This window comes from Streptomyces sp. SDT5-1 (genome assembly GCF_052245995.1).
GTDB lineage: Bacteria > Actinomycetota > Actinomycetes > Streptomycetales > Streptomycetaceae > Streptomyces.
Genome location: NZ_CM125963.1, coordinates 3873160 through 3988502 on the forward strand (window position 1 = coordinate 3873160; position 115343 = coordinate 3988502).

Sequence of the window (115343 nt, forward strand, 5' to 3'; positions counted from 1 at the left end):
GCGAATTCTTACGAGACCCTGTCGTCTTCGGACGACAGGGTCTTCGGCGTTCCCGGGATGACTACTGTGCTGATCCATGGCGACCCACCCGAGCACCGCGCACGCGACCGCCGGGGCCGAGATCGGCGTGATCGGCGGCTCCGGCTTCTACTCCTTCCTCGACGACGTCACGGAGGTCGTCGTCGACACCCCGTACGGCCCGCCGAGCGACTCGCTCTTCCTCGGTGAGGTGGCGGGCCGCCGGGTCGCCTTCCTGCCCCGGCACGGGCGCGGCCACCACCTGCCGCCACACCGCATCAACTACCGCGCCAACCTCTGGGCACTGCGCTCGGTCGGCGTGCGCCAGGTCCTCGGCCCGTGCGCGGTGGGCGGGCTGCGACCCGAGTACGGGCCCGGGACGCTGCTCGTGCCGGACCAGTTCGTGGACCGTACGAAGGCGCGGGCGCAGACCTACTTCGACGGGGAGCCGCTGCCCGACGGTTCGGTGCCGAACGTCGTGCACGTCTCGCCCGCCGACCCCTACTGCCCCGCCGGGCGCCGGGTCGCGGTGAAGGCGGCGCGCGGCAAGGGCTGGGAGCCGGTCGACGGCGGGACGCTCGTGGTGGTCGAGGGGCCCCGGTTCTCCACCCGGGCCGAGTCCCGCTGGCACGCGTCCATGGGCTGGTCGGTGGTCGGGATGACCGGCCACCCGGAGGCGATGCTCGCCCGTGAACTGGAGCTCTGCTACACGTCTTTGACCCTGGTCACGGACCTGGACGCGGGGGCGGAGAGCGGCGAGGGCGTCTCGCACGAGGAGGTGCTCGAGGTGTTCGCGGCCAATGTGGACCGGCTGCGGACCGTGCTGTTCGACGCGGTGGCGGGGCTGCCGGCGACGGCGGAGCGGGACTGTCCGTGCGTGGGGGCGTTGGGCGGGATGGATCCGGGGTTTCGGATGCCGTGAGGCGTGAACCTGTGGCGCGGGTGGAGGAGTTCGCGGGTGAGGGAGTTGTCCACAACCGGTCGGTAGTGCACGGGCTCCGGCGGGATGCGGCGAGGGAGCGGATCGTGTTCGGCGAGACGGGCGCGGTGCCCGTCCGGCCCGAGCGATCCGCAGGTGGTGGTGACCGTGTCCGCAGCCGTGTCCGTCCCGTACGAGCTGAACATTCCTCCGACGTCCGAGGTGCCGCCCTTCCCTCCCGTGCGGGTGCGCGGCGGGCGGTGGCGGCCGGGGCGCGGCGGCGGACGCAGGGGCCGGTCGGCCGTGGTGGCGGGGCTCGCCCTGTCCGCGGCGGCGCTGGTGGCCGCGGTGCCGTCGTCGGGCGCGGGAGGCGGGCCCGAGCCGCCGCGGGCCGGGGCTGCGGCGGAGGGGCGGGCCCGGGTGTCCGGCGTGACGGTGTCGGCGCCGGTGCGGATCGCGGACGCGGGGGCGGTGCGGCTGCTGCGGCCGGGAGACCGGGTCGACGTGGTGGCGGCGCGGGCGGACGGCGGGCCCGGGGTGCGGGTGCTGGCGTCCGGCGCGCGGGTGGCGTCCGTGCCGAAGCCGGGGCCAACTCTCGGTCAAGAAGGCGCCGTCGGCGAAACCTCGGCCGCGGGTGGGGCGTTGGTGGTCCTGACGGTGGGTCGCGCGACGGCGGCGCGGCTCGCGGGGGCGGGCGCCGCCTCTAGGTTGGCGGTGACTCTGTGGTGACGTATATCTCGTCAAGTCCCCCGATCGAGCTACCGAATTGGACAGGTCTGACCCGAACTGTCGTAGGTTGCGGAAGCGTTTGTTCCACAACCAGGACATGTGAAGAGAGGCCTTCTGGTGAGCGAGAAAAACGGACCGGGCGTCTGGGAAGGCTTCAAGGCCTTCCTCATGCGCGGGAATGTGGTCGACCTGGCGGTCGCCGTGGTCATCGGCGCCGCGTTCACCAACATCGTGAACTCGGTGGTGGAAGGGGTCATCAACCCGATCGTCGGCGCGTTCGGCACGCAGGACCTGAACAAGTACGCGTACTGCCTGAAGGGCACGTGCAAGCCGGGCAGCGACGACAGCATCCAGATCATGTGGGGCACGGTTCTCAGTGCCGCCATCAGCTTCCTGATCACGGCCGCCGTCGTGTACTTCCTGATGGTGCTGCCGATGGCCAAGTACCTGGCCCGGCAGGCCGCGAAGAAGGCCGAGAAGGAGGGCACCCAGGAGGTGCTGGAGGTCTCCGAGCTGGAGGTGCTCAAGGAGATCCGCGACGCGCTCGTGGCGCAGCGCGGTTCGGGGCACACCGAGCCCTAGCGGGGCTCGTGGCCGCTCTTCAGATGTGGTGGGGCGGCTTCTCGTCGAGGAAGCGGGCGAGGTCGGCGGCGCTGTTGTCGCCGACCGTCGGCCGCTCGCCCCAGCCGCGGTCCGTGTCGTCGGCCGACTGCGCCGTCAGCGGATCGTCGAAGATCAGCGCGGCCTTGGGGTCGCGCTTCTTCGGATCACGCTTCTTCGGGTCGCGCTCGGCGGGCTCGGGGGCGGTGCTCATGGATCCAGGGTACGTCGCGGGGGCGGACCCGGGCTCAGACCGCCGTGAGGCCGTGCGCCTCGAAGATCGACCTGGCGAAGGCCACCTGCTCGGCGCTGGGCGAGGGGGTGTCGTGCAGCGTGAAGGTCTTGCCGAGCGCCTGCCACTTCGCCTCGCCGAGCTTGTGGAAGGGCAGCACGTCGACCCGCGAGACGTTGCCGAGGGAGCCCGCGAAGGCGGCGACACCCTCGATGTTCGCCGGGTCGTCGGTCAGCCCCGGCACCAGCACGAAGCGCACCCACACGTTCTTGCCGAGGTCGGCGAGGCGGTGCGCGAAGTCGAGGGTGGGCCGCAGCGGCCGCCCGGTGACGCGCTGGTACGTGTCCCGGTCCCAGGACTTGATGTCGAGCAGCACCAGGTCCACGTCGCGCAGCAGGGCGTCGGTGGCCCGCACCCCGAGGAAGCCCGAGGTGTCGAGGGCGGTGTGCAGGCCCAGCTCGTGCTTGAAGCGGTGCAGCAGCTCGCCGGCGAAGACCGGCTGGAGCAGCGGTTCGCCGCCGCTGATGGTGGCGCCGCCGCCCGCCGCCTCGATGAACCGGGTGTACTTGGCGGCCTCCGCGACGATCGTGTCGGCCGCCGTGCGCTTCCCGTCGCGCATCCTCCAGGTGTCGGGGTTCTGGCAGTACAGGCAGGTCAGCGGGCAGCCGGAGAGGAACGTCACGAAGCGGCTGCCAGGACCGTCGACGCCGGTCGACAGGTCCCAGGAGTGCACCGAGCCCTCGATGGGGCGGTGGGTCGCGGCGGCGGCCGGGGTGGCGGCGTCGTTCGCGGCGAGGTTCGCGGTCGGGTTCCGGGTGAGCAGCGCGGTCACGGCGGTCCTCCTCGTGTCCTTGGGGGTGTCTCGGTCAGGAGGCGCGGCTCAGAGGGAGCCGTGGAAGGTCCGGTTGATGACGTCGAGCTGCTGCTCGCGCGTCAGGCGGACGAAGTTCACCGCGTAGCCGGAGACCCTGATGGTGAGCTGCGGATAGTTCTCCGGGTGCGCCATGGCGTCCTCCAGGGTGGCCTTGTCGAGGACGTTGACGTTCATGTGGAATCCGTCGCTGGCGGTGAAACCGTCGAGCACGCCGGAGAGGTTGGCGATCCGCTCGGTGGGGGTGCGGCCCAAGGCGTCGGGGGTGATCGTGTTGGTCAGCGAGATGCCGTCCTCGGCGTCGTCGTAGGGCAGCTTCGCGACGGACAGGGCGGAGGCGATGTAGCCGTGCTCGTCGCGCCCGTTCATGGGGTTGGCGCCGGGCGCGAAGGGGGTGCTGGCGCGACGGCCGTCCGGGGTGTTGCCGGTCTTCTTCCCGTAGACGACGTTCGAGGTGATCGTCAGGACGGACTGGGTGTGGACCGCGTTCCGGTACGTCGGGTGCTTGCGGACCTTCTCCATGAAGCCGTGCACGATGCGCTTGGCGATCTCGTCGGCGCGGTCGTCGTTGTTGCCGTAGGCCGGGTAGTCACCCTCGATCTCGTAGTCGACGGCGAGCCCCGTCTCGTCGCGGATCACCTTGACCGTGGCGTGCTTGATCGCCGACAGGGAGTCCGCTGCGACCGAGAGGCCCGCGATGCCGCACGCCATGGTGCGCAGGATCTCCTGGTCGTGCAGGGCCATCTCGATCCGCTCGTAGGCGTACTTGTCGTGCATGTAGTGGATGACGTTCAGCGCGTGCACGTACGTCTTCGCCAGCCAGTCGAGCATCGCGTCGTAGCGCTCGACGACCGTCGCGTAGTCGAGGTGGTCCCCCTCGATGGGCTCGAATCCTTCGACGACCCGCTTGCCGGTCTTCTCGTCACGGCCGCCGTTGATCGCGTAGAGGAGCGCCTTGGCGACGTTCACGCGGGCGCCGAAGAACTGCATCTGCTTGCCGACGGCCATCGCGGAGACGCAGCAGGCGATGGCGGTGTCGTCGCCGTACTTGGGGCGCATCAGCTCGTCGGACTCGAACTGGATGGCCGAGGAGTCGATGGCGACCTGGGCCGCGAAGTCCTTGAAGCCGCGCGGCAGTTCACGCGACCAGAAGACCGTCAGGTTGGGCTCGGGGGCCGGGCCGAGGTTGTAGAGGGTCTGCAGCGCGCGGAACGTGGTGCGCGAGACGAGCGGCCGCCCGTCCTCGCCGATGCCGGCCATCGACCAGGTGACCCAGGTCGGGTCGCCGGAGTACAGCTCGTTGTACTCGGGGGTGCGCAGGAAGCGGACGATGCGGAGCTTGATGACGAAGTCATCGATGTACTCCTGGGCCTCGGACTCGGTGATCCGCCCGGCCCCGATGTCGCGCTGGAGGTAGATGTCGAGGAAGTTGTCGATGCGGCCGATCGACATCGCCGCGCCGTTCTGCTCCTTCACGGCGGCGAGGTAGCCGAAGTACAGCCACTGCACGGCCTCGCGGCCGGTGCGGGCGGGGCCGGAGATGTCGTAGCCGTACGACATCGCCATGTTCTTGAGCTCGTGCAGCGCCTTGATCTGCTCGGAGATCTCCTCGCGGTCCCGGATGACGTGCTCGGTGGGCCACTCGGCGCTCAGCCGGTCCTTGTCGGCCTGCTTGGCGGCGATGAGCCGGTCGACGCCGTAGAGGGCGACGCGGCGGTAGTCGCCGATGATGCGGCCGCGGCCGTAGGCGTCGGGCAGGCCCGTGATGATGCCGGAGGAGCGGCAGGCGCGGATCTCCGGCGTGTAGGCGTCGAAGACACCGTCGTTGTGGGTCTTGCGCAGGTGCGTGTAGATCTCGCGGACCTCGGGGTCGGCCTCGTAGCCGTACGCGGTGAGGGCGCCCTCGACCATGCGCCAGCCGCCGTTGGGCATGATGGCGCGCTTGAGCGGGGCGTCGGTCTGGAGGCCCACGATGAGGTCGGTGTGGTCGGCGGCGGTGCCGTCGACGTAGCCGGGGCGGAACGCGTCGATGCGGGAAGGGGTGCGCACGTCGACGTCGTGGACGCCGCGCTCGATCTCCTCGGGGAACATCGCGAGGAGCTTGTTCCACACGGCGGTGGTGCGTTCGGTCGGTCCCGCGAGGAAGGAGCCGTCGCCCTCGTAGGGCGTGTAGTTCCGCTGGACGAAGTCACGGACGTCGACGGCGTCGCGCCACAGCCCTCCCTTGAAGCCCTCCCAGGCCTCTTCGCCGTGCGTCGTCTTCTCCGCGGAAGTGGCAGTCATCTGCGGCACCTTCCCCATCTCTTCGACCGGTGGGTTGCTACGACTTCATTGCACTCCCGCCGCGGTCGGCCCGGGGGCCGCGATGGTCCCGAGTTCAGGACCGTAGGTCCCGGGTCGAGGGCGGGACGACGACCGACAACCCTGATGACCTGGGGTTTTCGGAGGGACTTTAGTCCCGTGCACCCTTGTGAACCCATTCACAAGATTCCTGGGCCGTCGCCACGGATGCGTGGACTGCGTGCCGAATTCCCCACGGCACGGCCCGATCTGCTGGGGTGGTCCCATGACGTCCACGCAAGACAAGCGCTCCCCGATCCGCCGCATGGTCGAGAGGGGGCGCGACGAGGAACACCGGGCCGCCTCACCCCTGGAACTCTTCTTCGACCTCTGCTTCGTCGTCGCCGTGGCACAGGGCGGCGTGGAGCTGGTGCACGCGGTCGCGGAGGGGCATGCGGGCGCAGGCGTGATCGACTACGCGCGCGTCTTCTTCGCCATCTGGTGGGCCTGGATGAACTTCACGTGGTTCGCCTCCGCCTACGACAACGACGACGCGCTCTACCGCGTGATCACGCTCGTCCAGATCGCGGGCGTGCTGGTGCTCGCCGCCGGTGTCTCGCAGGCGTTCGCGCACGACAACTACATGGTGGTCTGGCTCGGCTACCTGATCATGCGGATCGCCATGGCCACGCACTGGTTCCGGGCCGCGGCCTCCACCACCGGGACCGAGCGCCGGGTCGCGCTGCGGTACGCGGGCGGGGTGCTCGCCTGCCAGGTCGGCTGGCTCGCCCTGCTGTTCACGCCCAAGTCGGCGCAGGGCTGGGTGTTCCTGGCCATGGCGATCCTGGAGATGTGCGTGCCGGTGTACGCCGAGCGGGAGCGCCAGACGTCCTGGCACCCGCACCACATCGCCGAGCGCTACGGCCTCTTCACGATCATCGTGCTCGGCGAGACGATCGCCGCGGCGACGGTCGCCGTGAAGTCGGGCATCGAGGAGAACGACGCGCTCGGCGAACTGCTGCCGATCGCCGCGGGCGGCCTCCTCGTCGTCTTCTCCGCCTGGTGGATCTACTTCGCGGTGCCGATCCACGACAGGCTGCGCAGCAACCGGCAGGCGTTCGTGTGGGGCTACGGCCACTTCTTCATCCTCGCGTCGGCGGCCTCGATCGGCGCGGGCATCGAGGTCGCAGTCGAGCAGGCGGTGGGCGAGGCGCACATCTCGACGGCCGCCGCCTCCGCCGCCGTCACGATCCCGGCCGCGGTGTTCCTGCTGCTCGTGTGGGCGCTGCACGCGCGGTACTTCAAGGAGGGCGCCGCACAGCAGTTGGCGCTGCCGATCAGCGCGGTACTGGTGCTCGCCTGCACGTTCGCGGGGCACTGGGCGGTGCTCGCGGCGGGAATCGTCACGGCGCTCACGGTGGCGGTGGGCGTGACGCTGTCCTCGCGCGGCGGCGAACGGGAAGTACAGGCGGCCTGAAGGGCGGCAGGGGCCACCTGCGCGGCCCGGCGTGGCGGCGCGGGGCACGCCGGGTGGCCGACCGGGCCAGTCGGCCACGCGCCCCCGCGCACCCCGGCCGCACGTCAACTGCCGTGGTAGGCATGGCACATGACGACTCGCAACGATGCCCTCACCGACGTCCCCGGCCTGCGCGTCGGACACGCCACCCGGATCGGGGGCGGCCACCTGACCGGGACGACGGTCGTGCTGGCCCCCGAGGGCGGCGCCGTGACCGCCGTGGACGTACGGGGTGGCGGGCCCGGGACCCGGGAGACCGACGCGCTCGATCCGCGCAACCTCGTGCAGCGCATCGAGGCGATCGTGCTCACGGGCGGCAGCGCCTTCGGGCTCGACTCCGCGTCCGGCGTGATGGCGTGGCTGGAGGACCAGGGACGCGGGGTGCCGGCCGGGACCCGGCCCGGGGAGGTCGTGCCGGTGGTGCCCGCGGCGTGCGTGTTCGACCTCGGCCGGGGCGGCGACTGGCGGGCACGGCCGGACGCCGCGACGGGCCGGGAGGCCGTGGAGGCCGCCGCGGCGACCGGGCCCGGCTCCCCCGTCCAGGAGGGCAACATCGGCGCGGGCACCGGCGCACTCGTCGGGAAGCTGCGCGGCGGCATCGGCACCGCGTCCACGGTCCTCGACTCCGGCATCACGGTCGCCGCCCTGGTCGTCGCGAACGCCGCGGGCTCCGCCGTCGACCCGGCCACCGGAGCGCTGTACGGGGAGTTCTTCGCGGAGCAGGGGCCCGTGACATACCCGACGCCGCGGACGCACGAGGCGGCGGCCGAGCGCCTCGCGAAGGTGACCGAGGCGAACGGGGCGCAGCCGCTCAACACCACGCTCGCCGTCGTCGCCACCGACGCCGACCTCACCCGCGCCCAGGCGCAGAAGGTCGCGGGCACGGCGCACGACGGGATCGCCCGCGCCGTCCGGCCCGTACACCTGCTGAACGACGGGGACACGGTGTTCGCGATGGCCACCGGGGAGCGTCCGCTCGACGCCGCGAACCCTCTCGCGCTCAACGAGGTGCTCGCGGCCGGGGCCGACCTCGTGACACGCGCCATCGTGCGGGCCGTGCGCGCGGCGGAGACCGTGTCAGCGGGCGGCCGCACCCACCTCTCGTACGAGGACCTGTACGGAGCCCGCCCCGGCGCCGCGCAACAGGGACCCGCGTAACCGGGCCCCCGCAACGAAGACCCACGCAGCAGAGACTCGCGTAACAGAGATCCACCCGTATGCGACCGCCGCGTCACAGGACTGTCCCTGTGGCTGCCTTCACAGCAAACGGAAGGAACCCTTCCGCGCGTCCCGGACTCTTCCCTCACATCGGTGGACAAGTACCGGAACCGCAGCAACCACGAAAAGGGGAGCAGACCGTGAGCAGGCAGAACATAGCCGTCGTGTGCGCGGCACTGGCCGTCGGCGCACTGACCCTCACGGCCTGCGGAGGCGACGCCACCGCCAGCAACGACAAGAGCGGCGGCGCCCCGAAGATCACCATCTCCGCCAAGGACGGCTCGACCGGCGCGTCCATCAACGCGACGGGCGTCAAGGTCAGCGACGGCAAGCTGACCAGCGTGAAGATGACCGAATCGGCCAGCGGCAAGACCGTCCCCGGCACGATCACGGCGAACGGCGCGGCGTGGAAGCCGAAGGAACAGCTCGAGCGCGGCACCAAGTACCGGATCTCCGCCTCCGCCAAGGACGACGGCGGCCACAAGGCCGCGGCCAACTCGATCTTCACGACCGTCTCCAGCGCCAACAGCTTCATCGGCACCTACACGCCGGACAACGGCACGACGGTCGGCGTCGGCATGCCCGTCTCCTTCACCTTCGACAAGGCGATCACCAACAAGAAGGACGTGCAGTCGCACATCACGGTGACGTCCAGCAGCGGCCAGAAGGTCGTCGGCCACTGGTTCGGCACCCAGCGCCTCGACTTCCGCCCCCAGGACTACTGGAAGGCCGGCTCCAAGGTCACCATGAAGATCGACCTCGACGGGGTCGAGGGCGCCAACGGCGTGCACGGCGTGCAGGACAAGACCGTCACCTTCACCGTCGGCCGCTCCCAGGTCTCCACCGTCGACGCGAACACGCAGAAGATGACCGTCGTCCGCGACGGCAGGACCATCAAGACCGTGCCCGTCTCCACCGGCAGCGCCCAACACCCCACGTACAACGGGCAGATGGTGATCTCCGAGAAGTTCGTACAGACCCGCATGAACGGCGACACCGTCGGCTTCGGCGGCGAGTACGACATCGCCGACGTGCCGCACGCCATGCGCCTCTCCCAGTCCGGCACGTTCATCCACGGCAACTACTGGAGCTCCCCCGGCACCTTCGGCTCCCAGGCCACCAGCCACGGCTGCGTCGGCATGCAGGACGTCAAGGGCGCCGGCGGCGACACCACCGCCAAGTGGTTCTACGACAACTCGCTCATCGGCGACGTCGTCGTCATGAAGAACTCACACGACCGGACCATCGCCCCCGACAACGGGCTCAACGGCTGGAACATGCCCTGGAGCCAGTGGACGGCCGGCAGCGCCACCTGAGCCGCGCCTCCACCACCACGGGCCGCGCGGGAACCTCTCGCGCGGCCCACGCGTTTACCAGGCACGTTGCTCAAATCCCGCCCCCCGTTTGTCATTTCACGGACACGATGTCCGAGCGAGGGGCTACGGTATGCACCCACGAGGTGACACGAAGCGATACCGGGAGGTGCCTTGAGCGTTCCGCCTGACCTCGATCCCGACCCGTCGCCGGACGCACAGCTCGGACGGCTCCTCGGCCGCGCGCTCAACTCCTTCGACCTGCCCGACGAGACACTCGAGCGACTCGACGGCGCGCTCGCCTACGCCGGATCCCTGCACTCCGCCCACCACAGCGCGGGCCGCCACCGCGAGACCTACCGGCACAACTGGCTGCTGGTCGACGGCGGTTCCCTCACCCTCTGGGAGCTCGTCCACAACACCGGACGGGACGGCACACCCCAGCACGAGGTCTACGTGTCCGAGGACGAGCTGCACCTCGCGACCGCACGACTCCCGCTCCCCCAGGACGCCGAGCCCGAGTTCGACCTGCACGTGCCCATGGCCCCCGTCCGGCTCGCTCCGCCCCCGCCGCTGCACCGCACCTTCGGCGCCGACGACCCCGACAGCTCCGTCGATCACGCGCGCCGCCTGCTGCGCCGCGCCGAGAACCCCGACGTCACGACGCGCCCGGGACCCGGCACCGCGCGACTGCTGCGCGAGGCCCGCGCCCACCAGATCACCCAGGCCTTCGGCCTCCGCCTCAGCCACGGCTTCGCGCTGTACGAGCACGCGTTCCTGCTGCGCGACGGCTGCGAGCTGAGCCTCTGGGAGATCGAGCACACGGCGACGCCGGACGGCCGCCACATGTGCGAGGTCTACGCGACGCGGCAGGAGGCCCTGACCGCGATGAAGCAGCGCGCGGCCTCCCGCACTACCGGCGGCTGAACTCCCGCACCAGACCGGCGAAGGCGTCCTGCTCGTCGGCCGTCAGCGGCACCGACTCGAGCGCCGGCGCCCTGGACTGCGCGGGCAGCACCCCCATCGGCCCCTGCGCCCGCGGCGCGGGCGCCCCGAAGGCGACGGTGCGCACCAGACGGGCCAGACCGATCACCCACGCCACAGCCGCGAGAGCGACCAGCGCCAGGCCCAGCTGCTGAAGGATCGACACGTGCTCAGGCATGCGCCCCAGTGAACACCACAGTCCGGGCCTTTGGTCCCGGACCGTGACGTATCTCGCAAGGTTCCTCACGCCGCTCCAAACGGCGCAAGCCTCACACCTGAGCGGGCTGCGCGGCCTCCGACGTGGGCGCGGTCACCGTCGGCGACGGAGCCTTCACGGACTCCGGCCGCGCGTCGGCGGACTGCTTGCGCACCGACTTCAGCAGCACGGTGAGCGCCGCCGTGACGCACGTACCCACCGCGATCGCGACAAGGTACAGCCAGGCGTTGCCGATCAGCGGGACCACGAAGATGCCGCCGTGCGGGGCCCGCAGTGTGGCGTCGAAGAGCATCGACAGGGCGCCGGTCACACCGCCGCCGACGATCGACGGGACGATCACGCGGAACGGGTCGGCCGCGGCGAACGGGATGGCGCCCTCGGTGATGAAGGAGGCGCCGAGCACCCACGCCGCCTTGCCGTTCTCCTGCTCGGTCTTGGTGAACAGCTTCGGTCGGACGGCCGTCGCCAGCGCCATGGCCAGCGGCGGAACCATGCCGGCCGCCATCACGGCCGCCATGACCTTGAGGGAGCCGTCGTTGGGGTTGGCGAGGCCGCCGACGGCGAAGGCGTAGGCGACCTTGTTGAGGGGGCCGCCGAGGTCGCTGGCCATCATCACGCCGAGCACGACGCCCAGGATGATCGCGTTCGAGCCCGACAGCGAGCCCAGCCAGTCGGTCAGGCGGGTCTGCACCCAGGCGATCGGCTGGCCCACCACGGCGAACATCAGGAAGCCGACGAGAGCCGACGAGACGAGCGGGATCACCACCACCGGCATGATGCCGCGCAGCACATCAGGGACCTTGACCCGCTGGATCGCCATGACCAGCGCACCGGCGATCAGACCGCCGACGAGACCGCCGAGGAATCCCGCGTTGATCGTGACCGCGATCGAACCCGCGACGAAACCGGGCACCAGACCCGGCCGGTCCGCCATGCCGTACGCGATGAATCCGGCGAGCACCGGCACCAGGAAGGCGAAGGCCGCCTGCCCGGTCCAGTACATGAGGGCCGCCCAGCTGTGCATCGAGCCCCAGTTGAAGGCGTCGACGACGGACTGGACGTCGGTGTTGGCGATCTTGTAGCCGCCGAGCGCGAAGGAGATCGCGATCAGCAACCCACCCGCCGCCACGAACGGCACCATGTAACTGACGCCCGACATCAGCCACTTGCGGAGTTTTGTGGCGTAACCGTCCGACGGTTCGCCGGAGTTGTCCACAGGTGTGGATGACGTGGGGGCGGTGGTTTCGCCGCGGGCGGCTTTTTCGCGGAGTTCGGCGATGAGTTCGGCGGGGCGGTTGATGCCGGCCTTCACGCCGACGTCGACCGTGGGCTTTCCGGCGAAGCGGTCCTTCTCGCGGACGGGGACGTCGTGGGCGAAGATCACGCCGTCGGCCGCCGCGATGACCGCCGGGTCGAGTCGAGTGAAGCCGGAGGAGCCCTGGGTCTCGACGACGAGTTCCACGCCGTCGGTGTCGCGGCCGGTGTTCTCCAGGGACTCGGCCGCCATGTAGGTGTGGGCGATGCCGGTGGGGCAGGAGGTGACGGCGACGATGCGGAAGGGGGCGTCGTCGGCGGCGACGGCGGCGCTGTCTTCGGGGGTGTCCTCGGGCTCGGGTTCCGGGGGCGGGGTGTCGCCGCGTATCAGGGACGCCGCCGCTCCGGCGTCGGTGGCCGCGCGGAGGGCGGCCTTGAAGTCGTCGTCCATCAGCTGGCGGGCCAGGGAGGACAGGATCGTGAGGTGGGCGTCGTCCGCGCCCGCCGGGGCCGCGATCAGGAAGATCAGGTCGGCGGGGCCGTCGGGGGCGCCGAAGTCGATGCCGGTGGCGCTGCGGCCGAAGGCGAGGGTCGGCTCGGTGACGTGGGCGCTGCGGCAGTGCGGGATGCCGATGCCGCCGTCGAGGCCGGTCGGCATCTGGGCCTCGCGGGCCGCGACGTCGGCGAGGAAGCCGTCGAGGTCGGTGACCCGGCCGAGGGCGACCATGCGTTCGGCCAGCGAGCGGGCCGCCGCTTCCTTCGTTCCGGCGGACAGGTCGAGGTCGACCAGGTCCGCGGTGATCATCTCCGTCATCGCGGGCTCCTCTGCCTACGCATGGGTGGGGTGACTGTTCCGGTTCGGGCTGCCGTCATCGCACGGGCTCCTTCAGGGGGCGGTCCATCGGGACCTCCGACGTCAGGTCCACCGCGTCCGGGCGGAGGTCCTGGGGTGTCGGCATGGCGCTGCCGGGCAGTTGGACGGCTGCGGCGCCGTGGGCGACCGCGGAGGCGAGGGCCTTCGGGCCCGCGCCGCCGGCGATGAGGAAGCCGGCGAGGGAGGAGTCGCCCGCCCCGACGTTGCTGCGGACCGCGTCGACGGGGGCGGAGGCGAACCAGGCGCCGCTCGCGTCGACGAGGATCTGCCCGTCCGCGCCGAGCGAGGCGAGCACGGCGGCCGCGCCCCACTCCCGTAGTTCCTCCGCGGCCTTGACGGCGTCGCCGACGGTGGCGAGCGGGCGGCCGACGGCCTCGGCGAGTTCCTCGGCGTTGGGCTTGACGACGTCGGGGCGTTCGCGGAGGGCGGCGAGGAGCGCGGGTCCCGACGTGTCGAGGGCTATGCGGGCGCCCGCGGCGTGCGCGCGGGTCACCAACTCGGCGTACCAGGAGGGCGCGAGGCCGCGCGGGAGGCTGCCGCAGCAGGCGATCCAGGCGGCGCCCGCGGACCGCTCCCCCACGGTGCTCAGGAGCAGTTCGGCTTCGGCGGGGGTCAGTTCGGGGCCGGGCGCGTTGATCTTCGTGAGGGTGCCGTCCTGCTCGGCGAGCGCGATGTTCGAGCGGGTGTGGCCCTCGACGGGGACGGGGGCGACCGGGATGCCCTGGCCGTCGAGGAGTTCGGCGACGAGGGCGCCGGGTGCGCCGCCGAGCGGGAGGACGGCGAGCGTGGGCGCGCCGGCGGCGGCGACGGCCCGTGACACGTTGACGCCCTTGCCGCCCGGGTCCATGCGCTCGCCGCTCGCGCGGACGACCTCGCCGCGGTCGAGGCCGGGGACCTCGTAGGTGCGGTCGAGGGAGGGGTTGGGGGTGACGGTGAGGATCATGCGCGTGCCGTTGCCTTCGTGCTGGGGGTGGTGCGGGTGGTGGGTGCCGGTCATACGCGGAGCACCTCCGGGCCCGCCGCCTCGATCGCCGCCGCGTCCTCGGGGGCGAGTCCGGTGTCGGTGATCAGGAGGTCGACGTCGGTGAGGTCGGCGAACCGGGCGAAGTGTTCCTGGCCCCATTTCGCGGAGTCGGCGAGGAGCACGACGCGGCGGGCGGCGGCGACGGTGGCGCGCTTCACGGAGGCCTCGGCGAGGTCGGGCGTGGTGAGTCCGGCCTCGGCGGAGAACCCGTTGGCCGCGAGGAAGAGGACGTCCGCGCGGATCTCCCCGTACGCGCGCAGGGACCAGGCGTCGACGGCGGCGCGGGTGCGGTGGCGGATGCGGCCGCCGACGAGGTGGAGCTGGATGCCGGGGTGGTCGGCGAGGCGGGCGGCGGTGGGCAGCGAGTGCGTGACGACGGTCAGGTCGGACTCGACGGGGAGGGCGGTGGCGAGGCGGGCGACGGTGGAGCCGGCGTCGAGGATGACGCTGCCCTCGGCGGGGAGTTCGGCGAGGGCGGCCGCGGCGATGCGGTCCTTCTCGTCGGCGGCGGTGCCCTCGCGCTCGGCGAGGTCGGGCTCGAAGTCGAGGCGGCCCGCCGGGATGGCGCCGCCGTGCACGCGGCGGACGAGGCCCGCGCGGTCGAGGGCCTTGAGGTCGCGCCGGATGGTCTCGGCGGTGACCTGGAACTCCTCGGCCAGCGACAGCACGTCGACCCGGCCGCCGTCGCGGGCGAGGCGGAGGATCTCCTGCTGGCGCTCGGGTGCGTACATGTCCGGTTACCTGTGTCCTCTCCGGCGAGCTCGGCGGGCCCTGCGGGCGTGCCCGAATGTGTTGCTCTTCGCTGAGACTACGGCCGGATTTCGGGAAAGTAAACAGGTTCGGGCATCGGGCAGACATGAACGGGCATCCGTGCAGGCGTCTGCATACGACACCTGCGCGTCGACGAGTGCGTACGACGAAGGGCCCGGACCCCTCGGCGGGGTCCGGGCCCTTCGTGGGGCGGGGCCGTTACTGGCCCATCACGTACTTCACCGTCGGACCCGTGGTCCAGCCGCCGTCCACGGCCAGCTCGGCGCCGGTCATGTACGAGGAGTCGTCCGACAGCAGGAACACGACGGCCTTCGCGATCTCGTCCGCCTCGCCGACGCGGCCCATCGGGGTGTTCGGGTAGTTGCCCTCGCCCTGCTGGATGCCGACCTGCGCGGTCATCGGGGTGTACGTCATGCCGGGGTGCACGGAGTTGACGCGGATCCGCGCGGTGCCCTGCTCGACCGCGGCGATCTTCGTGAGGCCGCGGACGCCCCACTTCGAGGCGCCGTACGAGGAGGTGAGCGCGAGGCCCATCAGGCCCGCCGCGGAGGAGATGTTGACGATGGAGCCGCCGCCGGCCTCCTTCATCGCGGGGAGGGCGGTCTTCATGCCGGCGAAGACGCCGACGAGGTTGACGTCGAGGACCTGGCGGAAGCGCTCCACGCTCTCCGTCTCGAAGGGCATGCCGGTGGAGATGCCGGCGTTGTTGACCAGGCCGTGGAGGGCGCCGAACTCGCTGGTGGCGTGGGCGATCGCGGCCTGCCACTCGGACTCCGACGTCACGTCGAGGTGGAGGTAGCGGGCGGTGTCGCCGAGTTCGGCGGCGAGGGCCTTGCCCTCCTCGTCGAGGACGTCGCCGATGACGATGTTGGCGCCTGCGGTGGTGGCGAGGCGGGCGATCTCGGCGCCGATGCCGCGGGCTCCGCCGGTGATCAGGACCGTCTTGCCGGTGAGGTTGTTCATTTCGGCTCCCTTTGGGTTGGGTTCCCCGTGGTTGACGTCTCGGGGCTCCGCCCCGGTGGGTTGCGGCCCCCGTGCCCGACGACACGGGGCTCCGCCCCGGACCCCGCTGCTCAATCGCCGCAGGGGCTCGAATGCGTCCGCCCGACACCGTCCGTCAGGACCGGCGCCAAGCGCGACAGATGGTCGAGGGCCAGGGCCGAAGGGCCCTCCGGGCCCGTCGGTGGGGCGTCCGAGAGGGACCAGGTCTCCACCGCGACGCGGATCGCCGTCGTCGCGATGCCGGCGAGGAGGCGGAGGGAGGCGGGCGGGGCAGACGTGCGGTCGGCGAGGACCGTGAGGAGGGTCGACTCCGAGACGCGGCACGTGTCGGCCCAGACGGCGCGCAGCGCGGGGCTCTCCTCGGTGAGGCGGAGGAGGGCGCGGACCCAGTGGAGGGACGCCGCGTTCGCCGCGTCGTCGCCGGCGAGGGCGCTCGCGGCGGCGTGCCGCAGCGCGTCGGACACGGACAGCTCGGCGGGGGCGTCGCGGACGGCCTCCGCCCACTGCCGGGCCCCGGAGTCCAGGAGCGGCGCGACCGCCTCTTCCTTGGTCGCGAAGTAGCGGTAGAAGGTGCGCGGCGCGACGCCTGCCGCGCGGGCGATGTCCTCCGCGCGCGTGGCCCGCAGGCCGTCCCGCGTGAACAGCTCGGCCGCCGCACGGGCGATGTCCAGGCGCGTGGCGGCCTTGCGCCGCTCCGTGAGCGTCGGGTTCGTCACCGCAGTACCTGCCATAAGGACATGGTATGTCTCTATGGCACAATCTGCCACCGCCGAGTAATGACCATGCCAAGGGGCTCGGCCACCAACCCACGTGAGCGAGGCGAGAGCAGTGCGGCGGCGGCACTTTCTGAAGACGACGGGCCTGGCGGGCGCGGGGGCGGGCGCGAGCGCACTGGCCCTGACCGGCTGTGGTTCGGGCGACGGGAGCGCCGACGGCGACAAGGTCTCGCTCAGCCTGCTCGTCTCCAGCTACGACAAGAGCGTCGGCGCCTCCATCGGCGACCAGTGGGACGACGTCGTCCGCGCCTTCGAGAAGAGGCACCCGGACATCCACGTCGAGGTCGAGCGCGTGCCGTTCCTCAAGATCGACACGGTGCTCGCCCGCCGGGTCAAGGACGGCCGCGCGCCCGACATCGCGCAGGGCCACCTCTTCGCCCCGTACGCGGAGGACGGCCTGCTGTACCCGGCGGAGCGGCTCTTCGACGTGCCGACGCAGGCCGGCTTCATCCGCTCGTTCGCCGACGCGGGCCGGGTGAACTCCATCCAGTACGGCATCCCGATCCTCGCCAGCACCCCGCGCCTCTTCTACAACACGAGCCTCTTCGAGCGGGCCGGGATCGCGGGCCCGCCCCGCTCTTGGGCCGAACTCCAGTCGGCCGCGCGGGCGTTGAAGCGGATCGGCGTGCCCACCCCGTACGCCCTCCAGTTCGGCCCCGAGGCCGCGGAGGACGAGCTGCTCGCGTGGCTGCTCTCGGGCGGCGGCGGATACGCGGACACCGGCGGCTACGACTTCGCGTCCGCCGAGAACAAGGCGACGCTGACCTGGCTGCGCGACGAGCTGGTCCGGCCTGGGCTCGCGGGCGCCGACCCCGGGAAGCTCACCAGGACGCAGGCGTACGCGCAGTTCCTCGGCGGCAGGGCGGGCATGATCATCGCCCACCCGGTGCTGCTCGGCGCGGCCGACAAGGCCCGACTGCCGTACGCGCACGCCGCGTTCCCGCTCCGGAAGGGGAACGAGGCGGCGCCTCCGGTGGGGCTCAACGACTGGATGATGGCGTTCCAGAGCGGCGGCCACGTCAAGGAGGCGGGGAAGTTCCTGACGTTCCTCTTCAGTACCGGTTCCGCGAAGACGTACGGCGGGGCGCAGGCGACGCTGCCGGTGACCGTGAAGGCCTCCGACCAGCTGCGGGCGGACCGTTCGCAGCGCAAGCTGTGGAAGTTCGTCGACCAGATGCCGGACGCGGAGTTCCACCCCGTGGGCCTGCGCTCGTGGCCGAAGGTCCGCGCGGCGGTGCGGCAGCGGATCGGCGCCGCGGTGGCGCCGGGCGGCAATCCGGCGCAGGTCCTCGAGGCTCTCGACAACGTGAGCCCCGAGGACATGTGACCGGTCAAACCAGTTCCGGCTCCCGCCGCTCGTCCTTCTCCTGCCCGGCCTCCGCGGCGGCCGGGCTCCCGGCCTCCTCCGCACCGCCGGACGCCTTCGGCAGCGCGAACATCAGGGCGAAGATCCCGACGAGGATCCCGGCCACCCACACCAGGGCGCTCCGGAAGCCGTCCACGAACGCCGCGTTGCCGACGCCCTGCGCGAACCTGTCCTCGACGACGTTGAAGAAGACGACGGAGACGAGGCTGAGGCCGAGCGCGTTGCCCATCTGCATCACCGTGTTGATGAGTCCGGACGCCGAACCGGAGTGCTCGCGCGGCACCTCGGAGAGCACCGCGTCGGTCAGCGGGGCGACGATCAGGCCCATGCCGACGCCCATCACGACCAGCGGCAGCGCCATCTGCCAGGCGGCGATGCCGAGCCCGTAGTGCCCGGCCTCCGCCACGTAGATCAGCACGCCGACCGCCATCGTGAGCGCGCCCGCCTGGAGCACCTTGCGCCCGAAGCGCGGCACCAGCTTCTGCACCGAGATCCCGGCGGCGACCGACACCGCGATCGAGAACGGGACACCGGTCAGGCCCGCCCGCAGCGCGCTCCAGCCGAGGCCGAGCTGCATGTAGAGCGTCCAGGTCAGGAAGAAGATGCCGGTGACGATGCCGAAGACGGTCTGCACGGCGATGCCTGCCGCGAAGCTCTTCACCTTGAACAGCGACAGCTCGATCAGCGGCGACCCGTCGCGCCGCGCCTTGGCCTTCTCGTAGGCGACGAGTACGCCGACGATCACGACGGACGCCGCCATCATCACGTACCCCCACAGCGGCCAGCCGTTCTCGCGGCCCTGGGTGAGCGGGTGGACGAGCGCCAGCATCGCGAGGGTGACCAGGGCGACGCCGACCAGGTCGAGCTTCAGGGCCTTCGGGGCCCTGGACTCGCCGATGACGCGCGCGCCGAGGATCAGCGCGGCGATGCCGACGGGCAGGTTGATGAGGAAGATCGGACGCCATTCGAGGCCCGCGATGTTCCACTCGGTCAGCAGCGCGCCGAGCAGCGGCCCGGTCACCGCGCCCATGCCGACGATCGCGCCGAACAGGCCGAAGACCTTGCCGCGTTCGTGCGCGGGGAACGTCGCGTGCACGATCGAGAGGACCTGCGGCACCATCATCGCGGCCATGCCGCCCTGGAGGATCCGCGAGGCGACCAGCATCTCGGGGTTCGCGGCGAATCCGCACAGCGCGGAGGCGAGCGTGAAGCCGGCGACGCCGAGCAGGAAGAGCCGCTTGCGGCCGAAGATGTCGCCGAGCCGGCCGCCCGTGATCAGCAGGGCGGCGAAGGCGAGCGCGTAACCGGCGGTGATCCACTGGATCTGCCCGGTGGAGGCGCCCTCGTCGTGCTGGATGGTCGGCAGGGCGACATTGACGATCGTGACGTCGACGAGGTCCATGAACGCCGCCGTCATCACGATGGCGAGGGCGAACCAGCGCCTGCGGTCCGCCTCGGGCGGGGCTTCGGGAGAAGTGGTGCTGCTCGAAGAACTCATGCCTGGAGGCTAGGAGCGATATAGGTCATAAGAGTTCCTAGTTCCCGGGCATGCTGGGCCCATGACGAAGACGACAGGCACCTCCACCGTGACGGCGGCGCGGCGATGACCGGGGCGACGGGCGCGCAGACGCCCGTACGGCTGCTCCAGCTGCTCTCTCTTCTCCAGACGCCCCGCGAATGGCCCGGCAGCGAGCTCTGCGAACGGCTCGGGGTGAGCCGCCGCACCGTGCGACGCGACGTCGACCGGCTGCGGGAGCTGGGCTATCCGGTCCAGGCGACGCAAGGCGCGCTCGGCGGCTACCGGCTGGTGGCGGGCAAGGCGCTGCCGCCGCTGGTCCTCGACGACGAGGAGGCGGTGGCGATCGCGGTGGGCCTGCGGGCGGGCGCGGGCCACGCAGTGGAGGGGATCGAGGAGGCCTCGGTGCGGGCCCTGGCCAAGCTCGAACAGGTGCTGCCGTCGCGGCTGCGGCACCGCGTGGCCACGCTCCAGGCGGCCACCATCCCGCTGACCTCGGGCGACGGCGCCACGATCGCGCCCGAGACGCTCACGGTGATCGCCTCGACGGCGGCGGGCAGCGAGCGGCTGCGCTTCACGTACCGGGCGCGCGACACGGCGGAGTCGCGGCGCCTCGTGGAACCGCACCGCCTGGTGTCGACGGGCCGCCGCTGGTATCTCGTCGCCTACGACATCGACCGCGACGACTGGCGCACATTCCGCGTCGACCGCATCTCGGACCCCTTCGCCACGGGCGCCCGCTTCGCCCCGCGCGAGGTCCCGGAGGGCGACGCGGCGGAGTACGTCCGCCGGGCCACGTCTTCGTGGGCGGGCGGCACCCCTTACGAACTCGACGTGGAGTTCGACGCCCCGGCGGAGACCATCGCGGCGCGGGTGCCTTCGGCGATCGGCTCACCCGAGCCCTTGCCGGAAAACCGCTGCCGCCTACGAACGACCACGTCCGACCCGGTGCAGTGGATGGCAGTGCGGTTGGCGATGACGGGCATCGACTTCAAGGTACGAGGCCCGGAGGAACTGACAACAGCGGTACGCGAGTTGGGAGCGCGACTGACCAAATCAAGCCTCGCCGGCGATTGAGGCGCGGGGCCCGGGGCAGAGCCCCGAGGCCTCAACCCCGGTCGACCGCAACATCAGGCGGCGGCATCAAATCCCGTGTCGCGCGCCAACTTCTTCAGCTCCAGAAGCGCGTGCTTCTCGATCTGCCGGATCCGCTCACGCGTAAGACCGTGCTCCTTGCCGACCTCCGTGAGCGTCCGCTCGCGCCCGTCCTCGATCCCGTACCGCATCTTGATGATCGACGCGGTGCGCTGGTCGAGCCGGCCGATGAGGTCGTCGAGCTCCTCGCTGCGCAGCAGCGTGAGCACGGACTGCTCGGGCGACACGGCCGACGTGTCCTCGAGCAGGTCGCCGAACTGGGTCTCGCCCTCGTCGTCCACCGACATGTTCAGCGAGACCGGGTCGCGGGCCCAGTCCAGGACGTCGACGACGCGCTCCGGCTTCGCGCCGAGCTCCTCGGCGATCTCCGCGGGCTCCGGGTCGCGGCCGTGCTCGCGGTTGAACTCGCGCTGCACGCGGCGGATCCGGCCCAGCTCCTCGACGAGGTGGACGGGGAGGCGGATGGTGCGGGACTGGTCGGCTATGGAGCGGGTGATGGCCTGACGGATCCACCACGTCGCGTACGTGGAGAACTTGAAGCCCTTGCGGTAGTCGAACTTCTCGACCGCGCGCACCAGGCCCGCGTTCCCCTCCTGGATCAGGTCGAGCAGGGGCAGACCCGACCGCGGGTAGCGGCGGGCGACCGCCACGACCAGGCGCAGGTTCGACTTGATGAAGATGTCCTTCGCCTTCTCCGACTCGGCGACCAGAGCTTCCAGCTCCTCGCGGGACGCCTTGTCGGCGGCCTTGCTGTCGGAGACCGTGCCGTCGAGGATCTGCTGGGCGTAGACACCCGCCTCGATGGTCTGGGACAGCTCGACTTCCTTGGCGGCGTCGAGCAGCGGTGTGCGCGCGATCTCGTCGAGGTACATGCCGACCAGGTCGCGGTCGGCGATCTCCCCGCCTACGGCGCGAACACTGCGTGCCGCGTCGGTCTCGCCGGAGGCGGCGGACTTACGACGGGCTACGGCACGGGTTGCCATGCGTGCTCCCTTGCGGTGGTAGGTCGGCTGTACGCCCCTTGAAGGGGCCTTACGGGTGCCCTGCATCCGATGGAATCAACGACTGGAATCCGGACAGAATTCCCAAGCCGCCCATCTTTTTTCTGATCATGCAGTACCCTGTCGCGCCACACCGCGCGAAGGAGGGGGACCAGATGGCGTCCGGGTCCACAGAGGTGCAGGTCAGGCCGGGAGTGGAGGGTGACCTCAGAGCCCTCACGGACCTCTACAACCACTATGTGCGTGAGACGCCCATCACGTTCGACACGGCCGTCTTCACTCCCGAAGAGCGACGTCCTTGGCTGCTCTCCCACCTTGAAGACGAACGGCACCCGCTCCTGGTTGCGACGCAGGCGCCCTCGGGTCGGATCATCGGCTACGCGACGGCGAGCCCGTTCCGCCCGAAGGCCGCGTACGCGACCTCGGTGGAGGTCACGGTGTACCTGGCACCGGACGCGGGCGGGCGCGGCGTGGGCACGCTCCTCTACAAGGCGCTCTTCGAGGCCCTCGCCGGCCAGGACGTGCACCGCGCGTACGCGGGCATCGCGCAGCCGAACGAGGCCTCGGCCCGCCTCCACGCCCGCTTCGGCTTCCGGCACGTGGGCACGTACCGCGAGGTGGGCCGCAAGTTCGACCGGTACTGGGACGTGGCCTGGTACGAGAAGGAGCTGTGAGGCCGACGCGCGGCCGGCTCAGCCGAACTGCACCGAACGCTTCGCGAGCCCCATCCAGAAGCCGTCGATCACGCTCCGCTGCTCCCCCAGCTCGCCGAAGGCGTCCGCCGCGCCCATCGTGACGAACAGCGGGGCGAAGTGCTCGGTGCGCGGATGCGCGAGCGCGCCCGCGGGGGACTTGTGCGTGAAGTCGAGCAGCCCGTCCACGTCACCGGCGTCGAGCGCCCGGTGCCCCCAGTCGTCGAACTCGGACGACCAGGCCGGGATGCCGCCCTGGCGCAGCGCGGCGAGGTTGTGGGTGAAGAACCCGGAGCCGACGATCAGCACGCCCTCGTCGCGCAGCGGGGCGAGCCTGCGGCCGATGTCCATGAGCCGGGCCGGGTCGAGTGTGGGCATGGAGACCTGGAGGACGGGGATGTCAGCGTCCGGGTACATCTCGACGAGCGGCACGTACGCGCCGTGGTCGAGCCCGCGGTCCGGCACGTCCTGCACCGGGATGCCGGGCGCGCGCAGCAACTTGCGCACGGAGTCGGCCAGTTCGGGGGCGCCCGGCGCGGCGTAGGTCACCTCGTAGTAGTACTCGGGGAAGCCCCAGAAGTCGTAGACGAGCGGCACGGTCTCGGTGGCGCCGAGGGCCAGCGGCGCATTCTCCCAGTGCGCGGAGATCATCAGGATCGCGCGGGGGCGCGGCAGGTCGGCGGACCAGGCGGCGAGCTGGCCCGGCCACAGGGCGTCGTCGGCGAGCGGCGGGGCGCCGTGGGAGAGGTAGAGCGCGGGCATGCGGTTCACGACGTCCTCCTTGAAGTTTCAAGTTCTGGGGTACCCCAAAAGTAAGCCTTCTTTGTTTAATATTCAAGGAGGAGGTCTACGATGGGACATATGGAGCAGACGGAGCGGACGGACCAGCACGGCGGCGGCGCGGAGACCACCTGGCTCAGCGAGGACGAGCAGCGCACCTGGCGCGCGTACCTCCATGCCACCACGCTCCTCGAGGACCACCTCGACCGGCAACTCCAGCGCGACGCCAAGATGCCGCACATGTACTTCGGGCTCCTGGTCAGGCTGAGCGAGGCGCCCCGGCGCCGGCTGCGGATGACCGAGCTGGCGCGCGAAACGAAGATCACCCGCTCCCGACTCTCGCACGCGATCGCCCGTCTGGAGAAGAGCGGGTGGGTGCGGCGCGAGGACTGCCCTTCCGACAAGCGCGGCCAGTTCGCGATCCTCACGGACGAGGGCCTCGGCGTCCTGGAGCGGACCGCGCCGGGACACGTGGAGACCGTCCGCCAGGCCCTGTTCGACCGGCTCAGCCCCGAACAGCAGAAGTCCCTCGGCGAGATCATGATGATCGTCGCCGAGGGACTTCAGCCGAAGGAGGCCGGGGCGGACCTCCCCTGGCTCAGGTGATGACCCGGGCGGTCAGTGCGCGACCACCGGCACCAGGACCTCGTCCTGCGCGCCCTCCGTGTCGCCGGATGCCGCCGCCGAACCCGTGCCCGGGGCGCGGGTGTTGACGAGCGTGAAGGCGATCAGGGACGCGACGACCAGGATGCCGACGGCCCACCAGATGGCGTGCGTGTAGCCGTCCACCATGGCCTGCGCCTGGAGCAGCCGCTGGTTGGTGGCGCCCGCCGCGTGGTCCGCGATGTACGCGGTGGTGGCCGAGGCCGCGATCGTGTTCAGCAGGGCCGTGCCGATGGCGCCGCCGACCTGCTGCGAGGTGTTGACCATCGCGGAGGCGACACCCGCGTCGCGGGCCTCCACGCCGATCGTGGCGAGCGACATGGCGGGCATGAACGCCGTACCCATGCCGAGGCCGAGCAGCAGCTGGGCCGGGAGGATCAGCGCCGGGTACGACGAGTCCACCGACAGCTGGGTCAGCAGCAGCATGCCGAGCGCGGCGAGCAGGAAGCCCGGGCCCATCAGCAGCCGCGGCCGTACGCGGGTCATCAGGCGGGCACCGATCTGCGTGGAGCCCGTGATCATGCCCGCGATCATCGGCAGGAACGCGAAGCCCGTCTTGACCGGCGAGAAGCCCTTCACGACCTGGAGGTAGTAGGTCAGGAAGAGGAACAGGCCGAACATCGCGATGACGGCGAGGCCGAGCGAGGCGTAGACACCGCCGCGGTTGCGGTCGGCGACGACGCGCAGCGGCAGCAGCGGGTGCTTCACGCGGGCCTCGACGGCGACGAAGGCGAGCAGCAGCACGGCCGCGGCGACGAACATGCCGATGGTGGTCGCGTCGGACCAGCCGTTGGTCTCGGCGCGCGTGAAGCCGTAGACGAGCGAGACCAGGCCGAGCGTCGAGAGCAGCACGCCGGGGATGTCGAGCGGCGAGCGGTTGCGGCCGCCGGCCGGCTCACGGATCACGAAGTACGCGCCCGCGGCGGCGATGATCGCGAACGGGATGTTCACGAAGAACGTCCAGCGCCAGTTCAGGTACTCGGTGAGGAAGCCGCCGAGGATCAGGCCCACGGCGCCGCCGCCACCGGCGATCGCACCGTAGATGCCGAACGCCTTGGCGCGCTCCTTGGCGTCGGTGAACATGACGGCGAGCAGGGACAGGGCGGCCGGCGCGAGCAGTGCGCCGAACAGACCCTGAAGGGCGCGGGCGCCGAACATCATGGCCTCGTTGGCCGCGGCGCCGCCGAGCGCGGAGGCGAGGGCGAAGCCGATCAGGCCGGTCACGAAGGTGCGCTTGCGGCCCCACAGGTCCGCGATGCGTCCGCCGAAGAGCAGCAGGCCGCCGAAGGCGAGCGCGTAGGCCGTGATGACCCACTGCTTGTTGCCGTCGGATATGCCGAGGTCCTGCTGTGCGGCGGGCAGGGCGATGTTCACGATGGTGGCGTCGAGGACCACCATCAGCTGGGCGAGCGCGATGAAGGCGAGGGCCTTCCAGCGCCGCGAATCGGGTGCCGTTTCCGGCAAGGGGGTACCCACAGCGGGACTCCAAGTCGTGAATAAGCGTGAGAAATCGGTTGGTGACGAAGCTGGGTGATGCGGTGCCGCGTCGATGCGGTTCTGCGGTACTGCGGGAGGACAGCGCGGCCGGACGTCAGTCCTGGCGGAGGTCCTCCAAGGTCGCTGCCTCGCCCGGGAGTTCCGAGCGGGCGGGTGCCATCAGGCCGTCGAGGAACAGCTGAAGATGGCGGTGGACGTAGCGGTCGAAGTCGAGACACCCGGTGCCGGGCAGCGGCCGGGTGAGCTGGGAGAGGGCGACCATCAGGTCCCCGACGCCGACGTCGGAGCGCAGTTCACCGGCCGTACGGGCCCGTTCGATGAGCTGCTCGACGGAGTCGGTGAGCCGGTCGCGGGCGGCGACCAGGTCCGGATGGTCCTTGTCGAAGGTGGCGTTGAGCATCGGGCACAGGGCGCCGATCCGCTCGTCGGCCGCGGCGTGCACGAACGTCCGCAGCGCGTCGAACGCGGTGGCCTCGTCGGCGTCCTCGGCGGCGAGCCCCCGCTCCGCGTGCTCGGTGATCTGGTCGGTGACCGTGATGACCACGTGGTGCATCAGCTCGCCGCGGTCCTTGAAGTTCCGGTACAGCGTCGCGTTGCCGACGCCCGCGCGGCGGGCGACCTCGTCGAGCGGGAGGACCGGACCGTGCTCCACGAGCAGCTCGCGCGCGGCGGCGACGATCCGCTCCCGGTTGCGCACGGCGTCGGCCCGCGGGCGCGGGACGCGGCGCTGCGGCTTCTCGGTCGCGGTGGTCACGGCGGTCTCCTTCGGAGGTCTGCGGTATTCGGTGGTCTGCGGTGCCGAATCGGGGTGAAGCGGGGAGTCGCTCCCCGGTTCGTGCGGACACGGTTCTAAACGGGGAGTCGCTCCCCGGTTATTTCCCGGCCCTCATGTGACCTGCCTCACACGCTTCCGACCTCGGAAACCCACGATCGGCGCACCCAGCGAGCGGCCCGGCACACCCCGACACAGGGTGAGCGAAAGGGACCCGAGCGTGAGGCGGTGCGGATGCGAGTGCGTCGGATACGCGAGGGCCGTCGGCGCGGGGCACTGCTCGCCGTGAGCACCGCCGTGGCGCTCACCGTGACGATGACCGCGAGCACCGGCCGGCTCCTCGACGACTCGACGACCGCGGCCGGGCCCGTCGCCGTCTCCCGCGCGACGTCCCTCGCCCCCTGCATGATCCGCGGCTCGTTCGGCGTCCAGATGTCGGAGGGGCTGCCCACCGCCCCCGGCTACGCCCACTCCACCGGCACCGTACGAGCCCTCAACCTCATGGTCGACTTCCCCGACGCGCCCGGCGAGGGCTCGGCCATGGACCGGTTCGACGAGTTCTTCCCGCAGACCCGGAACTGGTTCCGCACCGGCTCCTACGGAAAGCTCGACTACGTCCCCGCCGCCCCCGTCGACCACTGGCTGCGGATGCCGAAGCCCTTCACCTCGTACGGGATAGACCGCGGCGCCCCCTACGACCCCGGGTACCGGGAGCTCGCCGACGACATCGTGGCCGCGGCCGACCCGGACGTGGACTTCTCCGACTACGACCTGGTGAACATCCTGGTCACCCCGAACGCGGGCCCCTCGGCGCTCGACACCGTGCTGTCCGTGACGTTCGCGGGGAACCACGAGGCGCCGGTCGCCGACGGGGTGCCGCTCGCCAACGCGTCGTTCGTGTACTCGCGGCAGGACGACGGATCCGGCTCGTACGCCAAGACGGGATACCGGGTGCTGCCGCACGAGAACGGGCACATCTTCGGCCTTCCCGACCTCTACACCCAGGAGGGCGGGGCGGCCGTCGGGCACTGGGACATCATGAGCGAGGACTGGGGGGTCGGGAACGACCTGCTGGGCTGGCACAAGTGGAAGCTCGGCTGGCTCGAAGACGACCAGGTCGGCTGCGCCGCGCAGGCCGGCACGACCGAGTACCGCCTGTCGCCGCTGGCCCGCGACGACGGCCGCTCCAAACTCGTCTTCGTCCCGCTCAGCCGGCGGACGGGCTACGCGATCGAGGTCCGCACCCAGGAGGGCAACGACGAATCCGTCTGCCGCTCCGGCGTCCTGATCTACAAGGTCGACGCGGACGTGGACACGGGCCAGGGCCCCGTCAAGGTCGAGGACGCCACCCCCGACAGCGGCGGCTGCACCCGACAGCCCAACGTCCACGCGGAACTCTCCGACGCCACGTACCAGCCCGGCGAAACCTTCCACTCCAAGTCCTCCGGCATCCGCGTCCGGGTGGGCGGCATCACGTCGACGGGTGAGTATCAGGTGTATGTGACGAGGGGGTAGGGGGGTGGGGGGAGCCTGCCCTCACGTGGACGCGAACCCCTCCCTCAGTACCCGCTTCAACACCTTCCCCGTCGCATTGCGCGGCAACTCCGTCTCCCGCAGCACCACATGCGCCGGAACCTTGAACGCCGCCAGGGACTTGGACGCGAACGCGCGGATGTCGTCCGGCGTGGTCGCGGAGCCGGCCCGGACGCGGACGACCGCCGCCACCTCCTCCCCGAGCACCGGATGCGGAACCCCGACGACCGCCGCCTCCAGTACGTCCGGATGGTCGTGCAGCGTCGCCTCGACCTCGACGCAGTGCACGTTCTCCCCGCCCCGTATCACCAGATCCTTGATCCGGTCGACGACACTGACCCGCCCGTCCGCGAGCACCGCCAGGTCCCCCGTGCGGAACCACCCGTCCTCCGTGAACGCCGCCTTCGTGGCCTCGGGCGCGTTCCAGTACCCCCGGATCAACGGCTGCCCGCGCAGGCACAGTTCGCCCACCTCCCCGTCGGGCAGCGCCTCCCCCAGCGGATCGACGACCCGCACCTCCACGGCGGGCGCGGGCCGCCCCACGCTCCCGGGCCAACTCCGGTAGTCCGCCCCCGCGTTGGACAGCACCCCGCCGAGCGTCTCGGTGAGCCCGTACCCGTTCCGCGGCTCGATCCGCTCCCCGTACCGCTCGGTGAGCCGCGCGACGATCCCCGGAGGGGCCGCCGCGCCGCCCGTGCTGAACCCCGTGAGGGAGGGCAGTTCGTCGCCCAGTTCCCGTGCCCGTTCGAGGAGTTGGAGGGCCGTAGCCGGTACCCCGCCGAAGCTGGTGACCCCGTGTTCGCGGATCATTGCGAGCGCCACGTCCGGATCCCATTTGCGCAGCACCACGATGGTCCCGCCGACCCCCATCGCGGCGTAGAACCCGGTGAACGCCGCGACGTGGAAGAACGGGAACGTCAGCAGCCCGATCGGCGCGGGCCCCTCCCCCGGCACGACACCCCGTACGAGCGCCGACCGCGCGGCGGCGTACCGCGGCCCGGTGATCGCCCCCATGTGGGCGTGGTGCGTGGCCACGGCACCCTTGGGCCGCCCCGTCGTCCCGGAGGTGTAGAGGATGGTGGCGTCGGCCTCGGGCGCCACGTCCACGTCGGGCGGACCGAGTTGCGGGTCGGGCGTCGGCAGGTCCTCGTACCGTTCGACCCGCTCGTCGCCCGCCGTCTCCCGGCCCTCCTCGTGGCAGACCACGGTCCAGGGTCGCGGGCTCGCCGCGTCGAGCCACGGCCGCACCCGCTCGTAGCGCTCCCCGTCGACGACGAGCACCCCCGGCCCGCAGTCGTCGAGCGCGTACGCGAACTCGTCTGCGGTCCACCACGCGTTGAGCGGCACCGCCACGAGCCCGGCGAGCTGCGCCGCCCAGAAGGCGACCTGCCACTCGGGGTGGTTACGCATCGCGATCACCGCGCGGTCGCCGGGCCGCAGCCCGTGGACGTCGGTGAAGCGCCGGGCCAGCGCGCAGGCCGCGGCGAAGAACTCCCCGTACGTCATCCGCCCGTGCTCGGAGACGACGAAGGGGGTGTCGCCGAACGCCCACGTCGTCTCGCAGAACTCGCGCAACGTACGGGGCCCGTCGGCATAGGAAAGGCGCCCGTCCTCGCCGCGTACGACGGCGAAGGGGGCGCCCGGAGCGGTCAGCAGCGCTTCCACGGAATCCACGGCATCAGCGTCCATGCCGGGACGGTACGTCCGCCGTCCCGGCCCGCGTCAAGGTACGTGCACCAGCCAACGGCCCCGCACCCGCGACCGCGCCTCCTCCTTCAGCTCTCCGACCGCGCCTCCTTCTTCAGCTCTCCGACCGCGCCTTCGCGTGCTCGGCCACCCGCTTGCGCGTCGCGTACCAGCCGATGACGAGCCCGACCACGATCAGCGGCGAGCAGTACACGGAGATCGCCGAGTCGCCGCCGCCGACGACCATGAGCACCACGACCGCGACCAGGAACACGATCGTCAGCCAGCTCGTGAACGGCGCGCCCGGCAGCCGGAACGAGGGGCGCTCCAGCTCGCCGCGCAGCGCCTTCCTGCGCAGCACCATCTGGCAGATCATGATCATGACCCAGGTGCCGATCATGGTGATCGCGGAGAAGTTGATGACGATCGCGAACGCCCGCTCGGGCACGATGTAGTTGAGGATGATGCCCGCGATGTAGCAGGTCGCGGTCAGCAGCACGCCGCCGTACGGCACGCCCTTCCTGCTCATCTTCGTCGTGAACGCCGGCGCCGAACCGGCCAGGCCCATGGAGCGCAGCACGCGACCGGTCGAGTAGAGCCCCGAGTTGCAGCTGGACAGCGCCGCCGTGAGGATCACGAAGTTCATGATGCCGCTGATGCCGGGCACGCCCAGCTTCCCGAGCAGCGTCACGAACGGCGACTCACCGGCCTTGTACGCGCTCCAGGGCAGCAGCAGGACGAGCAGCAGCACCGACCCGACGTAGAACAGCACGATGCGCCAGGACACCGAGTTGATGGCGCGCGGGATGACCTTGCGCGGGTTCTCGGTCTCGCCGGACGCGATGCCGACCATCTCGATCGCGGCGTACGCGAAGACGACGCCCTGGATGAGGACGATGGCGGGCAGCAGGCCGTTCGGCAGCATGCCGCCGTGGTCGGTGATCAGCTGCGGTCCCGTGCTGTGGCCGTCGACGGGGTGGCGGCTCGCGAGCAGCCAGCAGCCGATGCCGAGGAAGCCGAGGATCGCGGCGACCTTGATGATCGAGAACCAGAACTCGAACTCGCCGAACCAGCGCACCGAGATCAGGTTGGCGCCGAGCACCACGAGCAGCGCCACGAGCGCGAGCGTCCACTGGGGTATGTCGCGGAACATCGCCCAGTAGTGCAGATACATCGCCACCGCGGTGATCTCCGCGATGCCGCTGCACACCCAGTGCAGGAAGTAGACCCAGCCCGCCGTGTACGCGGCCTTCTCGCCGAGGAACTCGCGCGAGTACGAGACGAACGAGCCCGAGGAGGGCCGGTGCATCACCAGCTCGCCCATGGCGCGCGTGATGAAGAAGGCGAACAGGCCGGTGATCGCGAAGATGACCACGAGCGACGGGCCCGCGGTGTGCAGCCGCTCCCCCGCACCGAGGAAGAGGCCGGTGCCGATGGCGCCGCCGATCGCGATCATCTGGACCTGACGATTGCGCAGTCCGGCCGCGTAACCCCCCTCACGGATGGCTCCGGCCTCGGCCTCGCCGCCCGTGGTCACACTGCGTTCGGCTTGTGCTGTGCGCTCCATGGTTCTCCGACGTTCGTGCAAAACGGCATGCCGAACCCACGCACGCGTACGCGGGCACCGAAGCGCGGAAGCGCAGATGCGAACGCGGGCAGGCGTGTTCGGCGTACCTGTTGGACAGGACTGGTCCGCCGGATTCGGCGAACTACGAGATCGGAACGGATCCCGGTGGAGTGTGCCGCGGGTGGACCACGCGACGACACGCCACCTTAAACCGTTCGCGGGGGCAACTAATCCACGAGCCCGAGCAGCGAACCCGGGTGCCCGGCACCGGACTCGGCGAGCACCTCGTCGAGCGACTGCGCGCTCCGGATCGGGGCGAAGGTCACCTTGCCCGCTTCCGTCCCGTTCTCGGCACGGACATATCCGTACACAGCGGGCCGAGGCAGGCTGTTGTAGTGGAAGTGCGTCGAGAAGTAGTACGCGCCCGTGTCGTACAGCGCGACGAGATCGCCGGGCGCCAGCTCCGGCAGCTCACGGCCGCGCGCCACGAGATCCCCCGCGAAGCAGCACGGCCCGGCCACGTCCTGGACCAGCGGCGCGCTCGTCCGCGGCCTGCCCTCGGCGTCGTACGCCCCGACCCGCAGCGGCCAGGACTCGGGCACGAAGACGGTACGGGTCGCCACCTGCGCGCCCGCGTGCGTCACGGCGATCCGCCGCCCGCCGGACGTCTTGGTGTACTCGACGTGCGCGGCGATGAACCCCTGCTTGGCGAGGAGCGAGCGCCCGAACTCGGTGACGAGCGTGTACCGCCCGTCGAAGAGCCCGGGGACGGTCTCCCGCAGAATCCGCGCGTACGCGTCGAATCCGGGCGTGATCTCGTCCGACGCGAAGTTGACCGGCAGACCGCCGCCGATGTCGAGGGTGTCGATCTGCTGCCGCCCGACCTGCGCGTTGATCTTCTCGGCCAGCTCGTACGCGACCCGTACGCCCTCGGCCATCAGCTCAAGCGCGACGCCCTGCGAACCGGTGTGGGTGTGCAGCCGCGTCATCCACGGCCGCGCCCGGTACGCGCCGACCACCCACTCCTCCGCGCCCTCGTCGCGCAGCGCGACGCCGAACTTGGAGGTGGCGGTCGCGGTGCTCATGGCCCCGATCGAACCGCTGCCGACCTGCGGGTTCACCCGCAGCCCCACGGGCGAGGCGCTGGGGTTCGCCGCCACCAGCGCGTCGATCCGCGCCAGCTCCTGCGGATTGTCGGCGTTCACGGCGACGCCGGCGGCGAGCGCGTCCCGCAACTCCCCGACCGTCTTGGCGGGCGAGTCGAACACGATCCGCTCGGCCGGCACGCCCGCCGCCCGCGCCAGGGCCAGCTCACCGGGGCTCGCGACCTCGGCGCCGATGCCCTCCTCGTTCAGGAGCGCGAGCACGGGGACGAGCGAGGCGGCCTTCACGGCGAAGGTGTGCTGCACCTCCGCGCCCGTTCCGGCGAACGCTTCCTTGAGCGCCCGCGCCGCCTCCTTCACCCCGGCCACGTCGAGCAGCCCGAGGACGGGCGCGTCGGGACCGACGAGCCCCTGCTCGACGGCGGCCCGCAGAGCGGCGTCGCGGCGGTCGGCGGAGGCGGGGGGCTGCGGCATCAGGGGGTGTCCTGCCTTCTGTACGTGGTGGTGCTGTACGCGGTGCTGTACGTGGTGCTGTGGGGGCTTGGTCACTGGTCACTGTGCAGCGCGGCGGGGGGACGTGTCTGCGTGCGGCGGCACGAAGTATGCGGCGGGGGTGTTGTGGCCCGCCACAACGTGCGGCGCGCGCCGCTTCCGCCATGGTGCGTCACCACGACGGTGGGTGGCTGGTCGTGGTGCGGGGGCACCATGCGTGGTCCGGTCTCATGGCGATTCACCCACCGCCGCGACTCACGGCAACGGAATCAACCCGGCCTGCCGCAGCCCCAGCTCCACGACGAGCCGCACATCCGGGTCCCCCAGATCGATCCCGCCCACCTCACCGGCCCTGCGCAGCCGGTACCGCAACGTATTCGCGTGGATGCCCAGGTACCGGGCGGTGGCCCCGGCGTCCCCGAAGAACGCCAGGTGCGCGGCCACGGTGCGCGGCAGATCCGTCCCGTGCCGCTCGTCGTGCGCGAGCAGCGCCGCCACGGCGTCCCCGACCTGCGCCCCGACGGCATCCACGACCCGCTGCGCGTCCAACGCGAACCGCACGTCATCGGCGCCCGCCACCTCCGGCTCCCCGCGCCCGCACAACACCCGCAGCACCTCTACGGCCCCGGCCCGCGACTCCGCCGCGTCCTTCAGCCCACCGACGACGGGCCCCACGCCCACCAGGGCCCGCGCCCCGGCCCCGCGCACCACGGCGACGAGATCCCGCCCGAGCCGCTGGGCACCGTCCGCGCGCGCTTCCCCAACGAGCACGTCGAACCGCTCACCGATGTCAGCCGCGCCGGCAAATCCAGCCCCGCCGGCGCTTGAGGCGAATTCAGCCCCGCCGGCGTTTGAGGCGCGGGGCCCGGGGCGGAGCCCCGCGACCGGAGGACGTCCGACCGAAACCCCACCCGGTCCCGGCCGGTAGGCGAACGCCGGGACGCCATGCGCAGCAACCCGCAACCCCGCCGCCCGCAACGCCCGCTCCCGCACCTCCGGCCCCGCACCCCCCACGACCACGGCGGACAGCACCACGCACGGCTCCCCCGGATCGACCCCGAGCGCGGCCCCCACGGCGCCCACATCCGGCACCCGCTCCTCGAACAACGCCCGCACCGCGTGCCGCCGCCGCCCCTCGACCGACCGCGACCGCAACCGGTGATGCAACAGATGCGGCACCGCGATCGCCGCGGCCTGCCGCAACGCGTCCCGCGCCCCCTCCGGCAACGGCTCCCCGTCCGCCGCCGCCCACAGCGACCCGAGAACCTCCTCCCCGGCCCGTACGGCGACAGCCAACCGCTCGGGAAACCGCCCGTCCGCGGGCCGCAGCACCACGTCCCCCGCCCACAGCGCGTCGAGGAACCCGCTCTCCGCCAGCTCGGCCACCCGCCACCTCGGCACCCGCCGCCCGAGAATCGTCAGGCGCCGCAACGGGTCGGCGGTGTCGGCGGTCGGCGAGTACGCCAGCACGTTCGACTCGGGGTCCTCGATGGTGATCGCTCCCCCGACGAGCGCGGCCAGCGCCGTCGCCAGGGCCGGCAGATCCCCGAGCGCCACATCGACACCCGGCTCGGGCCCCCGCGCCCCGCCCGCCGCGAGCGCCGCCCGCAACAACCCGATGAGCTCCCCCCAGTCCACCCACGGCGCCCGCGCGAGCAGCGCCGTCGACACGCCCCCGGCCACCTCGTCCAGCAACGGCGACACACCCTCCGCGCCCCGCCGCACCACGAGCGCCGCGGCCCCGGCCCGGTCGGCGGCCCGCAACACCTCCGCCGCCGCGGGATCGGACGTATCGACCCCCACCGCGATGAGCACCCGCCCCCGTTCCTGAAGGCTCTCCCCCGCGTCGAAGACCCCGACCCCGCCCACGGCGACATCCGTCCCGCAGGGCGCCCGTACGACCTGTACGACGTCCTGCCCCACGACCCCGACGACCTGCGCCAACGTGGGTCCGCCGCCCGCCGCGGGCCTCTCCGACTGCTCCATGCCCCCAGTCTCACCGATCGCACAACCGGCGCCACTGTGACGAACAAGTCACCGCAAACAGCCCACTTGTGAGCAACGGCACCCACCGGACGGCCCGAAGAGCCCGCGCACGCCCATACGTTGGAGAAATGTCCCCTCTAGCCGTGGTCAGCGAGGCGTACGGGCCGCGCTTCGCCGAATTCGCCTTCGAGCCCGCCTTCCTGGCCGCGGTCGACCAGCACGTCGCGGAGGTCCGTGATCGCCTGGCGGCCGGTTCGCCGTCGCTGCACCCGCCGGCGCCCGACGCCGAGGCCCTCGGCGACTACGCGCTGGGCTTCCTCGACGCGCTCACCGAGACCGGCTGGCTCGAGCCCGTGGGACACGACTACGCGGTGTGCCGCCTCACCGCCATCAGCTGGCTGGTGAAGCGGCACGACCTGCTCGACCTGGTGTAGCTGACTGCTACTGGTTGTCGAACCTCTCCCGCTCCTGAACGGGCTGATTGCTGAGCGCGTCCTCGCGCCCGGCCTGGTAGGCACCGGCACGGGTGCTGCCGACGCTGCCCTTCGCCTTGGCGGTCTCCTCCTCGGCCATGTTCAGCCAGCGCTCCCAGCGCTGCTTCATCGGCCCGATGAGCCCGCCGCCGACACCGACGATGAGGATGCCCGCGGCCGCGGCGAGCGCGGCGATCAGCACGGGCTGCGTGACGGTGGTGGCGATACCGGCCTGCCCGAGCGCCGCAATGGCACCCAGCACGACAATGCAGGCCCACACGATGGTGCCGACGGTCTTCCCGTACGAGACCGACGACAGCGCATTGGTGACGATGTCACGCACCACGTTGGCGACGGCCATGGCGACCACGATCAGGACGACCGCGACGATGCCGCGCGGCAGCCAGGCGACGATGCCGTTGATCATGTCGGAGACCGGGTTCGGCCCGAAGACGCCGAAGCCGAGCTGGAGCACGATCAGCATCAGGGCGACGTAGACGACCTTGCAGATGATCGCCGTGGTGTCGTACTTCGACCCTTCGAGCATCTTCGCCGAACCGGCCCGCTCGGCGAGCTTCTCCGACCCGATCTTGCGCAGGCCCCGGTCGAGCAGCTTGGTGATCATCTTGGCGATGAACCAGCCGATGACCATGACGACGATGAAGCCCAGCAGCTTCGGCACGAACTGGGCGACCTTCGACCACGCGTCGTTGAGCCCTTGAGTGAAGTTGACGGCGAGCGGAACGGTGCCGCCCGGAGAACTGAGATTCTGGATCATGAGTGGACCTCCACCCAGTGGGGCCGGACGCCGCAAGGCCGCGCCCGACGAGACGTGTCCCCCCTCGTTTTCCTGTGTCCCTCCGGCTTAACAGCCCCGCCGCCTCCCGGCCGCCCCACGTCCCCCATTGGCGTGACCCACCCCGCACCCCGATCCGCTACGCTGTTCTCGCGCCTTCGTAGCTCAGGGGATAGAGCACCGCTCTCCTAAAGCGGGTGTCGCAGGTTCGAATCCTGCCGGGGGCACCAGCCAAAAGGCCCCGGACCGATCTCGGTCCGGGGCCTTTGACATCTACAGCCGACATCAACGCGGACGGTCACTGACCACCGCGACGGGCCCTGAGCAGCCGATCCATGTGACTCATCACCTCACGTTGGGTGTCCTGGGTGACGTGCGCGTACACGCCATGGTGATGCTGATCTGGCGGGTCCCGAGGATCCCCATCCCGCTGCGGGTCGGACGTCGTACAGCGGGTGACGCCGATGCCGGCCGATTCGGACTGCGAGGGCCGAAGGCTGCGCAGGGAGGGCCCCTCCAAGGGGGATGGGTAGAAGTCGAGAGCCTCTTCCATAGTCCAGCGGCGCAGCTTCCGCGACGAACCAAGACGTCGCCGCCTCGATCTTCCGCTACAAACCCGCAGGCGGCGAGGAACGCACATCGGACGAGTCCACAGCCTTGGAGTGGCTTGACGCCCGACGAGGTCAGCGAGTACCTGTCCGAGGTCTACTCGCTCCGGCTCCTGGGTGCCCTCGACGGGTCGGGCCCGCACGTCCAAGCCATGACGGCAAGCGGCTGACGCCAGCGCGATAGAACTTTCCCTACTTCATCAAGACCGGCTGCGCTCCGCTCCGCCGGGCGCGCTCCCGGCTCCGCTGCCCTTCGCGCTCACGCCTTCGGCCCGCGCTACGGGCGCTACGCCGACGCGCGCCGATGTGGTTGGGGCGGGGCTGTGAAGCGGGCTACCGCACTTCTCAGCTCGTCTTCAAAGACGATGCCTCCGGCGGGGGATCGGCCGGCACCGGGAGCCGGGGGAAACGCTGCCGGGTGCGGATCCGTGGGTGGTTGCGAGTGCTCCCATCCCGTCCACCGTCGACCCAGGCAAAGCCGAGCAGACGCGCCCCACGGGGCAAAGTCGTTCGGGCAGTGGCCTACGGGACGGAAGCCAAGGTTCGGTGTGCTCAATGTCGCCGTTCGGTGCACTTGGCCGAGTGGAGCCAGCCATACTTTCCCGGACAACTAACCGGAGGCTTCCATGAATTGGTCAGCAGAACGCGCGTTCGAGTTCGAATCCCTGGTTCGCCAGATAATCGAGAACCTAGAACTTGGCCACATGGAGGAAACCCCTCTTCCGCGGGCCACAGGCCCTGATATCGAATTCTCAAGTTCCAATGTTCTGCACATTGTCGAATGCAAGATACCTGGCCCTCAGACAGACCGCCGAGTAAGAGAAATAATTCAGCAGCTTCATTTTTTTGATGAATCTTATATCGAGCAAGGCTGGACGACGAACTTGATCCTCGCCATACCGGATGTCGTGTCCACTTCCACGGCGTCGGCTTTGCACGAGGCGGGCATCACCGTCTGGGACGGGCCATGGGTTTCCCGTCAGGCGGACTTGGCGGGCTTGAGCAGCAAGGCCGCACAAGTCTTGGGTGAAGAATCCGAAGAGCCGCACAGCCCGGGTGACGAACGGGCGGCGGAGCAGCTGCTGAAAGATCAGGATGAGATCGAATCCTTGCTAGCGAGACTCGCCGAAATTCCTCCCGGCCCAAAATGGGCGGATTACCAAAATCTATGCCGGGAAATTTCTGCAGCCCTGTTCTCTCCACCCCTTTCGGCACCCCTGTGGGAACGAGGAAACTTCAGCAAAACCAATAGGCGCGATCTGATCCTACCGAATTACGCACTAGAAGGCCTGTGGGGGGATCTGCGAACCCGCTACCAGGCGGACTATGTGGTGATCGACGCGAAAAACTATTCCGGATCAATAAAAAAGGAGGAAGTTCTGCAGATAGCAAATTATCTGCAGAAAAACGGACTCGGCCTATTTGCCATGATTTTCACGCGCGTCGAGCCGAGCGAACAGCTAAACTATGTCTTACGTGAGCAGTGGATTCTGCATGACAAGATGATCGTCATTCTCACAGATTCGGATGTGCGGCAAATGCTCACGAATAAAAGAATGGGCGTGGATCCGGCAGAGGTAATCCGACAAAAAATCGAGGACTTCAGGGTCAGTCTTTAGCTGAGCCCGTCCGACACAGCATGCTCCGCGATCGGGGGCGAAGGGCGCCCAGGCGCTGCCAGCTCCGCTCCTCGGCGCATCATAAGCGCACCCGGGAGGTCGGACACACCTGCCATCAGCCAGTAGCCTGCGGCAGTCAGCCGTGGTGCACTTGGAGGCTTCGTGGAAGCTACTGCTCTCACCAGTCCCGACCGATTGTGGTCGGCGCAGCAGATCTTGATGCGCCCGAGCCCCAAACCAGCCGTAGCGGGGGTCTACGGGTGGCACTTCAAGCAGACACCCCACCATGACCTGGACGCTGGCCGTCTGCTCTACGTCGGCATAGCCCCGCGATACATGGCGAACAAGACCAGCTCGCAGAACCTGCGGAAGCGAGTGCGATACCACTACCGGGGCAATGCGGCCGGATCGACGCTGCGGCTCACACTCGGCTGCCTGCTCGGGCTTGAACTTCGCCGTGTGGGCAGCGGCAAGCGCATGACCTTCGGCAAGGCCGGGGAAACCACCCTCAGTCTGTGGATGGCAGAGAACGCGCGAGTGTGCTGGATCGAGCATGGCGAGCCGTGGGTACTGGAGTCGAAGCTCATCTCTGAACTTGACCTTCCGCTGAACCTGGACCAGAACCGCCACAACGCGTTCCACGGCCGCCTCAAGGACCTGAGGGCCGAAGCCCGCCAGCGGGCACGGGAGTTACCCATCAGCGCGTAGGTCGGCAGGTTGACATCTCCAGCTGACATCAACGGCGGCGAACGATGGCGCACCGAAGAGGCCTCAGCCGGAGCGGCGAGCCACCACCGAGCTCCATTTGAGCACGCCGCTCCGCGGGGAGATCGAACTCCTAAAGCGATATCGCAGTTTCGACTCCTGCCAGCGCTCAAGGCTGGCTCAGAGGAATGATCCTCTCGAACTGGTCCTTTGCTTGATCGCTGCCCGGTGGAATGCAAACACGCACAAGGGCAGCCGGGGCTGGACCGGTCCGGTTTCGTGCCAGACGCCATCGTGCTCTCGGCGTCGCTAGTGTGCAGGCATGACCGAGGTGGGGAAGGGCGGGAGACGGCCCAGGCAGCTGGCTCAGCTGGTCGATGTGTATGGGCTGTTGGACGAAGTGCGGCTGCGTCCGGGCATGTGGGTTCGTCGCGGTTCGTTGCTGGAGCTGGAATGCATGCTGTTTGGCTATGGGGTCGCCTTGGAGATTCACGGAGCCGAGGAAGACTTCGTCTTCCGGCAGCTGGGGCCCTTCTCCTCCTGGCTGTGGCCGCGGCTCGGCATGGCGCATGGGAGTCCGCTGGGCTGGGCGGCCGAGATCGAGCGGGCGGCAAAGGATGCCGACAGGCCGGCGCTCGAGCTGTTCTTCGACCTGCTGGATGAGTTCCGGGCCGATTCGTCACCCGGTGGTCGGTGACCGTTTGCCTCGCCGCACGCGGGTTCGCTGATCAGCGCTCGCCTGCCTGCCCCCGGTTCAGGAGATCCACGTCTGCCGGAACTCCTCGGCCGGGATGGGTTCCAGGCCGTCCTCTTCGGGGTGGAGAGACTGGTCCGTCAGGAAGCCGTGGTCGTCCTCCAGGTGGTCCCAGCTGTACCGGAAGAGATGGCCGTTCGGGGTGAGTTCGGCTTGCTTGACGGCGATCAGCTCGCCGTCGTCGGGCACGGCCTCGAAGTACCACAGGCCGCCGTCTTCGTCCGCGAAGCGGAAATGGTGCCTCACGGTGGCCGTCTCATCGAGAGATCGAAAATACGCCACGATCCCCGCTCTGATTCGCTCCTGGGAGGCCGGCTCGCCTTCGCTCGTCACGAGGCCACGCCGCCAATGCGCTGCCCGTGCAGCAAGAGAAGCGCGGCGACCGCGTTGGCCGAGCGGATGTCACCTCGGGCGACGAGGTCCGGGATCTTCTTCAGTGGCACCCATTCGCGGCGTGACGATTCGAAGTCGTCCAGGGGGATTTCACGTACCTGCTCGGCGGAGTCGGACCAGTACACGCGGTGGTGCGACGTCGAGATGCCCGGCATCGGGTCGACCGCCAGGAGCAGCCGCATGGGGCCGGGGCGCCACCCCGTCTCCTCCTCGAACTCGCGCGCTGCCGCTGCCGCCGGATCCTCACCCTCCCCGGTTCCGCCGGACGGCAGCTCGTATCCCCACGCGTCGGTGATGAAGCGGTGACGCCACAGGAGCAGCACCTCGTTGGCCTCATTGACCACCGTTGCGACGGCGACGGGGCGGAGGCGGATCACGGTGTGGTCGAGGTGCCGGCCGTCGGGGAGTTCGACGTCGGCCATGTTCACCTGCACCCACCGATTCTCGTACACGGTCCGCTCGCCGAGGTTCCGCCACACTGACACGCTGCCGCCTCTCGTCGGGTACGCCTCCCATCCGACCACAGGGTCTACAGCGGGATGCGGAGGGTGTCGTCCAGGCGGCCGACGACATCGCCGACCGTGTGGCTGCGCGTCGCCGCGAGGCTTCGCCTGACGCCGGCGAGCCGGTCGTACAACCGGTGCGATTCCATGCCTTGCACGGTGTCGAGCATCCGGCTCGCCGTTCCGGCCGCCCGGTCCACCTCACCGGTCCGTAGCTGGCAGTCGGCAAGGGTGGCCAGTCGATGGACCCGGCCGCGGGCGTGAGCCTGAATGTTGACCGCCGACTCCGCGTACCTGTGCGCCGGTCCCGTGTCGCCGAGGCGCATGAGGGTGTCGGCGAGGGCCGTCTCCAACAGACCCGGCTGCACATACCCGGTCTCGGCGGGCTCCTCCTCGGGCCGAATGAGCCCGGCAGCCGTCTCCGCCTGCTTCATCGCCCGATGCGCGCCCACGTGATCTCCCATACGGGCGAACGCCTTCGCCTGCATCGCGTGCAGATCGCAGGCGAGCGCCGGAGAGATCGCGTGCCCGGCCGTCCTGAGCCCGGCTTCGGCGAAGGCCACTGCCTGCCGGTACTCGCCGAGATAGAGCGCGTGATTCACGAGGAGCGCGACCACGTACCCGCCGAACGCGCGGTCTCCCGACGCCTTCGCGAGGCGCAACGCCTGGTGGTAGTAACGCTGGGCGAGCCCCTGCGCGTTCGAGTCGTAGGCACAGATCCCGGCGACGGCGACCAGCCCGCCCACCGCTCGATGCAGTTCACGTCCGGTGCTGTCGGTGTACGTGCCCCGCATGAGGGGTGCGGTGTCGTGGACCAGGAATCGCAGTACGCGGCCACGCGTCGCCACGCCGCCAGCCTTGCGGTACATCTGCTCGTAATGGTTACGGGCGGTCCGCAGTTGCTCGACGTCGGGAGGCCCGACGCGAATGGTGCCGCGGCTGGACACATCGATGTCGTCCGGCGGGTTCTCCCACTCCCACACCGGGCCGACCGCGGGGAGCCCGGTTATCACCGGCGCCTGTTGCAGGTCCTCCCGTTGTTGGTGGTCACCGCGCCAGAGAGCGGTGGCCCTGCCGATGAACCCGCCGAGCGGTGTGCCGGCGGGCAGCGCGGACGCCTTCCCCATGCCGATGTCGTCCAGCGTCAGACGTCGGCCGATGTGCGCGCCGAGGACGTCGGCGATCAGGTCGGGCACACGTCCCCGTGGGTGTTGGCCCCGCAGCCATCGGATGACGGAGCTGTGGTCGTACTTCATACGCAGTCCCTTGGCCGCCCCGGCCTGATTGACGCGCGCGGCCAGGCCCTTGCGGGACATGCCCGACTCGTCGAGCAGCGCGTCGAGCAGGGTGTTGGGTTCCATGGTGTGTGTCCCCCGGATCACTCAGTGGGGCAAGCGTAGGGAGATCCGGTTCGCACAGTGTGTGAAGTCTCCAATGCGGCACGGCAGTTGCGCACACTCCCGCGGCTCCCGGCCAGGGCGAACGATACGAGCATGGAACGCCTCACCTCGTCGTCAGTTCCGCCGACCGAGTCGGACGCCGGCAGACGGATCCTCGACTGGCTCGCCCGCGCGTGTGCCGACCCTGCCACCGCCCACACCGAGTGGCACGCTCGTGCGGTCGCGCTTCTGCCCACGGGTCGGCGCTTCGCGGCCGCACGCATCCCCGCTCAGGTTGTGCATGCTGCCGTGAGCGCCGACGCCGATCTCCCTCGCACCTCCGCCGCCCTGGCCTCGCTCTTGGACGGTCCCGTCATCCATGACCACGGCGGCAGGTTGTTCTACGCACTCGTGCCGTGCACGGCATCCCGTGGCTGGACCGAAAACTCGGGCGCGGTGCTGCTCGGCCGGGACAGCTATCTCGGGGTCCCGCACATCGGCAGGCGCCGTCCCCCTGGCACCTACTGGGCCGTGGCGCCTCGTGGAGCCGGTGACCTGTGCGCGGTTGGCGCGGTCTCCGAACTCGTGACAACCGGCAGGATGCGGCTGTCTGCCGCATGACCGTGCCACCACCGCCCGTACGTGATCTGTCCGTCGAGCAGTACGCGGGCCGCGCCTGCTGCTGGTGCGGCGCCCGGCTCCTGCACGGTGCCGTCAGCGCGGGAATCGCGCGCGGTCGCGTCGGGGCGCACGTCCTCGACGCAGAGGTCTACGCGTGCCCGCTGTGCGCGCCCGAGCGTGCAGCCCCAAGTCGCTTACCCGATACCGGCGACCCCGAACGAGAGCCTCGGCCCGGCCGGGCCGACCGTCCAACGACATGGAGGCCAGTGTGACCACCCCGCGAAACCCGGGCCCCGACCCGGGCCCGACGCCGCAACCGCCCCACACCGGGCCTGTCCCCGTGATGGCTCGCCTGCTCGTCTCCGACCCGACGTTCATGAGCTGCCGCAGTACCGTCCTGGACGCCAACCCAGGCATGCTCGCCGACATGGCCGGTCGCATCGTCGAGGAAGCGATCAAGTTCGTCGCCGCGTGCGCGAAGAACCCGGGATCCGGGCTCGCGCCGTCCCGCATCGTCGACGAGGGGTGGCACGCGCTGCTCCTGCACAGCGCTCCGTACGCGGACATGTGCGCACGACTCGGCGGCTTCGTGCACCACTACCCCGGCTACGACCCCACGCACCACGACCCGCCCCGGAGTGCACGATCCGGCCCATGCCCTACCCGCAACCACCCCTACTCTGACGACGGAGGTGCCACATGAACGAATGGATCGACCCCCGGTACGCGGCTCTCGTCGCCGCATGGAAGCGCTCGCAGCAGCCGGAGTCACGGGACCCGGCCCCGAAACCCGTTCGCGGCTTCGTGACCCCCGGGAAGCGCTGAAGGAACCGTCGGCGGGCAAGCGCGCCGCACCACACGCGAACCGGCCGAGCACATAGCCTCAGAAGTTGCTCAAGGCTTTCCGCTGCACGTACCGCGAAGCCACATGGTCTGTCACCGTCGTCCCACGGCGCCACGGGGCTGCACATCCGTAGACCCCGGAGCCGGTCGACAGGGGGGGGCACATGTTCGCAGTGTCGGGGCTGGGCGAGGTCTTTTCCGTGCTCGTGGCGGTTACCACCGTCGTCGGGCTTGGCGTGCTCGCATATCGGCGGTTCGGGGCGCGGAAGCGGTAACGGGGGCCAGGCGTGGCGGGGGATGACAGCCAGGCCGTCATCCCCCGCCACAGTCCGTCGGTCAACACCCCACCGTCGCCCCGGAACCCCCCGCCCCGTTTATTCGCTGTTTAGCGCGGACTCGCACAGTGGGGTGCTCAAGAGGCCGAGGAGACGAGCGGCCGGGACTGCGACGGAAACGGGTGACCTCATGAGCAAGACGCTGCACATCAAGACGCTCAAGTGTGTCGAGCAGGAGGACTGGACGATCGACGACAGGATCGTGATCTACGTGAACGGCCGGCCCACCAACGGGGCCGCGTTCGACGACGGTCAGACGCGCTTCATGGACACCAAGGTGGACTTCAAGCAGGAGGCCGTCGTCAAGCTCGTGGAGATCGACGACGCCGATGCCGACGACGTCCTGGGTGTGCACACGATCCGCAGCGGTTCCGGCGTCCTGGAGTTCACGCGCGACGATGCGCACTATGAGATGTCCTACGAGGTCGTAGGGGGCTGAATCGGTAGCGCCGGGGCCGCCGCCGGCGGCCCCGGCGCCCGCTCACGACCTCTGTCGCAGCGCCCCCACCCCCCGCAACACCCGATCCGCCCTCTCCCGCAGCTCCGGATGTGCCAGGACCGTGTTGCGGAGGCCGCGGACGGGGCGGCGCCAGAGGCGGTGGGCGGTGGCGGCGGGGTGGGGGCGGGTCGCGAAGCCCTCGGCGACGCGGAGTTCGCGGGTCTTGAGCCAGTCCTTGTACTCCTTCTCGCCGCGGCCCCAGTCCATCAGGCGGATGCCCTGGCGCCCCGCCGCCTCGACCATGCGCAGGTGCATGAGGAGGCCGGGCGAGTAGTAGGAGAACTCGGGGTCGTACGCGGTGAACCACGCCGCGAAGACCGTCCGGGACGTGGGGCCGAAGTGGGCCGCGACCGGGCGGTCGCCCGCGTAGACGACCGAGAGGACGCCGGTGAAGTGGTCCTCGCGGACCTGGTAGAGGTGGTCGACCAGCTGCACGATCCACGGGCGTGCGAAACGGTCCATGCGGCCGGTGCGGCGGTACTGGGCCGACTTCCAGCGCATCAGCCGGCGCAGCACCGCCGGGTCCCGCTCGTCGTAGACGAAGCGCATCTCCCCGACGTTGCGGGTCAGGCGGCGTTCCTTCTTGAGCGTCGTCTTGGCCTGGCCGGGGTACGTCGCCCGCAGCCACTCCGCGTACGACTCGTGGCCGCCGTCCTTGAGGTCGAGGACCGGGGAGGCGAAGGTCCCGGTGACGTAGCGGCTGAAGGGCTTCTGCTCCTCCACGAGGTGGTCGAACTCGAAGACCGACAGGCCGCAGGCGCGCAGGAGTTGGCGGGTGTCCCAGGTGACGCCCGGCCGATGGACGAGCGCCTGGCAGTCGGAGAGGCCCATGCCGATGGCGCGGCCGATTCCCGCGGGGCCCTTCTCGTACGGGAGGAAGCCGACGGGTTCACCGCCCTCGCGGAGGACCGCGACGTGCGCACGGCCCTTGAAACGGGCGACGCCCGCCGCGAACTCCGGTGACAGGAACGGATTCTGGTAGTCCGGCGCGTGCTCCATCGTCTCGTGCCAGGCCGACCGCAGGGACGCGCTGAGCTCGTCGGCTCTGTACGTCGTGATGTTCACCGTCGGTTCGACCGCCCCTCGCCGCGGGCGCGCGGACCACCGGTACCCGGATACGTGCGTCGATACGTGAGCATGGCGCTCATGGGCCCCCCTCTTCCCCCATGGGGCTCAAAGGTCGCGAAACAGTACGCACGCTGTCAAGAGTGCTTCGGGACCTACGAGTTGATCCTCACGTGGACGTGCATGTCGTGCCAGCCGTCGGTGTGCAGCGCCGAGCTGCGCCGGGTGCCCTCCAGCGGGTAGCCGGACTTGACCGCCACCCGGCAGGAGGCCTCGTTGCGGGTGGAGTGCAGCAGGTCGAGGCGGTGGAAGCCGGTGTCGGCGGCCCAGTCGGTGAGCGCGGCGACGGCCCGCGGGGCGACGCCGGCGCCGCGGGCCTCCGGCAGCACCCAGTAGGCGATCTCCCCGCAGCCGTCGAGGCCGTTGATGTCCTTCAGCGCGATCCGGCCGAGCGGCGCGCCGTCGGCGGTCCGCGTCACGAGCCACTGGCCGGACGTCTCGCGCCGCCAGTTCTCCCGCGCCGCCGCCACCCAGGCCCGCGCCTCCTCGTCGGTGCGCATGGTGCGCGCGTGCCAGTAGCGGATGTCGGGGTCGCTGAACGCGGTGCGGACCGTCGTCGCGTCCGCCAACTCGAGGGGGCGGAGGGCGAGTTCTCCGTCCGTCGAGCGGAGGGTGGGCTGGGGTGCGGACGACAGGGTGCCCGGCGGGATCACGGGTTCTATCTCGAACGGCATGATCCGCATCATGGCCGGGCCCCGCCGCCCGCGCACCCGGATTCCGGGCCCCGGCACCGAGTGGAGGGTCAGTCCCGGGTGCGGACCGGCGCCGTCTCCGGCAGCCGCCACACGCACAGCGCGCTGGCGAGACCGGCGAGCGCCATGTATCCGGCGAGGTACCAGGGCCGGTCCCCGCCCGCGTCGACCAGGAGCGTCGCCACGAAGGGCGAGGTGCCCGCGAAGATCACGCCGTTGATCTCCCGGACGAAGACGAGCCCGCTGTAGCGGACCTCGGTCGGCAGCGACTCGGCGTAGAACGTGCCGGTGACCGCGAAGATCGAGTTCAGCATCAGGGCGAAGGCGATGGTGATCGCGAGGTAGATCAGCCACGGCTCGCGCGTGTCCACCAGCCAGAAGAACGGGTACGCGAAGAGCGTGATCGCGACCGCGCCGCCGATCATCACCGGCTTGCGCCCGACCCGGTCGGAGAGCGCGCCCGCCAGCGGGATGGTGAGGATCGAGACGGCGGACGCGATGGTGATGCCGAGGACCGACGTGCCGGAGGACAGGCCGAGCTGGTTGGTGAGGTAGCTGGGCAGATAGCCCTGGATCGCGTACGAGGCGATGGCGGTGGCGCAGCCGGAGCCGATGAGCAGGGCGATCGCCTTGGGGCGGGCCTTGATCGCGGCAAGCACGGGGAGCTTCTCGCGCTTCCCGCTGTCGCGGGCCTCCTCGAACTGCTCGGTCTCGGGCGCCGCGTTGCGGATGAGCAGCGCGATGACGACGACGAGCGCGCTGGCCAGGAACGGGATGCGCCAGCCCCAGCTGAGGAAGTCGTCCTCGGGCAGCGTCGAGACAGCGGCGACCGCGCCGGAGGCGATGACGACGCCGATGAACTCGCCCGCGCCGGGCAGCGAGCCGTAGAACCCGCGCTTGTCCTCCTGCGCGGCCTCCGTCGACATGACGTACGCGCCGCCCAGCTCGGCGCCGACGCCGAAGCCCTGCATCATCCGGCACAGCACGAGCAGGACCGGGGCCCAGATGCCGATCGAGTGGTACGTGGGCAGGAAGCCGATGGCGAGCGTGCCGACGCCCATGAGGACCACGGTGAGGATCAGGACGGGCCGGCGTCCGATGCGGTCGCCGAGGTGGGCCAGGACGAGACCGCCGATGGGGCGCACGGCGAAGCCGAGGCCGAAGGTCGCGAACGAGGCGAGGGTCGCGGCGAACGGCGAGACGTCCGGGAAGAAGACCTTGTTGAAGACCAGCGCGGCCGAGGCGCCGAAGAGGAAGAAGTCGTACCACTCCAGGATCGAGCCGACGACGCTCGCGGCGGCGGTGCGGCGCTGCCGGGTGCGGGCGCTCATCGCCGCCCCTGGTGCGGACTCCTTGCGGGTGGATGCGCTCGTCGTCGGGCTCATCTCACTCCCTTTCACACTGATTCAGGACGGTTCACGACCCCCGTGTTGCAACATATGCACGCCTGTTGCGCAAGGGCTGCTAATGTTCTTCACGGCCCCAGCGGGATGTCAATGGAGGGACGGCGAATGTCCGGTAAGGCGATCTGCATCGGCGAGACGATGGCGCAGGTCACCCCGGCCGACGGCCTGGGTATCGAGCACAGCCGCGAACTGCGGCTCGCGGTCGCCGGCGCCGAGTCGACCGTGGCCCAGTACCTCGCCGACCTCGGGCACGAGTCGGCCTGGGTGAGCCGGGTCGGGGACGATCCGTTCGGCCGCCGGATCATCGCCGCGGTCGCCTCGCGCGGCGTGGACGTCGCCGGTGTGCTCGCCGATCCGGCCGCGCCCACCGGCGTGTACTTCAAGGACCCGGGGCCCGACGGCACGCGTGTGCACTACTACCGGGCGGGCTCGGCCGCGTCCCGGATGACCGCGGCCGACGCGGACCGCGTGGACCTGACCGGCGTACGGCTGCTGCACCTCACCGGGATCACCCCGGCCCTCTCGGACGGCTGCGCCGAGCTCGTGGACGCCCTGCTGCGGCGGGCGGCGGAGAGCGGGACGCTCGTGTCGTTCGACGTCAACCACCGGCCCGCGCTGTGGAGTTCACGCGACAAGGCGGCGGAAACGCTGCTCGCGCTCGCCCGCCGCGCCGACGTCGTGCTCGTCGGGCGCGACGAGGCCGAGGCGCTGTGGGGCACCGCCACCGCCGAGGACGTACGCGACCACCTCGCGCCGCACGGAACGCTCGTCGTCAAGGACGGGGACGTCGGCGCCACCGAATTCACCGCCGCCGGGAGCGAGTTCGTGGCGGCGCCCGCCGTCGACGTCGTCGAGGCCGTCGGCGCGGGGGACGCCTTCGCGGCCGGGTATCTGGGCGGCCTGCTCGACGGGTCCGCGCCCGCCGAGCGGCTCGCGCTCGGGCACCGGCTCGCCGGGCGGACCCTGCGCAGCATCGAGGACTACGTGCCCGCCACCGGCCCCGACACGGCCGATGCGACCGGCGAAGGACACTGATCCCATGTCTCAGACCGTCCGTCGCGCCATCGACATCCTCGAGTTCATCGCCCGCCGCCCGCGCTCCCAGACCGAGGTCGGCGAGCACCTGGGCGTGCACCGCTCCACCGCCCTGCGCATCCTGGAGTCCCTCAACGAGGGCGGCCTCGCGCGCCGCCTCCCCGACGGCCGGTACGCGGTCGGTCACCGACTCGCGGGCCTCGCCCACCTCGCCCTGGAGCAGTTCGGGCTCAAGGACGTCGCGGGCGAGCACCTGCGGCTGCTCGGCGAGCGCTGCGGGCACACCGTGCACCTCGCCGCCCTGGAGGGCGAGCGGATCGTCTACGTCGACAAGGTGGACCCCGTCGACGGCGTGCGCCTCTACTCGCAGATCGGCCGCCCGGTCACCCTGCACACCGCGGGCGTCGCCAAGGCGATCCTCGCGTACGTGCCCCGGGAGCGGGCCGACGAACTGCTCGCGGAGTGCGACTTCGCGCCGCACACCACCACGACGATCACCGACCCCGACGCCTACCGCAAGGCCCTCGCCGAGACCAGGACCCGCGGCTGGGCCGTCGACGACGGCGAGTACGAGGACTTCGTGAACTGCGTCGCCGTCCCCGTGCGGGACAGCAGCGGCGAGGTCGTCGCCGCCGTGTCCGTCACCGCGCTCAAGGCCAGGGCCGACCTGGGCGCGCTCGAGTCCGACGTGCTGCCCGACCTCATGACCACCGCCGACACGATCTCCAAGGAGCTGGGATGGCGTCCGTAACGTTTGATGAGCTGTTCGCCGGGGTGCCCGTCATGGCGATCCTGCGCGGCATGCCCGCCGACAGGTCCGTCGAACTCGCCGTACGGGCCTGGGACCTGGGCATCGAGTGCGTCGAGGTTCCCGTGCAGACCGAGGAGGCGGCGCGGGTGCTCGGCGCGGTCGTCGCGGCGGGCGCCGAGCGCGGCAAGCCGGTCGGCGCCGGCACGGTCACCACGGCCGAGCGGCTCGGGTGGGCGGTGGACGCGGGCGCCGCGTTCACGGTGGCGCCCGGGTTGGACGTGGAGGTGGCGCGGGCGAGCGTCGCGGCGGGGCTTCCGCATCTGCCGGGTGTCGCCACGGCCACGGACGTGCAGGCCGCGCGGGCGATCGGGCTGACCTGGCTGAAGGCGTTCCCGGCGAGCGTGCTCGGGGTGGACTGGTTCCGGGCGATGCGGGGGCCGTTCCCGGAGGTGCCGTTCGTCGCGACGGGCGGCATGGACGCGGGGAACGCTGCCGCTTATCTGGCGGGTGGGGCGTCGGTGGTCGCCGTTGGTTCGGCGTTGGAGGATGAGGCCCAATTGCCTTTGCTGGCCGAACTGTTGCGGTCACCCGTGTGAGCGTCACGGGGCTCTGCCCCGGGCCCCGCGCCTCAATCGCCGGCGGGGCTTGATGTACCGAACCGTGCTCAGCCATATCGAAGGACATGCCATGAAGATCACCTCGCTCACCACCTACCTCGTCGCTCCCCGCTGGCTCTTCCTCAAGGTGGAGACCGATGAAGGGATCACGGGCTGGGGGGAGCCCGTCGTCGAGGGGCGGGCGCACACCGTGGCCGCCGCCGTCGACGAGTTGAGCGACTACCTCGTCGGGAAGGACCCGCTGCGCATCGAGGACCACTGGCAGGTCATGACGAAGGGCGGGTTCTACCGGGGCGGGCCCGTTCTGTCGTCCGCCGTGTCCGGCATCGACCAGGCCCTGTGGGACATCAAGGGCAAGTTCCACGGCGTCCCGGTGCACGACCTGCTGGGCGGCGCCGTCCGCGACCGGATGCGGATGTACTCGTGGATCGGTGGCGACGACCCGAGCGAGGCCGCCGAGCACGCCGCGCAGCGGCTCGAGCAGGGCTACCGGGCCGTGAAGATGAACGTCGGCGGGCGCATGCGGCTCCTGGAGACGTCCCGCGAGATCGACGCGGTCGTCGAGCGCGTGGCCTCCGTGCGGGACGTCCTCGGCCCGGACGGCGGTGTCGCGGTCGATTTCCACGGGCGTACGTCCCCCGCGCTCGCCAAGCAGTTGGCGCGGGCCCTGGAACCGCTGCGGCCGATGTTCATCGAGGAGCCGCTGCTGCCGGAGCTCACGGCGCAGTACGGCGAGTTCACGGCGTCGACGTCCCTGCCGGTCGCCACGGGTGAACGGCTGTACTCCCGCTGGGACTTCGACCCGGTGCTGCGGTCCGGGATCGCGCTCGCACAGCCCGATCTTTCGCACGCGGGCGGCATCTCCGAGACGCGGCGGATCGCGGCGCAGGCCGAGGTGCACGGGGTGGGGCTCGCGCCGCACTGCCCGCTCGGGCCGATCGCGCTCGCGGCGTGCCTCCAGGTCGACTTCGCGTCGCCGAACGCGTTCATCCAGGAGACCAGCCTCGGCATCCACTACAACGTGGGCTCCGACCTCGGCGACTACCTCGTCGACACGTCCGTCTTCGACTTCGACTCCACGGACGGGCACATGGCGCGGCTCACCGCGCCGGGGCTCGGCATCGAGGTGGACGAGCAGGCCGTGATCAAGGCGGCGGAGTCCGGCCACCGCTGGCACAACCCGGTGTGGCGCCACGCGGACGGCTCTTTCGCCGAATGGTGATCACGCCCACGGGGCTGGGTATTTCAAGCCCCTGCGGCGATTGAGCAGCGGGGTCCGGGGCGGAGCCCCGCGGCCTCGACCACGGGCTACCGGAGCTCCTCCGGGCACGGCGTGCCACGCGGCAACTGGTACGGCGCCGCGAGGCGGTACGTGCCCGGCTTCGGGGCCAGCAGTTCCGTCCACGCGTCGCCCGCTTCGTCCTTCTCCGTCTCGATCAGGCAGCCGTGCGCGTTCGCGTACCGCTTGGGAAGCGTGTCGTCGGACTTCCTGGCCCGCTTCGACGCCTCCGTCTCCTTGGGCGCACCGAGGCTCTTGCCCTTCGCGTCGACGACCGAGAGCCACGGCGAGTACGGGATGCGGATGAGGACGCGGCCGGGGCGGGTCACCTCGATGGTCAGCTCGCCCTGTTCCGCCGCGTCGACGACCGCGTGCGGCTCGGCGAGCGGGGTCGGGTCGGTGACGGCGAACAGCTGCCAGTTGGCGTCGCCCCACACCTGCTTGAGGTACGGAAGGCCGCGCTGGACGAGCTGGCGTTCGCGCTCGGCGCCCTTGCCGTCCGGGGCGTCCTTGGGCAGCACCACGTAGTGCACGGCCCAGCGGCGCAGCCACTCGCGGTAGTTCGCCGAGTTGAGGGTGTCGTCGTAGAAGAGCGGGTTGCGCTCCATGTCGGCCTGCCGGTTCCAGCCGCGCGCCAGGTTCACGTACGGGGCGAGCGCCGAGGCCTCGCGGTGCGAGCGAGCGGGGACCACCTCGACGCGCCCGTGCTCGGCGCGGACCTCCTGCAACTCGTTCACGAGCGGCGCGAGTTCGCGCGCCCAGGACGCGGCGGGCGTCGTGCGGACGACGTCGTCGACGGACTTGAAGCCGATCCACGCGTTGAAGGCGACGAACGCGACCACGGTGACGTACCACTGACGGGAGCGCGGCACCGTGAACGGCAGCGCCGCGAGCAGCGCGACGCCCGCGAACAGCATCGGGAGCCGCGTGATGTTGGAGCCGATCTGCGAGCTGATCAGCCACACCAGGAGCACGGAGAGCGTGTAGACGGCCGCCGTGATCCGGACCGTCAGCCAGCTCCTGGGCACGAGGACGTACGTGAGGACGCCGTACGCCATCGGCAGCAGCGCCGACCAGAACGACATCGGCTGCGTGCCGGAGAACGGGAACAGCCACGCCGACAGCGCCACGACGGCGGTCGGCGCGAGCCCGAGCGCGTACGCACCCGGGCGCCGCTTCTGGAGGAAGAGGGCCACCGCGACGAGACCGACGAAGAGGCCCGCCACCGGCGAGCAGGCGGTCGCGATGCCCGCGAGCGGCGCGGCGACGGCGGCCTTCGCCCACCGCTTGTGCCGCCAGCGGTACGGCCAGCAGAACACGGCGGCCGTCGCCGCGAGGCCGAACATCATGCCGAGGCCGAACGTCACGCGCCCCGACGCCGCGTTGCACAGCAGCGCGAAGACACCGGCGAGCGCGGGCCACAGCGGCTTGGCGACCACTCGCGTACGGATCAGGATCATGGTGAGCAGCGCCGCCGACAGCGTGCCCGCGCCCATCATCGTGGTGCGCACGCCGAACACCGACATCAGATACGGCGAGACCACGCTGTACGACACCGGGTGCATGCCGCCGTACCAGGCGAGGTTGTACGCGGAGTCGGGGTGCCGGCCGACGAACTCGGCCCAGGCGTCCTGCGCCGCGAGGTCCCCACCACTGTTCGCGAACGTGAAGAACCAGATGAGGTGGAGGAGCGCGGCCGCGGTGGTGGCGAGGGTGACGGGGTGCCGGACGAAGCTCTTCAGGCGGACGCCGGCGGACCGGTCATGAGCCCGTATTCGCGTGCGGCCCGCGCCCGAACCCGAGTCCGTGTCGTCGGCGCTCGTCGGCTCCGCTGTGGCCACTGCTGACACTCCCGTACGCCCATGTGCCGTTGTGAAAGTCCCGGTCTCGCGACGCTAGCACGGCGTCCGCGCACGGGCGCCGTGGGAGGCGGGCGGGTGCCTGCCTCCCACGGGGTGCCCGGAGGGCGTCAGCCGACGCGGGTCAGCTTCGCGCCGAACCCGGGCTCGGTGAGGCTCTTCTGGAGGGCCACGGGGACCTCCACGGCGCCGCCCTCGCCGTCGCCGACCTCGAGCACGCCGACCTGGTCGCCGGGCTTGCCGGTGTGCGGCACCGTCTTGCCGTCCTGGTCCGCGAGCTGGAGGTGGACGGTCTTGCCCGCCCAGCCGACGGCCTTGACGTCCTTGGTGACCGTGATCGGGGTGTGGCCGCCGAGCTGGTCGTCGACGTAGCCGACGACGTCGCCCTTCTTCAGGACCGTCGACGAGGTGACGGCGTCCTGGGCGGCGATCATCGCGGTCTTGCTGACCGCGTTGACCGTGTCGATGATCGGCGCCTTGTGCTGGCCGAGGACCGCGCCGACGACCGTGACGGTCTCGCCGCCGGTGTCCTTGGTGGCGGCGAACAGCAGGTTGCCGCCGGCCTTCGTCGTCGTGCCGGTCTTGATGCCGATGGCACCGTCGTACGGCACGAGGCGGTTGTAGTTGGTCCACTTCTTGCCGGACGGGTCGGTCCAGGTGGGCAGCTTGGTGATGTCGGTGAGCGCCGGGATCTGCACCAGCTCGTTGCCCAGCTTCACCTGGTCCTCGGCGGTGGAGACGGTGCTCTCCTTGAGGCCGGAGGGGTCGGTGTAGGTGGTGTTCTTCATGCCGAGCTTCTTCGCGGTGGCGTTCATCTTCTTGACGAACGCCTCCTCGGAGCCGGCGTCCCAGCGGGCCAGCAGCCGCGCGATGTTGTTCGCGGACGGGATCATGATCGCCGAGAGGGCGTCCTTCTCGGAGATCTTGTCGCCCTCCTTGACGGTGTTGAGCGTCGACTCGTTCTGCCCGTCGGCGTCGTAGCCGCCCTCCTTCTCGGCGGTGGCGTCGATGTCGATGGACGGGCCGTCCGCGCCCTGCTTCAGCGGGTGGTCCTTGAGGATGATGTACGCCGTCATGGACTTGGCGACGGACCCGATCGGCACAGGCGTCTGCTTGCCGAAGTGGTCCATGGTCCCGATCCCCTGGACGTCCATCCAGCCCTGGCCCTCGCCGGGCCACGGCAGGGAGGCCTTGTCGCCGTCGAACGTGTACGTGGCGTCGGCGGTGAGGGCGAGCGTCGGGGTGGGCAGCGGGCGGACGGCCTGCACGACCGCGAACACGATGACCAGCAGGATGACGATCGGCGTCCACACCTTGACCCGGCGCACCACGGTGCGGACGCGGGTCTCCGGGGGCGGCGGGGTGTTGGTCAGCTCCGCGAGCAGGTCGAGCGGGGGCTTCGGCGGGAGCGGCTGCTGCGTGGTCCGCTCCGCGGGCTCCACGGTGGGCTGCGGCTCGGCCTCCGGGGGCAGTTCCTTGCCCTCGTCGAGCGACTTGAGCGGCACGAACTTGCTGCTCTTCGCCGTGCCGGCGGCCTTGAGCGTGGTGGTCGGCTGATCCACGGGCGGCGCGACAGCCTTGAACACAGCGGTGGGCTGATCGCCCCCACCCTGGACGTCGGCGTCGGCCTTGGGCTCGGCGTCGGGCTTGCTGCCGGCGTCGGACTTGGCGCCGCTCTTGGGCGCGGCGTCGGGCGACTTGGCGCTGTCGGCGGACTTGGCGTCGGCCTTGGGCGCAGCGTCCGTAGCGGACTTGGCGTCGGCCTTGGGCGCAGCGTCCGTAGCGGACTTGGCGTCGGCCTTGGGCGCAGCGTCCGTAGCGGACTTGGCGTCGCTCTCGGGCTCGGCGTCGGACTTGCTGCCCGCTTCGGTCTTGGGCTCGGCGTCGGCCGACGTGCCGCCGTCGGCGGACTTGGCGTCGGACTTGGGCTCGGCGTCCGAAGCAGACTTCGCGCCGTCCTTGGCCGTGGCCTCCGCGCCCGTAGCGGACTTGGCGTCGCTTTCGGGCTCGGCGTCGGCCGACTTGCCGTCGTCGGCGGACTTGGCGTCGGACTTGGGCTCGGCGTCCGAAGCAGACTTCGCGCCGTCCTTGGCCGTGGCCTCCGCGCCCGTAGCGGACTTGGCGTCGCTTTCGGGCTCGGCGTCGGCCGACTTGCCGTCGTCGGCGGACTTGGCGTCGGACTTGGGCTCGGCGTCCGAAGCGGACTTCGCGCCGTCCTTGGCCGTGGCCTCGGGCTTGTCGCCGTCGGACGCGGCACCAGCCGCACCGGCGACACCAGCGGCAGCCTTCGCCCCGTCGCCGACAGGCTCGGCGTCGTCGGCCGGCTCGACGTCCGTCTCGGACTCACCGGACTCGGCGTCGCCCTCGGGCGTCTCGTCACCGGCAGGCTTGGCGCCGCCCTTGGGCGCGGCGTCCTCAGCGGGCTCGGCGTCCGCCTCGGGCTTCTCGGCGTCGGCGGCAGGCTTCGCATCGGCGTCGCCCTCGGGCTCACCGTCGTCCACAGGCTCGGCCTCGGCCTTGGGCGCCGCACCGCGCTTGGGCAGGGCGGACGCCTCGGCGTCGGCCTTGGGCGGGACCTCGCGCTTGGGCAGCCCCGAAGCGGCGGGCTTGCCGTCGGAGGCGGACGGTTCCGGGTCGTCCGGGTTTGCGGGTGCAGACGGGTTGGGGGGCTCGTCCCCCGACACCCACGCCGCGACCGCCGCGCGGAGCCGCTCGTCGCCCGTGTCGTCCGTGGACGCCGCGTCGCGGACCGAGAAGACGGCCGTCTCCTGGTCCACGCCGGACGGCTCCCGCGACACCGCGAGACGCGGATCCGCCTTCTGCTCACCCGAACCCGACTTGTCGGGGGTCCCCGCCACCGATGCCTCCTCGACCGATCAACCACTCAACCACTTGCCACCGGACAGCCTGTCCGAACCATGTACCAGTGTCCTGTGTGCGGGCTTAACCCACGTGGTAGACGAGAACGACATACCTGTAGGTTCCCGCCCAAAGCCCCCACGCACTCTCGACAGACCAATGTGAGAGGGGTCACCCTGTCATTCATCCACGCGGGGAGGCATGGATGGGCAGGAGCCGCAGAACACTTCCGGAGGAGCTTCTGCTGCTCGCTCTGGACCCGGCCACGGGTACCACAGCGCAGCCGCAGTCGCTCGACCTAGGTCTGGCCGGAGCACAGCTAGTAGAGCTGGCGCTGGCCGGACGGATAGCCCCAGACGGGGATCGTATCGCCGTGGTGGCACCACGGCCGACCGGAGATCCGACACTGGACTGCGCGTTGGAGTTGCTGCGAAGGCGTGGCGCTCCCGTACGGGCCGTCCACTGGATTGGCGGGCCACGTCTAGGGCTGCGCCAGACCTACCTCTCGCACCTGGAGCGGTGCGGCATGGTGCATGCCGTCGCCGGCCAGATGTGCGGGGTGCTGCCGACGACTCGCTATCAGGCGACGGACACGGCGATCAGCCGGGAGATCAGGGCCCGGCTGGACAGTGCGATCCGCACCGGGGTCCCACCGGACCCACGGACCGCGGCGCTCGCCGCGCTGGCCCACGCGGTCGGTCTCGGCAAGCACCTGTATCCGGGCAACGAGGGCAGGTCCTCGCGCTCCCGGCTGCGGGACCTCATCAGGCACGACCCGATGGGCGGCCTCGTGGCGCACGCCGTGATGGACGTCCAGAACGGCGTGGCGGCACAGCCGCGCCGCTCACCGGCCCCCTCGCAGGGCCGGGGTCCCTCGGAGCCCGCTCGCGGCGTTCCGATGCAGCCACGCCGCGGTTCCATGGCTCGCGCCGTGGCCCACTAGGCGAACCGCACGACAGGTACGACCCGTAGCACCACAGTGCCGCACCGTAGTCCCCACGATCCGGTTCGGGAGCCGCTGTACCGCGCGGGGTGACGCGCCGGGTGTCAGGACGACGCCCCGGCCGCCACCCCGCGCGGTCGCGTTTACATCCGTCGTTGTACATCTGCCGCTGTACATCCGCCGTTTCCCAGCGCTGGGGCGCCCTGGGGTGGCAATCTGCTGAGCAGTAGATACGCAACGTATGCAGAACAAAGAAATGCACGTAGCCGGAGGTGCACGTCCGTGGCGTCCAACGTCAATCCCACCGTCAGGCGACGCCGGTTGGGCCAGGAGCTGCGCCGGCTCCGCGAACTCAAGGGCATGACCGCAGAAGAGGTCGCCGAGCGCCTGCTGGTGTCGCAGTCGAAGATCAGCCGCCTGGAGAACGGGCGGCGCAGCATCAGCCAGCGCGACGTTCGCGATCTCTGCGGGGTGTACGAGGTCGAGGACCACCGGGTCATCGACTCGCTGATGCAAATGGCCAAGGATTCGCGCCAGCAAGGCTGGTGGCACTCCTTCGGCGACATTCCGTACAGCGTCTACATCGGTCTGGAGACCGACGCGGCGTCGCTGCGCGTGTACGAGTCGCAGTGCATCCCCGGCCTGCTCCAGACCCGCGGCTACGCGGAGGCGCTGATCCAGGGCGCGATGCCGGAGGCCTCGCTCACGGACGTCGAGAAGCGCGTGCAGGTGCGCATCAGGCGCCAGGAGCGGATCAACGACGAGGCGAACTCGCTGCGCCTGTGGGTGGTCCTGGACGAGGCGGCGCTGCGCCGCACGGTCGGCGGCTCCGCGGTGATGCGGGAGCAGCTGGAGCACCTCGCGGAGGTGTCGGGGCTGCCGCACGTGACCGTGCAGGTGCTGCCCTTCGACATGGGCGCGCACCCGGGCATCACGGGGCAGTACGCGATCCTCGAGTTCCCGGACGCGGCGGACTCCAGCGTGGTCTACATCGAGGGCGTGACCAGCGACCTCTACCTGGAGAAGACGCAGGACGTGCAGAAGTACAGCGTCATGTACGAGCATCTGCGGGCGCAGGCGCTGAACGTCGAGCAGTCCCGGCAGTTCATCCTGGAAGCCGCCAAGCGGCACACCCGCTGACGACCGCGGAAACGATCAACTCGCGTAACGGACCGCAGAGTTCAGGCCCCCGTTCCGGGCCCCGCCCGTGGGAAAGCGCCGCACGGTACACCTTTCCCACGGGCTCGCGGAAGACCCCCCTGGAATATGCCATCCGGTTGAGTGAATGGCCCCACCGCTCCGCCGAGTCGGCGAGTAGCGTCGATCACGCCAACAACAGACAAGGTGTTGGCGCAAAGCCACGGCAAGTCCGCGGCCCAGCAAGGGAAAACTGGCCAGACCGGAGCAGATCATGGCAATCACCAAGGGCGCTCAGCCCACCTGGATCAAGTCCTCGTACTCCGCCGGGAACGGCGCGTGCGTCGAGATCAAGTCACCCGAGTCCCACGCCGTAGCCGTCCGCGACTCCAAGGACCCGCAGGGTCCGAACCTGGCGTTCGCGCCGGCTTCGTGGAGCGCCTTCGTCACGGAGATGAGCCGGGTCGACAGCTGACCCAGCGCACTTCGTGAGACTGAGACAACCGAACAAGCACGACAGCACCACAGCACCACTGATAGAGCCCTCTCGACTGGTCCGCCGTCCTGGCCGAGGGGGCTCGGCTGTGTCCCGGAACGGAGAACCGGGACCGAGGGGTCAGCGGAGCTGGTCCACGTACTCGTCGGTGCCCGGGATCGTCGGGATGAAGGGCGCCATCAGTTCCACCCTGCCGAGGCCCGAGGCCGCCACCTCGTCGCCGAGGCCCGCGAAGTGCTCCTGCCACGCCTCGCGCGGGTCCGCCTGGAGGAACCAGAGCAGGGTGAGCCGGGTGTCGACGCCCTCGACCTGCTTCACGTACGTCATCCGGTCCCCCGGCAGCGGTGTCGGGCGGAAGACGGTGACCATGGCCGCGGGTGAGCCCGCGAGGCGTGCAGGCAGGTGGTCGTCGCGCAGCCAGGCGAGCAGTTCCGCGCGCTGCTCAGGACCCTCGGCGTCGATCACCTCGACGACCAGGCCCCGGTACGGGTGGTCGAGCGCGTGGAAGTCGCGGGGCCCTTCGTCGCCGTCCCGGTACACGGTCGCCTCGTGGTCCTGGAACGACGTGAAGACGTGGGTGCGGTCCTGGTGGACGCGGTCGTCCCGGTTGAGCCGTTTGTTGATGCCGACGGTCCACTTCATGTGGTCGTCGTAGCGCCCCTCGGTGATCCAGTACGTGGAGATGTAGCAGCCCGCCGTGACGGGCTCGGCGACCGCCGACTTCTCGGGGTAGCGAAGCAGCTGGAGGTCGCGGGTGGCGACCCAGCGGCGGCCCGCGTACATCCACGGCATGGCCATCGCGCCGGCGTAGTAGTGGTCGTCCTCGTACCAGCGGTTGTACGCGTGCTCGTGGCCCGGGTGGGGTTCGACCATGGTGATCAGGGCGTGCCCGGGGCGCACCCCGTAGGGGCCGACGGCCGCCAGTTCCGCGTAGGTCTCGCTGTGCGTGTCCTCCATGCCGCTCACACCTTCCATCTCCCGTTCGACGCCCATACTCTGACGCCCCGTCAGACAGAACGCCAGAGCCGGGAGGCGAACCGATGGTGAATGCGGAACTGCTTGCGGGGAAGACCGTGATCGTCTCCGGCGTGGGCGCGGGGCTCGGCCGCCGGGTCGTCGAGGCGGTGCTGCGCGACGGCGGGAACGCCGTCCTGGGCGCGCGCACCGAGTCCCATCTCGCGGCTTGCGCCAAGGAGTTGGACCCGGAGGGCACGCGCACCGCGTTCCGTTCGACCGACATCGGCGACGAGGCGCAGTGCGAGGCGCTGGCCGATCTGGCGGGCGAGCGGTTCGGCGGGGTGGACGCCGTCGTCCACGTGGCGGCCTGGGACAGCTACTTCGGCGGCCTGGAGGACGCCGACTTCGAGACCTGGAGCAAGGTCGTCGACGTGAACCTGCTCGGCACGCTCCGGATGACCCGCGCCTGCCTGCCCGCCCTCAAGGAGCGCGGCGGCTCCGTCGTCTTCATCGGCACGCAGTCGGCGGTGGCGGCGCCCACCCAGGTGCGCCAGGCGGCGTACGCGGCGTCCAAGGGCGCCCTGACGAGCGCCATGTACTCGCTGGCGCGGGAGCTGGGCCCGCACCGGATCCGGGTGAACACCGTGCTGCCCGGCTGGATGTGGGGCCCGCCCGTGCAGGCCTACGTGCAGATCACCGCGCAGACCGAGGGCGTGCCGGAGGACGAGGTGCTCGGCCGGCTCACCGAGCGGATGGCGCTGCCCGATCTGGCCACGGACGGGGACGTGGCCGACGCGGCGGTCTTCCTCGCGTCCGACCGGGCGCGCGCGATCACCGGACAGCAACTGCTGGTCAATGCCGGGGAGCTGATGCGGTAGGCGGGCGGGGCGGGCCCCGCGCACACCCCTTCACCCGTTCTGAATTCTGTCCGGAGTTCATATCCGTGACTGCAGAACTCTTGACCGGCCCCATGCGCGGAGGTTCAATCCCCCACGTCCCCAACACCCTTGCCGGGGGCAACCGTTGTTCGGCGGAACCCCTGGAGGGGGCACATGAACAGTCTCGACTGGGTCGTGCTCATCGCCTATTTCGGCGTGATGGTCGCGATCGGCGTCTGGTCCCACAAGCGCGTCGACAACGTTTCCGACTTCTTCACGGCGGGCGGCCGGATGCCCTGGTGGCTGTCCGGCATCTCGCACCACATGTCCGGCTACAGCGCCGTCATGTTCACCGGTTACGCCGGTATCGCGTACACGTACGGCGTGACGTCCTTCGTCACCTGGTCCTTCCCGATCGCGCTCGGCATCGCCATCGGCGCCCGGCTCTTCGCTCCCCGCATCAACCGGCTGCGCTCCCGTCTGCACGTGGCGTCGCCGCTCGAGTACCTGAAGAACCGCTACAACCTGGGCACCCAGCAGGCCCTCGCCTGGTCCGGGATGCTGCTCAAGATCGTCGACGTGGGCGCCAAGTGGGCGGCCATCGCGACGCTGTTGTCCGTGTTCACAGGTGTGTCCCTGAACCAGGGCATCCTGATCACCGGCGCCATCACCGCCGTCTACTGCACGATCGGCGGTCTGTGGGCCGACGCGCTCACCGAACTCGGCCAGTTCGTCATCCAGTTGCTGGCCGGGGTCTCGATGTTCATCGCGGTCGTGCTCGAACTGAGCGACAAGCACATCGGCTTCTTCGAGGCCTGGAGCAGGCCCGAGCTGGAGGGCCACGGCAAGCCGCTGGTCGGCCCGTACGGCACGGTGTTCCTGCTCGCGTTCCTCTTCATCAAGCTCTTCGAGTACAACGGCGGCATGCTCAACCAGGCCCAGCGGTACATGGCGACGAGCAGCGGGCACGAGGCCAAGCGGTCCGCGTACCTGTCCGCCGCGCTGTGGCTGATCTGGCCGGTCGTGCTGTTCTTCCCGATGTGGATGTCGCCGCTGCTGGTCGACGCGCAGAAGCCGGACGGCTCGGACAGTTACGGCCTGATGACCGAACAGCTGCTGCCGCACGGCCTGTTGGGCCTCGTCATCGTCGGCTTCTTCTCGCACACGATGGCCATGTGCTCCTCGGACGCCAACGCGATCGCGGCCGTCTTCACCCGGGACGTGGCGCCCGCGCTGTCCTCGAAGGCACGGCAGTGGGGCCCGCGCACCGGCCTCGTCGCGGCCCGCCTGACGACGGTGATCTTCCTGGCGCTGTCCATGGCGGTGGCGACGCAGGTGAACTCGCCGACGTTCAAGGACATCATCACGGTCGTCATCAAGTGGGTGGCCGGCCTGATGGGCCCGATCGCGATCCCGATGATGCTGGGGCTGCTGCGCCAGTTCCGCAGGTCGGGTCCGACCGCCGCGCTCACCAGCTGGGGCATGGGCCTGCTCGCGTTCTGGCTGGTCAACTACCCGATCAGCTGGAACATCGAGGGCGGCGTGCCGCTCCAGTACCAGGTGTCGATCCCGCTCGCCGTCTCGCTCGTGCTCTACATCCTCGTCGGGTACATCAAGCCGGAGGACACCCCGGAGCGCGACGCGATCATCGAGCGCATCAACTCCGACGGCGACGGGGCGGCCGCCGCGGCCGTGCCGACGCCCGCCGGGGCCGGGGACGACGTGCTCGGCTCCCGCGTGAAGGACTGAGCGCAGCACGCGGGCCGCGCGGGTGTCGTACGACGCCTACACGGCCCGCGGGTAGCGCGCCAGCCACGCCGACGACGCGGTCGCCGGGCTGTGCAGCGCCGGGCCCTGCGTCATCTCCATCGCGAAGTCGTCCGCGAGCTCCAGGATCGTGGGCCGCCCCTCCAGCTCCGCCACCCACGCGGGCGGCAGCGCCGTCTCCCCGTGCAGCGCGCCGAGCAGCCCGCCGCACAACGAGCCGACCTGCGCGGACGGACCGCCGTGGTGGACGGCGAGGTTCAGCCCGTGCCGGATGTCGTCGCCGACCAGCGCGCAGTACACGGCGGCGGCGAGCACACCGGGCCCTTCGCCGTCGCCGACCAGCTCGCCGACCCGCGCCGCGGTCGGCATCCCCTGCCGTACGGCGCCGAGCGCGTGCTTGAGCGCGTCCACGACCGGCGGATGCCCGGGGCGCGCGACGAGCAGGGCGAGCGCCCGCTGCACGGCGGCGTCGAGGGAGTCGCCGCGCGCGAGGGCGTGCACGAGGACCGCGTAGGCGCCGGCCGTCAGGTAGGCCTCGGGGGCGCCGTGCGTGTGGACGGCGCACTCGACGGCGAGCTGGAGCACCAGCTGCGGCTCCCAGCCGACGAGCAGGCCGAACGGCGCGGACCGGGTGGCGGCCTCGGCGCCGGTGGCGTCCGGGTTCTTGGGGCGGTCGAGGGTGCCCATGACGTCGTTGCCGAGCCCCAGCAGGCAGGCCTGGGAGGCGCCGCGCCGGGAGTACAGCCACTCCTCGCGGGCCAGCCAGCCGTCCTCCTTGCGGCGCAGGTCGGGGCCCCAGTCGCGCTGGGTCGCCACCCAGCGCAGATAGGCGCGGTGCACGTCGGTCGGCGGATGCCAGGCGCCGGTGTCGCGCCGCACCTGGGCGCGGATGAGACCGTCCACGGTGAACAGCGACAGCTGCGTGGCGGCGCTGATGGCCCCCGTCCGCCCGTACACGGGCACGAGCTGTTTCAGCCCCTCGTCACCGTGCTCGGCGTGGATCCCGTCGAGCGTGAGGCCGTCGAGCGGGGCGCCGAGGGTGTCGCCGAGTGCGGCACCGAGCAGGGTCCCGCGCACTCTGCTGCGGAAATCCTGCTGTTCGGCGCGGCCCCAGACGGCCGCGGCGTTGGGCGCTGCGCCCATGGGGGACTCCTCCTGTCACGACCCTCGACCCTTCGGCTTGCAGCACTGTAATCGACCGTCGTCGACCAGGAATGTTCACGAAGTGATGGGATCGTGGACGACCCCGCCCATGACGAACACGGGCGGGGTCCGTCCCCTGCGATTCGCCCCTTACGGCTCAAGCACCGGCAGCAGTTCCGGCAGGTGGCCGTCGGAGGCCTGGGCCGAGCGCACCCGCTCCTCGGATACCGGCCCGTACAGCGTCGTGCGCGGCTTGGAGGGGCGGCCCGCCGCGTCGGCGACCGCGATCAGGTCCTTGACCGACTTGTACGAGCCGTAGGACGAGCCGGCCATCCGGGAGATGGTCTCCTCCATGAGCGTGCCGCCCAGGTCGTTCGCCCCCGAGCGCAGCATCTCGGCCGCGCCCTCCGTGCCGAGCTTCACCCAGCTCGTCTGGATGTTGGGGATGTGCGGGTGCAGGAGGATCCGGGCCATGGCCGTGACCGCCCGGTTGTCACGGGTGGTCGGGCCCGGACGGGCGATGCCCGCGAGGTAGACCGGCGCGTTCGTGTGGATGAACGGGAGCGTCACGAACTCGGTAAAGCCGCCCGTCTCCTGCTGGATGCCCGCCAGGGTCCGCAGGTGGCCGAGCCAGTGGCGGGGCTGGTCCACGTGCCCGTACATCATCGTCGAGGACGAGCGGATGCCCAGCTCGTGGGCCGTCTTGACGACCTCGATCCACGTGGCGGTGGGCAGCTTGCCCTTGGTGAGGATCCAGCGGACCTCGTCGTCGAGGATCTCCGCCGCCGTGCCGGGGATCGAGTCGAGGCCCGCCTCCTTGGCGGCCGTCAGCCACTCGCGGATGGACATGCCGGTGCGGGACGCGCCGTTCACGACCTCCATCGGCGAGAACGCGTGCACGTGCATGCCGGGCACCCGCTCCTTCACCGCCTTCGCGATGTCGAAGTAGGCCGTGCCGGGCAGGTCCGGATGGATGCCGCCCTGCATGCAGACCTCGACCGCGCCGACGTCCCACGCCTGCTGCGCCCGGTCCGCGACCTGCTCCAGGGAGAGCGTGTACGCGTCGGCGTCCGTGCGGCGCTGGGCGAACGCGCAGAAGCGGCAGCCGGTGTAGCAGACGTTCGTGAAGTTGATGTTCCTGGTGACGATGTACGTGACGTCGTCACCGACGACCGACTTCCGGATGTCGTCCGCGATGCCGCACAGCGCGTCGAGCGCCGGACCGTCGGCGTGCAGCAGAGCGAGCGCCTCGTCGTCGGTGAGCTTCGTCGGATCGTCGGCCGCCTGCTTCAGGGCGGCGCGCACGTCACCGTCGATGCGGGACGGCTCCATGCCGGGGGCCGCCTGCTCGCGCAGCGCCTCCCAGTCGCCGTACACGACGTCGAAGTCGTCGCGGCGGTCGGACGTGCGGCCCTCGGTGTCGATGGTGCGGTGCAGGTCGGTGCGGCCGGACGCCGCCACGTACCCCTCGTCGGGCTCCTGCCAGGGTCGGCCGACGACGGGCGCGTCGGCGACCGCGAGACCGTCCGCGTCGGACAGCGCCCGCACGTGCGGGAGGAGCCGCGGGTCGAGCCACGGCTCGCCGCGCGTCACGAACTCCGGGTACACGCACAGCCGTTCCCGCAGCTCGAAGCCGACCTCGGCGGACCGGGCCGCCAGCTCGTCCAGTCGGGGCCACGGCTTCTCGGGGTTCACGTGGTCGATGGTCACCGGGGACACACCGCCCCAGTCGTCGATGCCGGCCGCGATGAGGCGGGCGTACTCGCCGTCGACGAGGTTCGGCGGGGCCTGGATGTTGCCCGCGGGGCCCATGATGTGGCGGGCGACCGCGACCGTCGCCACGAGGTCGTCGAGCTCGGCGTCGGGCATGCCGCGCATCGCCGTGTCCGGCTTGGCCCGGAAGTTCTGGATGATCAGTTCCTGGATGCCGTGGTACGAGCGGGCGACGCGGCGCAGCGCGAACAGCGAGTCGGCGCGCTCCTCGTACGTCTCACCGATCCCGATGAGCAGACCGGACGTGAACGGCACGGACGAGCGGCCCGCGTCCTCCAGCACCCGGAGCCGCACGGCCGGTTCCTTGTCGGGCGAGCCGTAGTGCGGCATGCCCGGCTCGGACCACAGCCGCTCGGCGGTCGTCTCCAGCATCATGCCCATGGACGGGGCGACCGGCTTGAGCCGCTGGAAGTCGGTCCAGGACAGCACCCCCGGGTTGAGGTGCGGCAGCAGCCCGGTCTCCTCCAGGATCCGGATCGATATGGCGCGGACGTAGGCGATGGTGTCGTCGTAGCCGTGCGCGTCGAGCCACTCGCGGGCCTCGGGCCAGCGGTCCTCCGGCTTGTCGCCGAGCGTGATGAGGGCTTCCTTGCAGCCCATCTCGGCGCCCTTGCGGGCGACGTCGAGCACCTCGTCGGGCGACATGAACATTCCGTGGCCCTCGCGGCGCAGCTTGCCGGGGACCGTCACGAACGTGCAGTAGTGGCACTTGTCGCGGCACAGTCGGGTGAGCGGGATGAACACGCTCTTGCTGTACGTGATGACGCCCGGCCTGCCGGCCGCCTCCAGGCCCGCGTCGCGCACCCGGGCGGCGGACGCGGTGAGGTCGGCCAGGTCGTCGCCGCGCGCCTGCAACAGCACGGCGGCCTCCGTCACGTCCAGCGCGACCCCGTCTCTGGCCCGTTTCAGGGCGCGGCGCATCGCGTTGGCGGTGGGACGGTCGGCCTCGGGGGGCTGCGGTACGGCGTCCTGATCACTCATGAACCGAGCATACGAGCGCCATCCGGACACTTCGAGGGCGCCCGTCGGTGCCCTTCCCTTGCAACGGAGTTCACGGCTCAATACAAGGGTTGCGCCCACCACGCCAGCCACCCCTGGGAGCCGCCACATGTGCACCGACGCCCAACACGGAATCGGCAGACGGGCCTTGCTCGTGACCGGCGCCGCGAGCGCGCTTACGCTCACCGGCATGAGCTTCGCCAGCGCCGCCGACGGCTCGACCTCCACGAAGACGCTCAAGGGCACCCTGCCGCCCGGCTCCCCGGACTACGTGTACCTGCCGGTGGACGTGCCGGCGGGGGTGCGCGAGTTCCGGGTCTCGTACACGTACGAGAAGGCCACCGGGCTCCCGGCCGGGACCCAGAACAACGCGCTCGACATCGGTGTCTTCGACGAGCGCGGCACGGCGCTCGGCGGCGAGGGCTTCCGCGGCTGGTCGGGCGGCGCCCGCACCGAGTTCTTCGTCCGCTCCGACGACGCGACCCCCGGCTACATCCCCGGCCCGGTCCGCCCCGGCCGCTGGAACATCGCGCTCGGCCCGTACACGGTCGCCCCTGAGGGCCTGCCGTACGAGGTGACGGTGACGCTCACGCACGGCACGGCGGATCCGACGCCGCGGCCCACGTATCCGCCGGAGCGGGCGCGCGGCCGGGGACGTGCCTGGTACCGGGGCGACTGCCATCTGCACTCCTGGTACTCGGACGGCCGCCGCACCCCCGCCGAGATCGGCGCGCTCGCCCGCGCCGCCGGGCTCGACTTCATCAACACGTCCGACCACAACACGCACTCGGCGCACGCCCATTGGTCCGACGTGGCGGGCGACGACCTGCTGGTGATGATCGGCGAGGAGATCACGACCAGGAACGGCCACGTCGTCGCGCTCGGGACCGACCCGGGGACCTTCATCGACTGGCGCTACCGGGCCCGCGACAACCGCTGGGCGCAGTACGCGCGGCAGATCCGGCGCGCGGGCGGCCTCGTCGTCCCCGCCCACCCGCACGCGACGTGCATCGGCTGCGGCTGGAAGTTCGGCTTCGGCGAGGCGGACGCGGTCGAGGTGTGGAACGGCCCGTACACCCCGGACGACGAGGTGTCCCTGGCCGACTGGGACAACACGCTGGTCGCGCACGCCCGTTCCGGCGGCCGCACGGGCTGGATCCCGGCGATGGGCAACAGCGACGCGCACCGCGACCCGGACCGCGTGGGCGGGCCGCAGACCGTGGTCCTGGCGGACGATCTGAGCCGGTCGGCGATCCAGGCGGGCATCAAGGCGGGCCGGTCGTACGTCGCGGAGTCCAAGGACGTCGAGGTCGCGTTCACGGCGAGCGGCGGCAAGGGCCGGGTCGCGGGCATCGGCGAGCGCCTCGCGGTCGACGCCGACGCCCCGGTCACGGTCGAGCTGAGGGCGAAGGCGCCGGCGGGCTGCACCCTGCACATCGTCACGGACCAGGGCACCCTGTTCACCTCGGCGGCGGGCGCGACGACCGCGACCTGGCGGACGACCGCGTCCTACGCCGCGTACGTACGGGCCGAGGTCCGGCACGCCCCGGCGACGCAGGGTCTGCCGGGAGCGCTCGCGGCCTTCACGAACCCGATCTTCCTGGGCGCGTGACGGCGGGCGGTGCGGCCTACTCCTCGACGACCAGGACCGGCGTTCGCCGGTTCAGCACCTCGCCGCGGAAGAACGCCGGGCTGCGCCGCCCCATCACCAGCATGATCACGAGGCCGACGAGCAGCAGCCCGACGCCGATCACGAAGACCGAGCCGACCCCGAACACCGAGGAACCGCTGCCGTACGCCGGGTTCCACATGTCGACGAGCGTCTTCACGAAGACCGCCGAGAGCAGGACGCCGCCGAGCAGCGGGAAGAGGCCCTTGAAGGCGAAGTCACGGACCGAGTCGCGCAGTTCCGCCTTGAAGTACCAGGCGCAGGCGAAGGCCGTCAGCGCGTAGTAGAAGCAGATCATGAGGCCGAGCGCGTAGATCGTGTCGACGAGGACGTGCTCGGAGACCAGCGTCATGACCGTGTAGAAGACGCCCGTCGCGACACCCGCCGTGACGGTGGCGCGGCCCGGCGTGCGGAACTTCGGGTGCACCTTCGCGTACGAGGCGGGCAGCGCCTCGTACGTCGACATGGCGAGGACCGTGCGGGCGACCGGGATGAACGTCGTCTGGAGGCTGGCCGCCGCGGACGCGAGGACGGCGACGAAGAGCAGGATGCCGAGGGTCGGGCCCATGACCGGGCCGGCGAGCGCGGCGAAGACGTTGTCGGAGGTCGCCGGGTTGGCGAGGCCGAGGCCCTTGTCTCCGGAGCCGACGACCATCTGCGCGGCGACGCCCGTGGCGAGGTAGGAGCCGACCAGGACGACCATCGCGATGAGCGCGGCGCGGCCCGGCGTCTTGTCGCTGCCGATCGTCTCCTCGTTGGCGGTCAGGCAGGTGTCCCAGCCCCAGTACATGAAGATCGACAGGGACAGTCCCGCCGTGAACGCGCCGAAGGACTGCACCGAGAACGGGTTCAGCCACGACCAGGAGAAGTCCACCGAGGTCGCGGCGAAGTCGGCGGAGCCCGCCTTGGCGACCGCCATCGCGACGAAGACGGCGAGCACCACGAGCTGGAGCCCGACCAGCGTGTACTGCACGCCCTTCGTCGCGGTCATGCCGCGGTAGCTGATGGCCGTCGCGGCGGCGATCAGGGCGAGGCAGGTGACGATGTGGACGGCCTTGTTGTCGTCGAGCGCCGCCACCGACGTGCTGTTGGTGATCTCGCCCGCGAGCAGCCAGAAGTACGAGGTGGCGACCCCGGCGAGGTTCGACAGGACGATGATCGTCGCGATCACCAGGCCCCAGCCGCACATCCAGCCGACGCGCGGCCCGAAGGCCTTCACGGTCCAGGTGAAGGACGTGCCGCAGTCCGGCATGACCTTGTTGAGCTCCCGGTACGCGAAGGCGACGAGGAGCATCGGCAGGAAGCCCGCGAGGAACACGGCCGGCATCTGGAGGCCGACCTCACCGGCCGTGGAGCCGAGCGTGGAGGTCAGGCAGTAGACGGGGGCGACCGTGGAGACGCCGATGACGGCGCTGCCCATCAGGCCGACGGAGTTCCCGCCGAGGCCCTTGCCCCCGCCGCCCTCCGCGGTCGAGTCTGCGGCCCGCCCCGTCGAGGGCCGTGCGTCCAACTGAGTCATGAACAGGACGTTAAATCCTGCGGTTTCCACATCTGACAGCTTTTGTCAGGACCGTGAAGGCTCTCAATCCATGGGCAATTCGGGCAGTCGCTCCACACATCCCAGGAAGATGAGACAACCCTACCCGCAGATCGCAGGCCAATTGCCCGGCGTTCGATATTCGGTAATCGAAGCCGGGTCCGATTTGGCCCGATTCAAAATTTTCCCGTGGCTACTGCGTCACGCCCGGGGCCGCTGCGCGACCTGCGGCGTCCTGAAGCGGCGGACGGCGGCGGGCACCGCGTAGAGCAGGCCCAGCGTCGCGAGGGCGAGGACCGGCGCGAGGAGCTGCGTCGAGATGCACAGGGCCAGCACGACCGCCGCCGCGAGGCCGATCCAGAACACCAGGTGCTCGCGGTCGCTGCCGCCCCGCCGGGACAGCTTCGTCGCCGTGTAGATCAGCACGGCGACGGCGGCGGCGTCGATGAGCCCCAGCACGTTCGGGATGTGCAGCAGCGCGGCGATGCCCGCGGGCACCAGCCACAGCAGGCCGAGCATCGGGCGTCCCGGAAGCCCCGGCTTCCCGGCCTGCGGGACGGCGGTGGGGTGCGGCAGCGGCGCCACGGGGGCGGGGTGCGGCACGGGCACGGGGGCGGCGCCCGGTCCGTACGCCGGGTGCTGCTGCCCGTACGGGGACCAGGCCTGCGCCGGCGTCGAAGGCGGCGTGGGCGTCGAGGGCGGCGGCGTCGAGGGCGCGGGGCCGAAGCCGGGCGACTCGTGCAGCGCCGTGTCGGCCCGCGCCTCCAGGTTGAGGAGCCGCCCCGACGTACGGGCGATCAGCGAGACGACCTCGGCGGGCAGCCAGGTCTCGCCCGTCGTGTCGTGCGCCCGCGCGAGCGCGCCGAGCCGCGCCGCGTCGGGACGCCGCTCCGGCTCCGGGTCGAGGCACTGCCGGATCAGGTCCCGCAGCTCGTCCCCCACGCCCGGGAGCTGCGGGTCGAGGCTGCCGCGGTGCGGCTGGTGGCCGGTGGCGGCGAAGGCGAGGGTGAGGCCGTAGCTGTAGACGTCGGTGGCGGCGGTGACCTTCTCGCCGTACGCCTGCTCCGGCGACATGTAGGCGGGGGTGCCGATCCGGACGCCGGTCGAGGTCAGGCCCGCGGACGACAGGCCCGCGTCGAGGGCGGCGTGCACGATCCCGAAGTCGATGAGGCGGGGCCCGTCGGCGGCCAGCAGCACGTTCGACGGCTTGAGGTCGCGGTGCACGAGCCGCGCGCCGTGCACGTGCTCCAGGGTCCGCGCGAGGTCCGCCGCGAGCCGCCACAGCGAAGGGGCGGGCAGCGGCCCGAACCGGTCGACCGAGTCCTGGAGCGAGGGGCCCGCCACGTACTCCGACGCGTACCAGGGGTGGAGTTCGTCGAGGCCCGTGTCGACGACCGGCACCGTGCCCGGCGCCCCGACCCTGCGGACCACGTCGGCCTCGCGCCGGAAGCGCTCGCGGAAACCCGGCTGCGCCGCCATGTCGGCGTGGATGAACTTCAGCGCGACGGAGCGGCCGCCCTCGTTGCGGGCCAGATAGACCCGCCCCATGCCGCCCTCACCGATCCGCCCGAGCATCCGGTACGTGCCGACCGTGCGCGGATCCCGCGCCTCCAGCGCCTCCATGGAACCCCCGGTTCCGCCGTAGTGACCGTTCACAACTGCGCATTTTCACATGCCCAGTTGTAGACACGCAGCGGAGCTGCCCGGGGGTTCCGTGGGGCCTGTGGTGCCTGCGAGGCGGCGCGCCGGGCGGCTATCCGGGCCAGACGATCGACTGCCACTCGCTGTACGCGTGCAGGGCGTACGAGCCGACGTCGCGGCCCACGCCGCTCTTCTTGAAGCCGCCGAACGGCGCCTCCATGTTCCGCCCGATGGTGTTCACGCCGACCCCGCCTGCCCGCAGCCGCCGCGCGACGCGGAACGCCCGCGCGACGTCGCCGGACCACACGTAGTCGATGAGGCCGTAGTCGGAGTCGTTGGCGAGCGCGACCGCCTCGTCCTCGTCCCCCTCGAACGGCACCACGGCGACGACCGGGCCGAAGATCTCCTCCCGCACCACCCGCATGTCGTTGGTGCAGTCGGCGAGCAGCGTGGGCGCGACGTAGAAGCCCCGCTCCATGTCGGGCCGCTCGCCACCGGCGACGACCGTCGCGCCCTCCTTGCGTCCCAGCTCGACGTACGACTCGACGCGCTCGCGGTGGGCCGCCGAGATGACGGGCCCGACGACCGTCCCTTTGGCGCGTGGATCGCCGACCTTCATGTACCCGATGTACGCCGTCAGCTTGGCGACGAACGCGTCGTACACGGACCGGTGCACGATCGCCCGCGTCGGGGCGGTGCAGATCTGCCCGCTGTAGAAGGCGTACGTCGTCCCGATCCCGGCGACCGCGGCGTCCAGGTCGGCGTCGTCGAGGACGACCGCGGCGCCCTTGCCGCCCAGCTCCATCAGCTGCCGCTTCATGGACCTGCCGCACACCTCGCCGATGCGCTGGCCGACGGCGGTGGAGCCGGTGAAGGACACCATGTCGACGTCCGGGGATTCGACGGCGGCCTCGCCGACGCCGACCTCCGTGCCGCTGACGACGTTCACGACACCGGCCGGGACGCCCGCCTCCTCCAGGGCCGCCGCCATCCGGAACACGGACAGCGGGTCCTGCGGCGCCGGCTTCACGACCACGGTGTTGCCCATGGCGAGCGCGGGCGCGACCTTGCCCGCCGGGTTGGCCCACGGATTGTTGTACGAGGTGATGCAGGTGACGACGCCGACCGGCTGGCGCACGGCGAGCGCGCCCGTCACGCCCGCCTTCCCCATCGGCCCGGCCTCGTTGATCTGCGGCGGCATCGCCTCCTCGACGGGCTCCAGGGCCCCCTTCGCGTACCGCCGGAACCGGGCGACGCCCACGGCGACCTGCATGCCGCGCGCGGTCCCCGTCGTCGCGCCGCTCTCCGCCTGCGCCAGCTCGGCGTTGGCGGCGAAGTCCCGCTGCATCAGGTCGGCGGCCCGGTCGAGGATCGCGGCCCGCTCCTCCGGCTTCGTGCGCGACCACGCCTCGAAGGCGTCGCGGGCCGCGCGCGCGGCGTCGTGCACCTGCTGCCGCGACGCCTCCGGTGCCCGCCCGACGACGGACTCGCTCGCCGGATCGACGACGTCGTAGTACCCGCCGTCGGGCTCGACCCACTCGCCCCCGACGAACAGCCGCTGGGATTCGGTCACTTCGTACTCACCGTCCGCGTATCGGCACCGGAGCGCAGCACCTTGCCGGGCACGGCGCCGCTCACGACGTCGTCCCGCATCGCCTCGACGCCGTTGACCCACACGGCGGTCACGCCGATCGCCTTGGAGTCGAGCCGAGGGCTGTCGCCGGGCAGATCGTGCACGAGCGTGGCCTTGCCCGCGTCGATGGTCTCGGGGTCGAACAGCACCAGATCGGCGTGCCACCCCTCCTGGATCCGCCCGCGCTCCCGCAGCCCGAACAGCTGGGCGGGATCGTCGGTCAGCATCTTCACGGCCTGCTCGAGCCCCACCAGCTTCCGCCCGCGCAGACAGTCCCCGATGAACCGGGTCGTGTACGGCGCCCCGCACATCCGGTCCAGGTGCGCGCCCGCGTCGGAGCCGCCGAGCATGACGTCCTCGTGGTTCCACGTCTCGGCACGCAGCGCCCAGGAGTCCGGGTCGTTGTCGGTGGGCATCGGCCACAGCACGGTCCGCAGCCGGTCGTTGGCGCAGATCTCGACGAGGCACTCGAAGGGCTCCTGCCCGCGCTCGGCGGCGATGTCCCGCACCACCCGCCCGGAGAGCCCCTCGTTCGCCTCGGAGTACGTGTCCCCGATGACGTACCGCCCGAAGTTGGCGAGCCGCCGGAAGACACCGGCCTCCTTGCTGTCGGCGCGCCGCAGCATCTCGGCGCGGACGTCCGGGTCCCGCAGCTTCGCGATCCGCTCGTCGACGGGCAGCCCGAGGATCTCGCCCCACCCGGGTATCAGGTTCAGCGCGCAGAACGTCCCGAGGCTCATGTTCATCGGCGTCAGGATCGGCATCGTCAGCGCGACGATCCGACCGCCCGACTTCCTGGCCCGCTCGCTCGCCTCCAACTGCCGGGGCACCCGCTCGGGCACGGCGGCGTCGATGGTGAGCACGTTCCAGTTGAGCGGTCGCCCGGCGGCCGCCGTCATGTCGACGAACAACTCGATCTCGTCGTCGCTGAACTGATCGAGGCACCCGGCGACGATGGCCTCGATCTGCGTCCCCTCGTGCTCACCGACCGCCTTGCTGAGTGCGATCAGCTCGGCGGGCTTCGCGTGCCGGGAGGCGACCGGCTGCCCGTCCCCGTCGGAGTGCGAGGACGACTGGGTGGTGGAGAGCCCCCAGGCCCCGGCGTCCATGGCGTCCTTCAACAGGCCGACCATCCGGTCGAGTTGCTCGGGAGTCGGCTGCCCACCGACGGCATCGGCGCCCATCACGTACCGCCGCAGCGCACAGTGCCCCACCATGAACCCGGCGTTGACCGCGATCCGCCCGTCGAGCGCGCCCAGATAATCGCCGAACGAGTTCCACGTCCACGGCGCGCCCTCCTCCAGGGCCACCAGGGACATCCCCTCGACCCGGGACATCATCCGCCGCGTGTAGTCGGCGTCACCGGGCTGCTCCGGGTTGAGCGGAGCGAGCGTGAACCCGCAGTTCCCGCCGGCGACGGTCGTCACGCCGTGGTTGAGGGACGGCGTGGCGTACGGGTCCCAGAACAACTGGGCGTCGTAGTGCGTGTGCGGATCGACGAACCCGGGAGCCAGCACGAGCCCCGAGGCGTCCTCGCTGCTCCGCGCCTCTTCGGCGACCTTCCCCGGCTCGGCGACGACGGCGATCCGCCCGCCCCGGATCCCGACATCGGCGGTGTAGGCGGGCCCACCGGTCCCGTCGACAACGGTGGCGCCCTTGATGAGGTGGTCGAGCATAGGAGTCCGTCTCCTTTCGGTCTTTTCGCGTGCCTCGCGGCGGTCGAGCGGGAAATCCACGCCCCTGCGGCGATCGAGCAGCGGGGCCCGGGTGAAGCCCCGCACCCGCAACCCACCGGAGGGCCCGGCCCCCGTCCGGGAAGGGGAGACCGGGCCCGTCCGGAGGACCTACGCCGCCGAGCGGAACCGCGTGGTCCTGTGCACCGGATCCGTGTCGATCTTCGGAATCACGTGCTCCCCGATCAGCTTGATCGAGTTGAGCGTGTCCTCGTGCGACACCCCGATGGGCAGCCCGAACGACAGCTGGTCGGCCCCCGCCTGCTCCCACCGCTTGCACTGCCGGAGCACCTCGTCCGGGTCACCGCAGATCATCAGCTCCTCCGCGATGAGCAGCTCGATGATCTCCTCGGAGTAGTCCGGCAGCAGCTCGGGCCACTCCGGGATCCCCTCGGGCCGCGGGAACGTGTCGTGGTACCGGAACAGCAGCGACTGGAGGTAGTTGAGCCCGCCGTTGACGGCGATCTGCACCGCCTTCTCGTGCGTCTCGGCGCAGATGGCGGTCGACGTCACCATGACGTTGTCGTTGACGAAGTCACCGACCGGGTCCGGGTCCTGGATGGCGGTCTTGTACTGCTCGAGGACCCACTCCATGTCGGAGACCTTCTGCACGGAGAAGCCCAGCACGCCGAGCCCCTTCTTCGCCGCCATGGCGTACGAGGGCGGGGACCCGGCCGCGTACCACATGGCGGGGTGGGACTTGCCGTGCGGCTTGGGCAGCACCTTGCGGGGCGGCAGCTCCCAGTGCTTGCCCTTGAACCCCACGTACTCGTCCTGGAGCCACATCTTGGGGAACTCGCGGATGGTCTCTTCCCAGATCTCCTTGGTGTGGTTCATGTCGGTGACGCCCGGCATGAACCCGAGGATCTCGTGGCTTCCGGCACCCCGCCCGCTGCCGAACTCGAACCGCCCCTCGCTGAGGTGGTCGAGCATGGCGACCTTCTCCGCCACCTTCACCGGGTGGTTGACCGGCGCCAGCGGATTGAAGATGCCGGACCCGAGGTGGATCCGCTCGGTGGCGTGCGCGAGGTAGCCGAGGAAGACATCGTTCGCGGAGAGGTGCGAGTACTCCTCCAGGAAGTGGTGCTCGGACGCCCAGGCGTACTTGAAGCCGGACTTGTCCGCCTGGATGACGTACTCGGTCTCGTTCATGAGCGCGCGGTGCTCGGCCGTCGGGTCGGTCAGCGCCTGCTTGCCCAAGTATCCCTGTACAAAGAGCCCGAATTCCAAGGAGGTTCACCGTCCTCGTCAGTTTCTGACGCATCGTCAGATTGGTGGGATCGACTGTTCCACCGGACCCGTCGAGCGTCAATACCTGACGCATCGTCAGCTATCGACGGAGACGGCCCGGCTCTCGCGGTCACAACACGCTGACCCCGGCCAGCCACCCGCCGTCCACGACGAACGGCTGGCCCGTGATGTACGCCGAGTCCTCCTCGGCGGTGAGGAAGAGCGCGAGCCGCGCGACCTCCTCCGGCTTCCCGACCCGCCCGAGCGGCACGAGCTTGCGGTACAGCTCGTCGAGGGCCTGCGCGGCCTCCTCGGTGTTCGCCTCCGGGTCGAGCTGGGACGGGTTGCTCATGGCGGTGTCGATGGCGCCGGGGCAGACGGCGTTGACGCGCACCCTCTGCGCGGCGAGCTCCATCGCGGCGACGCGCGTGAGCCCGACGATGGCGTGCTTGGTGGCGGCGTAGGCACCGACGTACGACATCCCGGTCACGCCGGTGTACGAGGAGGTGTTCACGATGGAGCCACCGCCCGCGGCGCCGATCTCGGGCGCGACGGTCTTGATGCCGAGGAAGGCGCCGACCTGATTGACCTGCACGACCTGCTGGAACTCCTCCAGCGGCGTCGAGACGAGTTCGTTGAACCGCAGGATGCCCGCGTTGTTCACGAGCCCGTCGATCTTCCCGAAGGCGGCCTTCGCGGAGCCGACGGCGGCGACCCAGTCCTCCTCCTTGCTCACGTCGAGGTGCACGTACGCGGCGCTGCCCGCGCCGATGTCCTTGGCGACCGCCTCGCCCTGGTCGTCGAGCACGTCGGCGACGACGACCCTGGCGCCTTCCGAGGCGAACAGCCTCGCCTCCTGCTCCCCCTGCCCGCGCGCCGCACCGGTGATCAGGACCACGCGTCCGTCGAGCTTGCCCACGTCGAACTCCTTTGGCTGGCTAGTGGTTGAGGTCGTTCAGGTGCGGAGCGACTTCGGCGGCGAACGCCGCCATCTGGTCCGTGAGTTCATCGCGGGAGCGGGTGCGGAACCGGATCTGGATCTGCCGCACCCCCATCGCCGCGTAGGCCCGCAGCGACTCGGCGATCGCCTCGCCGGGGCCCGCCAGGGTGCGCCGACCGACGTCCCAATCCGGTTCGCCCACGTACAGCGGTTCGGTGATGGCGCCCACGGTGAGCGGCGCCTCGATCCCGGCCTCCGCGCGCAGCCGCCGCAAGGTCTCGATCTGCCCCGGCAGCCGGTCCCGCGGGTCACCCTGCGGCAGCCAGCCGTCACCCTTGAGCGCGGCGCGGCGCACGGCCGGGGCGGAGGACCCACCGACCCAGATGGGCACGCGCCGCTGGACGGGCCGGGGCCGCTGCCCGAGCCCTTCGAAGGAGTAGAACTCGCCTTTGTGGGTCGGGAACTCGTCCTCGCCCAGCGCGGCACGGAGGGCGTCGAGGGTCTCGTCGAGAACGGCCCCCCGCCGGGCGAAGTCGACACCGAGCGCCTCGAACTCCTCCTGTACGTGTCCGGCCCCGACGCCCAGGACGAGCCGGCCGCCGCTGAGGTGGTCGAGGGTCGCGTACTGCTTGGCGGAGACGAGCGGGTGGCGCAGGCCGACGATCGCGACGTGGCTGAGCAGGCGTACGCGTTCGGTGACGGCGGCGAGGTGGGCGAGGGTGGCGACGGGGTCGTACCAGGTGGTCGACATGGCGTCGGCGAGGCGGCGCGGGATGGCGACGTGGTCGCAGCTCGCGATGTAGTCGAAGCCGGTGCGGTCGGCGGTGCGGGCGATCTCCACGAGGTCCGTGGGGCCGGCGGAGGCCTCCCAGGGTTCGGCGTAGACGGTGCTCTGGGATTGGACCGGGAGTTGCATTCCGTAGGCGAGCGAAGCCATGAGAACCCCTGCGGCTAGGTTTCCTGACGGGCCGTCACATTTCGGCACGGGTCAACATCCTCATGCCTGACACCCCGTCAGACAAGGGTTCCGACAACGCTCCCCACCGCCACCCGCCCCTTGGGCCTCCCGCCCGCGACCACCCACCGACCCCTACGTCTCTGGGGCCTGCCCCGACGCCCCCGTCCTGCCGCACCACCCCTACGCCACGGGGCTCCGCCCCGAACCCCGCTGCTCAATCGCCGCAGGGGCTTGATTCACCTACCTGCACCGCCCCGACCAGGCCCCCCGTCGCCCACCTCCGTGACTCCGCCGCCCAAGACCCCACCCACCCGCCCCCTCCGGGGGCGTCGGCCCCACGGGGAGCCGCCCCTGCCACAGGCAACCGCAACGGCTACGGCCAGCCGACACCGCCACGGACAGCCGTAACCACTACGGCTAGCCGCCACCGCCACCGCCACCGCCACGGGCAGCTGTAACAGCTACGGCTAGCCGTCACCGCCTTGGGCAATCTGCCTCCCCCAGACTTCGTCCGGGGGGACCCCCAGGGCGGCAGGGTGGGCAAGGCGGCCCCCGGTGCAGGCCGAACCCGCGAAGGGCGCCGACCACGGCAAGGCACAAGCACCCCGGCCCAGGCCGCACCGGCGTCAGGCGCCGACCACGGCACGGCACAGGGACCCCGGCGCCGCGCAACCGCACAGCAGACGCCGACCACGGCCCGCCGAGAACCCCGGCAGGGCATGCCATACGCGGTACCATATGTGGCATGACCCTGAAGCGAACCACCGTGTACGTGGACGCCGAGGACCTCCGCGTGATCAAGGAATCCGCCGCCAGGGAAGGCGTCTCGGAGGCCGAGATCATCCGCCAGGCCGTCCACAGGGCCGCCCTCGCCCGAAAGACCTGGGACGAACCGTTCTTCGCCCGCACCTACCCCCCGCTCTCCGGCACGCCGACGGACACCACCGAGGCCACGGAAGCCATGTGGGAGGAGAAGGCCCAGCGCTACCGGGACGGCAAGGGCGACGCCGCGTGATCCTGCTGATCGCCGACACGTCCGGGCTCCTCGCCGCGCTGGAGGAGGGGCACCCCGCAGGACCGGGCGCACGGGAGGCACTCGACAGGGCGAGCACCCTGGTGGTCTCCCCCGTGATCCTCAGCGAACTCGACCACCTGGCCACTCGTGAGCTGGGCCGCCGCGCGGCCGTCGAGGCGGTGGACGACCTGTGCCGCCGCATGCGCTCCGGCCGGGCCGAAGCCGCACCGGTGACCGTGTCGACGCTCGAGCAGGCGCAGATGGTGCGGGCGCACTACGCGTCCCTGAACCTGGACCTGACCGACGCGCTGAACGTCGTACTGGCCCGCGACTACGACACGAACGCCATCCTGACGCTCGACCGCCGCGACTTCCGCGCGATCGCCCCGCTCAGCCCCCACAAGTCCTTCCGCCTCCTCCCCGACGACCTCTGACCAAGCCCCCCCACCCCCCCCACCCCCGGAGAGAGCGAACGGGGGAGACAGCCGGGCAGCGGCAACCCGACATACCCCGGCCGCGGCGAAGACGCCACTCGCGCCAGCCCCAGACGCCCCCGGGACGCCACGCACGCCAGACCCCGAACCCCGTCGGAACCGCATCCAGCCCTACGCCCTCACACCCAGCCCGACCCACGGGGGTGCCAAGCCCCCGGAGGGGCGGGAGACGACCGGGCAGCGGCAACGCCGCAACACCCCGACGCCGCAGAAACGGCACGGGACGCGCCCCGGCACACCTCGACCGGCCCCACGACGACGCCGCAGCCACGGGGACGCCAAGGACGGCGGACCCCGTAGCCCCGAGGGAGCCGCGGCCCGCCCCACCCCCGCAGGCCCACGGCCCGACCCACGGGTGCCGAGCCCCCGGAGGCGTCGGGAGGGCGGGAGGTGACCGGAGGGCGTAGCCCCTCACAGCCGGGGGCCACGCCCCGACGCCGCCCCCGGGCACCGGCCCGCCAAAACACCCGGCCCACCGGCCCCCCGAAGACCCACAGCCCCGGGCCGCCAGCCCCCACCGACCACCGCCCCACCGGCCAACCCACACCACCCCGACGTACCCCTCACCCCCGCCGGCGGCAGCCCCCGGCCCCCCTCAGGGCCGCCAGAGCCCCTCCCCCGTCAACCCCAGCAACTCGATCGCATTGCCCCGCACCAACCGCTCCACCACATCCGGCGCGAGGTGCCCCATCTGCGCCTCGCCCACCTCCCTCGACTTGGGCCACGTCGAGTCCGAGTGCGGGTAGTCCGTCTCGTACAGCACGTTCCCGACCCCGATGGAATCCAGGTTCCGCAACCCGAACGCGTCGTCGAAGAAGCACCCGTACACGTGGTCCGCGAAGTACTCGGACGGCGGCTTGCGCACCTTGTCGGCGACGCCGCCCCACCCCCGGTTCTCCTCCCAGACGACGTCCGCCCGCTCGAGGATGTACGGGATCCACCCGATCTGCCCCTCGGCGTACATGATCTTCAGCTCGGGGAACCGCTCGAACTTGCCGCTCATCAGCCAGTCGACCATCGAGAAGCAGCAGTTGGCGAACGTGATCGTGGACCCGACGGCCGGCGGCGCGTCCGGTGACGTCGACGGCATCTTGCTGCTCGACCCGATGTGCATCGCGATCACGGTCCCCGTCTCCGCGCACGCCGCGAGGAACGGATCCCACTCGTCCGTATGGATCGACGGCAGCCCGAGGTGCGGCGGGATCTCCGAGAAGGCCACCGCCCGCACCCCGCGCGCCGCGTTCCGCCGCACCTCCGCCGCCGCCAGCTCGGCGTCCCACAGCGGCACGAGGGTGAGCGGTATGAGCCGCCCCTGCGCCTGCGGCCCGCACCACTCGTCCACCATCCAGTCGTTGTACGCCTGAACGCCGAGCAGCCCCAGCTCACGGTCCTTGGCCTCGGTGAACGTCTGGCCGCAGAAGCGCGGGAAGGTGGGGAAGCAGAGCGCGGACTGGACGTGGTTGACGTCCATGTCGGCGAGCCGCGACGGCACGTCGTACGACCCCGGCCGCATCTGCTCGTACGTGATGACCTCGAGCTTGATCTCGTCCCTGTCGTAGCCGACCGCCGTGTCCAGACGGGTCAGCGGGCGGTGCAGGTCCTCGTAGACCCACCAGTCGCCGATCGGCCCCTCGTCCCCCGCCGCGCCCATGACCGGCGCGAACTTGCCGCCCAGGAAGGTCATTTCCTTCAGCGGGGCGCGGACGATACGGGGTCCGGTGTCGCGGTACTTGGCCGGCAGCCGGTCGGCCCAGACGTCCGGCGGCTCCACGGTGTGGTCGTCGACGGAGATGATGAGCGGGAAGTCGGCCTGATTCAGAGGGCTTTGTGCGTTTCGAGTGCTTTCTGTCTCCGTGGTCTCCATGCGCTCACGGTAGCGCCGATCTGACGACCCGTCAGCTAGTGGGGGCGCAGTGGTTCTGGATGGCCCGCGCGTGATGTCTCTGTGATGGGTGCCTTCCACGGCTGACGTTTCCGTCAGGAACAAGGCAAACTGACGGGAGTTGTCTTTGATGTGCGCGCAATGCACGGCGCGCCGGTTGGACGGCGCGACAGAATGACGTGTGCGGACGTGGCGGCAGGGAGCAGCGAAGATGGTCGGTGGACCGCGGGTGCCGGAGCAGCGGAGCGCCGCCGTGCCTGAGGACACCTCGGGTCCGGCCCCGGCCGCGGGCGCCGACCTGCGGTTCAGCGTCCTCGGCCCGGTCCGCGCCTGGCGCGCCGGTGAGCCGCTCGCCACCGGCTCCCCGCAGCAGCGCGCCCTCCTCGCCACGCTCCTGCTGCGCCAGGGCCGCACGGCGACCGCGGCCGAACTCATCGACGCCGTATGGGGCGACGAGCCTCCGTCGCAGGCACTGGCCGCGATCCGTACGTACGCCTCGCGGCTGCGCAAGATCCTCGGCCCCGGCGTCCTGGAGACCGAGGCGGGTGGCTACGCGCTGCGGATGGCGAGCCCCGACGCGCTGGACCTGGCCGCCGCCGAGGAGCTGGCCGCGCGCGCCGAGCGGGCCCGGCAGTCCGCCGACCTGTGCGCGGCGCGGGAGCTCACGAACCAGGCGCTCGACCTGTGGGACGGCGAGCCGCTGGCCCACGTGCCGGGCCCGCACGCGGAGACGGAGCGCGCCCGCCTGGAGGAGTGGCGCCTGCAACTCCTCGAGATGCGCCTGGACATGGACCTGGAGCAGGGCTGTCACGCCGAGGCCGTCTCGGCGCTCACGGCCCTGACCGCCGACCATCCGCTGCGCGAGCGGCTGCGCGAGCTGCTGATGCTGGCGCTGTACCGTTCGGGCCGCCAGGCGGAGGCCCTCGCCGTGTACGCGGACACGCGCAGGCTGCTCGCCGACGAGCTGGGCGTCGACCCGCGCCCCGGGCTCTCCGAGCTCCAGCAGCGCATCCTCCAGGCGGACCCGTCCCTCTCCGAGCCCTCGGCGCAGCCGCCCGAGCCCGCGCAGACGCCGCAGCGCCCGGCCCAGCTCCCGGCCACGGTCCCGGACTTCACGGGCCGCGCGTCCTTCGTGACGGAACTGAGCGACACCCTCGCCGCCGCGTCCTCCGAATCGGGCAGCGGCTCGGTGATGGCGGTCTCGGCGGTGGCGGGCATCGGCGGCGTCGGCAAGACCACGCTCGCCGTGCACGTGGCGCACGCGGCGCGCGCCGCGTTCCCCGACGGACAGCTCTACGTCGACCTCCAGGGCACGAGCCCGCGCCCCGCCGAGCCCGAGACGGTCCTCGGCTCCTTCCTCCGCGCCCTCGGCACCCCGGACTCGGCGGTCCCGGAGTCCCTGGAGGAGCGCTCGGCCCTGTTCCGCTCGACGCTCGACGGCCGCAGGACGCTGGTGCTGCTCGACAACGCGCGGGACGCGGCGCAGGTCAGGCCGCTGCTGCCGGGGACGGCGGGGTGCGCCGCGCTGATCACCGGGCGGGTGCGCATGGTCGACCTCGTCGGCGCGCACCTCGTGGACCTGGACGTGATGTCCCCCGAGGAGGCGCTGCTCCTGTTCACCCGGATCGTCGGCGAGGAGCGGGTGACGTCGGAGCGCCAGGCGGCCCTCGACGTCGTCGCGGCCTGCGGTTTCCTCCCCCTGGCGATCCGTATCGCGGCCTCGCGCCTCGCCGCGCGCCGTACGTGGACGGTCTCGGTCCTCGCCGCGAAGCTCGCGGACGAGCGCCGCAGGCTCGACGAGCTGCAGGCGGGCGACCTGGCCGTCAAGGCCACCTTCGAGCTCGGCTACGGGCAGCTGGAGCAGGCCCAGTCCCGCGCCTTCCGCCTCCTCGGCCTCGCCGACGGCCCCGACATCTCCCTCGCGGCGGCCGCCGCCGTCCTCGACCTCGACGTCGAGTCGACGGAGGACGTCCTGGAGTCCCTCGTCGACACTTCCCTCCTCGAATCCGCCGCCCCCGGCCGCTACCGCTTCCACGACCTCGTCCGCCTCTACGCGCGTGCGTGCGCGGAGCGCGACGAGACGGAGCAGGACCGTGAAGCCGCCCAGTCCCGCCTCCTGGACTTCTACCTGGCGACGGCGGCGGGCGTCTACGCGATCGAGCGTCCCGGCGACCGCCTGATCGACCACGTCGCCCCGACCACACACCCCGGGCTGACCTTCGACGACCGGCAGACCTCCCGCGACTGGCTGTACTGCGAGGCGGTCCCGCTGCTCGCCTGCGCCCGGCAGGCGACGGGGAAGACGACGCTGCGCCGCGGCATCGACCTGCTGTGGGCGGCCGTCGACCTCGCCGAGTCCGGCGCCAACGCCAAGGAGTACGAGGCGACCGCCGCGCTGCTGCACGAGGCGGCGCAGGCGATGTCGGACGCCCGCGGCGAGGGCAGGGCCTGCGTGGTCCTGAGCAACGCCCGGCTCTTCTCGGGCGCCTTCGATCGGTCCGAGCAGGAGGCGCGCAGGGCCCTCGACATCGCCGAGGTCCACGACGACCCGCTGGCCCGCTGCTGGTCGGCCAACATCCTCGGCAGCATCGCCTTCTACCAGAGCCGCCACCAGGACGCCGAGGTCCACTTCAACCGGGCCATCGAGGAGTTCAGGGCCTGCGGGGACCTGGCCGGTTCGGCGAGCCCGCTGTGCAATCTGTCCCGGCTGCACCTGGCCACGGGCCGGGCGGAGTCCGCCGTCGTCCTCGCCCGCCAGGGCACCGAGATCTACGAGCGCCTCGGCCACTCCCTGCGCGTGGCCAACGGGCGGTACGCGCTGGGGCTCGCGCTCGGCAGCACCGGCCAGTACGCCGACGCCACCGACCAGTTGGAGCAGGCCCTCGCCGTCTTCCGGCACAGCCGCCAGCGGCTCTGGGAGGGCATGTCGCTGTGTCGGCTCGCCGAGGTCGACCTGGACGCGGGCCGCCCTGCGCGCGCCGCGAGCAACGCGGAGGCGGCCCTGACGATGCTGCGCAACATCGGCGGTGCCTGGCGTCGGGCGAACATCCTCACCGTGCTCGGCAAGGCACTCGACGGCATAGGGCAGTCGGGCCGCGCCGCGGTCTGCTGGCGCGAGGCGCTCGCCATCCACGAGGAGCTGGGCTCGCCGGAGGCCGGTGACGTACGGTCGCTCCTGGCGCCGGCCACGGCGTCGTAGCGAGTGGCGAGTTCAGCCGCGACGCTTCTTCGGAGCGGTCTCCGCGGACGTTCATCGTTCGTTTATCGCGAGGGTGCACTCTCAGTGTTGCCGGGCCGTCGCGTCGGGGGGCAGACGGACCGTCGGACGGGCCGCTTCACCCGGAACAGGGGTGGGTGGCCGGAGGTCCAACCGGCCGCCCTCGGGGGAGCGGCCGGTTGGGCTCGTCCCAGTCATGCCCAGCACGCCCACAGGGGAGGCAGCACGATGAGCACTGAACAGGACCCGGTCGTCGAGCCGGAGAACACGCACGTCACGGGTGGCGAGGACGGCGAGGAGATCAAGCCGCTGAACACCCACGTCACCAGCAAGCCGGCCGCGCTCGACGCGGACGGCGGCGAGATCAAGCCGGACAACACGCATGTGACGTCCGAGCCCAGCTAGACCACATTCCCGACGGGGATCGGCCGCGGCGGACCGGAGGGGGAACCGCCGCGGCCGAAGTGCGTCCGCGACCGGAGCGGCCCGCTAGCCGCCCAGCACCCGCCCCTCCACCACCGGCAACCCCTTGTCCCACCAGTGGTCGTAGCGCCGGTACGCGCCCGGGTCCCGGGACGTCAGGAGGCGGGACACGCCCCGCGCCTCCGTCTCCAGGGCGGACCACGTGCGCTTGGGCAGCGGGTGGAAGGCGCCCACCTCCACGCGCACGCCGTCCGCTGCGATCCGCCAGACCCCGGCCACGTGGCCGTCGACGAGGACCGTCGGCAGCACGTCCCCGTTCACCCGCGTCACGTGCTTGCGGTACTCGGGCGGGAGGACCCGGCCCCGGTCCGCGTAGGCCAGGAGCGTGCTGTCCCACATCGCCATCAGGCGCGGCGGCGCGGGCACGTCGTCGTCGGGGAGTTCGCCGCCCGGAACGTCGTACAGGACCTCGCCGCCCGGACCGGTCAGCCGCACCAGATCGTCGTCGAGCGCCGCCCGCACCCGCCCCTTCTGCACGAGGGCGAACTGGGCGATGTCCGCCACCGACGCGGGCCCGAAACCCGCCAAGTACCGCCTGATCAGGGCCCGTAGCCCCGCGGCCACCGCCTCCGGATCCCGCAACCGCGGCCGCGCGTCCGCCTCCGCCGCGACGAACAGCTGCCGCTTGTCGGAGCCGTACGACCACGGCGACCCGGCCACCGGCGCGTGCCACAGCGGTGCGTACTGGCGCAGCATCCGGCAGGCCGTCACCAGCTTGTCCCCGTCGGGGCCGACCCGCCCCGCGAACCACTCCGTCAACTCACCCGCCGTACGCGGACGTTCGGCCAACCGCAGCAGCTCGGGCAGCAGCCCGTCCGCGTCCTCCGCCACCAGCCCCGACGCCCGGAACCGCGGATCACCGAGCCGCGCACCCCGCACCGTCGGCTCCACCGCCGCCCGGAAGTCCCGGTAGTCGTCGACGTGCACCGCGTGCAGCGTGATCCGCATCAGCGTCGACTTCACCGCCCGGAAGCCGCCGAACACCGTGTCCAGGTCCGCGGGTTCGAAGCCCGCCACCCGGTTCCACAGCGCCACGTACGGCGAAGCGGGCTGCTGCGCCTGAAGCGCGACAACCCGCCGCAGTGCCTCCTCGGCCCCGACGTCCACCCGGTCGAGGAGCAACTGCCGTGCCAGAGTGGCCCTGTTGAGGCCGCGCGCGGAGATCGAGTCCGTGGTCATGCCGGAATTCTCCCGGCACGGACCGCCCCCGCGCACCCCGAATCAGCGCAGCTTGCGCGCGACCTCCGTGGCCCAGTACGTGAGGATCATGTTCGCGCCCGCCCGCTTGATGCCGAGCAGCGACTCCATGATCGCCGGCTCCCTGTCGATCCAGCCGCGCTGCGCCGCCGCCTCGATCATCGAGTACTCGCCGCTGATCTGGTACGCCGCCACCGGTACGTCGACCTCTTCGGCCACCTTGGCCAGCACGTCGAGGTACGGGCCCGCCGGCTTCACCATCACCATGTCGGCGCCCTCCTCCAGGTCGAGCGCCAGCTCCCGCAGCGACTCCCGGACGTTCGCCGGGTCCTGCTGGTACTGCTTGCGGTCGCCCTGGAGCGAGGAGCCGACGGCCTCGCGGAACGGGCCGTAGAACGCGGAGGAGTACTTCGCCGTGTACGCGAGCTGCGCGACGTCCTCGCGGCCGATCTGGTCGAGCGCGTCACGGATGACGCCGATCTGGCCGTCCATCATGCCGCTCGGGCCGACGACATGGGCGCCCGCGTCCGCCTGGACCTGCGCCATCTCCGCGTACCGCTCGAGCGTCGCGTCGTTGTCGATCCGGCCCTGCTCGTCGAGGACGCCGCAGTGACCGTGGTCCGTGAACTCGTCGAGGCACAGGTCGGACATGACGATCAGGTCGTCGCCGACCTCGGCGCGCACGTCGCGGAGCGCGACCTGGAGGATGCCGTCGGGCTCCGTGCCGACGGTGCCGCGGGCGTCCTTCTTCTCGTCCAGCGGCACGCCGAACAGCATGATCCCGGAGACGCCCGCCTCCACGGCCTCCGCCGCGGCCTTCTTCAGCGAGTCACGGGTGTGCTGGTACACGCCCGGCATGGCGCCGATCTCGACCGGGGCGTCGATCCCCTCGCGCACGAACGCGGGCAGGATCAGGTCGGCCGGATGCAGTCGGTTCTCGGCGACCATGCGCCGCATGGTGGGAGTGGTCCGCAGCCGCCGCGGCCGCGAACCGGGAAAAGAGCCGTACCGAGTCACCGTGATCTCCTCGAACTACGTACAACACCACTGGGGCGGGCGCCGCTCACCGCTGTGGGCGGCGGCGCCCCACCTCGTGAAACCTACGGCGCCGCGCGCCGCCGCCGCGAACCGGGACGCCGCTCGCTGGGCCGGGTGACCGGGTCCCCCGCCTCGATCGCCGCGGTCCGCCGCTTCGCACCGAAGTCGGCGAGCGCGGCCGCCAGCTTCAGCACCGACGGCTCGGGCGCCATCACGTCCACCCGCAGCCCGTGCTCCTCGGCCGTCTTGGCCGTGGCGGGGCCGATGCACGCGATCACGGTCACGTTGTGCGGCTTGCCGGCGATGCCGACGAGGTTGCGCACCGTGGACGACGAGGTGAAGAGCACCGCGTCGAAGCCGCCGCCCTTGATCGCCTCGCGCGTCTCCGCCGGCGGCGGCGAGGCCCGCACGGTCCGGTACGCCGTGACGTCGTCGACCTCCCAGCCCAGCTCGATGAGCCCGGCCACGAGCGTCTCCGTCGCGATGTCCGCGCGCGGCAGGAAGACACGGTCGATCGGGTCGAAGACCGGGTCGTACGGCGGCCAGTCCTCCAGGAGACCCGCGGCCGACTGCTCGCCGCTCGGCACCAGGTCCGGCTTCACGCCGAAGGCGATGAGGGCCTGCGCCGTCTGGTCGCCCACCGCCGCGACCTTGATCCCGGCGAAGGCACGGGCGTCGAGCCCGTACTCCTCGAACTTCTCGCGGACGGCCTTGACCGCGTTCACCGACGTGAAGGCGATCCACTCGTAGCGGCCCGTCACCAGGCCCTTGACCGCGCGCTCCATCTGCTGCGGCGTGCGCGGCGGCTCGACCGCGATGGTCGGCACCTCGTGCGGCACGGCCCCGTAGGAACGAAGCTGGTCGGAGAGCGAGGCCGCCTGCTCCTTCGTCCTGGGGACGAGCACCCGCCAGCCGAACAGCGGCTTCGACTCGAACCAGGACAGCTGGTCGCGCTGGGCGGCGGCGCTGCGCTCACCGACCACGGCTATGACCGGCCGGTTGCCCTCCGGCGACGGCAGCACCTTGGCCTGCTTCAGGGTCTGCGCGATCGTGCCGAGCGTCGCCGTCCACGTCTTCTGCCGCGTCGTCGTACCGGCCACCGTCACCGACAGCGGGGTGTCGGGCTTGCGGCCCGCCGCCACCAGCTCGCCGGCGGCCGCGCCCACCGCGTCGAGCGTCGTCGACACGACGACCGTGCCGTCGGACGCGCCGACCTCGGTCCAGCAGCGCTCGGAGGCGGTCGCGGCGTCCACGAAGCGGACGTCGGCACCGTGCTCGTCGCGCAGCGGCACACCGGCGTACGCGGGCACGCCCACGGCCGCCGCGATGCCCGGCACCACCTCGAAGGTGATGCCCTCGGAGGCGCAGGCGAGCATCTCCTCGGCCGCGTACGTGTCGAGGCCGGGGTCCCCGGTGACCGCACGCACGACCCGCTTGCCGCCCCGCGCGGCCTCCATGACAAGATTGGCCCAGTCCCTCAGAGCCGGGACCGCGACGGCAGTTGACGAGCCGTCAGGCGAGGCCTGCTCCGAGGAACCCGTGGCGTCGAGGACGGTCACGCCCGCCTTGGCGTGCGTCCGCACGACGTCGAGCACTTCGGGCTCGGCGATCAGCACATCCGCTCGGGTCAGGGCCTCCACGGCCCTGAGGGTCAGCAGTCCCGGATCGCCGGGACCCGCACCCAGGAAGGTGACGTGCCCAGGTGCACAGGCGGTCGATACAGCGGTGGTGGGGCTCAAAGTGCTCGCTCCCCCATCAGACCGGCCGCGCCCTTGGCCAGCATCTCGGCGGCGAGTTCCCGCCCGAGAGCCAGCGCCTCGTCCTGCGACGAGGGCACGGGACCGGTGGTGGACAGCTGCACCAGCTCGGAGCCGTCGGTCGTGCCGACGACGCCGCGCAGGCGCATTTCCTTGACAATCTGCCCGTCGACCAGCAGGTCGGCCAGTGCACCCACAGGTGCGCTGCAGCCGGCCTCCAGGGCGGCGAGCAAGGACCGCTCGGCGGTCACGGCGGCCCGGGTGAAGGGGTCGTCCATCTCGGCGAGCGCGGCCACGAGTTCACCGTTGTCTGCGGCGCACTCGACAGCCAGTGCCCCCTGGCCGGGGGCGGGCAGAATCATGTCGGTCGAGAGGAACTCGGTGACTTCCTCGCTGCGACCGGTACGGCTGAGCCCTGCGGCCGCGAGGACCACGGCGTCCAGCTCGCCCTTCTCGACGAACCCGATCCGGGTGTCGATGTTCCCACGGATCGGCACGGTCTCGATCCGCATGCCGTGGCTGCGCGCGTACGCGTTCAGCTGAGCCATGCGGCGCGGCGAACCGGTGCCCACCCGCGCACCCGCGGGCAGATCGGTGAACTTCAGGCCGTCCCGCGCGATCAGCACGTCACGCGGGTCCTCGCGGACCGGTACGGCGGCCAGCGCCAGCTCGTCGGGCTGCGCGGTCGGCAGGTCCTTGAGGGAGTGCACCGCGAAGTCCACCTCGCCCCGGGCGAGCGCGTCGCGCAGCGCGGTGACGAACACACCGGTGCCACCGATCTGCGCCAAGTGCTCGCGGGAGGTGTCCCCGTACGTGGTGATCTCCACCAGCTCGACCTCGCGGCCGGTGAACTGGCGTACGGCTTCGGCCACATGCCCGGACTGGGCCATGGCCAGCTTGCTGCGCCTGGTGCCCAGCCTCAGGGCTTTCTCGGCGGTCATGCCGGGCCTCGATTCTTGCCTTCTTCGTGGGGGGTGGCCCGGGAGACGGCGGCCACCGTCTCCTGGTCCAGGTCGAACAGGGTCCGCAGGGCGTCCGCGTACCCGGCGCCACCGGGCTCGGCGGCCAGCTGCTTGACCCGTACGGTCGGCGCGTGCAGCAGCTTGTCCACCACGCGCCGCACGGTCTGGGTGATCTCCGCGCGCTGCTTCTCGTCGAGACCGGGGAGCCGGCCGTCGAGGCGGGCGATCTCGCTGGCCACCACGTCCGCCGCCATCGTGCGCAGGGCGACGACGGTCGGCGTGATGTGCGCGGCCCGCTGCGCGGCGCCGAACGCGGCGACCTCGTCGGCCACGATGGACCGCACCTGGTCGACGTCGGCGGCCATCGGCGCGTCGGCCGATGCCTCGGCGAGCGACTCGATGTCGACGAGGCGGACCCCGTCGATCCGGTGCGCGGCGGCGTCCACGTCGCGCGGCATCGCCAGGTCGAGGAGGGCCAGCGCCACCTGTCGTACGGGCTCGGGGGCGCGCTCGCGGCGCATCTCCGGCACCCGTCCGGCGACGGCGAGGGCCGCGATGGTCTCGGCCTCGGAGGCCTCGACCGGGCGGACCTGCTCGCCGGGGGCGTTGTCGACCCAGGCGCCGTGCTGCTCCAGGGCTGCGGCGTCGAAACCGGCGACCGCTGCCTCGCCCTCGACCGAGAAGCCACCGCGGACCGTCTCGACGGGGCAGGCGTCGGGGGCGCCCTTGCCCGCGGCGGGCGCCGACGGGGCCGGCATCTCGCTGCCCGCGGTCGGCGTGCGGCCCGCGACGGCGGAACGTACCGCCTCGCCGGTGAGCACGAGTCCGGTCGCGCCGGTGCAGGAGATGGCCACGTCGGCACGTGTCAGTTCGTCCGCCACGGCGTCCATCGCGACGGCACGGGCCGTGGCGCCCGACTCCGTGAGGATCTCCACGAGCCGGTCGGCGCGCTCCGCCGTCCGGTTGGCGACGACGACCTCGGCGACCCCGGCCCGCGCGAGCGTGGCCGCGGCGAGCGAGGACATCGAACCGGCGCCGATGACCAGCGCGCGCTTGCCCTGCGCCCAGGCGTCGACCGGCTGCCCGGCCGCGAGCTGCTCGAGGCCGAACGTGACGAGCGACTGCCCGGCACGGTCGATGCCCGTCTCGGAGTGGGCCCGCTTGCCGACCCGAAGGGCCTGCTGGAACAGGTCGTTGAGGAGCTTGCCCGCGGAGTGCAGCTCCTGCGCCCGCGCGAGGGTGTCCTTGATCTGGCCGAGGATCTGGCCCTCGCCGACCACCATCGAGTCGAGCCCGCACGCCACCGAGAACAGGTGGTGCACCGCCCGGTCCTCGTAGTGCACATAGAGATAAGGGGTGAGCTCGTCCAGGCCCACGCCGCTGTGCTGGGCGAGCAGCGTCGACAGCTCGGCGACACCGGCGTGGAACTTGTCCACGTCCGCGTACAGCTCGATGCGGTTGCAGGTGGCGAGGACGGCGGCCTCGGCGGCCGGCTCGGCGGCGAGCGTGTCCTGGAGCAGCTTGGCCTGGGTGTCCGCGTTCAGCGCGGCGCGCTCCAGGACGCTGACCGGCGCGCTGCGGTGGCTCAGACCCACGACGAGGAGGCTCATGCCGGCATCACGGCGGGCACGTCCCCGTCGGGTCCCTTGCGGTCGTCGTTGTTCTTCTCCGCGGCGTTCTTCTCCGCGGCGGGCTTGGTGACCTTGGCGGCCGGACCCTCGACGCCGACGGCGCCCTCGGCGGCCTCCACCGGATTCTCGCCGGCCTTGCGCTGCTCGTGGAACGCGAGGATCTGGAGCTCGATGGAGAGGTCGACCTTGCGCACGTCGACGCCGTCCGGGACGGACAGGACGGTCGGCGCGAAGTTCAGGATGGAGGTGACACCGGCGGCGACGAGCCGGTCGCAGACCTGCTGCGCGGCGCCGGCCGGGGTCGCGATGACGCCGATCGACACACCGTTGTCGTCGATGATCTTCTCGAGGTCGTCGGCGTGCTGCACGGCCATGCCCGCGACGGACTTGCCGGTCATCGCCGGGTCGGCGTCGATCAGTGCCGCGACGCGGAAGCCGCGCGAGGCGAACCCGCCGTAATTGGCAAGCGCCGCACCGAGGTTACCGATACCGACCATCACGATCGGCCAGTCCTGGGTCAGGCCCAGCTCGCGGGAGATCTGGTAGACGAGGTACTCGACGTCGTAGCCCACGCCACGGGTCCCGTACGAACCGAGGTACGAGAAGTCCTTGCGCAGCTTCGCGGAGTTGACCCCCGCCGCGGCCGCCAGTTCCTCGGAGGAGACCGTGGGCACCGAGCGCTCCGACAGTGCGGTGAGGGCTCGGAGGTACAGCGGAAGCCTGGCGACGGTGGCCTCGGGAATTCCTCGGCTGCGGGTCGCCGGTCGGTGAGTTCGGCCAGTTGCCACGGTGCTCCTGCGGGTAGAGCGGGGCTGTGGGCGGCACCCTGCTACTCGACCGCCCCGTCGAATGCAGGCTATGTCTTTGTGAACGCGTGCACAAAGATGGTGTCCGATTTGCCCGGCCAACGTGACCGGGCTCACGCGCGCCCCGCGCGCAACTCTGGAACCGGAGCGCAGGTAGCGTCGTTGCTCACCTGTGGGGGCCAAAACGGCACACTCTCCTCAACGTTGCGTGATCCACGCCCCCGAGACCAGAACCGCATTCGATCCTAAGCGACTTTTGGGACCAGTTGGACTCGTCGGTCAGTGACGTGCGCGACCGCTCCCGGGGGTGATGGGCGGTCCGTCACCGTGTGAGCGCGCTCCGCAGTCGCTCCTCCTGTACGCGCCAGAAGTCGTGCTGCGCGCCGTCCACGAGAACGACCGGGATCTGCTCCCAGTACTTGCGGTACAACTCCTCGTCCTCGGTGATGTCCTTCTTCTCCCAGGACGCTCCGACCTCCGCGCACACCTTCTCGATCACGAGCTGCGCGTCGTCGCACAGATGACAGCCGGGCTTCCCGATCAGCGTGACGACCCGGTCACGCGGATCCTTCTTCTCTCGCGTACGAAAAATGGGACTCATACCGGCCATTCTCGCCCCACACGCGGCCCTCCCGTCGCCGAGAATTCACACGGCGACAGGGTCCCGAAACCCGCTCGACTCCGGAACCCCCGAACACTCTGGCTATGCTCACCACATGGCCGCTCTCGGATGGCTCACACCCCGTAGGCGCTCCGCCACCGCGCGGAGCGTGCTGGCAGGCGAGGCTTCGGCCGAGGCCGCGCGCAAGTCCTCCCAGGAGCTGGAGGAGCAGGCTCCGCAGGTCGACGAGGACGAGCGGGAACCGGAGTTCCCGGTCGCGGGCGACGACAAGGCCGCGGCCTTCTTCGACCTGGACAACACCGTCATGCAGGGCGCCGCGATCTTCCACTTCGGCCGCGGCCTCTACAAGCGGAAGTTCTTCGAGCGCCGCGAGCTGACCCGATTCGCCTGGCAGCAGGCCTGGTTCAGGATCGCGGGCGTCGAGGACCCCGAGCACATGCAGGACGCCCGCGACAGCGCGCTGTCCATCGTCAAGGGCCACCGCGTCTCCGAGCTGATGTCCATCGGCGAGGAGATCTACGACGAGTACATGGCGGAGCGGATCTGGCCCGGCACCCGCGCCCTCGCCCAGGCCCACCTGGACGCGGGCCAGAAGGTCTGGCTCGTCACGGCCGCGCCCGTGGAGATCGCCACGGTCATCGCCCGCCGCCTCGGCCTGACCGGCGCCCTCGGCACGGTCGCCGAGTCGATCGGCGGCGTCTACACCGGCCGGCTCGTCGGCGAACCGCTGCACGGGCCCGCGAAGGCGGAGGCCGTCCGCGCGCTGGCGTCCGCCGAGGGCCTGGAGCTCGGCCGCTGCGCCGCGTACAGCGACTCGCACAACGACATTCCGATGCTCTCGCTCGTCGGACATCCGTATGCGATCAATCCGGACACGAAGCTGCGCAAGTACGCGCGCGAACGTGACTGGCGGCTGCGGGACTACCGGACGGGCCGCAAGGCCGCCAAGGTCGGCCTCCCGGCGGCGGCCGGAGTGGGAGCCGTCGCGGGCGGCACCGCGGCCGCGATCGCCCTGCACAGGCGCCGTCGCTGACGCCATTCCGCACATCGTGCCCGGACCCGGCTCCGGCCAGTCGTGCTGGTACCACTCGGCCACAACACGTCACCGGCAGACACGGAATGTGAACGTATTCGATCAACAAGTGGTCACTCTCTGGTGCTCGAACCATCGCCGAGTGATTACAGAAGTGACCTAATCGGTGATTTGAGCAACTGGGTGTAGTGCTCCCTGCACGAAGCGTTATTCTCCTCAGACGCAAACCGGTACCCACGCGTCAGCACGACGGGTGAACGGTCCCGCACTGCACGTGATGGAAGCTCTGCCTCTGGGAGTCCCGTGTACCCACACGTCGGGGTTGACGCCTCGGGCCTGGCTACGCTGCACGCGACGGTCGTGGACCGCCTGCGCGGTTTCGTCCCCACCGCGTACGCCGTCCCCGCACTCGCCGCCGCGGCAGCGGCCGTGCCCGCCCCTGCCTCGCCATGTTTCGCCATGGCCGATTCGACCGCGGCCACCGTCGGCAGACGCGCGCGCTCCGGCTCCGCCGGCGCCTCGGGCACCGCTGCCACGTCCACGTCGCCGGCCCGCCGCCCCGCGGCCGACAGCGACAGCGCCCGCATGATGGACCTGGTCGAGCGCGCCCAGGAGGGCGAGGCCGACGCGTTCGGCCGGCTCTACGACCAGTACAGCGACACCGTGTACCGCTACATCTACTACCGCGTGGGCGGCAAGGCGACGGCGGAGGACCTCACCAGTGAGACCTTCCTTCGCGCGCTGCGCCGGATCGGCACGTTCACCTGGCAGGGCCGCGACTTCGGCGCCTGGCTGGTCACGATCGCGCGGAACCTGGTCGCCGACCACTTCAAGTCGAGCCGTTTCCGTCTCGAAGTGACCACGGGCGAAATGCTCGACGCGAACGAGGTGGAGCGGTCCCCCGAGGACTCGGTCCTGGAGTCCCTCTCGAACGCGGCACTGCTCGACGCCGTGCGGCGCCTCAATCCGCAGCAGCAGGAGTGCGTCACGCTCCGCTTCCTCCAGGGCCTGTCGGTCGCCGAGACCGCCCGGGCGATGGGCAAGAACGAGGGCGCGATCAAGACCCTCCAGTACCGGGCGGTGCGCACTCTTGCCCGACTTCTGCCGGACGACGCCCGCTGAGCCCCCACGCCGTTTTTTCACCCCCGGAGCCGTCACTGCGCGCAGTCCTCAACTCACCTTCCGTGAGGGCGAGATGGGATTGCGCCCGGATCATCTTTCACGCGTAACCCAACTGCCGAGCGCTCGTTGTGCGGGATGCAGGCTCCCTGTGTTCACTCCCGGGGGAGCCGACCGTCATGATGAGAGGAGGTGCCGCCAGTGATCGCGAACGTCTCGGCACACCGGCGGGCGAACGCCTTCGCCCAGGCCCTGGAGGACCAGTCCGACCAGGACCCGGCGGCGCAGCAACCGGAAGAAGCGGCGGCGGGCGAAGAGAGCGGGTTGCTGTCCCTGGCCGCGGCACTCGGCGAGCTGCCGAAGCCCGAGCTCGATCCCGAGGTGCGGGTGACGCAGCGGGCGCAGCTCGTCGCCGCCATGGAAGCCATGGTCCAAGAGGGCGGCGCGGGCGCCTCCGTACCCAAGCAGCGCCAGGGCAAGGGCGCGCACCGGGCCAGCAGCCCGCTGCGCAAGCTGAAGCCCAGGTCCCGGCTGACCAAGGGGATCGCGGCGAGCGGGCTCACGGTCGGCGTGGCCGCGGGAGCGTTCGGCGGCGTGGCGGCGGCGTCGTCCAACGCGCTGCCGGGTGACCACCTCTACGGGCTCAAGCGCGGCATGGAAGACCTCAAGCTGGGCATGGCCAACAGCGACTCCGACAAGGGCCGGGCCTACCTGGACCAGGCGTCGACGCGACTCAGCGAGGCGCGTCGGCTCATGGAGCGCGGCCGTTCGGGTCAGCTCGACCACGAGTCGGTCGGCGAGGTCAGGCGCGCGCTCTCCGGGGTGCGGTACGACGCGTCCGAGGGCCACCGGCTGCTCTCCGACGCGTACAAGCGGGACGGCGCGCTCGGCCCGATCCAGGCCCTCTCCGCGTTCTCCGACGCGCACCGGGAGAGCTGGTCGGCCCTGAGCGACCGGCTGCCGGTGCAGCTCGGCGACGTCAGGGACCAGGTCAGCTCGGTCTTCGACGCCATAGACGAGGAAGTCGGCCCGCTGCGCTCCCTGCTGCCGCAGACCCCGGACCAGAAGGGCGCCGAGACGAGCCCCGGCAGCAGCCAGGACGGTACGTCGCCGGAGACGCCCGGCACCGGCCGCTCCACGCCGTCCGGGCCCTCGGGGCACGACGACACGACGTCGACGAAGCCGAAGCCGTCCACGTCCGACTCCGGCAAGGACCAGGAGGGCCTCCTCGGCGAGAACACGGGCGGCCTCCTCGACCCGCCGAAGGACAGGACGAGCCCGTCCACGTCCGACGACACCCCGAGCTCCGGCACGGGCACCGGCGGCACCCCCAAGCCGGACGTCACGGTCCCCCCGCTCCTCCCTGGCCTCCTCCCCGGCCTCGGCATCGACGGCGAGGACGCGAAGTAACACCCGGCACGACAACGGCGGGGCCCACGGGCCCCGCCGTTCTGCTGCTCAGAACAACACCCGGCCGCCCCGGACGCGTCAGAAGAACACCGACCGCCGCTGCACCAGCAGCTTGGCCTCTCTCATCTGCTGCCCTCGCGCTGCTCCGCAGGCTTCGGGCAGCCGCGCCGGACTCCGTCCGGCCACCGGCCACCGACCGCGCCGACAGCTCACCACCCGGCCGTCCGGACGCGTCAGAAAAACACCGACCGCCGCTGCACCAGCAGTTTGGCCCCTCTCGTCTGCTGCCCTCGCGCTGCTCCGCAGGCTTCGGGCAGCCGCGCCGGACTCCGTCCGGCCACCGGCCACCGACCGCGCCGACAGCTCACCACCCGGCCGTCCGGACGCGTCAGAAGAACACCGACCTGCGCTGCACCAGCAGTTTGTAGAGCGTGTGCTGGATTTGTTCGCGGACCTGGTCCGTCAGGTTGAACATCAGCATCGGGTCCTCCGCCGCCTCCGGCGGGTAGCCGTCCGTGGGGATCGGTTCGCCGAACTGGATGGTCCACTTCGTCGGCAGCGGCACCGCGCCCAGCGGCCCCAGCCACGGGAACGTCGGCGTGATCGGGAAGTACGGGAAGCCGAGGAGCCGCGCGAGCGTCTTCGCGTTGCCGACCATCGGGTAGATCTCCTCCGCCCCGACGATCGAGCACGGCACGATCGGCGTCCCCGCGCGCAGCGCCGTGGACACGAAGCCGCCCCGGCCGAACCGCTGCAACTTGTACCGCTCGCTGAACGGCTTCCCGATCCCCTTGAAGCCCTCCGGCATCACGCCGACCAGTTCACCGCTCTCGAGCAGCCGCTGCGCGTCCTCCGCGCAGGCCAGCGTGTGCCCGGCCTTCCGCGCCAGTTCGTTGACCACCGGCAGCATGAACACCAGGTCCGCCGCGAGCAGCCGCAGATGCCGGCTCGCCGGATGGTTGTCATGCACGGCGACCTGCATCATCAGGCCGTCCAGCGGCAGCGTCCCCGAGTGGTTGGAGACGATCAGGGCCCCGCCGTCGGACGGGATGTTCTCGATGCCCTTCACCTCGACCCGGAAGTACTTCTCCGCCACCGGCCGCAGCAGCGACATCAGGACCTGGTCCGTGAGCTCCTCGTCGTACCCGAACTCGTCGACGTCGTAGTCCCCGGTGATCCGCCGCCGCAGGAACGCGAGCCCGCCCGCGATCTTCCGGTCCCAGCCGCCCCGCGCCGGCACCTCCGCCTCCTCCGGCTCCGGCTCGGACACCGGCTCGGGCTCCGGCACCTGCAACGACCGCACCTCCCCCACGGCCACCGGATCCCCGGCCCGCCGCGCACCCCGGCCGCGCCGCGCGGCACCCTTCCCCGCCGCCCCACGCGACCTGTCGTCGTCGAACGGAATGACCTTGGCGTCCGCCATCGTTGCTGCGCTCCTCAGTTGGCGCTGTGCGTCGGGGAGTGGCTGGCTGTGCGGGCCCCGCCCAGGACGGGCAGCGCGGCGATCCGGTCCACGGCCCCCGCGAGAGCCCCCGGCGGCAGCAGTCCTGGACCCCTGCCCCGTACGAACTCCGCGAACGCCTCCGCGGTCGTGTACTTGGGCGCGAAGCCCAGTGTGTCGCGCATCTGGGCCGTCGACACCACCCGCCCGTGCGTGAGCAGCCGGATCTGCTCGGGCGAGAAGTCCGTGACGCCCAGCGTACGCAGCGCCCCGCCGACCCAGGTCACGGCCGGAAGGAGCACCGGGACGGTCGGCCTCCCGAGCCGCCGCGAGCACTGCGACAGCAGCAGTACCCCGTCCCCCGCCACGTTGAACGTGCCGCTGTTCAGCGTGCCCCTGGCCGGCTCGTGCGAGGCGATCCGCAGCACCTCGATCACGTCGTCCTCGTGCACGAACTGGAGCCTCGGGTCGTAGCCGAACACGGTCGGCAGGACCGGCAGCGAGAAGTACTCGGCGAGCGGCGAATCGGCCGTCGGCCCCAGGATGTTGGCGAACCGCAGCACGCACACCGCGACGTCGGGCCGCCGCCGGGCGAACCCGCGCACATACCCCTCGACCTCGACGGTGTCCTTGGCGAAGCCACCGCTCGGCAGCGACTTCGGCGGCGTCGTCTCGGTGAACACGGCCGGGTCGCGGGGCGCCGACCCGTACACATTGGTGCTGGACTTCACGACGAGCCGCTTCACGTTCGGCGCCTTCTGGCAGGCGCCGAGCAGCTGCATCGTGCCGATGACGTTGGTCTCCTTGACCCCGCCCCGGCCGCCACCGGCCAGCGAGGTCCCGGTCACGTCCATGTGCACGACGGTGTCCACCCCGTACTCGGCGAGGACCCGCGCGATCGTCGGCTGCCGGATGTCCGCCTGCAGGAAGTCCGCGCCGCCCAGATGGTGCGCGGGCGGCACCGCGTCCACGCCGATGACCCGGTCCACCTCGGGGTCCCGCTGGATCCTGCGTACGTACCGGCCGCCCAGCTGTCGGGCCACCCCCGTCACGAGCACGACCTTGCCCAAGATCAGCGCCTACCTTCCGTCCCAGACCCGACGCGCTCCGCAATCATCGCTCGCGGGCCACGTTAGCGGTTCGATGTTGCGCTGTGATGACCGCTCGATGCGGGAAGTGACGACAGCCACACCCGGAAGTCCATCCCAACGCAATGTGGCCCTCCCACCGGACGGTGAGAGGGCCACAAGGTGCGCTTTTCAGCAGCGGTCGCCTTACTTCTTGTTGCGACGCTGCACACGCGTGCGCTTCAGCAGCTTGCGGTGCTTCTTCTTCGCCATCCGCTTACGCCGCTTCTTGATAACAGAGCCCACGACTACCCTCGCTCACTTCTCGGACAACCCCCGCTTCGCGGGGACAATCACTCGGTGCGGGGCTGCATTGGGGCCCACACGACCTACGAGGGGCTAGCCTACCCCGCCCCGAGTGCCGAGCAGAAATCGAGGTCCGCGGGACCCTCGGATCAGCCGGCGTCCACCCCCACATAGGAGTCGCGCAGGTACTCGTGAACCGCGTTCTCCGGGACTCGGAAGGACCTCCCCACCCGGATCGCGGGCAGATGACCGCTGTGCACCAAGCGGTACACGGTCATCTTGGATACACGCATCACCGCGGCGACCTCCGCCACGGTCAGGAACGCCACCTCGGATAGAGGCCTCTGGTCAGCAGCCATGACACACCTGAACCTTCCGCACTCGACGGCCACCGGCTTCCCCTTCCGGTGACTCAACGTCGTTGCGTGCTCACTCCCCAATGTAGAGGCGGGTGATGCGAGTGGGGAAGAGGAGCAGCGATCGGCCGCCTACTGTGACAGACACGCTCGATTGAGTACATAGCGAGTAAGCGGCCGGTAGTAATCAGACCGCACAGCGTCATCAAGCGGAACGACGACGGACACCTGCCCCTCGGCCTCACCGACGAACAGGGCGGGATCGTCCGTATCGGCCAGACCGATGGCGTCGAACCCCAACTGACCTGCGCCGCAGACCCATCCGTGGTCCCCGACGACCAACTCGGGAAGCGGCTCGCCGGCCTCCGAGAGCGCCCCCAGCACCAGCCGAACCGGGAGCGGGGAGTGGGTGTGCGCGCCGGTATCACTTCGCGCCGGGTACGCGCCCGGTTCGCGCATCAGCGCGACTCCCCGGTCGTAGTCGAGGTTGTACGTGCGTAGGCCGAACCGGGTCGTTATGTCGACACTCCGGCCCTGCGCGGGGGTGAGGACGGGGCAGCCCACCGCCGACAGTGCGTCCGCCAACGCGGCGTAGAAACCGAGCAGTCGGTGCGGGTGGCCCGTCCCGAACAGCACCGGGGAACGGCGCTCGGCGGCCCGCCCGATGCGCTCCGCAAACGCGTCGAGGGCGGCCAGCGTCCGTTCCGGATCGATGACATCCTGCCCTGTTCTGAGCTCCGGGTCCCCGGAAACCCCGCACTTGTCCGCCATCAGCGCCAGCAGATCGCGGCGTCCCCACGCCCACTCGGGGTCGAGCCCGAGCATCACGCGTGGGTCGCGGGCTTCGAAGAGCCGGTAACTCCGCAGACTCTCCTCACGGGAGGTCGCCACGGGCCCGGCAAGCCGAGCCGCCAACAAATGCGCACGCAGCGCCCCGACGCTCAACACCCTCCCGATGCTGCGCCATTGCCCACCCCGAAACCCCCGTTTCCCCCAAACACCCCACGGTCGGAGTAACACCCCGCCACACGACCGAGCGGCCCGCCGCCTTGGGCGGCAGGGTGGGCGAGGCGGCGCCCCGTCGCCGCGCACCCCGCACCCTCAGGCCAAAAGCCCCCGCAGCGGATACGACGCCCGCCGCGTCGCCAGGATGGCCTGGTCGAGCCGGTCCGCCGGGTCGTACCCGGCCTCCCACTCCCGGTACGACACGGGCCACCGCCCGTCCGTCATCCGCTGCGGCGCCAACTGCCGCGTCCTGGCGAACACTTCCTGCCGCCACCCGTCCGGAATCACCGACTCGGGCGCGATCTCCCGCCCCGCCGCGATCCCCACGAGATGCGTCCACGAGCGGGGAACCACATCCACCACCGCGTACCCACCGCCCCCGAGCGCGACCCAGCGCCCGTCGGCGTACTCGTGCGCCCACTCGTGACACGCCACCTGCACGGCCCGCTGCGCGTCCAGCGAGACCGCCAGATGCGCCAGCGGATCCTCGAAGTGCGTATCGGCCCCGTGCTGCGTCACCAGCACCTGCGGCCTGAACTCCGCCAGCAGCTCCGGCACCACCGCGTGCAGCGCCCGCAGCCACCCCGCGTCCCCGGTCCCCGCCGGAAGCGCCACATTCACGGCCGTCCCCTCGGCCGCCCCGTCAGCCCCGGTCTCCTCGGGCCACCCGGTCTGCGGGAACAACGTACGGGGATGCTCGTGCAGTGAGATCGTCAGGACCCGCGGGTCCTCCCAGAACGCCGCCTGCACGCCGTCCCCGTGGTGCACGTCCACATCCACGTACACGACCCGCTCGACGCCCAGCTCCAGGAGCCGCGCGATGGCCAGCGCCGCGTCGTTGTAGACGCAGAACCCGGACGCCGCACCCGGCATGGCGTGATGCAGCCCGCCCGCGAAGTTCACGGCGTGCAGCGCCTCGCCCCGCCACACGCTCTCCGCCGCCCCCACCGACTGCCCGGCGATCAGCGCGGACACCTCGTGCATCCCGGCGAAGGCGGGGTCGTCCATGGTCCCGAGCCCGTACGACTGGTCGGCGGACTCCGGGTCCGCCGACGCGGCCTTGACCGCGTCCACGTAGTCCTCGCGGTGCACGAGCCGCAGCGTCGACTCGCCGGCCGCCTTGGCCGCGACGACCTCCACGTCCCGGTCGAGACCGAACGCACCCACCAGTCCCCGCGTCAGATCAAGCCTGACCGGATCCATCGGGTGTCCGGGCCCGAAGTCATACCCCGCTACCGCCGGGTCCCACATCAATTGCGCGCGGCCGCTCATGCCCGCCACCGTATCGGTCCCCCCGCTCCCGGAACGACGGGGCGTACACGAGCGTCACCAGCACAAGCGCCATCGGCACCAGCATCGCCCCGCGGTAGCTCCACGCGTCCCCGATCGCCCCCACGAGCGGCGAACCGATCAGAAAGCCCACGTAGTTGAAGATGTTGAGCCGCGCGATCGCCGCGTCCGACGCCTTCGGGAACAGCCGGCCCGCCGCGGCGAACGTCTGCGGCACGATCACGCACAGCCCGAGCCCCAGCAGCGTGAACCCGAGCATCCCCACCCACGGCCCCGGCGCCACGGCCACCACACCGAACCCTGCGGCCGCGAGGACGGTCCCGAACCGCACCACCGCCACGGCCCCGAACCGCCGCACCCCCGCGTCCCCGACGGCCCGCCCGATCAGCGTCATCACCATGTAGACGTTGTACGGAACGGTGGACAGCTGCTCCGAACTCCCCAGCACGTCCTGGAGGTACTTCGCGCTCCAGTTGGAGACGGTCGAGTCGCCGATGTACGCGAACGACATCACCAGGCACAGCGGCAGCAGCACCTTGAAGACGAGACCGCCACTGTTCTGCTCCTGGACGGCCGCGGCCTCCTTGTCCGCCGCCCGCCCGTCGACGTACCACCGGCTCCCCATCAGACACAGCGGCAACAGCACGCACGCCACCGGCAGGTACAGCACGAACAGCGTCAGGTCCCAGTGCGCCCCCGCCCACGCGAGCGAGGCCCCGACGATCCCGCCGAGGCTGTACGCGGCGTGGAAGCCGAGCATGATGCTGCGCCCGTACGCCCGCTGGAGGCTGACGCCCAGCATGTTCATCGAGGCGTCGAGCGCCCCCACGGCGAGCCCGAAGGCCGCGAGCGCGACGGCCACCCCGGCGAGCCCGTCCCCGGCCCCCACGCCGATCAGCGCGAGGAGCACGACGGGCTGCGACCACCGCAGCACCCGGCTGGGCCGCACCCGCTTCACCAGCTGCTCGGTTCCTACGCTGCCGACCCCGGCGAGGACGGGCACGGCGGCCAGGAACACGGGCAGCAGGGCGTCGGAGATCCCGTACTGGTCCTGAATGGCGGGGATCCGCGTCACGAGGAGCGCGAAGGCGGCGCCCTGTGCGAAGAAGCTGAACGCCAGCGCTGCCCGGCCCCACCGCAGCCGCCCACCGGCGGGTATGCCATCGGTCATGGCGGCACAGCGTATGCCCAGGCCCTACCCATGGGTAGATGGATCACAAAACCATGGGCCTACCGTGACCTCGGGCCCTTCAGCCCAGCAGCCGCGGCAACTCCCGCATGTCGTCGAAGAGTTCGTCCGCCCCGGTGAGCCGCTCGGCGGGCGTCATCGCCGTGAACCCGTACACGTCCATCCCCGCGGCCACAGCGGCCTGCACACCGAGCGGGCTGTCCTCGACGACCACGCACCTCTCCGGCGGCACACCCATCCGCTCGGCGGCGTACAGGAAGAGATCGGGTGCCGGCTTTCCGCGCCCTACATCCTGCGAGCTGAAGATCCGCTCGTCCCCGAAGAACCTGTCGAGCCCCGTCTTCCGGTGCCCGACACGAATCCGCTCATGACTCCCGGACGACGCGACGCAGTACGGAACCCCGTCGGCGCTCAGCCGCTCGAGCACCTCTACGACCCCGTCGACCGGTTCCAGTTCCCGCTCGAACGCGGCGAATACGCGGGCGTGGAACGTGTCGTCGAAATCCTCCGGCAGCCGCTGCCCGCTCCGCTCGAGGACGGTGTCGTGCACGCGGTGCATGGCGGCGCCCATGTAGTCCCGCAGCGAGTCCTCGTACGAGGTCGGGTGCCCGAGCTCCGTGAGATAGCCGGCCAGGAGCGTGTTGGAGATCGGCTCACTGTCGACGAGAACGCCGTCGTTGTCGAAGATGACGAGGTCGTAGCGCATGCCCATGCGTACGACCCTAAACGCAGAAAACCCCCGTGCCGAATGGCACGGGGGTTTTCTTCAATATGAGTTCGGCGGCGTCCTACTCTCCCACAGGGTCCCCCCTGCAGTACCATCGGCGCTGTGAGGCTTAGCTTCCGGGTTCGGAATGTAACCGGGCGTTTCCCTCACGCTATGACCACCGAAACACTATGAAACACACAACCGGAGCCGCAGCCTTGACGGCTTCGACGGTTGTTCGTGGTTTCAGAACCAACACAGTGGACGCGAGCAACTGAGGACAAGCCCTCGGCCTATTAGTACCGGTCACCTCCACACCTCACAGTGCTTCCAGATCCGACCTATCAACCCAGTCGTCTACTGGGAGCCTTAACCCCTCAAAGGGGGTGGGAATACTCATCTCGAAGCAGGCTTCCCGCTTAGATGCTTTCAGCGGTTATCCCTCCCGAACGTAGCCAACCAGCCATGCCCTTGGCAGAACAACTGGCACACCAGAGGTTCGTCCGTCCCGGTCCTCTCGTACTAGGGACAGCCCTTCTCAATATTCCTACGCGCACAGAGGATAGGGACCGAACTGTCTCACGACGTTCTAAACCCAGCTCGCGTACCGCTTTAATGGGCGAACAGCCCAACCCTTGGGACCGACTCCAGCCCCAGGATGCGACGAGCCGACATCGAGGTGCCAAACCATCCCGTCGATATGGACTCTTGGGGAAGATCAGCCTGTTATCCCCGGGGTACCTTTTATCCGTTGAGCGACGGCGCTTCCACAAGCCACCGCCGGATCACTAGTCCCGACTTTCGTCCCTGCTCGACCCGTCGGTCTCACAGTCAAGCTCCCTTGTGCACTTACACTCAACACCTGATTACCAACCAGGCTGAGGGAACCTTTGGGCGCCTCCGTTACCCTTTGGGAGGCAACCGCCCCAGTTAAACTACCCATCAGACACTGTCCCTGATCCGGATCACGGACCCAGGTTAGACATCCAGCACGACCAGAGTGGTATTTCAACGACGACTCCCCCGATACTGGCGTACCGGGTTCAAAGTCTCCCACCTATCCTACACAAGCCGAACCGAACACCAATATCAAACTGTAGTAAAGGTCCCGGGGTCTTTCCGTCCTTCTGCGCGAAACGAGCATCTTTACTCGTAGTGCAATTTCACCGGGCCTATGGTTGAGACAGTCGAGAAGTCGTTACGCCATTCGTGCAGGTCGGAACTTACCCGACAAGGAATTTCGCTACCTTAGGATGGTTATAGTTACCACCGCCGTTTACTGGCGCTTAAGTTCTCAGCTTCGCCACACCGAAATGTGACTAACCGGTCCCCTTAACGTTCCAGCACCGGGCAGGCGTCAGTCCGTATACATCGCCTTACGGCTTCGCACGGACCTGTGTTTTTAGTAAACAGTCGCTTCTCGCTGGTCTCTGCGGCCACCCCCAGCTCACACTGCAAGAGTGATCACCAGAAGTGGCCCCCCTTCTCCCGAAGTTACGGGGGCATTTTGCCGAGTTCCTTAACCATAGTTCACCCGAACGCCTCGGTATTCTCTACCTGACCACCTGAGTCGGTTTAGGGTACGGGCCGCCATGAAACTCGCTAGAGGCTTTTCTCGACAGCATAGGATCATCCACTTCACCACAATCGGCTCGGCATCAGGTCTCACCCTCAATGTGCGACGGATTTACCTACCGCACGGGCTACACCCTTACCCCGGGACAACCACCGCCCGGGCTGGACTACCTTCCTGCGTCACCCCATCACTCACCTACTACCAACTTGGGTCAGCGGCTCCACCACTCCCACCACCGGCAAAGCCGGCGCGGGCGGTTTCACGGCCTTAGCATCACTGGATTCGATGTCTTTCGCGTCACAGCGGGTACCGGAATATCAACCGGTTATCCATCGACTACGCCTGTCGGCCTCGCCTTAGGTCCCGACTTACCCTGGGCAGATCAGCTTGACCCAGGAACCCTTAGTCAATCGGCGCACACGTTTCTCACGTGTGAATCGCTACTCATGCCTGCATTCTCACTCGTGAACCGTCCACAACTACCTTCCGGCGCTGCTTCACCCGGCACACGACGCTCCCCTACCCATCCATGCACCCGTTGGGGCTGTTGCATGAATGACACGACTTCGGCGGTACGCTTGAGCCCCGCTACATTGTCGGCGCGGAATCACTTGACCAGTGAGCTATTACGCACTCTTTCAAGGGTGGCTGCTTCTAAGCCAACCTCCTGGTTGTCTCTGCGACTCCACATCCTTTCCCACTTAGCGTACGCTTAGGGGCCTTAGTCGATGCTCTGGGCTGTTTCCCTCTCGACCATGGAGCTTATCCCCCACAGTCTCACTGCCGCGCTCTCACTTACCGGCATTCGGAGTTTGGCTGAGGTCAGTAACCCGGTAGGGCCCATCGCCTATCCAGTGCTCTACCTCCGGCAAGAAACACACGACGCTGCACCTAAATGCATTTCGGGGAGAACCAGCTATCACGGAGTTTGATTGGCCTTTCACCCCTAACCACAGGTCATCCCCCAGGTTTTCAACCCTGGTGGGTTCGGTCCTCCACGAAGTCTTACCTCCGCTTCAACCTGCCCATGGCTAGATCACTCCGCTTCGGGTCTTGAGCGCGCTACTGAATCGCCCTATTCGGACTCGCTTTCGCTACGGCTTCCCCACACGGGTTAACCTCGCAACACACCGCAAACTCGCAGGCTCATTCTTCAAAAGGCACGCAGTCACGAGATATGTGCAAGCACATATCCGACGCTCCCACGGCTTGTAGGCACACGGTTTCAGGTACTATTTCACTCCGCTCCCGCGGTACTTTTCACCATTCCCTCACGGTACTATCCGCTATCGGTCACCAGGGAATATTTAGGCTTAACGGGTGGTCCCGCCAGATTCACACAGGATTTCTCGGGCCCCGTGCTACTTGGGTGTCTCTCAAACGAGCCGCTGACGTTTCAGCTACGGGGGTCTTACCCTCTACGCCGGACCTTTCGCATGTCCTTCGCCTACATCAACGGTTTCTCACTCGTCGACCAACCGGCAGATTGATCAAGAGAGATCCCACAACCCCGCACACGCAACCCCTGCCGGGTCTCACACGTATACGGTTTGGCCTCATCCAGTTTCGCTCGCCACTACTCCCGGAATCACGGTTGTTTTCTCTTCCTGCGGGTACTGAGATGTTTCACTTCCCCGCGTTCCCTCCACACTGCCTATATATTCAGCAGCGGGTGACAGCCCATGACGACTGCCGGGTTTCCCCATTCGGAAACCCCCGGATCAAAGCCTGGTTGACGACTCCCCGGGGACTATCGTGGCCTCCCACGTCCTTCATCGGTTCCTGGTGCCAAGGCATCCACCGTGCGCCCTTAAAAACTTGGCCACAGATGCTCGCGTCCACTGTGCAGTTCTCAAACAACGACCAACCACCCGTCACACACCAAGAACCTTGGCGCTTCACCGGGGCCGGCACTGAAGGCGACCTCGCGGCCGTACCTTCAGACACCCAACAGCGTGCCCGACACCCTCGCCCCTCCATCTCGCTTTCCACGCCGAAGCAGTACTCGCGACCAGAGCAGGTCAAGTGTGCCGAATAATCAACGTTCCACCCATGAGCTATCCACCGTCGAACGTTTGCCGACGTAGTGGCTCTGGCATCCCCGAGGGGACGCTAGATGCTCCTTAGAAAGGAGGTGATCCAGCCGCACCTTCCGGTACGGCTACCTTGTTACGACTTCGTCCCAATCGCCAGTCCCACCTTCGACAGCTCCCTCCCACAAGGGGTTGGGCCACCGGCTTCGGGTGTTACCGACTTTCGTGACGTGACGGGCGGTGTGTACAAGGCCCGGGAACGTATTCACCGCAGCAATGCTGATCTGCGATTACTAGCAACTCCAACTTCATGGGGTCGAGTTGCAGACCCCAATCCGAACTGAGACCGACTTTTTGAGATTCGCTCCACCTTGCGGTATCGCAGCTCATTGTATCGGCCATTGTAGCACGTGTGCAGCCCAAGACATAAGGGGCATGATGACTTGACGTCGTCCCCACCTTCCTCCGAGTTGACCCCGGCGGTCTCCTGTGAGTCCCCATCACCCCGAAGGGCATGCTGGCAACACAGAACAAGGGTTGCGCTCGTTGCGGGACTTAACCCAACATCTCACGACACGAGCTGACGACAGCCATGCACCACCTGTACACCGACCACAAGGGGGCGCCCATCTCTGGACGTTTCCGGTGTATGTCAAGCCTTGGTAAGGTTCTTCGCGTTGCGTCGAATTAAGCCACATGCTCCGCTGCTTGTGCGGGCCCCCGTCAATTCCTTTGAGTTTTAGCCTTGCGGCCGTACTCCCCAGGCGGGGCACTTAATGCGTTAGCTGCGGCACGGACAACGTGGAATGTTGCCCACACCTAGTGCCCACCGTTTACGGCGTGGACTACCAGGGTATCTAATCCTGTTCGCTCCCCACGCTTTCGCTCCTCAGCGTCAGTATCGGCCCAGAGATCCGCCTTCGCCACCGGTGTTCCTCCTGATATCTGCGCATTTCACCGCTACACCAGGAATTCCGATCTCCCCTACCGAACTCTAGCCTGCCCGTATCGACTGCAGACCCGGGGTTAAGCCCCGGGCTTTCACAACCGACGCGACAAGCCGCCTACGAGCTCTTTACGCCCAATAATTCCGGACAACGCTTGCGCCCTACGTATTACCGCGGCTGCTGGCACGTAGTTAGCCGGCGCTTCTTCTGCAGGTACCGTCACTTTCGCTTCTTCCCTGCTGAAAGAGGTTTACAACCCGAAGGCCGTCATCCCTCACGCGGCGTCGCTGCATCAGGCTTGCGCCCATTGTGCAATATTCCCCACTGCTGCCTCCCGTAGGAGTCTGGGCCGTGTCTCAGTCCCAGTGTGGCCGGTCGCCCTCTCAGGCCGGCTACCCGTCGTCGCCTTGGTGAGCCACTACCTCACCAACAAGCTGATAGGCCGCGGGCTCATCCTGCACCGCCGGAGCTTTCAACCCTTCACCATGCGGAGAAGAGTGTCATCCGGTATTAGACCCCGTTTCCAGGGCTTGTCCCAGAGTGCAGGGCAGATTGCCCACGTGTTACTCACCCGTTCGCCACTAATCCACCCCGAAGGGCTTCATCGTTCGACTTGCATGTGTTAAGCACGCCGCCAGCGTTCGTCCTGAGCCAGGATCAAACTCTCCGTGAATGTTTCCCCGTAATCGGGGTGACACCACGAGAGCGGAACAGTCGGAGGAATAATCCGACCGTTCACAGCGTCCTCGCTGTGCGCCTACCGATCAAAGACCGGCAGGACTTTTTCAAAGGAACCTCGTCCCAGCGGATGCTGGAGACGGGGTATCAACATATCTGGCGTTGATTTTTGGCACGCTGTTGAGTTCTCAAGGAACGGACGCTTCCTTCGTACTCACCCTCTCGGGCTTTCCTCCGGGCGCTTCCCTTCGGTATTTCGTGTTTCCGACTCTATCAGATCGTTTCCGATCCGATTTCCTCGGTGCTTTCCGGCCTTTCGGCCTTCCGGCGGTTCCGACTCTATCAGATCCTTTCGGGCCTGATTCCCAGTCAGAGGGGCTTGTCCTCGCGGCTGTTGGGCCGTTCCGACGAGTGAGACTTTAGCGGATTCCCGGCCCCCGAGCTAATCGGGGCCCGTCCTTTCGAACGTGGATTCCTCATTTCGCAAAAGCGCACAGAAACGCATACGACGACCGAACAGAAGTCAGTCGTCGTGCGTTTGAGAGGTCCTGCGGAATGGTTGCCCGGGGACCGACCGGAGTCGGCGCTCACGGCGGACAACTCGGAGAACACTACGGACGGGCCCGGGGCGTGTCAACTTCGCGCCTCGGGCCCGTCCGGCGGTCAGCTGTTGTTGCCGGAGGCCAGTTCGCGGCTGCGGTCGCGGGCCGCTTCGAGTGCGGCGATGAGGGCGGCTCGTACGCCGTGGTTCTCGAGTTCGCGGATCGCGTTGATCGTGGTGCCGGCGGGGGACGTCACGTTCTCGCGGAGCTTCACCGGGTGCTCGCCGCTGTCGCGGAGCATCGTGGCCGCGCCGATGGCGGACTGGACGATGAGGTCGTGGGCCTTGTCGCGCGGGAGGCCGAGCAGGATGCCGGCGTCGGTCATCGCCTCGACCAGGTAGAAGAAGTACGCGGGGCCCGAGCCGGAGAGGGCCGTGCAGGCGTCCTGCTGGGACTCGGGGACGCGCAGGGTCTTGCCCACCGAGCCGAAGAGTTCCTCGGCGTGGGTGAGGTGCGCGGCCGTGGCGTGGGTGCCCGCGGAGATGACGGACATCGCCTCGTCGACGAGGGCCGGGGTGTTGGTCATGACGCGGACCACCGGGGTGCCCTCGGGGAGGCGCTCCTCGAAGAAGGTGGTGGGGATGCCGGCGGCGCCGCTGATGATCAGGCGGTCGGCGGGGACGTGCGGGGCGAGCTCGGTGAGCAGCGTGCCCATGTCCTGGGGCTTCACCGTGAGGATCAGGGTGTCGGCCTGCTTGGCCGCCTCCTGGTTGGTGACCGGGGTGACGCCGTAGCGGGTGCGGAGTTCTTCGGCGCGCTCGGGGCGGCGGGTCGTGACCATGAGGTCGCTCGGCGCCCAGCCGCCGCGGATCATTCCGCTGAGCAGGGCTTCGCCGATCTTGCCCGTGCCGAGTACGGCGACCTTGTGGCGGGTGTGCTGGCTCATGAGCGGGGCCTTGCCTTCCGTGTGCGTCGTCCGTCGGGAGGCATCCTCGCATCGGCCGTGCCCACCGTTCGCGGATGTCCGGTGGGCGGAACGGGCGCGGGGTCTCAGGCCGTGCGGCGTCGGAGGGTCGCCGCGCCGAGGCCGAGGACCAGGAGGGCGCAGCCCGCGACGATGACGGCGTCGCGCAGATACGTGGCGGTGAGGTCGGTGTGCTTGAGGACCTCGTTCATGCCGTCGACGGCGTACGACATGGGGAGCACGTTCGAGATGCCCTCCAGGACCGGCTGCATCTGGTCGCGCGGGGTGAACAGGCCGCAGAGCAGCAGCTGCGGGAAGATCACGGCCGGCATGAACTGGACCGCCTGGAACTCCGATGCCGCGAACGCCGAGACGAAGAGGCCGAGGGCCGTGCCGAGCAGGGCGTCGAGGAGGGCGACCAGGAGGAGGAGCCAGGCCGAGCCGGTGACGTCGAGGTCGAGGACCCAGAGGGCGAGGCCCGTGGCGAGGAGGGACTGGACGACGGCGACCGTGCCGAAGGCCAGGGCGTAGCCGCCGATCAGGTCGGCCTTGCCGAGGGGCATGGACAGGAGGCGTTCGAGGGTGCCGCTGGTGCGTTCGCGGAGGGTGGCGATGGACGTCACCAGGAACATCGTGATGAGCGGGAAGATGCCGAGGAGCGAGGCGCCGATGGAGTTGAAGGTGGTCTGGCTGCCGTCGAAGACGTAGCGGAGCAGGAAGAGCATCACGCACGGGACGAGCAGCATCAGGGCGATCGAGCGCGGGTCGTGGCGGAGCTGGCGCAGGACGCGGAGCGCGGTGGCGGTCGTGCGGTACGTGTTCATGGCGGGATCCCGGTGCGTCAGTGGGTGGTGGGGCGGGACGTGGCCGCGTTGGCCTCGTCGACGAGGCGGAGGAAGGCCTCTTCGACGGTGGGGGTCGCGGTGCGCTCGCGGAGGGCGTCGGGGCTGTCGTCGGCGAGGAGTTCGCCCTCGCGCATGAGGAGGAGGCGGTGGCAGCGCTCGGCCTCGTCCATGACGTGCGAGGAGACGAGGATCGTGGTGCCGCGGGCCGCGAGTTCGTGGAAGAGGTTCCACAGGTCGCGGCGGAGGACGGGGTCGAGGCCGACCGTCGGTTCGTCGAGGACCAGGAGTTCCGGGGTGCCGAGGAGGGCGACGGCGAGGGAGACGCGGCTGAGCTGGCCTCCGGAGAGGTTTCCTGCGAGGGCGTCGGCGTGGGTGGCGAGGTCGACGTCGGTGAGGACGCGGTCGACCTCGGCGGCGCGGCGGTCGGCGGCGGACCTGCCGGGGAGCAGGACGGAGGCGAAGTAGTCGAGGTTCTGGCGGATGGAGAGGTCGAGGTAGACGGAGGGTGCCTGGGTCACGTAGCCGACGCGGGAGCGCAGCTTCGGGTGTCCTGCCGGGTGGTCGAGGACGGTGAGGGTGCCGGTGACCTTGGCCTGGGTGCCGACGACGGCACGCATGAGGGTCGACTTGCCGCAGCCCGAGGGGCCGAGCAGGCCGGTGATCTGGCCGCGCGGGACGGTGAAGTCCAGGCCTCGCAGGACGGTGCGGGGGCCTCGGACGACGGTGAGTCCGGCGGCGTCCACGGCGGGCGACTGCGTTTTATTCATCACATGATGAATAATCCTCCTGCCGGAGTGAGCCGTCAAGGCGTGTGCGGATGTGCGGCGCGGCCGGAGAAGGGGTCAGGGGCGGCGGACGACCGTGAGTTCCACCGCGTAGGCGTCCTCGACGATGCCGTCGGGGAAGACACGCAGGAGGTGGGCGCGCTCGTCGGCCAGGACGGGGGCGGAGCGCTCGGGGCCGAGGACCGCGAAGTAGGAGCGGCTCGCGAGGTGGGCCAGGTGCGTGTCGAGCGGGATGCGGCGCGTCCAGTGCAGGCGGCGGGTGACGGGGACGGGTGCCGGGTCGAGGCCGAGGGCCGTGATGAGGCGCGGGGCGTCGGAGCTGACGCCGTGCCGGTGGTAGCCGGGGAGCCGGTCCCTGAGGCGGTTCTCCTGGTCGACGGTCCAGGCGGCGTCGGGGTCGGGGACGTTCCACCACAGGGCGAGCGCGCCGCCGGGCCGCAGCACGCGCAGCGCCTCGGGGACGGAGCGCGCCGGGTCGGTCCAGTGCCAGGACTGGGCGTACGTGACGAGGTCGAGGCTCGCGTCCGCGAACGGGAGGGCGTCGCCGAGGGCGCGGACGAGGGGGATGCCGGGGTGGGCGCGGCGGAGTTCGGCGGCCATGCCGGGGCCCGGTTCCACGGCGACGACGTCGGCGCCCCGCGCGGTGAGCGACGCGGTCGCGATGCCGGTGCCCGCGCCGACGTCGGCGACGCGTGATCCGTGGAGCGGCAGGCCGGCAAGGTCCTGCACGGCGTCGAAGAGCTGCGGCGGGTAGCCGGGGCGGGCGGTGGCGTACTGCTGGGCGACCGCGTCGAAGGAGAGGGCGTAAGCGGGGTCGGAGGTCATGGCGCCATGGTGCGCCCGGTGGGCCCCGCCGTCAGGACTTGCGCTTCTTCTTGGCCGGGTTGCCGGTGCGGCGCTTCGTGCGGCGCTCGTACTGCTCGCGGGCCGTCTCGTACTCCTCGCGGCGGAGCTTCTCGCCGGGGGCCTCGACGAGGCAGCGCAGCGCGTACGCCACCAGGACGCCGACGAAGCCGATGGCCATGAAGCCGCGCAGCGAGGCCTGCTTCTCGGGGTCGAGGCGCTCGGTGAAGCCGGTGCGGGTGCGGGCGAAGGCGAGCGCGCTGCACACGGCGAACATGACGACGAGCAGCACGTTCACGAGGGAGCCGACGTCGGCGATGGCCAGGCCCTCGTAGGCGAAGCGCAGGACGAAGCAGCCGGCGACGGCGAGGACGAGCGCGCCGATGCCGACGGCGGCGCGGCGCAGGCCGTAGTTCCCGCTGTGGTCGACCCAGGTCGTGCCGAAGAAGCGGATCTCCTCGGGCTGGGGCCCCGGGGTCGGGGAGGTGCTGGGGGTGCCGGTTTCGTCGCTCACGCCCTCGATTATCACCGGACGGCCCCGCCCGGCCCCGCCCCGGCTTCGCTCAGGCGCAGCGCGGGGCGACGTAGCCGTCGCTGCCCGTCTTCACGTAGCTGTCGGAGACGTACTCGCCGACGCCGATGTTGTCCCAGATCCTCGACGTGCCGTACGGGCCCGTGACCGTCTGGCCCGGCTTCTGGCAGAAGATCGGGACCTTCGCGCCGAGCGGCAGCACGCGCACCACGCGGTACTGGGTGCCGGGGCCGCTGCGCACGTTCACGTTGTAGCCCGGTGCCACCGGGAAGTACATCGCCGCTGCCGCCGCCTCCACGGACTGGGCGGGCTGTTCCTCGACTGCCATGACGGTGCCTCCCCCGTCGGGCCCGTACCGTTCAACGTTCATTGAGGGCCCGTTGAAATATGTGTGCTGAAATGTCGAACACGCAGGCTAGCAAGGCCCGTTCATCAGCCACGGGGGGCGTGGACATGCCGTCGCACAACAGCATCGGAACCGGTGCGGAAGCGGAACTTCCGGAGTACGCCGGGCACTATCGGCTCGAGGAGCGCCTCGGCGCGGGCGGCATGGGCGTCGTGCACCTGGCGCGTTCGGCGGCGGGGCTGCCGCTGGCGGTGAAGGTGGTGCACGCCGAGTTCGCGGAGGACCCCGAGTTCAGGGGGCGGTTCCGGCAGGAGGTGGCGGCGGCGCGGCGGGTCAGCGGGGCCTTCACGGCGCCGGTGGTGGACGCCGACCCGGAGGCCGAACGGCCGTGGATGGCCACGCTGTTCATTCCCGGACCCACGCTCGCCGAGCACGTGAAGCGGAACGGGCCGATGGAGGCCGCGCGGCTGCGGCACCTGACGGCGGGGCTCGCGGAGGCGCTGCGCGACATCCACCGGGCCGGGGTCGTGCACCGCGATCTGAAACCGAGCAATGTGCTGCTCGCCGAGGACAGCCCGAAGGTCATCGACTTCGGGATCTCGCGGCCCAAGGACAGCGAACTGCGCACGGAGACGGGCAAGTTGATCGGTACGCCGCCGTTCATGGCGCCCGAGCAGTTCCGGCGGCCCCGCGAGGTGGGTCCCGCGGCCGACGTGTTCGCGCTCGGCTCGCTGCTCGTGCATGCGGCGACGGGCCGCGGGCCGTTCGACTCCGACAGCCCCTACGTCGTGGCGTACCAGGTGGTGCACGACGAGCCGGACGTGTCGGGGGTGCCGGAGGAGCTCGCGCCGCTGGTGCTCGACTGTCTGGCGAAGGAGCCGGAGGACAGGCCGACGCCGGACGAGCTGATGGGGCGGCTGCGGCGGATCGCGGGGCGGTACGAGACACAGGTGTTCATTCCGGCGCAGCGGGGGCCGATCGAGCCGGTCGTCGAGGTGGCGGAGGAGCCGGCGGCCCCGGTCGTCGACGGCGGGGCACGGAAGCGGCGGCGCACACTGGCCGGCGTCGTCGGGGTGCTCGCGCTCGGGGGCGCGCTCACCGTGCCGTTCCTCGTGGACGGCGGCTCCGGGACCGGGACCCGTACGGCTCCCGCGGGCTCGCCCGGTGCGGCCTTCCGGCCGTGGCAGCGCGAGGTCGGCTCCGGTGCCGCGCCCGTCTGCGCGTACGGGGCCGGGAGCCTGAACTGCGCCGGGACCGGCACGCTCGCCGTGGCGGTCGACCCGCGGGACGGGTCCGTGCGGTGGCGGCGGAAGGCGGGCGGGGGCGACGGGGGCGGTGGCGTGACGGCGCCGGTGGTGTCGGGCGGGCTGGTGCAGGCGCTCGAACCGGACGGCTCCCGGCTCGTCGCCATGGACCCCGATACGGGCAGGACGCGGTGGTCGATGGATGTGTCGCGGTACCAGGGGCAGGTGCGGCAGGCGGCGGGGCGGGTGCTGCTCGCGGCGCCGGACGGCACGCTGAGCGCCGTTGACAGTGCGACCGGCAAGGCGCGGTGGCGGCATCGGCTGCCCGGATCCGCCGCGTCCCAGCCCGTACTCGCGGCCTTGGGCGGGGATCTCGTCTACGCGTCGACGCCCGCCGCCGACGGGACGAGCATGCTGATGAGCGCGGTCGACGCGCGAAGTGGCGCGGTGCGCTGGCAGCACGGTTCGCCTGGCACCCCGGTCGGGGTGTCCGACGGTCTCGTGTGGTGCCAGGAGCGCAACGCGTCCGACGAGACCGTCGCCCTGGTCGGCCACCGGCTCACGGACGGGTCGGTGGCACGCCGCGTACGGCTGTCCCTTGCGCTGCCCGCCGCGTCGGTGACGGTGCGCGGCGACCGGGCGTATCTGCTGGCGGCGGGCGGCGCGCTGGTGGCGCAGGACCTGGCGTCGGGCAAGCAGGTGTGGCGCTCGGAGACCTCGGTCAGTCAGGGTTCGGCGCCCGCCGTGGACCCCGCGTCCGACCGTGTGTACGTGATGGCCCCCGACGGACGGCTGCTCTCCGTGGACCGGCGGACCGGGGCCCCGGCCGGGCAGAGCAGCCCGCGTCCGGGCAAGCGCTCGGACCGGGTGGTGGCCGATCTCCGGACCCCGGTCGTGCACGACGGCCGGGTGTACGGAAGCGCTCCGGACGGCACCGTGTTCGGTGCCGTCACGGAATAGCGCCGGAGGGTCAGTCGAGCTTCGACACGT

At 70.4% G+C, this 115343-nt stretch carries 97 protein-coding genes, 1 tRNA gene and 3 rRNA genes (1 of these 101 running past the window's edge); 38 read left to right on the plus strand and 63 right to left on the minus strand.

Annotated features, from left to right (window positions below; translation table 11 throughout):
* Positions 1–76 precede the first annotated feature (76 nt).
* From ACTWJ8_RS17900 to mscL, 3 genes are all read left to right on the plus strand, one after another.
* Entirely contained in the window at positions 77–940 is an 864-nt protein-coding gene (locus tag ACTWJ8_RS17900) for an S-methyl-5'-thioadenosine phosphorylase (RefSeq protein ID WP_443264478.1), read from the plus strand.
* A gap of 165 nt (positions 941–1105) precedes the next feature.
* Entirely contained in the window at positions 1106–1666 is a 561-nt protein-coding gene (locus ACTWJ8_RS17905) for a hypothetical protein (protein ID WP_443264480.1), read from the plus strand.
* 117 nt (positions 1667–1783) lie between these two features.
* Positions 1784–2248, plus strand: a complete 465-nt coding sequence (gene mscL, locus ACTWJ8_RS17910; protein ID WP_356384122.1) for a large conductance mechanosensitive channel protein MscL — start codon at positions 1784–1786, stop codon at positions 2246–2248.
* A gap of 19 nt (positions 2249–2267) precedes the next feature.
* Here the strand turns inward: mscL and ACTWJ8_RS17915 are convergent, their stop codons facing one another.
* The 3 genes from ACTWJ8_RS17915 to pflB are packed head-to-tail and all read right to left on the minus strand — an operon-like array spanning position 2268 to position 5652.
* Positions 2268–2480: a hypothetical protein gene (locus ACTWJ8_RS17915; protein WP_443264481.1), complete on the minus strand. Its 213-nt coding sequence runs from the start codon at positions 2478–2480 to the stop codon at positions 2268–2270.
* Positions 2481–2514: 34 nt separating this feature from the next.
* Complete coding sequence (pflA, locus tag ACTWJ8_RS17920) at positions 2515–3330, minus strand: pyruvate formate-lyase-activating protein (protein WP_443264483.1); 816 nt, start codon at positions 3328–3330, stop codon at positions 2515–2517.
* Positions 3331–3378: 48 nt separating this feature from the next.
* Complete coding sequence (pflB, locus tag ACTWJ8_RS17925) at positions 3379–5652, minus strand: formate C-acetyltransferase (protein ID WP_443264484.1); 2274 nt, start codon at positions 5650–5652, stop codon at positions 3379–3381.
* 283 nt (positions 5653–5935) lie between these two features.
* Here pflB and ACTWJ8_RS17930 point away from each other — a divergent pair, with 283 nt between their 5' ends.
* The 4 genes from ACTWJ8_RS17930 to ACTWJ8_RS17945 all read left to right on the plus strand — a co-directional run bounded on the left by ACTWJ8_RS17930 (position 5936) and on the right by ACTWJ8_RS17945 (position 10623).
* Positions 5936–7126, plus strand: a complete 1191-nt coding sequence (locus tag ACTWJ8_RS17930) for a low temperature requirement protein A (protein WP_356384110.1) — start codon at positions 5936–5938, stop codon at positions 7124–7126.
* Between the two features lie 129 nt (positions 7127–7255).
* On the plus strand, positions 7256–8323 hold the full coding sequence (locus tag ACTWJ8_RS17935) for a P1 family peptidase (RefSeq protein WP_443264486.1): 1068 nt from the start codon (positions 7256–7258) through the stop codon (positions 8321–8323).
* 200 nt (positions 8324–8523) lie between these two features.
* Positions 8524–9699 carry a L,D-transpeptidase gene (locus ACTWJ8_RS17940; RefSeq protein ID WP_356384104.1) on the plus strand — a complete coding sequence of 392 codons (1176 nt, stop codon included), beginning with the start codon at positions 8524–8526 and terminating at the stop codon, positions 9697–9699.
* A gap of 171 nt (positions 9700–9870) precedes the next feature.
* Positions 9871–10623: a DUF6227 family protein gene (locus tag ACTWJ8_RS17945; protein ID WP_443264488.1), complete on the plus strand. Its 753-nt coding sequence runs from the start codon at positions 9871–9873 to the stop codon at positions 10621–10623.
* On the opposite strand, the gene ACTWJ8_RS17950 is transcribed toward ACTWJ8_RS17945, so the two are convergent.
* From ACTWJ8_RS17950 to ACTWJ8_RS17975, 6 genes are all read right to left on the minus strand, one after another.
* The gene (locus tag ACTWJ8_RS17950; RefSeq protein WP_356384098.1) at positions 10610–10858 is read right to left on the minus strand and encodes a hypothetical protein; all 249 of its coding nucleotides are present in this window, start codon (positions 10856–10858) and stop codon (positions 10610–10612) included. The two genes, ACTWJ8_RS17945 and ACTWJ8_RS17950, sit on opposite strands and share 14 nt — an antisense overlap.
* A 91-nt stretch (positions 10859–10949) precedes the next feature.
* Entirely contained in the window at positions 10950–12965 is a 2016-nt protein-coding gene (locus ACTWJ8_RS17955) for a PTS fructose transporter subunit IIABC (protein ID WP_443264490.1), read from the minus strand.
* A 55-nt stretch (positions 12966–13020) separates the two neighbouring features.
* Positions 13021–13968 carry a 1-phosphofructokinase gene (gene pfkB, locus ACTWJ8_RS17960; RefSeq protein WP_443264927.1) on the minus strand — a complete coding sequence of 316 codons (948 nt, stop codon included), beginning with the start codon at positions 13966–13968 and terminating at the stop codon, positions 13021–13023.
* Positions 13969–14018: 50 nt separating this feature from the next.
* Positions 14019–14780, minus strand: a complete 762-nt coding sequence (locus tag ACTWJ8_RS17965; RefSeq protein ID WP_356384092.1) for a DeoR/GlpR family DNA-binding transcription regulator — start codon at positions 14778–14780, stop codon at positions 14019–14021.
* A 238-nt stretch (positions 14781–15018) separates the two neighbouring features.
* Positions 15019–15783 (minus strand): glucose 1-dehydrogenase, encoded by a 765-nt coding sequence (locus tag ACTWJ8_RS17970; RefSeq protein WP_443264492.1) that lies wholly within the window; start codon positions 15781–15783, stop codon positions 15019–15021.
* Positions 15784–15893: 110 nt separating this feature from the next.
* Positions 15894–16553: a TetR/AcrR family transcriptional regulator gene (locus ACTWJ8_RS17975; protein WP_443264493.1), complete on the minus strand. Its 660-nt coding sequence runs from the start codon at positions 16551–16553 to the stop codon at positions 15894–15896.
* Between the two features lie 79 nt (positions 16554–16632).
* Between ACTWJ8_RS17975 and ACTWJ8_RS17980 the strand changes: the two genes are divergently transcribed.
* Positions 16633–17925: an extracellular solute-binding protein gene (locus ACTWJ8_RS17980; protein WP_443264494.1), complete on the plus strand. Its 1293-nt coding sequence runs from the start codon at positions 16633–16635 to the stop codon at positions 17923–17925.
* 4 nt (positions 17926–17929) lie between these two features.
* Here ACTWJ8_RS17980 and ACTWJ8_RS17985 read toward each other — a convergent pair whose 3' ends face one another.
* Positions 17930–19462, minus strand: a complete 1533-nt coding sequence (locus tag ACTWJ8_RS17985; protein WP_443264496.1) for an MFS transporter — start codon at positions 19460–19462, stop codon at positions 17930–17932.
* Positions 19463–19567: 105 nt separating this feature from the next.
* Between ACTWJ8_RS17985 and ACTWJ8_RS17990 the strand changes: the two genes are divergently transcribed.
* Positions 19568–20557 (plus strand): helix-turn-helix transcriptional regulator, encoded by a 990-nt coding sequence (locus ACTWJ8_RS17990; RefSeq protein WP_443264497.1) that lies wholly within the window; start codon positions 19568–19570, stop codon positions 20555–20557.
* 53 nt (positions 20558–20610) lie between these two features.
* Here the strand turns inward: ACTWJ8_RS17990 and ACTWJ8_RS17995 are convergent, their stop codons facing one another.
* Positions 20611–21618 carry a sigma-70 family RNA polymerase sigma factor gene (locus tag ACTWJ8_RS17995; protein ID WP_356384074.1) on the minus strand — a complete coding sequence of 336 codons (1008 nt, stop codon included), beginning with the start codon at positions 21616–21618 and terminating at the stop codon, positions 20611–20613.
* A gap of 173 nt (positions 21619–21791) precedes the next feature.
* On the opposite strand from ACTWJ8_RS17995, the gene ACTWJ8_RS18000 reads away from it, so the two are divergent.
* Positions 21792–22310, plus strand: coding sequence for a GNAT family N-acetyltransferase (locus ACTWJ8_RS18000; protein ID WP_356384071.1), 519 nt, complete (start codon positions 21792–21794; stop codon positions 22308–22310).
* An 18-nt stretch (positions 22311–22328) separates the two neighbouring features.
* Here ACTWJ8_RS18000 and ACTWJ8_RS18005 read toward each other — a convergent pair whose 3' ends face one another.
* A complete protein-coding gene (locus ACTWJ8_RS18005; protein WP_443264929.1) occupies positions 22329–23090 on the minus strand; it encodes a dioxygenase family protein in 762 nt (253 codons plus the stop codon).
* Positions 23091–23180: 90 nt separating this feature from the next.
* Here ACTWJ8_RS18005 and ACTWJ8_RS18010 point away from each other — a divergent pair, with 90 nt between their 5' ends.
* Positions 23181–23714, plus strand: a complete 534-nt coding sequence (locus tag ACTWJ8_RS18010) for a MarR family winged helix-turn-helix transcriptional regulator (RefSeq protein ID WP_443264499.1) — start codon at positions 23181–23183, stop codon at positions 23712–23714.
* Between the two features lie 12 nt (positions 23715–23726).
* Here the strand turns inward: ACTWJ8_RS18010 and ACTWJ8_RS18015 are convergent, their stop codons facing one another.
* On the minus strand, positions 23727–25235 hold the full coding sequence (locus tag ACTWJ8_RS18015; protein ID WP_443264501.1) for an MFS transporter: 1509 nt from the start codon (positions 25233–25235) through the stop codon (positions 23727–23729).
* 127 nt (positions 25236–25362) lie between these two features.
* Positions 25363–26022, minus strand: coding sequence for a TetR/AcrR family transcriptional regulator (locus ACTWJ8_RS18020; RefSeq protein WP_443264502.1), 660 nt, complete (start codon positions 26020–26022; stop codon positions 25363–25365).
* Positions 26023–26274: 252 nt separating this feature from the next.
* On the opposite strand from ACTWJ8_RS18020, the gene ACTWJ8_RS18025 reads away from it, so the two are divergent.
* Positions 26275–27555: a M6 family metalloprotease domain-containing protein gene (locus ACTWJ8_RS18025; RefSeq protein ID WP_443264504.1), complete on the plus strand. Its 1281-nt coding sequence runs from the start codon at positions 26275–26277 to the stop codon at positions 27553–27555.
* A 21-nt stretch (positions 27556–27576) separates the two neighbouring features.
* Here the strand turns inward: ACTWJ8_RS18025 and ACTWJ8_RS18030 are convergent, their stop codons facing one another.
* The 4 genes from ACTWJ8_RS18030 to ACTWJ8_RS18045 form a co-directional block, all read right to left on the minus strand.
* Positions 27577–29262, minus strand: a complete 1686-nt coding sequence (locus ACTWJ8_RS18030) for a class I adenylate-forming enzyme family protein (RefSeq protein WP_356384057.1) — start codon at positions 29260–29262, stop codon at positions 27577–27579.
* Positions 29263–29374: 112 nt separating this feature from the next.
* Positions 29375–30826 (minus strand): amino acid permease, encoded by a 1452-nt coding sequence (locus tag ACTWJ8_RS18035; RefSeq protein ID WP_356384054.1) that lies wholly within the window; start codon positions 30824–30826, stop codon positions 29375–29377.
* Between the two features lie 227 nt (positions 30827–31053).
* Entirely contained in the window at positions 31054–32403 is a 1350-nt protein-coding gene (locus ACTWJ8_RS18040; protein WP_443264506.1) for a diaminopimelate decarboxylase, read from the minus strand.
* A gap of 273 nt (positions 32404–32676) precedes the next feature.
* Positions 32677–34407: a PucR family transcriptional regulator gene (locus ACTWJ8_RS18045; protein ID WP_356384048.1), complete on the minus strand. Its 1731-nt coding sequence runs from the start codon at positions 34405–34407 to the stop codon at positions 32677–32679.
* Between the two features lie 128 nt (positions 34408–34535).
* On the opposite strand from ACTWJ8_RS18045, the gene ACTWJ8_RS18050 reads away from it, so the two are divergent.
* A complete protein-coding gene (locus tag ACTWJ8_RS18050) occupies positions 34536–34841 on the plus strand; it encodes a DUF6401 family natural product biosynthesis protein (RefSeq protein ID WP_356384045.1) in 306 nt (101 codons plus the stop codon).
* Positions 34842–34848: 7 nt separating this feature from the next.
* Here ACTWJ8_RS18050 and ACTWJ8_RS18055 read toward each other — a convergent pair whose 3' ends face one another.
* A complete protein-coding gene (locus ACTWJ8_RS18055) occupies positions 34849–35658 on the minus strand; it encodes a mechanosensitive ion channel family protein (RefSeq protein ID WP_356384042.1) in 810 nt (269 codons plus the stop codon).
* Between the two features lie 172 nt (positions 35659–35830).
* Between ACTWJ8_RS18055 and ACTWJ8_RS18060 the strand changes: the two genes are divergently transcribed.
* The 4 genes from ACTWJ8_RS18060 (at position 35831) to ACTWJ8_RS18075 (ending at position 39305) form a co-directional block, all read left to right on the plus strand.
* Positions 35831–35906: transfer RNA gene (locus ACTWJ8_RS18060), tRNA-Arg, on the plus strand.
* A gap of 1004 nt (positions 35907–36910) precedes the next feature.
* Positions 36911–37903, plus strand: coding sequence for a hypothetical protein (locus tag ACTWJ8_RS18065; protein WP_443264508.1), 993 nt, complete (start codon positions 36911–36913; stop codon positions 37901–37903).
* A gap of 219 nt (positions 37904–38122) precedes the next feature.
* Entirely contained in the window at positions 38123–38611 is a 489-nt protein-coding gene (locus ACTWJ8_RS18070) for a GIY-YIG nuclease family protein (protein ID WP_443264931.1), read from the plus strand.
* 319 nt (positions 38612–38930) lie between these two features.
* Complete coding sequence (locus tag ACTWJ8_RS18075) at positions 38931–39305, plus strand: hypothetical protein (protein WP_443264509.1); 375 nt, start codon at positions 38931–38933, stop codon at positions 39303–39305.
* A 57-nt stretch (positions 39306–39362) separates the two neighbouring features.
* On the opposite strand, the gene ACTWJ8_RS18080 is transcribed toward ACTWJ8_RS18075, so the two are convergent.
* The 3 genes from ACTWJ8_RS18080 to ACTWJ8_RS18090 all read right to left on the minus strand — a co-directional run bounded on the left by ACTWJ8_RS18080 (position 39363) and on the right by ACTWJ8_RS18090 (position 41619).
* Positions 39363–39608 (minus strand): hypothetical protein, encoded by a 246-nt coding sequence (locus ACTWJ8_RS18080; protein ID WP_443264511.1) that lies wholly within the window; start codon positions 39606–39608, stop codon positions 39363–39365.
* Positions 39609–39691: 83 nt separating this feature from the next.
* On the minus strand, positions 39692–40240 hold the full coding sequence (locus ACTWJ8_RS18085) for an NUDIX domain-containing protein (protein ID WP_443264513.1): 549 nt from the start codon (positions 40238–40240) through the stop codon (positions 39692–39694).
* A 44-nt stretch (positions 40241–40284) separates the two neighbouring features.
* On the minus strand, positions 40285–41619 hold the full coding sequence (locus ACTWJ8_RS18090) for a transcriptional regulator (protein ID WP_443264515.1): 1335 nt from the start codon (positions 41617–41619) through the stop codon (positions 40285–40287).
* A gap of 132 nt (positions 41620–41751) precedes the next feature.
* Between ACTWJ8_RS18090 and ACTWJ8_RS18095 the strand changes: the two genes are divergently transcribed.
* From ACTWJ8_RS18095 to ACTWJ8_RS18105, 3 genes are all read left to right on the plus strand, one after another.
* Entirely contained in the window at positions 41752–42258 is a 507-nt protein-coding gene (locus tag ACTWJ8_RS18095) for a hypothetical protein (RefSeq protein ID WP_443264516.1), read from the plus strand.
* 268 nt (positions 42259–42526) lie between these two features.
* Entirely contained in the window at positions 42527–42961 is a 435-nt protein-coding gene (locus ACTWJ8_RS18100; protein WP_443264518.1) for a hypothetical protein, read from the plus strand.
* A gap of 605 nt (positions 42962–43566) precedes the next feature.
* The gene (locus ACTWJ8_RS18105; RefSeq protein ID WP_443264519.1) at positions 43567–43875 is read left to right on the plus strand and encodes a hypothetical protein; all 309 of its coding nucleotides are present in this window, start codon (positions 43567–43569) and stop codon (positions 43873–43875) included.
* Positions 43876–43917: 42 nt separating this feature from the next.
* On the opposite strand, the gene ACTWJ8_RS18110 is transcribed toward ACTWJ8_RS18105, so the two are convergent.
* From ACTWJ8_RS18110 to ACTWJ8_RS18120, 3 genes are all read right to left on the minus strand, one after another.
* A complete protein-coding gene (locus ACTWJ8_RS18110; protein WP_356384030.1) occupies positions 43918–45000 on the minus strand; it encodes a GNAT family N-acetyltransferase in 1083 nt (360 codons plus the stop codon).
* Between the two features lie 155 nt (positions 45001–45155).
* The gene (locus ACTWJ8_RS18115) at positions 45156–45734 is read right to left on the minus strand and encodes a GNAT family N-acetyltransferase (RefSeq protein ID WP_443264521.1); all 579 of its coding nucleotides are present in this window, start codon (positions 45732–45734) and stop codon (positions 45156–45158) included.
* 68 nt (positions 45735–45802) lie between these two features.
* Positions 45803–47137 (minus strand): MFS transporter, encoded by a 1335-nt coding sequence (locus ACTWJ8_RS18120; RefSeq protein WP_443264522.1) that lies wholly within the window; start codon positions 47135–47137, stop codon positions 45803–45805.
* 126 nt (positions 47138–47263) lie between these two features.
* On the opposite strand from ACTWJ8_RS18120, the gene ACTWJ8_RS18125 reads away from it, so the two are divergent.
* The 4 genes from ACTWJ8_RS18125 to dgoD all read left to right on the plus strand — a co-directional run bounded on the left by ACTWJ8_RS18125 (position 47264) and on the right by dgoD (position 50783).
* Complete coding sequence (locus tag ACTWJ8_RS18125) at positions 47264–48193, plus strand: sugar kinase (protein ID WP_443264523.1); 930 nt, start codon at positions 47264–47266, stop codon at positions 48191–48193.
* A 4-nt stretch (positions 48194–48197) separates the two neighbouring features.
* Positions 48198–48944 carry an IclR family transcriptional regulator gene (locus ACTWJ8_RS18130; RefSeq protein ID WP_443264524.1) on the plus strand — a complete coding sequence of 249 codons (747 nt, stop codon included), beginning with the start codon at positions 48198–48200 and terminating at the stop codon, positions 48942–48944.
* Complete coding sequence (locus ACTWJ8_RS18135) at positions 48932–49540, plus strand: bifunctional 4-hydroxy-2-oxoglutarate aldolase/2-dehydro-3-deoxy-phosphogluconate aldolase (RefSeq protein ID WP_356384016.1); 609 nt, start codon at positions 48932–48934, stop codon at positions 49538–49540. Before ACTWJ8_RS18130 ends, ACTWJ8_RS18135 begins: the two co-directional genes overlap by 13 nt.
* A 91-nt stretch (positions 49541–49631) precedes the next feature.
* Positions 49632–50783 carry a galactonate dehydratase gene (dgoD, locus tag ACTWJ8_RS18140; protein WP_443264525.1) on the plus strand — a complete coding sequence of 384 codons (1152 nt, stop codon included), beginning with the start codon at positions 49632–49634 and terminating at the stop codon, positions 50781–50783.
* Between the two features lie 86 nt (positions 50784–50869).
* Here dgoD and ACTWJ8_RS18145 read toward each other — a convergent pair whose 3' ends face one another.
* Both ACTWJ8_RS18145 and ACTWJ8_RS18150 read right to left on the minus strand, forming a co-directional pair.
* A complete protein-coding gene (locus tag ACTWJ8_RS18145) occupies positions 50870–52681 on the minus strand; it encodes an MFS transporter (protein WP_443264526.1) in 1812 nt (603 codons plus the stop codon).
* 128 nt (positions 52682–52809) lie between these two features.
* On the minus strand, positions 52810–55557 hold the full coding sequence (locus tag ACTWJ8_RS18150) for a D-alanyl-D-alanine carboxypeptidase (protein ID WP_443264527.1): 2748 nt from the start codon (positions 55555–55557) through the stop codon (positions 52810–52812).
* Between the two features lie 206 nt (positions 55558–55763).
* On the opposite strand from ACTWJ8_RS18150, the gene ACTWJ8_RS18155 reads away from it, so the two are divergent.
* From ACTWJ8_RS18155 to ACTWJ8_RS18165, 3 genes are all read left to right on the plus strand, one after another.
* Positions 55764–56501 (plus strand): GOLPH3/VPS74 family protein, encoded by a 738-nt coding sequence (locus ACTWJ8_RS18155; RefSeq protein ID WP_356384006.1) that lies wholly within the window; start codon positions 55764–55766, stop codon positions 56499–56501.
* Between the two features lie 282 nt (positions 56502–56783).
* Complete coding sequence (locus ACTWJ8_RS18160; RefSeq protein WP_356384003.1) at positions 56784–57641, plus strand: helix-turn-helix domain-containing protein; 858 nt, start codon at positions 56784–56786, stop codon at positions 57639–57641.
* A gap of 271 nt (positions 57642–57912) precedes the next feature.
* Complete coding sequence (locus ACTWJ8_RS18165) at positions 57913–58113, plus strand: DUF397 domain-containing protein (RefSeq protein WP_356384000.1); 201 nt, start codon at positions 57913–57915, stop codon at positions 58111–58113.
* Positions 58114–58254: 141 nt separating this feature from the next.
* On the opposite strand, the gene ACTWJ8_RS18170 is transcribed toward ACTWJ8_RS18165, so the two are convergent.
* Complete coding sequence (locus ACTWJ8_RS18170; RefSeq protein ID WP_356383997.1) at positions 58255–59091, minus strand: hypothetical protein; 837 nt, start codon at positions 59089–59091, stop codon at positions 58255–58257.
* Positions 59092–59174: 83 nt separating this feature from the next.
* Here ACTWJ8_RS18170 and ACTWJ8_RS18175 point away from each other — a divergent pair, with 83 nt between their 5' ends.
* Both ACTWJ8_RS18175 and ACTWJ8_RS18180 read left to right on the plus strand, forming a co-directional pair.
* Positions 59175–59969 carry an SDR family oxidoreductase gene (locus ACTWJ8_RS18175; RefSeq protein ID WP_443264528.1) on the plus strand — a complete coding sequence of 265 codons (795 nt, stop codon included), beginning with the start codon at positions 59175–59177 and terminating at the stop codon, positions 59967–59969.
* Between the two features lie 174 nt (positions 59970–60143).
* Positions 60144–61718: a sodium:solute symporter family protein gene (locus ACTWJ8_RS18180; RefSeq protein WP_356383991.1), complete on the plus strand. Its 1575-nt coding sequence runs from the start codon at positions 60144–60146 to the stop codon at positions 61716–61718.
* A 36-nt stretch (positions 61719–61754) separates the two neighbouring features.
* Here the strand turns inward: ACTWJ8_RS18180 and ACTWJ8_RS18185 are convergent, their stop codons facing one another.
* Both ACTWJ8_RS18185 and ACTWJ8_RS18190 read right to left on the minus strand, forming a co-directional pair.
* The gene (locus tag ACTWJ8_RS18185) at positions 61755–62879 is read right to left on the minus strand and encodes an ADP-ribosylglycohydrolase family protein (RefSeq protein WP_443264529.1); all 1125 of its coding nucleotides are present in this window, start codon (positions 62877–62879) and stop codon (positions 61755–61757) included.
* A gap of 150 nt (positions 62880–63029) precedes the next feature.
* Entirely contained in the window at positions 63030–65633 is a 2604-nt protein-coding gene (locus ACTWJ8_RS18190; RefSeq protein ID WP_356383985.1) for a bifunctional FO biosynthesis protein CofGH, read from the minus strand.
* A gap of 127 nt (positions 65634–65760) precedes the next feature.
* Here ACTWJ8_RS18190 and ACTWJ8_RS18195 point away from each other — a divergent pair, with 127 nt between their 5' ends.
* Positions 65761–67263, plus strand: a complete 1503-nt coding sequence (locus tag ACTWJ8_RS18195; protein WP_443264530.1) for a CehA/McbA family metallohydrolase — start codon at positions 65761–65763, stop codon at positions 67261–67263.
* A gap of 16 nt (positions 67264–67279) precedes the next feature.
* On the opposite strand, the gene ACTWJ8_RS18200 is transcribed toward ACTWJ8_RS18195, so the two are convergent.
* The 7 genes from ACTWJ8_RS18200 to ACTWJ8_RS18230 form a co-directional block, all read right to left on the minus strand.
* The gene (locus ACTWJ8_RS18200; RefSeq protein ID WP_443264531.1) at positions 67280–68839 is read right to left on the minus strand and encodes an APC family permease; all 1560 of its coding nucleotides are present in this window, start codon (positions 68837–68839) and stop codon (positions 67280–67282) included.
* Positions 68840–69058: 219 nt separating this feature from the next.
* Entirely contained in the window at positions 69059–70513 is a 1455-nt protein-coding gene (locus tag ACTWJ8_RS18205) for a serine/threonine-protein kinase (protein ID WP_443264532.1), read from the minus strand.
* A gap of 97 nt (positions 70514–70610) precedes the next feature.
* Entirely contained in the window at positions 70611–72071 is a 1461-nt protein-coding gene (locus ACTWJ8_RS18210) for an aldehyde dehydrogenase family protein (RefSeq protein ID WP_443264533.1), read from the minus strand.
* On the minus strand, positions 72068–73807 hold the full coding sequence (locus ACTWJ8_RS18215; protein ID WP_356383971.1) for an N-acyl-D-amino-acid deacylase family protein: 1740 nt from the start codon (positions 73805–73807) through the stop codon (positions 72068–72070). Before ACTWJ8_RS18215 ends, ACTWJ8_RS18210 begins: the two co-directional genes overlap by 4 nt.
* Positions 73808–73975: 168 nt before the next feature.
* Complete coding sequence (locus ACTWJ8_RS18220; RefSeq protein WP_356383968.1) at positions 73976–75094, minus strand: LLM class flavin-dependent oxidoreductase; 1119 nt, start codon at positions 75092–75094, stop codon at positions 73976–73978.
* 130 nt (positions 75095–75224) lie between these two features.
* Positions 75225–76013, minus strand: a complete 789-nt coding sequence (locus ACTWJ8_RS18225) for an SDR family NAD(P)-dependent oxidoreductase (protein WP_356383965.1) — start codon at positions 76011–76013, stop codon at positions 75225–75227.
* Positions 76014–76032: 19 nt separating this feature from the next.
* Positions 76033–76971 carry an LLM class F420-dependent oxidoreductase gene (locus tag ACTWJ8_RS18230; RefSeq protein ID WP_356383962.1) on the minus strand — a complete coding sequence of 313 codons (939 nt, stop codon included), beginning with the start codon at positions 76969–76971 and terminating at the stop codon, positions 76033–76035.
* Between the two features lie 766 nt (positions 76972–77737).
* On the opposite strand from ACTWJ8_RS18230, the gene ACTWJ8_RS18235 reads away from it, so the two are divergent.
* Both ACTWJ8_RS18235 and ACTWJ8_RS18240 read left to right on the plus strand, forming a co-directional pair.
* Complete coding sequence (locus ACTWJ8_RS18235) at positions 77738–78007, plus strand: CopG family transcriptional regulator (protein ID WP_356383959.1); 270 nt, start codon at positions 77738–77740, stop codon at positions 78005–78007.
* Positions 78004–78441, plus strand: a complete 438-nt coding sequence (locus ACTWJ8_RS18240; RefSeq protein ID WP_443264534.1) for a PIN domain-containing protein — start codon at positions 78004–78006, stop codon at positions 78439–78441. Before ACTWJ8_RS18235 ends, ACTWJ8_RS18240 begins: the two co-directional genes overlap by 4 nt.
* Before the next feature lie 655 nt (positions 78442–79096).
* Here the strand turns inward: ACTWJ8_RS18240 and ACTWJ8_RS18245 are convergent.
* Positions 79097–80365 (minus strand): amidohydrolase family protein, encoded by a 1269-nt coding sequence (locus tag ACTWJ8_RS18245; RefSeq protein WP_356383953.1) that lies wholly within the window; start codon positions 80363–80365, stop codon positions 79097–79099.
* Between the two features lie 229 nt (positions 80366–80594).
* Between ACTWJ8_RS18245 and ACTWJ8_RS18250 the strand changes: the two genes are divergently transcribed.
* Together ACTWJ8_RS18250 and ACTWJ8_RS18255 are read left to right on the plus strand one after the other, a co-directional pair.
* Positions 80595–83582 (plus strand): AfsR/SARP family transcriptional regulator, encoded by a 2988-nt coding sequence (locus ACTWJ8_RS18250; RefSeq protein WP_356383951.1) that lies wholly within the window; start codon positions 80595–80597, stop codon positions 83580–83582.
* Positions 83583–83828: 246 nt separating this feature from the next.
* The gene (locus tag ACTWJ8_RS18255; protein WP_356383948.1) at positions 83829–84005 is read left to right on the plus strand and encodes a hypothetical protein; all 177 of its coding nucleotides are present in this window, start codon (positions 83829–83831) and stop codon (positions 84003–84005) included.
* An 84-nt stretch (positions 84006–84089) separates the two neighbouring features.
* On the opposite strand, the gene ACTWJ8_RS18260 is transcribed toward ACTWJ8_RS18255, so the two are convergent.
* The 7 genes from ACTWJ8_RS18260 to ACTWJ8_RS18290 form a co-directional block, all read right to left on the minus strand.
* Positions 84090–85262 (minus strand): winged helix DNA-binding domain-containing protein, encoded by a 1173-nt coding sequence (locus tag ACTWJ8_RS18260; protein ID WP_443264535.1) that lies wholly within the window; start codon positions 85260–85262, stop codon positions 84090–84092.
* Positions 85263–85304: 42 nt separating this feature from the next.
* Positions 85305–86297, minus strand: a complete 993-nt coding sequence (gene hemB, locus ACTWJ8_RS18265) for a porphobilinogen synthase (RefSeq protein ID WP_356383942.1) — start codon at positions 86295–86297, stop codon at positions 85305–85307.
* 83 nt (positions 86298–86380) lie between these two features.
* Positions 86381–88057 carry a uroporphyrinogen-III synthase gene (locus ACTWJ8_RS18270; protein ID WP_443264536.1) on the minus strand — a complete coding sequence of 559 codons (1677 nt, stop codon included), beginning with the start codon at positions 88055–88057 and terminating at the stop codon, positions 86381–86383.
* Positions 88054–89016 carry a hydroxymethylbilane synthase gene (hemC, locus tag ACTWJ8_RS18275; RefSeq protein ID WP_356383936.1) on the minus strand — a complete coding sequence of 321 codons (963 nt, stop codon included), beginning with the start codon at positions 89014–89016 and terminating at the stop codon, positions 88054–88056. The genes ACTWJ8_RS18270 and hemC overlap by 4 nt, the downstream gene beginning before the upstream one ends.
* Positions 89013–90647, minus strand: a complete 1635-nt coding sequence (locus tag ACTWJ8_RS18280) for a glutamyl-tRNA reductase (RefSeq protein WP_356383933.1) — start codon at positions 90645–90647, stop codon at positions 89013–89015. Before ACTWJ8_RS18280 ends, hemC begins: the two co-directional genes overlap by 4 nt.
* Positions 90644–91456 (minus strand): redox-sensing transcriptional repressor Rex, encoded by an 813-nt coding sequence (locus ACTWJ8_RS18285; RefSeq protein WP_443264538.1) that lies wholly within the window; start codon positions 91454–91456, stop codon positions 90644–90646. Before ACTWJ8_RS18285 ends, ACTWJ8_RS18280 begins: the two co-directional genes overlap by 4 nt.
* 340 nt (positions 91457–91796) lie before the next feature.
* On the minus strand, positions 91797–92084 hold the full coding sequence (locus ACTWJ8_RS18290; protein ID WP_443264539.1) for a glutaredoxin family protein: 288 nt from the start codon (positions 92082–92084) through the stop codon (positions 91797–91799).
* Between the two features lie 106 nt (positions 92085–92190).
* Between ACTWJ8_RS18290 and ACTWJ8_RS18295 the strand changes: the two genes are divergently transcribed.
* The 3 genes from ACTWJ8_RS18295 to ACTWJ8_RS18305 all read left to right on the plus strand — a co-directional run bounded on the left by ACTWJ8_RS18295 (position 92191) and on the right by ACTWJ8_RS18305 (position 95658).
* Positions 92191–93129 carry an HAD family hydrolase gene (locus tag ACTWJ8_RS18295; RefSeq protein WP_356383925.1) on the plus strand — a complete coding sequence of 313 codons (939 nt, stop codon included), beginning with the start codon at positions 92191–92193 and terminating at the stop codon, positions 93127–93129.
* A gap of 303 nt (positions 93130–93432) precedes the next feature.
* Positions 93433–94251: an ECF subfamily RNA polymerase sigma factor, BldN family gene (locus ACTWJ8_RS18300; protein WP_356383922.1), complete on the plus strand. Its 819-nt coding sequence runs from the start codon at positions 93433–93435 to the stop codon at positions 94249–94251.
* 198 nt (positions 94252–94449) lie between these two features.
* Positions 94450–95658 carry a DUF5667 domain-containing protein gene (locus ACTWJ8_RS18305; protein ID WP_443264541.1) on the plus strand — a complete coding sequence of 403 codons (1209 nt, stop codon included), beginning with the start codon at positions 94450–94452 and terminating at the stop codon, positions 95656–95658.
* 388 nt (positions 95659–96046) lie between these two features.
* Here the strand turns inward: ACTWJ8_RS18305 and ACTWJ8_RS18310 are convergent, their stop codons facing one another.
* The 17 genes from ACTWJ8_RS18310 to ACTWJ8_RS18390 form a co-directional block, all read right to left on the minus strand.
* Positions 96047–97081 carry a lysophospholipid acyltransferase family protein gene (locus tag ACTWJ8_RS18310; protein ID WP_443264543.1) on the minus strand — a complete coding sequence of 345 codons (1035 nt, stop codon included), beginning with the start codon at positions 97079–97081 and terminating at the stop codon, positions 96047–96049.
* Between the two features lie 14 nt (positions 97082–97095).
* Positions 97096–98169 carry an NAD-dependent epimerase/dehydratase family protein gene (locus tag ACTWJ8_RS18315; RefSeq protein ID WP_356383913.1) on the minus strand — a complete coding sequence of 358 codons (1074 nt, stop codon included), beginning with the start codon at positions 98167–98169 and terminating at the stop codon, positions 97096–97098.
* A gap of 204 nt (positions 98170–98373) precedes the next feature.
* A complete protein-coding gene (locus ACTWJ8_RS18320; protein WP_003948845.1) occupies positions 98374–98472 on the minus strand; it encodes a 30S ribosomal protein bS22 in 99 nt (32 codons plus the stop codon).
* Between the two features lie 149 nt (positions 98473–98621).
* The gene (locus ACTWJ8_RS18325) at positions 98622–98831 is read right to left on the minus strand and encodes a helix-turn-helix domain-containing protein (protein ID WP_266711274.1); all 210 of its coding nucleotides are present in this window, start codon (positions 98829–98831) and stop codon (positions 98622–98624) included.
* Between the two features lie 129 nt (positions 98832–98960).
* Positions 98961–99776, minus strand: coding sequence for a phosphatase (locus tag ACTWJ8_RS18330; RefSeq protein WP_356383910.1), 816 nt, complete (start codon positions 99774–99776; stop codon positions 98961–98963).
* A 153-nt stretch (positions 99777–99929) separates the two neighbouring features.
* Complete coding sequence (locus tag ACTWJ8_RS18335) at positions 99930–101105, minus strand: acetoin utilization protein AcuC (RefSeq protein WP_356383907.1); 1176 nt, start codon at positions 101103–101105, stop codon at positions 99930–99932.
* A complete protein-coding gene (locus ACTWJ8_RS18340; RefSeq protein ID WP_443264545.1) occupies positions 101056–102294 on the minus strand; it encodes an MFS transporter in 1239 nt (412 codons plus the stop codon). Before ACTWJ8_RS18340 ends, ACTWJ8_RS18335 begins: the two co-directional genes overlap by 50 nt.
* Before the next feature lie 79 nt (positions 102295–102373).
* Complete coding sequence (locus ACTWJ8_RS18345) at positions 102374–103018, minus strand: HAD family hydrolase (RefSeq protein WP_356384600.1); 645 nt, start codon at positions 103016–103018, stop codon at positions 102374–102376.
* A gap of 69 nt (positions 103019–103087) precedes the next feature.
* Positions 103088–103204 (minus strand): 5S ribosomal RNA (rrf, locus tag ACTWJ8_RS18350).
* Positions 103205–103294: 90 nt separating this feature from the next.
* Positions 103295–106418 (minus strand): 23S ribosomal RNA (locus ACTWJ8_RS18355).
* Between the two features lie 303 nt (positions 106419–106721).
* A 16S ribosomal RNA gene (locus tag ACTWJ8_RS18360) occupies positions 106722–108247 on the minus strand.
* Together the 16S, 23S and 5S rRNA genes form the textbook arrangement of a ribosomal RNA operon.
* A 668-nt stretch (positions 108248–108915) precedes the next feature.
* Entirely contained in the window at positions 108916–109740 is an 825-nt protein-coding gene (proC, locus tag ACTWJ8_RS18365; RefSeq protein ID WP_356389643.1) for a pyrroline-5-carboxylate reductase, read from the minus strand.
* A gap of 104 nt (positions 109741–109844) precedes the next feature.
* Positions 109845–110582, minus strand: coding sequence for an ABC transporter permease (locus ACTWJ8_RS18370; RefSeq protein ID WP_356389645.1), 738 nt, complete (start codon positions 110580–110582; stop codon positions 109845–109847).
* A gap of 17 nt (positions 110583–110599) precedes the next feature.
* Positions 110600–111370: an ABC transporter ATP-binding protein gene (locus ACTWJ8_RS18375; protein WP_443264547.1), complete on the minus strand. Its 771-nt coding sequence runs from the start codon at positions 111368–111370 to the stop codon at positions 110600–110602.
* 75 nt (positions 111371–111445) lie between these two features.
* Positions 111446–112213 (minus strand): class I SAM-dependent methyltransferase, encoded by a 768-nt coding sequence (locus ACTWJ8_RS18380; RefSeq protein ID WP_356389649.1) that lies wholly within the window; start codon positions 112211–112213, stop codon positions 111446–111448.
* Positions 112214–112244: 31 nt separating this feature from the next.
* Positions 112245–112745: an EamA/RhaT family transporter gene (locus tag ACTWJ8_RS18385; protein ID WP_356389651.1), complete on the minus strand. Its 501-nt coding sequence runs from the start codon at positions 112743–112745 to the stop codon at positions 112245–112247.
* 49 nt (positions 112746–112794) lie between these two features.
* A complete protein-coding gene (locus tag ACTWJ8_RS18390) occupies positions 112795–113091 on the minus strand; it encodes an SH3 domain-containing protein (protein ID WP_356389653.1) in 297 nt (98 codons plus the stop codon).
* Positions 113092–113216: 125 nt separating this feature from the next.
* Between ACTWJ8_RS18390 and ACTWJ8_RS18395 the strand changes: the two genes are divergently transcribed.
* Positions 113217–115313, plus strand: coding sequence for a protein kinase domain-containing protein (locus tag ACTWJ8_RS18395; protein WP_443264549.1), 2097 nt, complete (start codon positions 113217–113219; stop codon positions 115311–115313).
* A gap of 10 nt (positions 115314–115323) precedes the next feature.
* Here the strand turns inward: ACTWJ8_RS18395 and ilvD are convergent, their stop codons facing one another.
* Positions 115324–115343, minus strand: the end of a protein-coding gene (gene ilvD / locus ACTWJ8_RS18400) for a dihydroxy-acid dehydratase (RefSeq protein WP_356389657.1). The gene runs 1834 nt beyond the window's last position; 20 of the gene's 1854 nt are visible here — the last part of the coding sequence; its start codon lies beyond the right edge, outside the window; the stop codon is at positions 115324–115326.

Excerpts from the sequence above, each read along its gene's own strand:
- ACTWJ8_RS17900 (WP_443264478.1), top strand. The coding sequence starts at position 77 with ATGGCGACCCACCCGAGCACCGCGCACGCGACCGCCGGGGCCGAGATC.
- ACTWJ8_RS17915 (WP_443264481.1), bottom strand. The coding sequence starts at position 2,480 with ATGAGCACCGCCCCCGAGCCCGCCGAGCGCGACCCGAAGAAGCGTGAT.
- pflB (WP_443264484.1), bottom strand. The coding sequence starts at position 5,652 with ATGACTGCCACTTCCGCGGAGAAGACGACGCACGGCGAAGAGGCCTGG.
- ACTWJ8_RS17930 (WP_356384110.1), top strand. The coding sequence starts at position 5,936 with ATGACGTCCACGCAAGACAAGCGCTCCCCGATCCGCCGCATGGTCGAG.
- ACTWJ8_RS17935 (WP_443264486.1), top strand. The coding sequence starts at position 7,256 with ATGACGACTCGCAACGATGCCCTCACCGACGTCCCCGGCCTGCGCGTC.
- ACTWJ8_RS17950 (WP_356384098.1), bottom strand. The coding sequence starts at position 10,858 with ATGCCTGAGCACGTGTCGATCCTTCAGCAGCTGGGCCTGGCGCTGGTC.
- ACTWJ8_RS17955 (WP_443264490.1), bottom strand. The coding sequence starts at position 12,965 with ATGACGGAGATGATCACCGCGGACCTGGTCGACCTCGACCTGTCCGCC.
- pfkB (WP_443264927.1), bottom strand. The coding sequence starts at position 13,968 with ATGATCCTCACCGTCACCCCCAACCCCTCCCTCGACCGCACCTACGAG.
- ACTWJ8_RS17965 (WP_356384092.1), bottom strand. The coding sequence starts at position 14,780 with ATGTACGCACCCGAGCGCCAGCAGGAGATCCTCCGCCTCGCCCGCGAC.
- ACTWJ8_RS17970 (WP_443264492.1), bottom strand. The coding sequence starts at position 15,783 with ATGAACAACCTCACCGGCAAGACGGTCCTGATCACCGGCGGAGCCCGC.
- ACTWJ8_RS17975 (WP_443264493.1), bottom strand. The coding sequence starts at position 16,553 with ATGGCAGGTACTGCGGTGACGAACCCGACGCTCACGGAGCGGCGCAAG.
- ACTWJ8_RS17985 (WP_443264496.1), bottom strand. The coding sequence starts at position 19,462 with ATGAGTTCTTCGAGCAGCACCACTTCTCCCGAAGCCCCGCCCGAGGCG.
- ACTWJ8_RS17990 (WP_443264497.1), top strand. The coding sequence starts at position 19,568 with ATGACCGGGGCGACGGGCGCGCAGACGCCCGTACGGCTGCTCCAGCTG.
- ACTWJ8_RS17995 (WP_356384074.1), bottom strand. The coding sequence starts at position 21,618 with ATGGCAACCCGTGCCGTAGCCCGTCGTAAGTCCGCCGCCTCCGGCGAG.
- ACTWJ8_RS18000 (WP_356384071.1), top strand. The coding sequence starts at position 21,792 with ATGGCGTCCGGGTCCACAGAGGTGCAGGTCAGGCCGGGAGTGGAGGGT.
- ACTWJ8_RS18005 (WP_443264929.1), bottom strand. The coding sequence starts at position 23,090 with ATGCCCGCGCTCTACCTCTCCCACGGCGCCCCGCCGCTCGCCGACGAC.
- ACTWJ8_RS18010 (WP_443264499.1), top strand. The coding sequence starts at position 23,181 with ATGGGACATATGGAGCAGACGGAGCGGACGGACCAGCACGGCGGCGGC.
- ACTWJ8_RS18025 (WP_443264504.1), top strand. The coding sequence starts at position 26,275 with ATGCGAGTGCGTCGGATACGCGAGGGCCGTCGGCGCGGGGCACTGCTC.
- ACTWJ8_RS18030 (WP_356384057.1), bottom strand. The coding sequence starts at position 29,262 with ATGGACGCTGATGCCGTGGATTCCGTGGAAGCGCTGCTGACCGCTCCG.
- ACTWJ8_RS18035 (WP_356384054.1), bottom strand. The coding sequence starts at position 30,826 with ATGGAGCGCACAGCACAAGCCGAACGCAGTGTGACCACGGGCGGCGAG.
- ACTWJ8_RS18040 (WP_443264506.1), bottom strand. The coding sequence starts at position 32,403 with ATGCCGCAGCCCCCCGCCTCCGCCGACCGCCGCGACGCCGCTCTGCGG.
- ACTWJ8_RS18045 (WP_356384048.1), bottom strand. The coding sequence starts at position 34,407 with ATGGAGCAGTCGGAGAGGCCCGCGGCGGGCGGCGGACCCACGTTGGCG.
- ACTWJ8_RS18050 (WP_356384045.1), top strand. The coding sequence starts at position 34,536 with ATGTCCCCTCTAGCCGTGGTCAGCGAGGCGTACGGGCCGCGCTTCGCC.
- ACTWJ8_RS18055 (WP_356384042.1), bottom strand. The coding sequence starts at position 35,658 with ATGATCCAGAATCTCAGTTCTCCGGGCGGCACCGTTCCGCTCGCCGTC.
- ACTWJ8_RS18065 (WP_443264508.1), top strand. The coding sequence starts at position 36,911 with ATGAATTGGTCAGCAGAACGCGCGTTCGAGTTCGAATCCCTGGTTCGC.
- ACTWJ8_RS18070 (WP_443264931.1), top strand. The coding sequence starts at position 38,123 with ATGCGCCCGAGCCCCAAACCAGCCGTAGCGGGGGTCTACGGGTGGCAC.
- ACTWJ8_RS18075 (WP_443264509.1), top strand. The coding sequence starts at position 38,931 with ATGACCGAGGTGGGGAAGGGCGGGAGACGGCCCAGGCAGCTGGCTCAG.
- ACTWJ8_RS18090 (WP_443264515.1), bottom strand. The coding sequence starts at position 41,619 with ATGGAACCCAACACCCTGCTCGACGCGCTGCTCGACGAGTCGGGCATG.
- ACTWJ8_RS18095 (WP_443264516.1), top strand. The coding sequence starts at position 41,752 with ATGGAACGCCTCACCTCGTCGTCAGTTCCGCCGACCGAGTCGGACGCC.
- ACTWJ8_RS18105 (WP_443264519.1), top strand. The coding sequence starts at position 43,567 with ATGAGCAAGACGCTGCACATCAAGACGCTCAAGTGTGTCGAGCAGGAG.
- ACTWJ8_RS18115 (WP_443264521.1), bottom strand. The coding sequence starts at position 45,734 with ATGCCGTTCGAGATAGAACCCGTGATCCCGCCGGGCACCCTGTCGTCC.
- ACTWJ8_RS18120 (WP_443264522.1), bottom strand. The coding sequence starts at position 47,137 with ATGAGCCCGACGACGAGCGCATCCACCCGCAAGGAGTCCGCACCAGGG.
- ACTWJ8_RS18125 (WP_443264523.1), top strand. The coding sequence starts at position 47,264 with ATGTCCGGTAAGGCGATCTGCATCGGCGAGACGATGGCGCAGGTCACC.
- ACTWJ8_RS18130 (WP_443264524.1), top strand. The coding sequence starts at position 48,198 with ATGTCTCAGACCGTCCGTCGCGCCATCGACATCCTCGAGTTCATCGCC.
- ACTWJ8_RS18135 (WP_356384016.1), top strand. The coding sequence starts at position 48,932 with ATGGCGTCCGTAACGTTTGATGAGCTGTTCGCCGGGGTGCCCGTCATG.
- dgoD (WP_443264525.1), top strand. The coding sequence starts at position 49,632 with ATGAAGATCACCTCGCTCACCACCTACCTCGTCGCTCCCCGCTGGCTC.
- ACTWJ8_RS18155 (WP_356384006.1), top strand. The coding sequence starts at position 55,764 with ATGGGCAGGAGCCGCAGAACACTTCCGGAGGAGCTTCTGCTGCTCGCT.
- ACTWJ8_RS18165 (WP_356384000.1), top strand. The coding sequence starts at position 57,913 with ATGGCAATCACCAAGGGCGCTCAGCCCACCTGGATCAAGTCCTCGTAC.
- ACTWJ8_RS18170 (WP_356383997.1), bottom strand. The coding sequence starts at position 59,091 with ATGGAGGACACGCACAGCGAGACCTACGCGGAACTGGCGGCCGTCGGC.
- ACTWJ8_RS18175 (WP_443264528.1), top strand. The coding sequence starts at position 59,175 with ATGGTGAATGCGGAACTGCTTGCGGGGAAGACCGTGATCGTCTCCGGC.
- ACTWJ8_RS18180 (WP_356383991.1), top strand. The coding sequence starts at position 60,144 with ATGAACAGTCTCGACTGGGTCGTGCTCATCGCCTATTTCGGCGTGATG.
- ACTWJ8_RS18185 (WP_443264529.1), bottom strand. The coding sequence starts at position 62,879 with ATGGGCGCAGCGCCCAACGCCGCGGCCGTCTGGGGCCGCGCCGAACAG.
- ACTWJ8_RS18190 (WP_356383985.1), bottom strand. The coding sequence starts at position 65,633 with ATGAGTGATCAGGACGCCGTACCGCAGCCCCCCGAGGCCGACCGTCCC.
- ACTWJ8_RS18195 (WP_443264530.1), top strand. The coding sequence starts at position 65,761 with ATGTGCACCGACGCCCAACACGGAATCGGCAGACGGGCCTTGCTCGTG.
- ACTWJ8_RS18200 (WP_443264531.1), bottom strand. The coding sequence starts at position 68,839 with ATGACTCAGTTGGACGCACGGCCCTCGACGGGGCGGGCCGCAGACTCG.
- ACTWJ8_RS18215 (WP_356383971.1), bottom strand. The coding sequence starts at position 73,807 with ATGCTCGACCACCTCATCAAGGGCGCCACCGTTGTCGACGGGACCGGT.
- ACTWJ8_RS18230 (WP_356383962.1), bottom strand. The coding sequence starts at position 76,971 with ATGGCTTCGCTCGCCTACGGAATGCAACTCCCGGTCCAATCCCAGAGC.
- ACTWJ8_RS18235 (WP_356383959.1), top strand. The coding sequence starts at position 77,738 with ATGACCCTGAAGCGAACCACCGTGTACGTGGACGCCGAGGACCTCCGC.
- ACTWJ8_RS18245 (WP_356383953.1), bottom strand. The coding sequence starts at position 80,365 with ATGGAGACCACGGAGACAGAAAGCACTCGAAACGCACAAAGCCCTCTG.
- ACTWJ8_RS18250 (WP_356383951.1), top strand. The coding sequence starts at position 80,595 with ATGGTCGGTGGACCGCGGGTGCCGGAGCAGCGGAGCGCCGCCGTGCCT.
- ACTWJ8_RS18255 (WP_356383948.1), top strand. The coding sequence starts at position 83,829 with ATGAGCACTGAACAGGACCCGGTCGTCGAGCCGGAGAACACGCACGTC.
- ACTWJ8_RS18260 (WP_443264535.1), bottom strand. The coding sequence starts at position 85,262 with ATGACCACGGACTCGATCTCCGCGCGCGGCCTCAACAGGGCCACTCTG.
- hemC (WP_356383936.1), bottom strand. The coding sequence starts at position 89,016 with ATGACCGCCGAGAAAGCCCTGAGGCTGGGCACCAGGCGCAGCAAGCTG.
- ACTWJ8_RS18280 (WP_356383933.1), bottom strand. The coding sequence starts at position 90,647 with ATGAGCCTCCTCGTCGTGGGTCTGAGCCACCGCAGCGCGCCGGTCAGC.
- ACTWJ8_RS18290 (WP_443264539.1), bottom strand. The coding sequence starts at position 92,084 with ATGGCCGGTATGAGTCCCATTTTTCGTACGCGAGAGAAGAAGGATCCG.
- ACTWJ8_RS18295 (WP_356383925.1), top strand. The coding sequence starts at position 92,191 with ATGGCCGCTCTCGGATGGCTCACACCCCGTAGGCGCTCCGCCACCGCG.
- ACTWJ8_RS18310 (WP_443264543.1), bottom strand. The coding sequence starts at position 97,081 with ATGGCGGACGCCAAGGTCATTCCGTTCGACGACGACAGGTCGCGTGGG.
- ACTWJ8_RS18325 (WP_266711274.1), bottom strand. The coding sequence starts at position 98,831 with ATGGCTGCTGACCAGAGGCCTCTATCCGAGGTGGCGTTCCTGACCGTG.
- ACTWJ8_RS18335 (WP_356383907.1), bottom strand. The coding sequence starts at position 101,105 with ATGAGCGGCCGCGCGCAATTGATGTGGGACCCGGCGGTAGCGGGGTAT.
- ACTWJ8_RS18340 (WP_443264545.1), bottom strand. The coding sequence starts at position 102,294 with ATGACCGATGGCATACCCGCCGGTGGGCGGCTGCGGTGGGGCCGGGCA.
- ACTWJ8_RS18345 (WP_356384600.1), bottom strand. The coding sequence starts at position 103,018 with ATGCGCTACGACCTCGTCATCTTCGACAACGACGGCGTTCTCGTCGAC.
- proC (WP_356389643.1), bottom strand. The coding sequence starts at position 109,740 with ATGAGCCAGCACACCCGCCACAAGGTCGCCGTACTCGGCACGGGCAAG.
- ACTWJ8_RS18370 (WP_356389645.1), bottom strand. The coding sequence starts at position 110,582 with ATGAACACGTACCGCACGACCGCCACCGCGCTCCGCGTCCTGCGCCAG.
- ACTWJ8_RS18375 (WP_443264547.1), bottom strand. The coding sequence starts at position 111,370 with ATGAATAAAACGCAGTCGCCCGCCGTGGACGCCGCCGGACTCACCGTC.
- ACTWJ8_RS18380 (WP_356389649.1), bottom strand. The coding sequence starts at position 112,213 with ATGACCTCCGACCCCGCTTACGCCCTCTCCTTCGACGCGGTCGCCCAG.
- ACTWJ8_RS18390 (WP_356389653.1), bottom strand. The coding sequence starts at position 113,091 with ATGGCAGTCGAGGAACAGCCCGCCCAGTCCGTGGAGGCGGCGGCAGCG.
- ACTWJ8_RS18395 (WP_443264549.1), top strand. The coding sequence starts at position 113,217 with ATGCCGTCGCACAACAGCATCGGAACCGGTGCGGAAGCGGAACTTCCG.